Below are 113,359 nucleotides of genomic sequence, written 5' to 3' on the forward strand. Positions count from 1 at the left end.
ACGTGGTGTTCGACGAGCCGCGGGTCTACGACCCCGTGAACTTCCAGGTGTGCGACCCGGCGCGTCCCACGACGGTCGTCTCGGGCGGGCCGGGGCGCCGGCGTTGGGAGTTCATGGCCCTGCCCGGCGAGACCGCCGTCGAGCTCGACGACGAGGCCATGGCCTGGCGCCTGCTCGAGCCGTGGGACGCCCGGCCCGACAACTGCACCCTCGAGCGCCACGCCGTCTACCGCTTCCAGGCCCGCTGGCTCGAGGAGTGGCGACGCGGCCGGGTGCTGCTCGCCGGCGACGCCGCCCACCAGACCCCGCCGTTCGCCGGCCAGGGCATGTGCGCCGGGATGCGCGACGCCGCCAACCTGGCCTGGAAGCTCGACGCCGTGCTCCGCGGGATGGCGCCCGACGCGCTGCTCGACACCTACGGCATCGAGCGCGCCCCGAACATGGAGGCGGTCATCGGTGTGGCCATGGACATGGGTGGGCTGATCTGCGTCACCGACCCCGACGAGGCCGCCGCCCGCGACGAAGCCTTCACCGCGGTGTTCGACGGCTCGGTCTCCGAGATCCCCCCCTTCCCCGGCATCGCCGACGGCGTCGTCCTGGCGGGCACGCCGCAGGCCGGCGAGCTGTTCCTCCAGGCGGAGGTCGAGGCCGGCGGGCGCCGGGCCCTGCTCGACGACGTGGTCGGCGGCGGCTGGCGACTCGTCATCAGCGAGCCGGGCGTGGCCGACGGGCTCGACCCGGCCCTGGCCCGGTGGTTCGAGGACCTCGGCGGCGCCGTCGTGACGGTCGTGGCGGCAGGCGCGGCCGGGCTGACCGGCGACCGCGCCGGGGCCGCGCCCGGCTCCGAGCCGAGCGCGGCCGCGACCACCGTCGTCGACGTCGACGGCACCTACGGGTCGTGGTTCGCCACCCACGGCGTCGTGGCCGCGCTCCAACGCCCGGACTTCGCCGTGTTCGGCACCGCGCCGGCGGCCGCCGACGTCGACGGGCTGCTGGCCGCCCTGCGCGACGTGCTCGCCGCCCCGGCCGGTCGCTGACCCTGCGCCGGCCCGTAGGATCGATTTCGTCCCCGTCCGTCGATTCGAGGAGCTTCCGCACATGGCACGCGCCCGGCGAGGCCGCTCGCTCGTCGAAGAGGTCCACGCCGCGCTGCGCGAGGACATCCTCTTCGGACGCCGCCTGCCCGGCGAGCGGCTGCAGCTCAACGAGATCGCCGAGCAGCAGGACGTCAGCCTGAGCGTCGTCCGCGAGGCGACGACCCGTCTGGCGTCCGAGGACCTCGTCGAGGCATCGCCCCAACGGGGGTTCCGGGTCCGCCCGGTGTCCCTGGAGGACCTCCGGGACCTCACCTGGGTGCGCGTCCAGCTCGAGACGCTGGCGCTGCGGGAGTCGATCGCCAAAGGGGACGTCAGCTGGGAGGCCGACCTCGTGGCTGCCCACCACCGGCTCTCGGCGACGCCGATGTTCCTGGACGACGGCACCGGGAACACCGACTGGATGGCGGCACACGGTGCGTTCCACGCCGCGCTCACGTCGGCGGCGGGCAGTCCCATCCTGGAGCGCCTCCGGCGCCAGCTCTACGACGCCTCCGAGCTCTACCGCTACTGGTCCAGCCTGCTGCCCCGACGCGAACGGCCCCGCGCCACCCCCGACGAGCACAAGGCCATCTGCGACGCCGCGCTGGCCCGCGACGCCGACCTCGCCGTCCGGCTCCTCACCGAGCACCTCCAGAGGACGGCCGACCTGCTGGCGGGATCGATCGACGCCATCGAGGCCTCCGAGCTCACGGCCGGCGCCTGACGGCCAGGGCAGGGCGAGGACCCTGCTCCGTGAGGGGCGCGCTCGACCGGGATCTCGGTGCATGAATCACGTAACCGCTGGGTAGAAAGGGTTTCGGTGTGCCGGGAAGCCTGGTCGGCGTGATCTTGCCGACCCCTGGAACGGGCCCTCATGCACCCCCACAACGACCCGCACGCGAGCGCGTCCCGCACCGACACGTGGCTGCTCCTCGTCGCCTGCGATGACGGCCGCGCCATCGAGGCGCTTCGGGGGCCCGGGTAGCCGTGTTGCTCGCACTCATCGGGCTCCACGCCGTGCTCGGCTCGGTGGTCCTGACCGCCGGCCGTCGTCTCGGCCGCTGGGGCCTCCTGATCGGCGGCCTCGCACCGGCGGTGACCGTGGTCGCCGCCCTCGCGCTTGCCGGACCGGTCCTCGACGGCGACCCGGTGACGTCCTCGGTGTCCTGGGTGCCGCAACTCGGGCTCGACCTCGATCTGCGTCTCGACGCGTTCTCGCTCCTGATGATCGTCCTCGTGTCGGGCATCGGCACGCTGGTGTTCGTCTACGCCTGGCACTACTTCGCCCACGCACCGAAGGCGGGGCGGGCCGCGGGACTGCTGACCCTGTTCGCCGGCTCGATGCTGGGGGTCGTCCTGGCCGACAACCTGCTGCTGCTCTACGTGTTCTGGGAGCTCACCTCGGTCACCTCGTATCTGTTGATCGGCATCGACGACGCCGACCCCGATGCCCGGGCGGCGGCGCTGCACGCCCTCCTGGTCACGGGGATGGGCGGCCTGGCCATGCTCGGAGGGTTCGTCGTGCTGGGCCAGGACGCCGGCACGTACCAGATCAGCGAGCTGTTGGCCGACCCACCCACGGGGACGGCGGCGGCGATCGCCCTGGTGCTCGTGCTGCTGGGAGCGTTCACGAAGTCGGCGCAGTACCCGTTCCACAGCTGGCTGCCGGGCGCGATGGTGGCGCCCACCCCGATCAGCGCCTACCTGCACTCGGCGGCGATGGTGAAGGCCGGGGTCTACCTCGTCGCCCGGTTCGCGCCGGCGTTCGCACTGGTGGGCGTGTGGCGGCCGCTGGTGGTGGGCGTCGGCCTCCTCACCATGGTCGCCGGTGGTCTGCGGGCGTTGCGACCCTTCGACCTCAAGCAGCTGCTGGCCTTCGGGACCATCAGCCAGCTGGGCTTCCTCATGGTCCTGCTGGGCATCGGGCAGCCGGAGGCGACCGCCGCGGGGTGCGCGCTGCTCCTCGCCCACGGGCTGTTCAAGGTCGGTCTCTTCATGGTCGTGGGCATCGTCGACCACGAGACCGGCACCCGCGACATCCGTGAGCTGCCGGCCCTCGGCCAGGGGTGGGGCCCGACCCGTGCCGTCGCGGTGATCAGCGCCGCGTCCATGGCCGCCGTCCCGCTCACCGCCGGGTTCATCGCCAAGGAGAAGGCCTACACCGCCTTCGTCGAAGGTGGCGCCGGCGACCGGTTGGTGCTCGTGGGCATCGTGGCCGGTTCGATGCTCACCGTCGCGTACAGCCTGCTCTTCGTCGCGGCCCTCCTCCGGCCGGGTGCGGTGGCCGGCGAGACCGAGCGGAGGGTGGCCGACCACGCCCCGACCACCTGGTTCGTGCTTCCCGGGATCATCGTCGCGACCGCCACGATGGTGCTCGGGATCGCCCCGGCGCTGTGGTCCGGGCTCGTCGACGCCGCCGCCGGCGCGCTGGATCCCGAGGCGAGCGCGCACCTGAAGCTCTGGCACGGCGTGAACGCGCCGCTGTTGCTGTCGATGGCCACCCTCGCCGCCGGCGTGGCGATCTTCGCGGCACGGCGCCCGGTCGGACGCGCCCAGGCCCGCCTGGCGCCGACCATCACCGGGCTCGAGGTGTACGAGGGCGTCGTCCGTGGCGTCCTGCGGTTCGCGGCCCGCACCACCAGCATCGTGCAGTCGGGATCGCTGCCGGTCTACGCCACGATCATCATGGCCACCGCCGCTCTGGCTCCGGGGCTCGCCATGGTGACGGGCCCGTGGTGGTCGGGCCTGCCCGAGACCATCGCCCGGCCCGCACACGTGCCCGTGGCCGTGCTCCTCGTGACCGGGGCGCTCGCCGCCACGTTGGCCACCCGCCGCTTCGCCGCGGTGCTGTTGCTGGGGGTCGTGGGCTACGGGATGGCCGCGCTGTTCGTGGTGCAGGGCGACCCCGACCTCGCCCTCACCCAGTTCGCGGTCGAGACGCTCTCGGTCGTGGTGTTCCTCCTGGTCCTGCGTCGACTGCCCGATCGCTTCGAGCGACGGCGGCCACCGGTGCTCGAGGGGGTCGCCAGGGTGGCCGTGTCGGCCGCGGTCGGGGTCGTCATCGCCGCAGCGGCCTTCGCCACGGCGGGCGCACGGACGGAGGCGCCGGTCTCGCGCGAGATGTCCGAGCGGGCCCTGCCCGACGGCGACGGCAAGAACGTCGTCAACGTCATCCTCGTCGACATCCGCGGCCTCGACACCCTCGGCGAGATCACCGTGCTCGTCGCTGCGGCCATCGGCATCACCGCGCTGGCCCGGGCGGGTCGAGCCCCTGGTTCACGATCGCCGGGACGCGCCGACCCGGCACCGCAGGAGGTCGAACCGTGACGCCGCGCCGATCGCTGATCTTCGACACGACCACGCGCCTGCTCTTCGACGCCACCCTCGTGCTCTCCGCCTACCTGCTCTTCGCCGGGCACAACCAACCGGGCGGTGGCTTCGTGGGAGGGCTGGTGGCGTCCGCCGCGGTGGCGCTCCGTTACATCGCCGGTGGCATCGACGAGGTGCGCTCGTTGGTGAACGTCCAGCCGTGGACCTTCCTGGCTGCAGGCCTGGCGCTCGCCGTCGTCACCGCCCTCGTCCCCCTCGCCCTCGGTGACGGCCCCTTGAACCAGGACGCCTACGAGGTCCAGCTCCAGCTGCTCGGCAAGGTCAAGGCCACGACCGCCACCGTGTTCGACACGGGGGTGTACCTGATCGTGATCGGCCTCGTCCTCATGATCTTCGAGGGCCTCGGTGACGAGCGCACCGAGCCCGCGGATCTCGCCGAGGCCGATGATCCCGCCTCGGACGGGGAGGGCGCGCGGTGAACGTCCTCCTCGTCATCACCGCCGGCTTCCTGTGCGCCTGCGGGACCTACCTGTTGCTGGGCCGCCAGCTCAGCCGCATCATCATCGGGATCGGCCTGCTCGGCCACGGCATCAACGTCCTGCTCGTGCTCTCGGGCGGCGACGGGGGCGCGCCGGCCTTCGTCGGCGGCGACATCGACCGCTTCGCCGACCCTCTGCCCCAGGCCCTCGTGCTGACCGCCATCGTGATCACGTTCGGCGTCATCGCCTTCCTCCTGGCCCTCGCCTACCGGAGCTGGCAGTTCACCGAGGACGACGAGGTCGAGGACGACGTCGAGGACCGCCGCATCGCCCGTGCGTCCCACGAGCACGCCGGCGAGGAGCATCCCTCGTGAGCCTCCTCCTCGCCGTGCCCATCCTGCTCCCGCTGCTCGGCGCCGCACTCTCGGTCGGCCTCGGCCGGTCCCGGCAGGCGCAGCGCGTCATCGGGGTGGCCACCCTCGCGGTCGTCACCGTGACGAGCGTCGCACTTCTCGTGCGGGTCGACACCGAGGGCATCCAATCCGTCCAGGTCGGCGGTTGGGCCGCTCCGGTCGGCATCACCCTGGTGGCCGACGGGCTGGCCGCGATCATGCTCGTGGTCGCCGTGCTCATGCTGCTGGCGGTGCTGGTCTACGCCATCGGCCAGCCCGGGGCCGAGGACGAGCACGTGGGGTTCCACCCCGTGTACCTGATCCTCGCGTCCGGGGTCGCGGCGGCCTTCCTCACGGGTGACCTGTTCAACCTGTTCGTCGCCTTCGAGGTGACCCTGATGGCGAGCTACGTCCTCATCACCCTCGGGGGCCGGCCCGCGCAGGTGCGCAGCGGCATGACCTACGTCGTGATCAGCCTGATCGCGTCGCTCCTCTTCCTGCTCGCGCTGGCGTTCGTCTACACGGCCACCGGCACCCTCAACCTGGCCGACCTCAACGACAAGATCGCCGCGCTGCCCGCAGGGGTGCGCAGCGGGCTCGCCGTCCTGCTCATCGTGGTGTTCGGCATCAAGTCGGCCATCTTCCCGTTGTTCTTCTGGCTGCCCGACTCGTACCCGACGGCCCCGTCGCCCGTCACCGCGGTCTTCGCCGGGCTGCTCACGAAGGTCGGGGTCTACGCCCTCATCCGGAGCCAGACGCTGCTGTTCCCCCCGGACACCCAGCCCGGCGACCTGCTGCTGGTGGTGGCGGGGTTGACGATGCTCGTGGGGGTGCTGGGGGCGATCACCCAGAACGACGTGAAGCGGATCCTGTCGTTCCACATCGTCAGCCAGATCGGCTACATGGTGATGGGCCTCGGGCTGTTCACGCTCGTCGGCCTGGCGGGCGCGGTGCTCTACGTCATCCACCACATCGTGGTGAAGACCACCCTCTTCCTCGTCGCCGGGCTCATCGAACTGCGGGCGGGGACGTCCAACCTCGCCAAGCTGTCGGGGGTGGCCCGCCTCGAGCCGCTCCTCGCCATCCTCTTCCTGCTCCCCGCGCTCAGCCTCGCCGGCATCCCCCCGTTCTCGGGGTTCGTGGCCAAGCTGGCCCTCGTCGACGCCGGCATCGGGGCCGAGGCGTACGCCGTGGTCGCGGTGAGCCTCGTGGTCAGCCTCCTCACGCTCTATTCCATGAGCAAGATCTGGGCCAACGCCTTCTGGGGCGCGCACGAGCCGGGACCGGCGGTCCCCGCGCTGAGCACTCCCCGGCGGGCGCTCATGGTCTGGTCGACGGGCGGGCTCGTCGTGCTCAGCCTGGGCATCGCCGTGGCGAGCGGCCCCCTCTACGACCTCTCCGAGCGGGCCGCGGCCGATCTCATCGATCCGACCGCGTACGTCGAGGCGGTGCTGGGCCGATGATGCGGGTCGCTCGGGTCCTGTTCCTCGTGGGCATCTGGCTCTGCCTGTGGTCGGACCTCTCGGTGGCCAACGTCGTGAGCGGGGTGGTCGTGGCCGTCGCCATCGTGGCCGTGTTCGGTCAGCGACCCGGCCGCCTCATCGTGCGACCCATCGCCCTGCTGCGCTTCTCCCTGTACTTCATGCGGAAGCTGGTCGAGTCCACCGTCGTCGTGGCCCGAGCGGTGATCTCCCCGGGGTCGGCGGTGCACACCGGCGTGGTCGCCGTTCCCCTCGAGGGCTGTTCCGACGCGGTCGTCACCCTCATCGCCGACGCCATCAGCCTCACCCCGGGCACCTTGACCATCGAGGTGCACCAGGACCCGCCCACCCTCTTCGTGCACGCGCTCGACGTGCGGGACGTCTCTCGCGTGCAGGCCGACATCCGCACCCTGGAGGTGCTCGCCATCCGCGCCTTCGGGACTGCCGAGGCCATCGAGGGCCTCACCTTCGACGACAGCGTGTCCTGGAGAGGTCGATGATCACCGTCGCGCTCGTGCTCACCGTCTGCGCCGGCCTGTGCTTCCTCGTCCGGGCCGTGGTCGGGCCGTCGCTCGCGGACCGGGTCGTTGCGGTCGACGGTCTCATCGTCACCATCGTCGCCGGCGTGCTGCTGCACTCCATCCGCATCGACGCCGCCTGGTTCCTCGACGTGGGGATCGTGGCCGCCTTCACGGGCTTCGTCGGCACCGCGGCCGGCGCCCGCTTCATCGAGCGGCGGGGCGGCTGACGTGGCCGACACCGTCATCGGCGTGATCGCCCTCACGGGCGCGCTGCTCGTGCTCCTCGCCGGGGTGGGGGTGGTGCGGTTCCCGGACGTCTACGCCCGCATGCACGCGGCCACGAAGGCCACGACCCTGGGCATCACCTTCGTCGGCCTCGCGGCGGCCCTCGCCCTCGAAGGGGTCGGTGCGGGCGTGAAGGTCGTCCTCATCGTCGCGTTCATCTTCACCTCGCCGAGCGTCGCCCACCTGGTGGGCCGGGCCGCGTACCGGGCCGAGGGCATCGACTTCGACGTCGAGGCCCGCGACGACCTCGCCGAGCGGCTGGCCGAGGCCAACGACCTCGACGTCGAAGCGGGCGCCGACCTCGCGGAGGTGGTCGTCGAGGCCGAGGACACGGCCCGAGCCGCCGACGCCGGGGGCGCCTGACCGCGTCGGGCCGTGGGGCGCGGGATCAGGAGAACGCGAAGGCGGGTGGGAGCACGAGCACGACCACCGCCACCCAGGCGGCGAACACCGGCAGGTAGGACGTCTGCCAGCGCTCGAGGCGGTGGATGGTGGTCCGTCCGGCGAGGAACCGTGCCGAGAGCCAGGCGGCGCCGGCCAGGTTCACCAGGAGCAGCAGGTTCAGGCCGAGCGCGGCCACGCGGTTGGGGGTCAGCCCGAGGTCGCCGATGCGGGCGACCATCGAGCCCAGCACGAGCACGTCGAGCGCGAGCGCGCTGACCACCGCTACGAGCTGGATGCGGTCCATCCATCCGGGGCGATCCGACGGCTCGCGGGCCGAGAGTCCGTAGAGCACGAGGCCGAGCACCGCGACCATCAGCGCGTCGAAGACGCCGACGAGCTCGCGGTCGAAGGCCTCGCCCAGACCGTCGACGGCGTAGGCGACCGCGGCGGCGACGAGCATCGCCGCGAACAGTGGCGTGAAGAGCATCGTGAGGACCGGGGCCATGTTCTCGACGACCTGCTGTTTGGCCTCGACCAGCCACGCGGCGACGATCACCGCGCCGGCGGCGCCCGACAGGAGCAGCCAGGTGGCGACCGTGTCGGGGTCGATGCCGGTCGGCTCGAGCACCGCCAGGGTCAGGGCCAGGAGGACGCCGCCACCGAAGGCGATCAGTGCGTAGTAGATGCACCACTCCCCGGTGAAGCGCACCATGTCCATGCGCCGTTCGTGCGAGCGCAGGGTGGCCCCCATGAAGGGGAACGCGACCACGCACCACGACAGCACGGGCAGGTGGGTGGCCACGAGGACCTCGGTGGCGGCGTCCTCGTCGTAGGGGAACACGTTGACGGCAACGGCGAGGCCGGCGAAGACGCCCGCGGTGGCCAGCCACGCGGTCGACGAGAGCCGCCGCCGGCGGGCGAACCAGGCGGCGAGGAAGGGGAGCACGAACAGACTGGCGTTGCGGAACAGCCAGTCGGGCTCGTCGTCGGGGAACCCGGCCAGGAGGCGGGCGATCTGGAGGGCGACGGCGGCGGCGACTGCGAACCCGAGGGCTTCGGGCCAGGCCCGGGCGACCGCGTCCAGCCGGGCGTCGGACCCGCCCCCGGTCGCTCCGCCGGCGAGGACGAGCTGCTTCCACAGCCGCCCGCTGTGCTCGCGGGCGTACTCGTGGGAGAGGTCGTCCACCGAGCCGAGGCGCTTGACCGCCACGAGGAAGGCTTCGTCGTCGGCGAGGCCGACGTCGTGCAGGTCGGCGATCTGGTCCCGCAGGTGGCTCTCCAGCTCCTCGACGTCGTGGACGTCGACGCCCGGCCGGCGGCCCACGTACGAACGCCACTGCTCGATCTCCAGCTCGAGGGACTCCATGGTCACGCTCCTCCGAGGGCCAGGGCCCCCAGGTCCCCGCCCCCGAAGACGTCACGCAGCGCCTGCGTGACCGTCGCCCACTGCCGCTTGTGCTCGACGAGGGCCGTCCGGCCCTCGCTGGTCAAGGCGTAGTACTTCCGCCGCCGGCCCTCCGGGGGCACCTGCCACTCGGTGGTCACCAGGCCCAGCCGCTCGAGGCGGTGGAGCAGGGGGTACAGCATCCCGTCGGTCCACTCGAGCTCTCCGCCCGAGAGCTCGCGGACCCGCTTGAGGATGGCGTACCCGTAGTTCTCGCCCTCGTCGAGGATGGCCAGTACCAGGGGAGTCGCCGACGCGGCGACGAGGTCCTTGTCGATCTGCACGGGCGCTCCTTTACCTGTCGGCACAATGCATAGAACTACAAGGTATAGCGCAGTCGTGGCCGTGGCAAGGGGTGCGCCACCGGCTCGTGTGCCGGCGGTACCGTCGCCTGTCATGCCGGATCACCCGCCCGCACCAGCCGTCGCGCCCGGCTCCGTCGTCTGCGAGACGCCGCGTCACGCCATCTTCAGCGAGTGCCCCCAGTGCGGGGGATCGATGCGTCCCGAGCACGCGCACTACCGGTGTGCGGGCTGCGGCTGGCGCGGCTCCTGCTGCGACTGACCGCCCGGGACGGATCGGTCAGGCGGTGGGGGGCGCCGGCGGGGGCGGGGGCGGCGAGGCCGGCGGGCCCGGGTCCTGCGGCGGCCAGGTGGGCGCCGGCTCCTGCGGCGGCCACGCCGCGGGCTGCGGCGCGGGCTGCGGGGCGTAGCCCGGGCTCGGGGCGTACGCGCCGCCGGCCGGGGGGTACCCGCCGCCCCCGTAGGCCGCGGCGCGCTGCTGCTTCTTGCGGTTGCCGCGGCGGACGAGGGTGACGATCAGCAGGATCAGGGCGATCACGAAGCCGACGAAGCCGACGGCCATGCCGCCGAAGAGGAAGCCGAGCATCTTGCCGAGGTTCAGGGTGCCCACGCGCACGTCCGTGCCCTCGGGCGCGTCGATGTCGAAGACGTAGGTGCCCGGGGTGTCGACGTCGAAGAAGCCGAGCGGGACGAACTGCTCGCCGTCGGTCTCGGCCGAGCTGGTGGGGATGGTCTCCTGGCTGAGGGTCCTGGTGGTGCCGTCGGGGTCGGTGATGCGGACGTCCACCAGCTCCTCGGCCGACCCGAAGGGCACGGAGGCGAACACCCAGGCGTCCCCCGTGTCCAGCTGCACCTCGTCCTGGCCGGGCGCGGAGATGCGCTGGCTGTCGTCGATGTCCTCCACCAGCTGGCGGATGCCCAGCACGAAGAGCACGCCGCCGATGACGGCGGTGACGAGGAAGATGCCGAGCGCCCAGAAGAAGCCGGCCTTGGGCAGCTTGGCCGGGGCGGCGGCCCCCGGCATCGGTGCGTAACCAGGAGCGGTCATGGCCGCGACGCTACTGCGGCGGAACCGAGTCGTCGCCGAAGGCCGGCGCGGGGCGCCAGGTCAGCTGGTCACCCGGTCAGCACGGCGAGCGCGCGATCGACATCGCTCAGATCGGCCAGCACCGCGTCGGCGCCCAGGGCCTCGAGGCCCTCCTGGCCGCCGGTGCCCACCAGCAGGCAGTGCACCCCGCCGGCCCGTGCGCAGGCGAGGTCGTTGGGGGTGTCGCCGATGACCCACACCTCGTCGGGCGCGTACGCCTCGCCCCGGAAGCGCTGCGCCCGCTCGAGGGCGATGGGCACCAGCTCGAGCCGGTCGGCGTGATCGGTGCCGTACGCCCCGATCTCGGTGTCGAAGAGGTGGGTCAGCCCGAAGGCGCCGACCTTCACCGCGGCGTTGGCGGTGAGGTTGCCCGTCAGCAGGGTCTGGCGCACGCCGTCGGTGGCGTCGAGGCGCTCGAGCAGCTCCTCGACGCCGGGCAGCACGCTGCCGTTGGCCCGGAGCTCCTCCTCGGCGGCGGCGAGTGCCGCTTCGGCGGCGACCATGGCCTCGGGGAGGAGCGCGTCGATGTGATCGGCGGCGAGCTCGGCGGCGGTGAAGATCTCGCGCAGGATCTGGGGGTCGGTCTTGCCGCTCATCACGATCTGCGGCACCTCGGCCAGGCCCGCCACGGCGGCGGCAGCCTCCTCCATCACCCGCCGGCCGACGCCCCGGCTGGTGATGATGGTCCCGTCGATGTCCCAGAGGATCAGCCGCCGCACGGGCCCGACCCTCCCTGCTCCACCCACACGCTTCGTTCCGGGTACTCCCCTGTGTGCTGAGCGGTACCGCCGGAGTACCCGGAAGCGGCGCCGGGCATCAGCCGATCACCTCGAAGGTGGCGGCGAGGTCGACGCCGAGGCGCTCGCCGGCGCCGGCGGCGTTGTCCCGGAGGAACGCGGCGGGCGAGGCCATGTCACCACCCAGGTTGTCGAGATACGTGCGGTGGCACTCGAGCGAGCGCACGCCGGCGTCGAAGGTGGCGGTGACGTCGACCGCGTGCGTGGGCTCGGGGCTGGCGTTGAAGGCCGTGAACCGGACGCCGCCCCACGCGTCGCCGCGGTCGGGGAAGCACCAGGGGTTGGCGGCATCGCGGACCGCGTCGAGCAGGGCCCGGCCGACGGCGCGGTGGTCGGCGTGGTTCCAGGACGGCCCGCCCCACGAGTCACGGAAGTTGATGGACAGCACCACGTCGGGGCGGTGGCGGCGGATGGCGGCGGCGAGGTCGGCCCGCAGCTCGAGGCCTTCGACGATGGCGCCGTCGGGGTGGCCGAGGAACTCGACGTCCTCGACGCCCACGACGCCACAGCTGGCCACCTGCTCGTGGCGGCGCAACGGCCCGGCCTCGGCGGGGGCCATGGCCTGGATCCCGGCCTCGCCGTCGGACACCAGGACGTAGCCGACCCACTTGCCCTGCCCCGTCCACCGGGCGACCGCGGCGGCGGCGCCGTACTCCATGTCGTCGGGGTGGGCCACGACGGCGAGCGCGCGGTCCCAGTCCTCGGGCATCGGTGGCAGCGAATCGGCCATGCGCTCACCGTAGGCGCCGTCCGTCCCGCTAGTGCATCAATCTTGTTTGATGTATTGTCCGGCCATGGCCACCGCCGTCAGCACGCCGCCCGGCTCGCTCGAGGCGCTCGCCGACCCGGTCCGGTGGCAGCTACTGGGTGAGCTGGGCCGCAGCGACCGACGGGTGGGCGAGTTGGTCCGCCTGGTCGACCGCCCCCAGAACCTGGTCTCGTACCACCTGCGGGCGCTGCGCGACGCCGGCCTGGTCACCGCCCGGCGCAGCGCCTACGACGGCCGCGACACCTATTACCGGGTGGACCTGGACCGCTGCGCCGACCTGCTCCGCGTCGCCGGGGAGGCGCTGCACCCGGGGGTGCGCCTCACCCCGGCCGCGCCCCGGCTGCCCACCACCGACCCGCGGCGGCGGGTCCTCTTCCTCTGCACCGGAAACAGCGCCCGGTCTCAGATGGCCGAGGCGCTCCTGGCCCACGTCGCGGGCGGGACGGTCGAGGCCCGCAGCGCCGGCAGCCATCCCAAACCGCTCCACCTGAATGCAGTTCGGGTGATGGCGGCTCGCGGCATCGACATCTCGACCCACCGCACCAAGGCCGTCGACGAGGTGGCGGACCGGCGCTTCGATGTCGTCGTCACCCTCTGCGACAAGGTGCGAGAGGTGTGCCCCGAGCTGCCCGGCGCACCCGTGGCGGCGCACTGGAGCATGGGCGACCCGGCGGCCGAGGGGGACACCGACGAGGCCACCCTGGCGGCCTTCGAGCGCACGGTGTCCGAGCTCGAGGTGCGCATCCCCCATCTCCTCGCCGCGCTCGCAGCCCTCGGCCTTCCCGCCGCCGACGCCCCCGACCCCGCCCACCGACGCCCACCGAGGGACCAACCAGGAAAGAGGTAGGACCGTGCCCGATGAGCCCCGCGTCACCGAGAACACCGTCAGCGTGCGCTACCTGGTCGACGACGTCGCCGCGTCCGTCGACTTCTACACCACGCACTTCGGCTTCACGCCCCACGTCGACGCGTCGCCCGCCTTCGCCGACGTCCTCCGGGGCAACCTCCGCCTGCTGCTGAGCGGCCCGCTCAGCTCGGCGGGGCAGCCCATGGCCGACGGCGAGCGGCCACGCGCGGGCGGTTGGAACCGCATCCACCTGATCGTCGACGACCTCGACGCCGAGATCGCCCGCCTCGAGGGTGAGGGGGTGACCTTCCGCAACGAGGTCGTCCGTGGCCCCGGCGGCGCCCAGGTCCTGGTGGTCGACCCCTCGGGCAACTTCGTCGAGCTCTTCCAGTCCGCCTTCCACTGAGGGTCTCGCGGGCGTCGGGTCACGGGCACGACGCGTCCGGGCTCAGGCGAAGATGCGACCCCAGCCCTCGGAGGACGGTGCCAGGAAGACGGTGGTGAGGGTCATGCGCTCGTGGCGCCACACGCCGTCGGTGCCGCGGGCGTAGACGTCGTCCTCGACGCCGCTCATCCACTTCGTCGACCCGTCGGCGAACGTGCAGGGGGCGAGGATGTCCCACCGCCCGGTGGCGCGGGTGGCCTCGTCGTCCACCTGGATCTGCGGCTTCACGAAGAGGTGGCGGGAGAACGTGAGCGGCGAGGTGGCCAGGCGGGCGGCGATCTCCGCCCGGCCCGTCGCCGTCCCGAGCGCCGGCCCGCCGTCCCAGACCCCGTCCTCGGTGAAGGTGGCGGCGATGGCATCCGCGATGCGGGCCAGGTCGTCCTCGTCTTTCAACCGCCCCCGCTCGAAGCGGGAGTCGACGAGGTCGCCGTACCGGGCCTTCAGCTCGTGGATGGCGAGCACCGCCTCGGCGGCGTCGAGGCGGCGCCGGAGCGTCCGGATCTCCGCCCACAGTTCCTAGTCGTCGGCGCTCATCGGCCCCTTCCTACCGCAACCCCGCCGTGCTGGACGCGAACTCGACGCAATGACCGTCGGATTCCGACCGCCATTGCGTCGAGTTCGGCGTTGCTCGGTGAGGTCAGGCCGGAGCGATGGCGTCCTCGTCCAGAAGCGGGGAGGGCCGGAAGCCCTTGAAGGTCAGGAGGAAGCCGAGCGACAGCTCCCAGAGCGCCAGCGGCACGACCAGCACCGAGGGGCTGGACACCTGGTCCCAGGCCCCGAAGAGCGTGCCGAGGCTGGCGGTGAGCAGGAGGGGGGCGCCGACGAGGCCCATGGTCGGAAGCCAGCGGGGGACCAGGCGGGAGCGGTACAGGAGCGAGCCGAGCAGCAGAGCGTTGATGGCGGGCATCATCCCGGGACCGAACAGGAAGCTCCAGTCGTGCAGGGCCAGCAGGGCCTGCCCGGTGACGTTCAGAGACGTGGCCGCCTCGGCGCCGGTGCCGACGAAGTCTTCGCGAAGGGTCACCATGGCCATGACGGCGATGGCGCCGACGGTGAGGATGGCCCCCTCCAGGGTCCGGCTGACGACGAAGCCGAGGGAGCTGGAGCGGCTCTGGCGCCGGACGACCGGGTACAGGGCGACGGCGGAGGCGATGCCGGCCACGCCGCAGATGAAGTCGAACAAGGCCGCCCAGGTCACCCCCGTGGTGCTGCCGGCGCCGAGGATGAAGTCGGCGTCGTCCAGCGGCGCCTTCATGGCCAGGGTCGGGATGGAGAAGACGAAGGTGAGCAGGTAGGCCACACCGGCCGCGAGGGCGAGCTTGCGGGACCGGGTCATCGGCGTGCGGCGGCCGCCTGTGGCCGGGCGGGTGCGGTGCTGCGGGGCGGTCGCTTCGGTGGTGCGGACGTCGGTGGTCATGGGTGGTTCCCTTCGGGGTCGGAGCCGGGGCTCGTGGTCGGAGGTGCCGGCGGACGGGGGCGGACCCGGGTGACCGAGAGCAGCGGCACGCCGAGGTCGCGCAGCCGCTGGAGGACGCCGTGGAGGGCGGCCTGGTCGACCACGGGTCCGTGGAGGACGGTGGTGCCGTCCGCCTCGACCCGCAGGGTCAACCCGTCGAACCACGTCGCCCAGCGAGCGTCGAGGTGGCCCTCGACGTGGATCTCGTAGTCGGCGGGTCCGTTCTCGTCTGCTGGCACGCAGGCACCGTCTCAACCGATGTGGTGAGCGCGGATCACCACGTGTGGTGATCTTCGTGGTGACCCGGGCCCCCGGGTGGTCGCTACAGGCCGAGCTCGTCGGCGCGCCGGACTGCGGCCCGGCGGCTGGTGACGCCGAGTTTGGCGTAGATGTGCTTGGTGTGGGTGCGGACGGTGTTGAGCGACACGATCAGCTCGCGGGCGATGTCGGGGCCGCTCAGGTCGGACCGGAGGAGGCGCAAGACGTCGAGCTCGCGCTCGCTCAGGGGCTCGACCAGGCCGGCCTGGTTCGCCGGGCGGTCGGGCGCCCCGGAGGCGCCGGCGTCGGTATCGCCCTCGGCGGCTGCCAGCACGGTCGCCGCGGCCCCGGCGGCGGTGCCGTGCTTCGCGGCCAACTGGAGGAGCTCGACCATCGGCGGCCCCTCGTCGAGGAAGGCGCGGACGTCCCCTTCGGGCGCGGTGAGCTCGAGGGCACGGTCGAGCGGGACGAGCGCGGCGCGGACGTCGCCGCGGGCCTGCCGGGCGAGCGCCTGGAGGACGAGCACCTCGACGACGGTGCCGGTCCGGCCCCCGGCGTCGGCGGCGACGAGCAGGCGGTCGAGGAGCGGCTCGGCGTCGGCGGACCCCTCGGCGAGGAGCAGGCGGGCGAGGGTGACGTGTTCGAACTCGTGGAGGTAGTCGTGCTCGTCGGTGGGGGAGAGCTGCCGCTCGTCGGCCCAGCGCCGGGCCTCGTGGAGCTCGCCCCGCCGGATCCGGAGGCGGGCACGGACGGCGGGGACGGGCCGGACGTCGGGCGAGTAGTCGCCGAAGTAGACGGCGGCGGCCTCGTCGAGCAGGGCGAGGGCGGCGTCGAGGTCGCCCTCGACCTGGCACAGGTGGGCCCGGACGACCCGCCACCGGTAGGGGTTCTGCGGGAGGGCCCCGTTGTCGCCGAGTGCGTGGCTGGCGTCCAGGTGCCGCCGGGTGCCGGCGAGGTCGCCGCCGGCGAGGGCGACGCCGGCCAGGCCCACGTGCATGTCGGCCGCGCCGCGCAGGACGGGGCCCCCGGGCGGCTCGACCAGCGCCAGGGCCCGCTCGAAGGTGGCGGCGGCGTCGCGCCGGCGACCCAGGGTGAGGCGCATGTCCGCCAGTGCGATCGCGCACCCCGCCGCGTCCGCGAGGTGCCCGGCTGCCTCCAGCGCGTCCAGCGCCTCCCCGTACCGGTCGGCGGCCTGGCTTAGATCGCCGATGCTCCAGAGCGCCAGCCCCAGGAGCGCAGAGGCACTGCCCCGGCTGAGGTGCTCGTCGTCGTCCATCAGGGCGAGGGCGCGCTCGGCGTGGGCGATGGTGGCCGCGGGGTCGCCGGCCAGGTGCGCGAGCCCGGCCCGGTAGACGGCGATCTGGGTCGGAAGGCGCCGCCGGCGCTCGGCGTCCCCCTCCGGGCGCGCCCCGGCGGGCCCCCCGGCCGCTGGCGTCGCGGCGGGTTCGGGGGCGTCGGAAGACAGGAGGACCTCGGCCCGGTCGAGCAGCTCGGCCACGCCGGCGGTCTGTCCGTGGACCATGCGCACGCCCACCAGGTCGACGGTCAACACCGGCCGTTCGGCGATCACCTCGTCGGGCAGCGCGTCGAGCCAGGCGGCGATGGTGGCCTCGCCCCGCGTCTGGTGGAGGCCGGGAGCCGCGCGTTCGACGAGATCGGCGGCGCGCTCGGGGTCGTGGCCGGCCAGCGCGTGGGCGATGGCCTCCGCCGGGTCGCCCTGCTCGTCCCACCACGCCGCCGCCCGGCGGTGGAGCTCGTCGACCCGCTCGGGATGCTCGTCGAGCAGGCGGGCGCGGAGGACGTCGGCGAAGAGGTGGTGGTACCGGTACCAGCGCCGGCGGTCGTCCAGCGGGATCAGGAAGAGGTTGGCCCGCTCGAGGGAGTCGAGCGTCGCGCCGCCGTCGCGGTCGCCCGATCCGCCGCCGGTGACGGCGTCGCACAACGGACCGGTCAGGCGGGTGAGGATCGACGTCTCGAGGAGGAAGGTGTGGACGTCCTCGGGTTGACGCTCCAGCACCTCGCCGGCGAGGTAGTCGACGACGTAGCGGTCGTCCCCCGCGAAGTCGGCGATGAACCCGTGGGGGTCGCCCCGCCCCTGCATCGACAGCGCCGCCAGCTGGAGGGCGGCGGCCCAGCCCTCGGTGCGCTCCTCGAGCGCGGCGACGTCGTCCGGGTCGAGGGCCAGTCCCATCGGGCCGTTGAGGTAGGCGCCGGCCTCGTCGGGGGTGAAGCGGAGATCGGCGGCCCGCACCTCGACGAGTTCGCCTCGGGCGCGGAGGCGGGCCAGGGGCAACGGTGGATCCGAGCGGGTGGTCACGACGAGGTGGATCCGCTCCGGCAGGTGGTCGACGAGGAAGGCGAGGCCCTCGTGGACCTCGGCCCGCCCGACGGCATGGAGGTCGTCGAGGACGAGAACGACGTCGTGGTCGGTGCGGCTGAGGTCGTTGACCAGCACGGCGAGGACGGCCTCGAGGTCGACCGCGGCGGCGCTGAGCTCGGCCAGCGCACCCTCGCCTGTCGGGCCCAGGGCCGTGGTCACGTAGGTCCAGAACTGCGTGGGCTCGTCGTCGCGTTCGTCGAGTGAGACCCAGGCCACGTGGGCGTCGAGCCCGCCGACCCAGTCGGCCACGAGGGTCGTCTTGCCGAAGCCCGCCGGGGCGGACACGAGGGTGACGGCCGCGTCGGCGTCGAGCGGGACACGGAGCCGGGCGCGCGCGACGAGGTTGCGCCGCCGGCGGGGCACGTGCAGCTTCGTCTCGAGCAGCGGGCCCGGCACCACCCTCCCCCCTGTCGGCCGGCCCCCACGGTAGGGCGCGGCCGCACCCGTCGGCGCGTGCGACGTGCCGGAGCGGGGCGGGGTGGGTCGGGGTGGTTGGGGGTGGAAAGCCGTGCCGGGGCCCGTGCCCGGGTCAGTCGCCCTCGGCGTCGGCCTCGATCTCGGTGATGGGCCCCTCGGTGAAGAGGTAGGTCCGCAGGTGGCGGTCGAGCTCGGCGTCGTTGCGTCGAAGCCACTCGAGCACCATCGCCGCGTGCTCCTTCTCCTCATCGCGGTTGTGGGCGAGGATCGCCGCCAGCTCCTCGTCCTGGGTGGCGGCGACCCGCTGGTCGTACCAGTCGACCGCCTCCAGCTCCTCCATGATCGAGGCGATCGCCCGGTGGCGGTCCAGCACCTCCTCGGGCAGTCGCTCGATCGGTTCGTGGAACCCTTCACTTGCCATGGCGTGCTCCTCGTCCTGTGCGTCGGCAGGCCCGTCCGCGGGCGCGGCCGGTCGGCGTTCCGTACCCCGCCGGCGGCGGCGCCAGCACCTCGCTCTGCGCCGGGAGGCGGAGGCCCGGCACGGTCGCCGCCGTGGTCCAGGTCGGCGCGCCTCGGCAGAACGGCCGCGAAGAAGAAGGGGCCGCCCGCTCGTGCCGGATGCCACCCGGACCGGCCTCGCCACGCTCGGCGGCCGGATCTGCTCGGGGTTTCCCCCCGGCGCCAGTCGTTGGAGGAAATACCTCCCGTCTACGGGGGCTATTTCCTCCAACGGGGCTCGGCAGGCCGGTGCGACCGGCGCCGGCGCCACGCTCGGTGGTGACGTCAGCCCGCGGGCGGGGCCAGGGCGGCGCGGCGAGCGGAGAGGAAGGCGCGCTCCGTGGGGTTGGTGGTGAGGGTGAGCGCCCGGTCGTAGGCGTCGGTCGCCGCTTCGAGGTGGCCGGCGCGGGCCAGCAGGTCGGCCCGGGCGGCGTGGTAGGGCTGGTAGGCGTCGAGCTGGGCGGCGTCCAGCTCGGTGAGAGCGGCCAGGCCGGCCTCCGGCCCGTCGCGCTCGCCGACGGCGACGGCCCGGTTGAGAGCGACGACGGGGTTGGGGCGCAGCGTGAGGAGCAGGTCGTAGAGCGTGACGATCTGGTCCCAATCGGTGTCGTCGGCGCGGGCGGCGTCGGCGTGCACGGCGGCGATGGCGGCCTGGACCTGGAACGGGCCCGGTTGGTCCCGGCGCAGGCAGGCGCGCACGAGGCCGTGGCCCTCGTCGACGAGTGCCCGGTCCCAGAGGGAGCGGTCCTGGTCGGCCAGGCGGACCAGGGCGCCGCCCGCGTCCGTGCGGGCGGGGCGACGGGCATCGGTGAGCAGCATCAGCGCGAGCAGGCCGACGGCCTCGGGCTCGTCGGGCATCAGCTCGGTCAGGACGCGCCCCAGGCGGATGGCCTCACGGCTGAGGTCCACCCGCGTGAGCTCGTCACCGGAGGTGGCGGTGTGGCCCTCGGTGTAGATGAGGTAGATGGCCGAGAGCACCGCGTGGAGGCGGTCGGGCAGCTCGGCCGCCCGGGGGATGCGGTAGGGGGCGTGGTTGTCGCGGAGCTTGCGCTTGGCCCGCACGAGGCGCTGGGCGAGGGTGGCCTCGGGGACCAGGAAGGCCCGGGCGATCTCGGGGGTGTCCAGCCCCCCGAGCAGCCGGAGGGTGAGCGCCACCTGGGCGTCGGGAGCGATCGCGGGGTGGCAGCAGAGGAACATCAGGCGGAGCTGGTCGTCGGGGACGACGTCGACGAAGCCGTCGAGGTCGTCCAGGTCGGGGTGGCCGGCGGTGGGGTCGCCGAGGGGGTCCATGGGATCGGCGTCGCTGGGGAGGGCGTGGAGTCGGTGAGCGGCCCGGTGGCGGTCGTCCCGCGACGCCTCCCGTCGCAGCCGGTCGATGGCCCGGTTGCGGGCGGTGGTGGTGATCCACCCGCCCGGGTTCGGGGGGAAGCCCCGAACCGGCCATTGCTCGGCGGCGATGGCGAAGGCCTCCGCGACCGCATCCTCGGCGAGGTCGACGTCGCCGAGGATGCGGACGAGGGTGGCGGTGCAGCGCCCGACCTCCCGCCGGTAGACGGCGTCGAGGTCGTCAGCGGCGCCGTGGCCGCGGGGCTCGCCCAACGGTGGCCTCAGCCCTCGGGCTCCGGCTCGACCTGCATGGGCCGCAGTTCGACGGGGCCCTCGCACGCGGCGGCGCACTGGCCCGCCCAGTCGAGGGCGGCGTCGAGGTCGGCGGCCTCGATGACCCAGAAGCCGCCCATCTGCTCCTTGGTCTCGGCGTAGGGGCCGTCGGTCATCGACACGTCGCCGGCCGCGCTGCGCACCACGGTGGCGGTCGAGGCGGGCTGGAGGCCGGCGCCGAACACCCAGGCGCCGGTGGCCTCCATCTTCTCGTTCAGGGCGCCGACCTGCTGGCCGAGGCGGGCGATGTCGGGATCGCTGAAGTCGTTCTCGCCGTACTCGTCGTCGTGCCAGACGGAGATCAGGTACTGGGGCATCGGAGGGGTCTCCTTGGTTTGGGTGAGGTGCGGATCGGTTCGTTGCTGCTGGTGAGACGGAGCCGGGTGGCGCCGCTCACCGTGTCCACGAACGACATCGCCCGGATCGACACCCTCGACCGGGAAATCTCGGGAATTCTCCGCGTCGCCCGGTCGGCGCCGCCTCATCCCTCGTCGAGCAAGGTGACGAGCTTGGTCGTGGTGGACCAGCTGCGGATGGTCATCCGCTTGTACTCGGGGGTCACCATGATCTTGTTCAGCTTGGACTTCGTGCGCTGGGCCGACAGGCGCTGGAAGTAGACGACGCCACTGCCGGGCCAGGCTCGGTCGACGCCGTCGCGGCACTGCACGACCTTCATGGCCTGCGCCGCGGTGAGCGGCGCCTTCAGGAAGACGGCGTCGGAGTGGTAGGTGTCGGGTTGCTGCCCGAACCCCTGCGGGGCCTTGGCGACGACGGCCCGGAACTGCCGCTCGGTGCGGATCACGACGAGGATCGGGATCCCGAAGGCCGCCTCGAGCACAGCCTCGACCCGTTCCTCGAGGCCGGCGACCGGCTCGCCGGTGGAGAACAGCACGTTCCCGGACTGGATGTAGGTCCGCACGTCGCCGTACCCGGCGGCCTCCACAGCCGCCCGCAGGTCGGCCATGGGGACCGGGTTCTTCCCGCCCACGTTGATGCCACGCAGCAGGGCGACGGCTCGGGTGGTGGCCATGGCGCCGACCCTAGGCGGGGAGTCGGCGGCGGCGCCTGGGGTCAGTCCCGGTAGAGGTTGACCGCGGGGTCGAGGCCGAGCGTCGCGGCGTCGAGGCGGCCGGTGGCAGCCAGGAGGAAGTCGTGGGGGTCGATGGCCACGGTCGGGGTGGTGTCGTCGGCGCCGCCGAGCTCGATGGTCGGGTGGTCGCCGCGGGTGAGCTCGATGCGGGCGGGGCCGAAGCCCTGGGCCTCGAGCTGGCCCATGACGTAGGCGAGCGCCGCCTGCTCGCCCTGCCCCGGCTCGGTCGGGCGGCCGAGGGCCACGCCGATGTCGTCGGCGTGGACGTAGGTGTCGTACCAGAGGGTCAGCACACCGTCGCCCATCGACAGGTCCGGGGCGCCGCTCGGGCCGTTCCACACGTCGTCGTCGAGGGCGGCGGCGAGGGCGCGCAGGCCCTCCAGCGCGGCGTTCAGGCGGGCGACCGCCTCGGCGGGGCCGTCGTCGCCCAGCGCCGCCGCCTCCTCCTCGAAGGTACGGCTGCCGGGGGCGCCGCCGGCCACGTCCTCGACGATGCCCACGACGTGACCGACGACGTCACGGACCGGGGCGTCGCAGCGGGTCGGCGCCCGCCACTCGTCCTCGGTCAGCGGCGCCACCAGGGCGGCGAAGCGGTCGTACTCGTCGAGCATCCCGGCGATGACGTCGGGCCGGGCGGGCAGGAGGGCGTTGTCGATGGGCATGGCGGAGTCCTTCCGGGTCGGTGGGGCGGGTCAGCTGGTGGGCGGGTCAGAGCGGGATGACGGCCTGGGTCTGGGTGACGAGGGCGAGGCGGCGATCGCGGTCGTCGCGGATGTCGGTCTGCACGACGATCGTCGTGCGCCCGACGTGCAGCGGCGTCGAGGTGGCGTGGGCCCGGCCGCCGTCACGCAGCCCCCGGAAGAAGTTCGTCTTCGACTCGATCGTGGACGTGACCGCACCCTCGGGCAGGTTGAGGAAGGCGCACACCGCGCCCAGGCTGTCCGCCAGCACCATCAGCGCGCCGCCGTGCAGGAGGCCGCCGATCGTGCAGCGCTCGGGCGACCAGTCCATCCCGCCGACGACCTCCTCGGCGCTGGCCCGGTCGATCTCCACGCCGCTGGCGACGGCGAAGGGCATGGTGGCGACGAGGGCGGCGGGGGAGAGTGCATCGGAGGCGTCGGGCGGCGGCGGCATGGACACCATCGTGCTCCCGGGAGGGAACGGTGGCGATTCCCTGGGAGGTAATCGCCCTGCCCCGCCGCCGTGGGTACCGTCCGCGTCATGACCGCCACCACCGAGCACCCGTCGGTCGGTCCACTGCTGCGGTCGTGGCGGCAGCGGCGTCACCTGTCCCAGCTCGAGTTGGGCACCGAGGCCGGCGTCACCACGCGTCACCTCAGCTTCGTGGAGACGGGCCGGGCCCGGCCGAGCCGGGAGATGGTCCTCCACCTGGCCGAGGTACTCGACGTGCCGCTGCGAGAGCGCAACCACCTGCTCGTGGCCGCCGGATTCGCGCCCACGTTCCGGGAGAGCCCGCTCGACGACCCGTCGTTCGCCGTCGTGCGGACCGCCCTCGATCAGGTGCTCGCCGGCCACGAGCCCTATCCCGCCATCGTCGTCGACCGCCAGTGGCAGCTGGTCGCCTCCAACCTGGCGGCCTTCGTGCTCGTCGAGGACGTCGCTCCCGAGCTGCTCGAGCCGCCCGTCAACGTGCTGCGGGTGAGCATGCACCCGCACGGCCTGGCCCCCCGGATCCGGAACCTGGGGGAGTGGGCCGGGCACGTGCTCGACCGGCTCCGCCGCCAGGCCCTCATCACCGGCGACGCCGAGGTTGGCGCGCTGGAGGAGGAGCTGCGCGGCCTCCTGCAGGAGCAGGGCATCGACGAGACCCGGGCAGGTGGCGAGCACGCCGGTGACGTGGCCATGCCGATGCTGCTCGAGTCGGCCAAGGGCCCCCTGGCGCTGATCACCACCATCGCCACCTTCGGCACCGCCCTCGACATCACGCTGGCCGAGCTGGCTCTCGAGGCCTTCCTCCCCGCCGACGCGGCCACTGCCGAGATCCTCCGCGAGTACGCCGCCGACCTCGCGTGACCGGTGCGGGGGATCTCACCGGTGGGAAGGGGAGGGCGCGCTACGTGGCGAAGTCGGGCTGAGCGGAGCGGACCGCCTCGCTGCGGCCTTGCGGCTCCTCCCACTCCTCCTGGCGGCCGAGGGCGGTGAGATCGAGGAAGTAGTAGCTCCCGCCGGTGCTCTCGAGTCCGCGGGCGTACTGGGAGTAGGTGTGGAACACCTCGCCGTCGACGGCGAGGAAGCAGCTGCGCCCCGGCATGTCGTAGGGCTGGTCGGCGGTCTTCATCGACTCCTCGCCCCGGGCGGCGTACTCGTCGAGGGTCCGGTAGTTGAAGGTGTCGTACCCGCGGGACTCGTCGATGGTGGCGCCGAAGTCGTAGCTGAAGGCCGAGTCGCCCGACGAGTACCAGGGCACGTCCCAGCCCCGCTTCGCCTTCCAGTCCTCGAGCTTGGCCAGGGGCGCTCGCGAGACCATGGCGTAGGTGGTGTCCCGGGTGTGGAGGTGCTCGAGGAAGCCGGGCGACAGCTCATCGGTGCCGGCAGTGCAACTCGAGCAGCCCTCGTCCCACTCCGGGTGGAACATGAAGTGGTACACGATCAGCTGCGGGCGGCCCTCGAAGAGGTCGAGCAGGCGGACGGTGCCGTCCGGGCCGTCGAACCGGTAGTCCTCCTCGACGAGGACCATGGGCAGCGAGCGCCGGCGGGTGCTCAGGGCGTCGCGCCGGCGGGTCAGCTCCTTCTCCTCGGCGAGCAGCGCGACCCGGGCGGCGAGCCACTCCTCCCGGGTGGTGACGCTGGGCAGGTTCGGGGGCAGGTCCATCGCAGGTTCCTCTTCGGTTGGTGGTGCCCGCCTCCGTTCCGACGGATGCCACCGCCGGCACTCATCGGGACCCGGCCCGATCAAGGGCCCGCACCGCCGCGCCCCTACGGTGACCGCATGAGCGCGCACCCGTCACTGACCGGCACCGGCGTCTGGGCCCACGAGCTCCGCTACGGGGATCCCGCCGAGATCGCCGACCTCGCCGCCGAGCTCGAGGGTCTGGGGTTCACGGCGCTCTGGGTGCCCGACGTCGGCGGGGACCTCTTCGGGTCGCTCGACAACCTGCTGACGGCGACGTCGTCGGTGGAGATCGCCACCGGGATCCTCAACGTCTGGATGCACACGCCGGCCGAGACCGCCGAGTGGTGGGCGGCGCAGTCCGCGGCCGACCGGCAGCGGCTGCTCCTCGGCATCGGCATCAGCCACGCCTCGTTCATCGACGCACACGAGGGGATGTCGTGGGACAAGCCGCTGTCCACGATGCGCACCTACCTCGACGGACTCGATGCCGGCGGCGTGCCCCGCGAGGCCCGCTGCCTCGCCGCCCTCGGGCCGAAGATGCTCGAGCTGGCCCGCGACCGCTCGGCCGGCGCCCACCCCTACCTGGTGACCCCGGAGCACACCGCCCTCGCCCGCCAGACGATGGGCCCGGATGCCCTGCTCGCCGTGGAGCAGGGGGTCGTCCTCGACACCGATCCCGACGCGGCCCGGGACGTGGCCCGAAAGGCCCTGTCCATCTACGCCACGCTCCCGAACTACACCAACAACTGGAAGCGCCTCGGCTTCACCGACGAGGACGTCGAGAACCTGAGCGACCGCCTCGTCGACGAGGTGGTGGCCTGGGGCGACGTGGACGACCTCGCGGCCCGGGTACAGGCCCACCGCGACGCCGACGCCGACCACGTGTGCGTGCAGCTGCTGGGCGCGCCGGGCGCCCCCGTCGACCGCGAGGCGTGGCGCCGCCTCGCGCCGGCGCTCCTCGCCTGACACAGCCGCCGGCGCTCCCCGCGGCCGACCGGGAGGCGCGCCTGCCTTCGCCGCCCTGTTCGCGCCGCCCTGTTCTCGCCGCCCCGGCGCCCGCCCGACGCCCAGACGACCGCGGCTCGACACCGGACCGCCAGGGCCGGCGGCCCGGCGCCGAGATCAGCTCGCGCCGCCCTCGCGGGCGGTCTGCTCCTGGTCCCAGCCCTTGCGCTCCGCCTCGGCGATGGCCTTCTCCTCGGCCCGTTCCGGATCCTGCTCGCCCTCGTCGACCTGCTTCTGGAGCTCGTCGCCGACGCGACTGGCGGGGGCGCGCTCGGCGTCGCTGGGGTCTCGATCGTCGGTTCCAGGCATGGTGCCTCCTCTGATGGCGTCCGCAGGACCTACCCGGCCCCGCCGGGCAGTAGTCAGAAGGCATGCCCCACGCGGGATCGTCGCCGGGTCCGGCTCGCCCGGGTCCATCACGACGGCGTCGCCGTCCTCCGCTCCGGCGCCGAGGGCGGGCTCGTGCATCGCCGGCGGGCGTCGCTCGTGGCCGGACTGGCCATGGGTCCGGCGCTGCTCCTTCAGTTCGGCCTCGAAGAGGTGGCGCCGGCCGTCGGCCAGCTCGTCGAGGAGGCGCCGTTCGCCCGCGCGGATCGGCCCGTAGTACAGGTCGTCGAACTCCTCGACCATCTGGAAGGTCCATCGACCGTCGAGGACGTTGCGTCCGATCACCTCCTCCTCGACCCAGGCGGCGGCGTCGTCGTGGCCGGCCTCGCGGAAGAGGCGGGCCGCCTCGTCCATCTGGAAGTCGAGGTGCCCGACCATCTGGTGGAAGTCGTAGAGGCGACCTCGGGCCCGCTCGAGCCACTCGATCGCCTCGGACAGCTTGCCGAGGGCTTCCACGGTCTCGTCGGTCACGCCGGGAGGGCGTGCGTGGGAATCGGGGGCAGTCATCGGCCTGCTCCCTAACCCAGTGGGCGCCGCCATAGTCACGACGGACGGTGACCCACCGACGTTGCGGGAGGGTGGCTCCGATGCGGGGCGCTCAGCCGAAGCGGAAGCGGGTGACGTCGGCGGGAAAGTCGAACCAGGCCATCGCCTTGACGGGGGTGAAGCGCACGAGGCCACCCGAAGCCTCGCCCTCCCACGCGTCGGGCTCGGGCTCGTAGCCCTTCTCGCCGTACTTCCGGCGCATCTCGGCGGCGATGCGGCCGCCGAGCTCGAGGCCCGGGGGTTCGGCCGGCGCCGCGGTGCCCTCGACGATCACGGCCTGCCAGCCGTCCTCGAGGTGCAGGACGCAGTCGCCGCGGGCGGCGACGTTGCGGGCGTGCAGCGTGGCCGGCGAGCCGTCGTAGTAGAGGCCGCCGTCGAGCCAGATCCCCCAACGGGGGACGACGTGGGGCCGACCGTCGGCGCGGGCGGTGGCCATCCAGTACTGGGTGGACTCGACGAGGCGCTCCTCGACCTCGGCCCACGCCAACATCCCGTCGTCGGTCTCGGGCACCCCGTACCCCTCGGGCATCAGCGGGCGGTCGGTCTTCGGCTCGGCCATCGGGCTCCCCCTTGTCGTCACTCGGTCCGTCGTCCGCCCGCCGGCGGATGGTACCGCCGCCCCGGTCGGCCGTCTCCGGCCGTGATCGATCGGGGGCGGACGGACGCGGAGCGGCGGCCCCGGTCCGGGGACCGGGGCCGCCACGTCAGGTGGTGGATCGGATCACTTGACGTCGAAGCGGTCGAGCATCATCACCTTGTCCCACGCCGCCACGAAGTCCTGGACGAACTTCTCGCCGGCGTCGCTGCTGGCGTAGACCTCGGACAGGGCCCGCAGCTGGCTGTGGTGGCCGAAGACGAGGTCGACCGCGGTGGCGGTCCAGCGGACCTCGCCGGTGGCCCGGTCCCGGCCCTCGTACTCGTGCTCGGTGGCCGCCGTCGACCACTCGTTGTCCATGCTCAACAGGTTGGTGAAGAACTCGTTGGTCAGGACGCCGTGGTTCGCCACGAGGGCGCCGTCGTCGGCGAGGGCGCGCATGCCGCCCAGCAGCACCGTCATCTCGGGAGCGGTGAGGGTCAACAGGTTGGCCTTGTCGAGCAGCAGCGTCTCGGGGTCGAGCTTCTCGCCGGGGCGGAGGTAGTTGCGGAAGCCGTCGGCGCGGGGCTCGAGCACCGCGAAGGCCTCGGCGTCGGTCTGGTCCTCGGTGGCGTCGGTGCGACCGGGGGTGAACGGCACCTTCACCTCGACGCCGGCGGCCTTGGCGGCCTCACCGACGGCGACGCAGCCGGCGAGGACGATCAGGTCGGCGAGCGAGATGCGCTTGCCGCCGGTTGCCGAGGCGTTGAAGTCGGCCTGGATGCCCTCGAGCACCGAGAGCACCTCGCCGACGCCGGCGTTGACCTCCCAGTCCTTCTGGGGGGCGAGGCGGATGCGGGCGCCGTTGGCACCGCCGCGCTTGTCGGTGCCCCGGAAGGTGGAGGCCGAGGCCCAGGCCGTGGACACGAGCTGGGAGACCGAGAGCCCCGAGTCGAGGATCTTGGCCTTCAGCGCCGACACGTCGGCCTCGTCGACCAGCGGGTGGTCGACCGCCGGGACCGGGTCCTGCCACAGCTGCGCCTCGGGCACCCACGGTCCGAGGAAGCGCGAGACCGGGCCCATGTCGCGGTGGAGGAGCTTGTACCAGGCCCGGGCGAAGGCGTCGGCGAGCTGCTCGGGGTGCTCGTGGAACCGCCGCGAGATGGGCTCGTAGACCGGATCGAAGCGCAGGGCGAGGTCGGTGGTGGCCATCATCGGCGCGTGGCGCCGGTCGGGATCGTGGGCATCGGGCACCGCGTCGGATCCGGCGCCACCCGCGGGCCTCCACTGCTTGGCGCCGGCCGGGCTCTCGGTGAGCTCCCACTCGTAGCCGAAGAGGGTGTCGAAGAAACTGCTGTCCCAGGTGATGGGCGTCGGCGTCCAGGCGCCCTCGAGGCCGCTGGTGATGGTGTCACCGGCCTTGCCGCTGCCGTACGAGCTCTTCCACCCGAGACCCTGGGCGTGCACAGGGCAGCCCTCGGGCTCGGGGCCGACGAGGTCGGGGTCGCCAGCGCCGTGGGTCTTGCCGAAGGTGTGGCCGCCGGCGATGAGGGCGACGGTCTCCTCGTCGTCCATGGCCATGCGCCGGAAGGTCTCCCGGATGTCGACCGCGGCCTTCAGCGGGTCGGGGTTGCCGTTGGGGCCCTCGGGGTTCACGTAGATGAGGCCCATCTGCACCGCACCCAGCGGGTTCGACAGGTCCCGCTCGCCGCTGTAGCGCTCGTCGCCGAGCCAGGTGTCCTCGGGCCCCCAGATGACCTCCTCGGGCTCCCACACGTCGGGTCGACCGAAGGCGAAGCCGAAGGTCTCGAAGCCCATCGACTCGAGGGCCACGTTGCCGGCCAGCACCAACAGGTCGGCCCAGGAGATGGCCTGGCCGTACTTCTGCTTCACCGGCCACAGCAGGCGGCGCGCCTTGTCGAGGTTGGCGTTGTCGGGCCAGCTGTTGAGGGGGGCGAAGCGCTGCATGCCGGCACCGCCGCCGCCCCGGCCGTCCTCGATGCGGTAGGTGCCGGCGGCGTGCCACGTCATGCGGACGAACAACGGCCCGTAGTGGCCGTAGTCCGCGGGCCACCAGTCCTGCGAGTCGGTCATGAGATCGACGAGGTCCTGCTTCACGGCCTCGACGTCGAGGCCGGCGAAGGCCTCCGCGTAGTCGAACTCCTCGCCGAGCGGGGTGGGGCGGGGCCCGTGGGCGTTGAGGACGGACAGGTCGAGCTGGTCCGGCCACCAGTCCTTGTTGGTGCGGGGGCGACCCGGCTTGGGCTCCGGCGCGTCGATGGCCGGGTTCTCGCTCTCGCTGGTGCTGGCGGTGGCGTTCTTGTCATGGGTGTCGGACACGTCGGTCTCCTCGGTGGCGGGGCGCTGGTGGCGGGTCGGTCAAGCGCTACCCGCCACTCTCCTCCCCCCGCGCCGATCAGGGAAGTTCCGGTTTCCTCTCACGGCGATAACCTCTTGTTATGAATCGCCCCACCGTCCAACAGCTGCGTTACGCGGTGGCGGTGGCCGACGAGCGCCACTTCGGGCGGGCGGCGCAGGCCTGCTTCATCAGCCAGCCCGCCCTCAGCAACCAGATCCGGGAGCTGGAGACCAAGCTCGGGGCGCAGCTGTTCGAGCGCACCAACCGCGGCGTGCTGGTGACGCCTGCAGGCGAGGAGGTCGTGGCCCGGGCCCGGCGCATCCTCAGCGAGCTGGACGACCTGTGTGAGGCGGCCGGCGACGCCGGGGGCGAGCTCGGGGGCTCCCTGCGCCTCGGGGTCATCCCCACGATCGCCCCCTACGTGCTGCCCCGGGCCATCCCCCTCGTCGAGCGCGCCCATCCCGGCGTCGAGCTCTACCTCCGCGAGGACCGCACCGAGTCGCTCATCGCGCAGCTCCAGGCCGGCGAGCTCGACCTGCTCCTGCTGGCCCTGCCGCTGCACCGGCCCGGCATCGACGAGCTCGCCCTCTACGACGAGCCGTTCCTGCTGGCCGTGCCCGAGCGCCATCCCCTCGCCAGGGGCCGCCGACCGGCGCTCTCGGCCCTGACCCACGAGCGCCTCGTGCTGTTGGAGGAGGGCCACTGCCTGCGCGATCAGGCCCTCGCGGTGTGTGAGCTGGCGGGCCACGACGGCACCGTCGAGGTGCAGGGCACCAGCCTGCCGACCGTGGTGCAGATGGTGGGCTCCGGGCTCGGCGTGACCCTCCTCCCCGCCACCGCGATCGAACGGGACGTCCACCCGGGCGAGCGGGTCGTGGTGCGGGAGCTGCGCCCCGACGTGCCCACCCGCACCGTCGGGCTCGCCTGGCGGTCCTCGTCGGCCCGGGCCGACAGCTACCGGGCCCTCGGCGAGGCCATCGCCGAAGCGGGGCGGGCCGGCATGGCCGCGCTCACCGGCGCCTCGAAGGCCTCGGGCGCGTAGCCGGCGGCGACGCGGCACACTCGCACCATGCGCTTCGTCGTGGTGGGGGCCGGTGCCATCGGGGGAGTGGTCGGCGGGCGGCTCTTCCAGCGCGGCCACGACGTCGTGCTGGTGGCCCGTGGTGCCCACCACGACGCCATCCGGGACCGGGGTCTGACCATCCAGTGCCCGACGGGCGAAGTGACCCTGGCCGTCCCGGTGGTCGATCGTGTCGGGCGCCTGGAGCTCGGCGCCGACGACGTGGTGCTGCTGGCGGTCAAGAGCCAGGACACCGCCGGCGTGGTCGCCGCCCTCGACCCCGTGGCCCCGCCCGGGCTCGCGGTGGTGTCGCTCCAGAACGGCCTCGAGAACGAGCGCGTCCTGCTGCGCCACTTCGACCCGGTCTACGGCGTGTGCGTGATGTTCCCGGCCACCCACGTCGAGCCCGGGGTGGTGCAGGCCAACTCGACACCCGTCGAGGGGCTGCTCGACCTCGGCCGCTATCCCGCCGGCGGTGACGGGACCGGCGACATCGAGGCCGACCCCACCGCGGAGGCCATCGCCGCGGCCTTCCGCTCGGCGGGGTTCGAGTCCGAGGTGCGGCCCGACATCGTGCGCTGGAAGGCGGCCAAGCTGCTGTTGAACCTGGCCAACGCGGTCGACGCCGTCTGTGGCCTCGAAGGTGCCGGGGGCGAGCTCTACGTGCGGGCCCAGGAGGAGGGCCGGCGCTGCCTGGCCGCGGCGGGCATCGACCACGTGTCCGAGGAGCAGGACGCCGAGCGTCGCGGGGACCTCATCCAGCTCCGCCGCATCGACGGCCAGCGCCGGGTGGGCAGCTCGGGCCGCCAGAGCCTCGCCCGGCAGGCCGGCGCCATCGAGGTCGACTACCTGAACGGTGAGATCGTCCTGCTCGGCCGCCTCCACGGAGTGCCCACCCCGGTCAACGAACTGCTGCGGCGGCTCGCGAACGAGTGCGCCCGCGAGCGCCGCCCGCCGGCGTCGATGGCGCCGGAAGAGGTGCTGGCCCTCCTCGACGCTCCCTGAGGGCGGCGGCACCCGGAGGCGCGCGGGGTGTCGGCCGTCCGGCCGACGCGCCCGGCCGTCAGGGGTGCAGGACGGTCTTGCCGATGGTCGCCCGCGTCTCGACCGCTCGGTGGGCGTCGGCTGCGTCGGCGAGGTCGAAGGGTGGTCCCACCACGGGCGTCAGCGCGCCGCTCGCCGCCGCGGCGAGGGCGCGGTCCTCGAGGGGCCGCAGGTCCGTGGGTCGCACCCACGGGGCAACCTGCACCCCACGGTCGGCGAGGGCCGCCTCGTCGATCTCGAGCGGGGTGCCCGAGGACCAACCGTTGACCGCGAGGGTCCCTCCCGCACCGAGCAGGGCCACGGCGGCCTCGCCGATGCGGCCGCCCACGCTCTCGTAGACCAGTGACACGTCCCGGCCGTCGACGGCGGCGCGCACCTCCTCCGGCCAGTCCGGGCGGTCGTAGTCCACCGCCACATCGGCGCCGAGGCCGCGGGCCACGTCGACCTTGTGGGGCCCTCCCGCAGCGGCGACCACGGTGGCGCCGGCACCGACCGCCGCCTGCACCAGCAGGGTCCCGATCCCGCCGGCCGCCGCGGTCACCAGCACCACGTCGTCCGTGGTGGGCGCGGCCCGGTCCAGGATCGACATCGTCGTGCGGCCGGTGCCGATCATCGCCACCGCGCCGTCGGCGTCCAGGCCGTCCGGGACGGCCTGGAGCGAGCTGGCCTCGGCGAGGGCCAGCTCCGCATAGCCGCCCGACGCCATCCCGAGGTGCACCACCACGGCACGGCCGAGCCATGACGGGTCCACCCCGTCGCCGGTGCGGTCGACCGAGCCGGCGACCTCGCGACCGGGCGTCATCGGGAGGTCGGGGGGTGGGAAAGGGCCGGGCTCGCCCCGCCTGATGGCGGTGTCGACCACGTGCACGCCGGCGGCCGACACCCGGACCCGCACCTGGCCGGCGCCCGGCTCGGGGTCCGGCACCTCCTCGTAGTGCAGCTGTTCGGGCCCGCCGAAGGCGTGCTGGCGGATGGCCCACATGGGTGTCTCCTTCGCTCTGGACGCAGGTGGCCGGTCGCCGGCTCCAGGTGGCCTTGGGGCCCGGTCGACCTGGCTCCGCACCCTAAATCCTCGAGTTGACTTGAGGTCAAGGGCCTCGCCGTCGGAAGGGGCGGGCGATTCGGCGGATGGCCCCGGGCTACGCCGCCACGGTCTCGACGCGCGCCCGTCCCGGGCGCCCGTAGAGCGCGAGCACCCGAGCGGCCTCGTCGGCGATCTCGTCCCGGTCCCGGCGGGACAGGCGCGGGACGACGGTGGCCACCAGGTCGTCGTCGTCCCACCACCAGGTGCCCACGACCAGGCCGTCGTGCAGCACGGTGCCCTTGATGTGCGCCTCGGGGATGCCGACCGCGAAGCGCTCGCCGTCGACGAAGAAGCGGGACCGGTCCTGGTGGGACAGGAGCACGTTGTCGAACGTCGGGAGGAAGCGGACCGGGGCGGGCACGTCGGGGTCGGGCAGGGGCCCGTCGGGCACGTCGAACAGCTCACGCCCCCGCTCGTCACGGACGACCCGGAGCCGGGGGCGGAGGCGCTCGAACACGGGCCGCATCGCCGTCAGCCGGCACCAGGCGGTGGCGTCCCCGGGGGTGGCGGGGCCGAACGCGGCCAGGTAGCGGAGCAGGAGGTCGTCGAGCGTGGTGGTGGGTGGCGGGTGGCCCACCCAGGTGTCGAGGTGGGCGAGACGAACCGTCCCCTTCTTCCCCCACACGCCGCGGGGCGGCACCTGCACGAGCGGGAGGTGGGTGCGACAGACGTAGGCGAGCCCGGCGGCGTGGCGGTCGGGCACGGCGTCGGCGAAGCGGGCCCGTAGCTCCGCCGGCGTGCGCGGTGACTCGTCCAGCCACCGCCGCCCCAGGGCGAGGGCGTCGTCGAAGGGCCGGTCCATCACCTGGCGGGCGTCGGGATGCGCCTTCACCTCGGCGTCGAGCACGGGCTGCACGATGGGGCGGACCGCGCCGGCGTCGTCCGCGGTCATCAGGTGGATGGTCGACCGCATGACCGCGATGCGCACGACGGCCCGCGCCTCGAGCAGGTCGCCGAGGGCGTCCGGCTCGAAGCCGTCGAGTCGCGACCACAGTGCGAGGTAGGGGTCGAGCGGCTCCTGGGCCTGGAGGCCGACGAGGTGCTCGACGGCGCCCACGACGTCGACCGAGCCCGCCGGCCGGCGCGCCAGCAGCCACTGGCGCTCGAGGGTGGCGCGGTTGAGGGCCCGGTCGGACAGGACGAGCGGCGCAGCCATCGCCCCATGGTGACCGGTTGCGCCGGGGCATGCCCGGGGGCATGCCCCGGGGCGTTCAGTCAGGGTCCGCCGAGGCGGGTTGCGTTCGCCGGGAGCGCAGGGCGTGGACGGCGACCAGCAGGGCCAGCGCCGCCACGGGCACCATGAGCGGGAGCGACCAGTGCGCCGCGATCGAGGCGCCCGCCGCCGCCCCGGCGACGTAGGTGGCGACGCCGAGCGCCAGCACGAGGACCACGCGGGTGTCGGTCGCTCCGGGGCGGCCGAGTTGCTCGGCCAGCCGGGTCAACGCCCCGGTCTCGAAGGTGGTGCTCACGCCGACCCCGACCACGCGTCCGATGACCTCGGTCTGCACGCCCATGGCCAGGCCCAAGACGACGAGCGCCGCGATCCCCCGGGCCCCGTCGACGGTGGAGGGCGCCCCGTCGACGGGAAGGGCCCCCACGAGCAGGGCGGCCAGGGCGAGCAGGGCCAGCTCGGCGGCGAGTAGGCCCGGGTCCCGGCCTCGACCCAGCCGACCGCTCGACCGGGCGGCGGCCATCACCCCCAGCGCGAACGCGGCGATCGCCGCAGCGGTGCGCCCCACGGGGGTGCCGGGGGCGCCGCCGGTGACGAGGCCGAGGAGGATGAGGTTCCCGCTCTGGTTGGCGGGGAACACGCCGCTGATGCGGGTGTAGGCGATGGCGTCCACGCAGCCGGCGACGGCGGTCAGCCCGTAGGCGGTGGCGACCTGCGGCGACCGGGCGGTCGCCCCCCTCATGTCGTCTCCCCTGGTCACTCGTCCCCCTCGGCGTCGCTGGGGACCATGGCGTAGCAGGAGGACGGGCCGCCTCGCCGGATGGGGTGACCGAGGGCGTGGCCGGCGGCGCCCCGGGGGAGAGACGCCGCCGGCGGGGGGATCCCTAGACGCCCATCAGCTCGTACATGTTGGCGCCCATGATCTTGGCCACGTCCTCATCGGCGAGGCCCACCTCGTCGCGGGCGTACACCGCGTACTCGACGGGGTCGGCCAGGCCCTCGGGGTGCGGCCAGTCCGAGTTGAACAGCACGTGGTCGAGGCCGATGGCGTCGATCAGCGGCTCGAGGTCGTCCTCCCAGAAGGGGGCGACGTAGAGCGCTCGCTTGAGGGTGTCCGCCGGGTCCTCGGCGAACAGGTGGGGCATCTTCCCGTAGCCGTCGGCGAGGTCCTCGACCACCCGACCGATCCACTTGCTGCCGCACTCGATGGTGCCGATGCGCACGCCGGGGAAGCGAGAGAGCATGCCGTGGATGACCGCCGAGAAGATGGTGTCCATGGTGGGCCGGTAAGCCTGGGACACGGCGTAGAAGGGGTGCTGCTCGAACGGGCGCATCTCGCCGGACACGCCGTTCCACTCGTTGGCGAAGCGGGAGTAGCCCGAGTCCGAGGCATGCAGCATGACGGGGATGTCGGCCTCCTCGACCGCCCGCCAGAAGGGGTCGTTGTCGGGGAGGAAGGGTGAGCGCGGGCCCCGGTGGCCGGCGACCGGAGCGGGCCGGACCAGCACGGTCTTGGCGCCCCGCTCGAGGGCCCACTCCAACTCGGCGACCGCTCCCTCGGGGATGGCGAGGTTCATGACCGGCGTGGTGAAGATGCGGCCCTCGTGGTCGAAGCCCCACTCGTCGTGCATCCACTGGTTGAAGGCGTGGACCAGCACCTGCGAGGCGACGGGGTCGTCCATGAAGTTGACCTCGATCAGCGACGCCAAGGTCGGGAAGTTCACGATGGCGTCGATGTGCATGCGGTCCATCAGGGCCAGGCGGGCGTCCGGGTCGGTGAACTCGGGGATGGCCCGCATGGGTCGGACGATCTCGCGGTAGCTCTTGCCGGCGGTGTTGCGCCCCGAGAAGTACTCCGCGGCGGACCCCGGCTCGGCCACCACCTCGAAGGTGGGGTTGGGGATGTAGTCCGACACCCGGCCTCGCACGATCATCTTGCGCCGGCCGTCCACCTCGGCGATGCGGATGAGGCCCGCGTACTCCTTCGGCAGGTACCGGGTGAACGAGTCCGCCTCCTCGTAGAGGTGGAAGTCGCAGTCGAACACCGGGTGGTCGAACGCGGAGTACGACATGTCCGGGCTGTGCGGCGTGTACTGCATCGTGAATCCCCCGTGGCGAGAACGCTGTTTCCGCCGACGATCGCGAGCGGGGCCGCGGGGCGCTAGGGACCAAGGTCCCGAATCGTCGGCGGTGGGGGAGGTGGGGGAGGACGCCGTCGTGCCTCGACGGCACGACCGGCCGAGGTCAGCGGCGGCTGAGCAGGCGCAGCACGTACCAGAACAGCAGCATCACCGAGGCGAACAGCTGGATCGCCGCACCGACGTAGGCCTCCTGGGGGTAGTGCCGCAGGATGGTCTGGGTCTGGTAGAGGATGGCCCCGCCGGCGAGGGCGATCATCGCGAGGGTGAACCACACGCCGAGCTCGAGGCCGAACAGGACGGCGGCGAGGATGAGCACGAGTGACATCACGCCCGCCCACATGAGCAGGGGCCGCATGAACGACAGGTCTCGACGGGTCACCATGCCGACGACGGTGAGGCCGGCGAAGGCCACGACGGTGATGACCGCGGCGCTGGCCACGGTGGTGGTGCCGCCGCCGCCCTCGTTGAACACGTAGTAGAGGAACGGGGCGAAGATCAGCGCCTCGGCGCCGGCCAGGGCGAACAGCCCGGCGTACTGGCGCCCGGGGTTGGCGAGGTCGTGGGCGGCGGCGGTGGCGAGCCAGTTGACGACCATGAAGCCGCCGAGGAGGAGCAACCAGGCGCCGCCGCTCCCGTAGAACAGGTTGAAGAGGCCTTCCGCCGCGCCCGTGGCGAAGAGCAGGGTCTCGAAGGCCACGAAGGCGACGATCGCGGCGACGAGGTGTTGATACACCTTGACCATGAAGTCGGCGCGCGTCTCCTCGTCGAGGGTGGCGACGGGGACGGCGTAGGGCTGGGCCTGGGACATGGGCTCCTCGTTGACCGGGGTCGGGTTCCGCCCGTTCCCTCCAGGCTACGGCCGGTGCGTGGCCGCCGCTCGGCTCAGGTGGCGCGGACGTCGGCGGCGGCGGCGATCAGCTTCGGGCAGGCGCCGTCCAGGGGGCACCGCGCGCAGTCGGGGTCGCGGGGGCGGCACCACTGGCGTCCGACGTCCCACGCCGGAAGGTCGAGCGCGCCGGGGCGCTCGGGGTGGGCGACGCGGGCCTGCTCGACGATGTGGGTGAGGTCGTCGGCGTCGGCGAGGCCGGCACGGAGGAACACCCGCCGGACGTGCACGTCGTAGGCCACGTCACTGCCGGTCACCTCGCGCAGCGGAACGCCGTAGTCGCGCTCGAGGATCTCGGCGGCCATGGCCGCCTTCTTCTGGCCGATCCCGTCGAAGGCCTGGAGGCGCCGGCGCAGCTCGGCAGCGGTGGGCTCGTCGTCCCAGATGGCGGCGGCGTCGCCGCCGTAGGCGTCGAGCACCTGCTGTGCGGCGGAGACGACCCACCGTGGCGTGTTGACCACGTAGCGGTGGATGCACGGTGGCTGAGCGATGGCGGCCTCCACCGCCTCGGGGTCGGCGACCATGCGCGCCGGGTCGAGGTGGCCGAGTCGCTGGCGCAGCAGCCACGGCGACGACCACGCCCGCTCGGCGGTGATGCCCTGGCAGAGCACGACGGCCACGAGGAAGGCGAAGGGATCGGACCGCAGGAACGCGTCGGCCTCGGGGTCGGGGGCGGCATTGGCGGGCGGCTGTGCGGCCAACACCGCGCCGTGAGCGAGCAGCGCGGCGACGACGGAAGCGACCTCGGTGGCGGCCGACGGGACGCCGCTCACGGTTGCCCCGATCGTGCCGTCCGGGCGGGACCGGCGTCCCCGCAGGTCTCCCATGGGCGGAGCGTACCCACGGGTCTGGCGACGGCCCCGTGCCGGGACGTGTGGACGCGAAGATGGGGGGATGCGGGTGGGGATCGCCGATCACCTGGGTTGGGCCGTGGTGGTGACGGCGTCGGCCGACCACGCCGTCGTCGACCGGCGGCGCATCGAGCTGGTAGAGCCCGGGACGCCGGTCATGCCCGTCCATCACGACGGCCAGGCCCTCGACGACGACGGCATGGCCGCTCTCATCGCCTCGGTGCGGGCATCCGCCGAGCACGCCACCGCGAGGGCGCTCGACGAGCTCGAGCGCTCGCTGCCGGCGCCGGTGGCCTCGATGGCGCTACGGCACTCACCCGACGAGTTCCCCACCGACGTGGCGACCCTGCGGGTGCCCCCGTGGGACGCCCGGGCCGACGCGGTCATGTACCGCGAGGTGCTGGCCGAGGCGGCCATCCGGCGCGGGTGGGCCATCCACCGCTACGACGCCAAGACCGCCGAGTCGCAGGCGGCCGCGCTCCTCGGGGACCGGGCCGATGACGTGCTGCGCGGGCCGCGGGCGCGGCTGGGGCCGCCCTGGGCCAAGGACCACCGAGTGGCGCTGGCCGCGACGATCGTCGCCGGCTGAGGGGCCCGGGCCGGGCGCGGCTTGAATGGCGGCCGTGGCCGAGCTCCTGCACGAGGTCGTCGCCGAGGCGGCGGTGGGCGACCCGGGCCGGGTCGCGGTCGTGGCGCCGGACGGCACCGCCACGTTCGCCGAGCTCGACCGCACGGTGGCGGCGCTCGCCGTCTGGGTCGCGGGCCGGACGGCGCCGGGCGACCGGGTGGCGGTCGTCGCCGAGAACTCGCTGGCCTACGTCGCCTGCTACCACGCCGTGCCGCGGGCCGGTCGGGTGCTCACCCTCGTGAACCAGCGCCTCAGCGCGGGCGACCAGCGGGTGCAGCTCGACCTGGCCGAGCCGAGCCTCGTCGTCGGCGACGCCGTGTTCCTCGACGCGCTGGTGGCCGACGGTCTCGATCTCCCGATCGTCACCTTCGGCTCATCCGAATGGGCGGCGGCGACCTCGGGTGACCGGCGCGTCGCCGACGACCGTCCCGCCGTCGGTCTCGTCCGCTCGGGGCCCGACGACCCGGCGTGGCTGCTGTTCACCAGCGGGTCGACCGGTGCGCCGAAGGGCGTCGTGCACACCCACCGGTCGCTGCTCGCGGCCGCCCGGGGCACCGTCGAGGGGCGGGGTGTGGCCGGGGCCGGCGTGTACCTGCTGCCGTTCCCGATGTGCCACGTGGCGGGATACAACCTGCTGGTCCAGCACCTCGTCGGCTCGACCGTGGTGCTCACGGCCCACTTCCGCCCGGACGAGTTCGTGGCCCTCGTCGAGGCCCACGGCGTGGCCACCTGCTCGCTGGCCCCGACCATGCTCCACGCCCTGGTCGCCCACCTCGACGAGTCGGGGATCCGACCCGGGGCCCCGACCCCGATGCCGACCCTTCGGGGCATCGCCTACGGCGCGGCGGCCATGTCCCCCGACCTGCTGCGCCGCGCCGCCCAGCGGCTCGACGTCGGCTTCGACCAGGGCTACGGGATGACCGAGGCGGGCGGCAACGTCACCTTCCTCGGCCCCGACGAGCACCGCCGTGGGCTGGCCGACGAGCCCGCGCTCCTCGCCACCGCGGGCCGGCCCCACTCGGGCGTCGAGGTGGCCATCGCCGACGACGACGGTGCGTTGCTCCCGGTCGCCCAGACCGGCGAGATCGTCCTGCGGGGTGATCCGGTCACCCCGGGTTACTGGCGGGACGCCGTCGCCACGGCCGCCTCCCGCACCCCCGACGGCTGGTTCCGCACCGGCGACATCGGCCGCCTCGAGGCCGACGGCCGCCTCTCGGTGGTCGACCGCAAGAAGGACGTGATCATCACCGGCGGCGAGAACGTCTCCTCCCGGGAGGTCGAGGACGTGCTCTCCACCCACCCGGGTGTCGACCAGGTCGCCGTCGTGGGCGTGCCCGACGAGTACTGGGGTGAGGCCATCTGCGCGGTCGTGGTGGCGGCCCCCGGTGCCGCCCCGTCTGCCGACGAGCTCGCCGACCACGTCCGAGCGCACAGCTCCCCCCTGAAGCGCCCCCGCCACGTCCTGTTCGTCGACGCCCTGCCCACCACCACGAACGGCAAGGTGGCGAAGGACGCGGTCCGGCGCCTCGCCGGCGCCGCGACGGAGGACGCGCCGGAGCGGTGACGGTGGCGACGGGCACGAGGTGGAGGTCACGACGTCCGGATTCCGGACGCTGTCGCCTCCACCTCGGGGCCGATCGGGGTGCCGTGGACCGGGGGTGCCGGCCAGGACGTAGCGTCGCGGTCATGGCATCGCACCCGAAGCGCACGGTCGCCCTGCTCGTCGGCGGCGTCGCCGGCCTGACCCTCGTCCTCGCCGCGTGTGGCAGCGACGGTGGGGACGACGCCACCACGACCACGACGGCCGAGGTGACCACGACCACTGCGGCGCCCACCACCTCGACCACCACGGCGCCGCCGACCACCGCGGCGCCCGCCACGTCGACCACGACGGCCGGCGGCCTGCCCACCGATCCGGACGCCTACGCCACCGCCTTCGTGCAGGCGTGGGAGGTGGGGGACCAGGCGACCGCCCTCGAGCTGGGCACGCAGAGCGCGGTCGACTCGATCTTCGCCTTCGAGAGCGGTGGCGCCGGTTCGTGGTCGCTGGAGAACTGCGAGGGCGCGGCGGGCTCGTCGTTCTGCACCTTCACCGCCGGCGGCGACCCGACCGTGGTGGTCCAGGTGGGCAACGACGCGGCGTCGCAGGGCCAGCCGCAGGCGGTCACCTCCGTCCAGGTCTCGGGCTGAGCGCCGGCCCGCTGCGGCTGACCCAGATCTGACGCAACTGTTAGTTTCGGTCCATGGACCTCGACGGCATCCACGTCGAGGCGCACGGACCGGAGACGGGCACGCCCCTGGTGCTGGTGCACGGGGCGCCTGACCGATCGAGCAGCTTCCGGCCGTTGCTCACCGAGCTCGCCGACCGGCGGGTCGTCGTCTACGACCGCCGCGGCTACGGCCGCTCGCTCGGGGCCGAGCCGCCGACGGCCATGGTCGACCACGCCCACGACCTGCTCGGGGTCATCGAGCAGGCGGGGGCGCCGGCGGTGGTCGTGGCCCACAGCTTCGGGTCCAACCCCGCCATGTTGGCCGCCACCCTGCGCCCGGAGGCCTTCGCCGCCCTCGGGATGTGGGAGCCGCCGCTCGTCTGGATCGACGAGTGGCCGCAGTTCACCAAGGACTACAACGCCCGTGTCGCGGCCTCCGATGATCCGGGCGCGACCGTCGAGCACTTCTACCGACGGGTGCTGGGCGATGCGGTCTGGGAAGGCCAGAGCGATTCGGGCCGGGCCCGGCGTCTGGCCGAGGGCGTGGCCTTCCAGGTGGACATGGCCTCCGAGCTGACCGCGCCCTTCGCCTTCGAGGACGTCGGCGTGCCCGCCCTCGTCGGCTACGGCAGCGAGACCGGCGCGTTCCACGACGGCGGCGCCGTCTGGCTCGCGGAGACGCTGCCCGACGCCCGCCTGCACGTGATCGAGGGTGCCGCCCACTTCGCCCCCCGCAGCCACCCGGTGGAGTACGCCGCCTTCGCGCGGGCGACCGCCGCGCTGGCCGAGCGGTGACCGCATGACCGACGCTTGGGATCCGAGGGCCGGGCCCCGCCCTCCCTCGGGACCGCACCGGCCCTTGTCGGGCACACCGGCGCAGGTGCCCGGCTCGACGCGGCGGACGACCACGACGGACACGCTGCGTCCGGACGGCCCGGCGGGACTGGCCACCGAGGTCGTGCTCCGGGGGCGAGACCGGCGCCTGGGTGAAGACGGCGAGGTCGACGAGGAGCACTCGGTGTCGCTGCGGCTCACGCTCGACCCGATGACCGCCGAGATCACGAGCATCGACGGAGATACGGACGACGTCGTCGGCCTCGAGGGCCTGGTCGGGGTGAGCGTGCGGGGCGGGTTCGGTCGGGTGGTCGCGACCGTGCTGGGCGATGAGCTCGCGTTCCGGTCCCTGCGGGCGTCGATGCTGGAGGACCTGCCCGGCGCCGTCCTCGTGTCCGGCTACGCGCCGCTGCGGGCCGGCGCCCTCCGCGTGACGGCCGGTGGCGGCGGCGACATGGCCTCCCACCAGGGAGACATCTGCATCGGCTGGGCCGCGGGCGGCGAGATGCACACGGTGCTGGCGGATCACGACCACGTGGCCGTGCCGCTCGGACCCGCCGCCCCCGACCTCGCCGGCGACGGCGACTGGCATGACGATCCGCCGCTGGCGCTGGGCACGGTCCGCCGGCGCCGCCGCCTCGACGTCGGCCCCGCGCCCGACGGCACGCCCGGCCTCGTCACCGACAGCCACCTGCGCGACACCTACCGGTCGGTGGACGGTGACGAGGTCGAGGAGATGGTCCTCCACGAGTACGTCGTGCGCTCCCTGCTCGGTGCGGACGGCCGGTTCGAGGCGGTCGAGGTCGACCCCCGCACGCTCCCGTGGCGGGAGTGTGCCGGCGGCGCGAGCTCGGCGCAGGCCCTCGTCGGGGCCTCGCTCGACGAGGTCGCCACCCAGGCCCGCACCGAGCTGGTCGGCCCGACGACCTGCACCCACCTCACCAGCACGCTCCGCGCCCTCGCCGACGTGCAGGCCCTCGCCCCCACCTGACGCCGCCACCCAGAACGGGCGGTCCCGGCCTCGGCGGGCCGGTCAGCGGGCGGGGCGGTGGGCCACCACGGCCAGAGCCGGGCGCTTGGGGCCCTCGTGGGTGGACACGTCCACGTCGGCGAGGCCGGCGTCCCAGCACATGCCGGCGAAGGTGTCGGCCTGCGCCTCGGCCCACCCGTGGCTCCCGTGACCGCCCGCGCCAGGGTCGGCCTGGTGCTCGAGGGCCACGAACCGCCCGCCGGGCCGCAGCACCCGGGCCACCTCGGCCACGCCGGCGCGCACGTCGGGCCAGTGGTGCACGGTCGACAGGGCCCACACGACGTCGGCCGAGGCGTCGGGGAGGGGCAACGCCTCCGCCGATCCGACCTGCCAGGTGATCCCGGTGCGCGACCGGGTGGTCCAACGGGCGACGTCAAGCATCACCGTGGCGGGATCGACCCCGACCACCGTGGCGCCTTGCGCCGCGGCGAGGCGGACGGCGGTGCCCGGCCCGCAGCCGACGTCGACGACGTGGTCTCCGGGTCGAAGCCTGGCGAGGTCGACGGCGAGCTCGGCGTCCCCGCGGCGCCCGACGGTCATGGACAGCGCGGCGACGAGGCCGCCGACGCCGGCGAAGCCCGGGTGGTGGCCATGGTGGTTGGGGGGCAGATCGGCGGCGGCCGGGGCGTCGGCGGCGTCGGAGGGGTGGTGTGCCATCGGGGTCCTCTCGTCGGGGCCTCGGAACGAGGCCGATACGAGGACCTTGACACTTGAACCCGACTTCAAGTCAACTGCCGACATGGTGCGCGACGACGAGGCCCTCCTGACCATCGGCGAGGTGGCCGCCCGGGCTGGCGTGGCCACCTCGGCCGTCCGGTACTACGAGCGCCGTGGCCTGCTCGAGGCCGACGAGCGCCGGTCGGGCCAGCGCCGCTTCCGCGAGCCGACGCTGCGCCGCCTCGTGTTCATCGGCATGCTGCAGGACGCCGGCCTGTCCCTCGACGACATCGAGGTGATCCTCGGCGCGTCGACGGTGGACGAGTGGAAGGCGGTCGCCCGGGAGCGCCTGGCCGCCCTGGACGCGGAGATCGAACGGCTCCAGCGGGCGCGGGCCTACCTCGACGGCGCTCTGTTGTGCCGGTTCGACCACCCCGCCACGGAGTGCTGGGTGATGGGTGCCGAGATCGACCGCCGCCTGGAGGCGGCGCCAGTGGGCTGACCGGGTGACGGCGTTCCTCACCGAGGCGCTGGACGCCGGCGGGCGGGCTCAGCGGGTGATGAACGAGAGCTTGCCGCTTGTCTCGAGGACGGCGAGCCGCACGTCGTCGATGTCTTCGATGCCGTTTTGGCGAGCGGCCTCGAGCACCTCGGCCCACGGGATGAGCTCGAGGGCCAAGGTGGCCTCCACGGGCTGGCCGTCCTCGATGAGGACCACCGGCACGCCCTCGACCACGCGTCGAGCGCGGTCCGAGCGCCACGTCAACCATTCGAGCACGGACACCCAGAACGCGAAGGTGGCGATGGCGAGTGCCGAGCCCGTCACCGAGTAGTCCTCCTGGGTCACGCCCTGCTGGACCAGGTCGCCGATGACCACGAGCATGAGCATCTGGAGCGGGCTCATGTCACCGAGGGAGCGCTTGCGCAGCACCCGCAGGAGGATGAGGACGAAGAAGAAGACCAGGGTGGCGCGACCGACGATCTGCATCAGCGCAGCACCCTCGTGTGGAAGTGCACGGAGGCGACGGCCCGTCCGCCTTCGACGACCGCGACGGTGCCGTCCCGCCCTTGTTGCTGTGACGGTTGGATGCGGCCGTCGTAGACGATCCGGAGCACATCGCCGGGCGGTGGGTCGAACTGGAGCACCAGCCGTTCGCCGTCCGCCCAGCCACCCGCCGGCGGAGGGTTCCACCCGTTCTCGTCCCACATCTCGATCCACGCCCACGACACCGCCACCCGGACCGGGCCGTCGAAGCCGCCGGACCGTTCGATGCGCAGGTCGAACGGGGCGGCCAGGGCCGGGCGGGTGACGGCGGGGTAACGCACGGTGAGCTCGTACCCGCCGCCGGCCGACGTGCTCGTTCGGGTCGAGGTCCCGGTCACCTCGGTCCAGCCCAGACGATCGGTGACGGCGCTGAGGACCAGCGCCACCATGAGCAGCCATCCGCAGGCGTAGGTGATCCGACGGTGGCGGCGCCGGCGGGGCCCATCCTCGCGGTCGAAGTGGGTGACGGCCGCCAGCGGGTCCCGTTCGTGTCCGGGGGCTGCTCGTGCAGAACCGCGACCGGTGATCACGATCCTGCTCCTACCCCCGCGATGGCCCCGTCAGGTCGCGACCGGGGTGAGGTGCTGGGTCAGACCACGCCGTAGGCGACCATGGCGTCGGCCACCTTGACGAAGCCGGCGATGTTGGCGCCTTTGACGTAGTCGGTGAAGTCGCCCTCGGAGCCGTAGCGGACGCACTCCGCGTGGATGCCGCGCATGATCTCGCGCAGCCGGGTGTCGACCTCCTCGCGGGTCCACGAGATGCGCAGCGAGTTCTGGCTCTGTTCGAGGCCCGACACCGCGACGCCGCCGGCGTTGGATGCCTTGGCCGGGCCGTGCAGCAGCTTGGCCTCCCGGAACACGTGGATGGCGTCGATCGAGGTGGGCATGTTGGCGCCCTCGGCCACGAGCATCGTGCCGTTCTTCACGAGGGCGGCGGCGTCGTCCCCGTCGAGCTCGTTCTGGGTGGCGCACGGGAACGCGAGGTCGCAGGGCACGTGCCAGGGGCGCTGACCCGGGAAGAACGAGCAGCCGAAGTGGTCGGCGTACTCCTGGAGGCGACCCCTGCGCTTCTCCTTGAGGTCCTTGAGCCAGGCCAGCTTCTCCTCGTCGATCCCGTCGGGGTCGTGGACGAAGCCGCCCGAGTCCGACGCGGTCACCACCTTGGCGCCGAGGTGGTTCAGCTTCTCCATCGTGTAGAGCGCGACGTTGCCGGACCCCGACACGACCGCGGTCTTGCCCTCGATGCCCTCGCCGCGGGTGGCGAGCATGTCCTCGCTGAAGTACACGACGCCGTAGCCCGTGGCCTCGGTGCGCACGAGGCTGCCGCCGAAGGCCAGGCCCTTGCCGGTGAGGATACCGGTGAAGCGGTTGGCGAGGCGCTTGTACTGCCCGAACAGGTAGCTGATCTCGCGGGCGCCCACGCCGATGTCGCCGGCGGGCACGTCGGTGTCCTCGCCGATGTGGCGGTGCAGCTCGATCATGAGCGACTGGCAGAAGCGCATGACCTCGTTGTCGCTCTTGCCCTTGGGGTTGAAGTTGGAGCCACCCTTGCCCCCGCCCATGGGCAGGCCGGTGAGGCTGTTCTTCAGGATCTGCTCGAAGGCGAGGAACTTCAACACGCTGAGGGTGACGCTCTTGTCGAAGCGCATCCCGCCCTTGTACGGGCCGATCGAGTTGTTGAACTGCACCCGCCAGGCCCGGTTGACGCGCACGTTGTTGTCGTCGTCCTCCCACGACACCCGGAAGATGACCACCCGGTCCGGCTCGGTCATGCGCTCGAGGATCTGGGCCTTGCGGTAGTGCGGATGCTCGAGGGTGAAGGGGATGAGCGTCTCCGCCACCTCGAGCACGGCCTGCTGGAACTCGGGTTCCCCCGGGTTGCGCTTGACCAGCCCGGCCATGAAGTGGTCGAGCTCCGCCTGGGCCTCGCTGCTCAGCGTCCGTTGCACTTGGTGCACCCCCCGGTTCGTGACTGCGGCGACGCTACCGCTGCCCCTGCGCCCGTGCGCTGAGAACCTTCGGGAGGCCTCGGATCCTCAGCAACTTCTCAGGTTCCGCCCAGGTGACTCCCCGGTGCGGCGGTGACGATGCGGACATGGACGAACTCGATGTCACCACCTCATCTGCTCTGCCCGCCGGGTCCCGTGACGGTGCTCAGGACGCCCACGACCTCGGCCTGCGGTACGACCTCACCGTCCTCGCCGCCCGCCGCGCCGAGGTCATGGCCGCCCGTCTGTCCGATGCGCCCCGGCTCCTGCACCGGCGAGGTGCGCTGAAGCTGCTCGGCGGCGCCGGGCTGGGGCTCGTCCTCGCCGCCTGCGGCTCGTCCTCGTCGTCCTCCTCGGCATCCTCGACGTCGGCGGCGGCCGGCGGATCGACCACCTCGTCCGCCCTCGGCGCCGCCAGCACGACCGCAGGTGGCTCGTCCTCGGCGGCCGGCACGGTCACCGACGCCGTACCGGAGGAGACCGCGGGCCCATACCCGGCGGACGGCACCAACGGCCCCGACGTGCTCACCGAGAGCGGCATCGTCCGCGAGGACATCACCACCAGCTTCGGCGACTACTCCGGCACCGCCGAGGGCCTCCCGCTCGGTGTCGACCTGACCGTGGTGCACGCCGGCGACGGCTCGCCCTTTCCCGGCGCCGCCCTCTACCTCTGGCACGCCGACCGCGACGGCCGGTACTCGCTCTACACCGCCACCGACCAGAACTACCTCCGAGGGGTCCAGGTGGCGGGCGACGACGGCACGCTCTCGTTCACCACCATCTTCCCGGGCTGCTACGACGGCCGCTGGCCCCACATGCACTTCGAGGTGTACCCGAGCGTCGGCGACATCACCTCGAACGGCAACCGCCTGGTCACCTCGCAGTTGGCCCTTCCCGAGGACATCTCGAGCGAGGTGTACGGCAGCGCCGACGGGTACGAGAGCAGCGTCTCGAACCTGTCGAGGACGTCCCTGGCCACCGACATGGTGTTCTCCGACGGCGCCGACCTTCAGACCCCCACGGTCACGGGCACGCCCGCCGCCGGCGACCTGCGCATCGCCCTCACCGTCGCGGTGAACGCCTGACCGGCGTCGTTCCGACGCGCCCCTTCCCCGCGGCCCGTCGATCCGAGATGATGGCCCCATGCTCGTGACCCTTCCTGACCTGCCCGACGGCGTCATCGGCTTCGAGGTCGTCGGTGAGATCCACAGCGACGACTACCGCGACACGCTCATCCCCGCCATCGAGGCGGCGGGCGAGGCGGGTGCCATCCGTCTCGTGTACGTCCTCGGTGACCGCTTCGAGGGCTACAGCGCGGGCGCCTCGTGGCAGGACGCCAAGCTCGGCGTCCACCACCACGGCAAGTGGCGCCGGGCCGCCCTGGTCACCGACATCGACTGGGTGCGCCACCTCACCAGCGTCTTCGGGTGGGCCGTCCCGGGCGAGGTGAAGGTGTTCCCGCTGGCCGAGCAGGCCGACGCCGTCGCCTGGGCGGCCGCCGACTGAGCGTCGGGCTCAGGCGGGGCTGACCTTCGCCCGCACCAGGTCGCGGACGAAGGGGCCGGCGCCGTTGCGGACGCCGAGGTCGACCTTGATGGTCCCCGGGCGGGCACCGGTGGCCGAGCGCTTCACCTTGATCTTCACGGTGACCGACTCGCCGGGCTGGAGCGAGCCGGTCGAGTAGGTGCCGGCGTTGACCGCGGAGGTGATGTTCGTCGTCCCCGCGACGTAGCGGACCGTGTAGCCGGCCCCCGTGGTGGTGGTCCCCTTCAGGCGGAAGCTCGCCGCCGCGCCGCCGTCGTTGGTCACGGTCACAAAGAAGGTGTGGGTGCCGCCCTTCGCCACGGTGACCGACGAGGTCTGCGTCGGCGTGCTGGCGGAGGAGTACACGTCGGTCCCCGCCGGTGTGCTGGTGGCGTCGGGGGCGATGGCCGCGTCCGGGCGCTGGGTGACGGCGTAGGGGCGCTCGACGGTCTGGACGTTGCCGGCACCATCGGTGGCGGTGACCGAGAACGGTCGGCTCGCCCCCAGGGCCGAGGTGTTGACCGTGGCGCCGTCGGCCACGGTGCCCGTGCACGACACGAGACCGGAGCCGCCCGACTCGTCGGTGCAGCCGTAGTCGGCCGTCACCGACTGGCCCTGGACGTACGACGCCCCGGTCGGCGGCGTGGTGATGGTGACCGTGGGCTTCGTCTTGTCCACCACCGTGTAGCGGTGGGTCCGGATCTCCTGGGCGCCGGAGCTGTCCGTGGCCGTCACCGTGAAGCTGCGGGGGCCGAGGGTGCTCGTGTCGATGGCGGCCCCGTCGGCGACGGTGCCGACGCACGACACCTGGTTGGGCATCTGGCAGGAGAAGTCGGCCAGGACCGAGCGGCCGCGCGCGTACTCCGCCTCGTTCCCGGGCGTGACGATGGTGACCGGCTCGGGCGGCACCATGACGTCGAAGGCGTTGATGTCGTACTCGTACACCGACCGCGGCGCGCCCGACACCCCGCGGATGGTGACGTGGTAGGTGGCGGGCTGGGTGTTCGCCGCCGGCACCTCCCAGACGAGGGTGTTGATGCCGTAGCCGTTGGCGGGGGTGTGCTCGACGTCGGTGACGGGGTTGCCGTTGCGGGTCACCGCGACGCTGGCGTTGGCGAAGTTGGCGCCGTCGATCCCGAACGAGAAGCGGTCGAAGACGAGGTCGTCGGGGACGAAGCCCGGGGGCGGCCACGCCACGAACCCGTCGCGGGGCCGGGGGACCGGGTCGAAGATGTGACCGTCCATCACATAGAGCGCGGCGGCGGTGCGGAAGGGCTGGTTGGCGGGGCCTCGGATCGAGCCGATGCCCATGCTGCGGGTCGGGGGGTGGAGGACCCAGCGCCGGTGCCCGGCCGGCTCGTTCCCGTTGCCCGGGTCCTCGATCCACCCCGTGATCGCGGCCGCGCCGTAGCGGCTCAGCCACAGGTTGGACTTGTTGGCGGCGGCGCCGCCCTGGGGCGTGTAGCAGGCCCAGGACGAGGGCGGTGTGTGGCTGATGCTCTGGTTGGCGGCCATCATCAGCGACACGCGTTGGGCGCGAGCGTTGAAGTCCGGGTTCAGGGCGATGTCGTCGGGCACGCCCGCCATGGCCCGGAAGTAGTTGACGCGGTCGAGCACCTCCTGGCGGAAGCTCTGCGTGGTGCCCGGGGACGAGCAGCTGGCGGGGTTGGTGGTGACGGGGAGCTGGGCGTCGACGTTGGTGACGTACAGGTCCTGGTAGAGCTGCCACGAGGCGAGACGGGTGCTGGGGGCGAAGCCCGAGCCGCGCCCTTCGGGTGCGGCGGTCTCGGCCCTCGAGGTGGACGCGGCGGCAGGGACGTCGCCGGACTCGGCGACCGGGGCGCCGGTGAGCGGGTCGCCGACCGGGTCGGCGCCGGCACCCGCCGATGCCGACGACAGCGATGCCGCAACCACTCCCGCGCACATGGCCAGCGCGATGGCCTTGTGCCGCCGTGCGCGTCGAGACGCGTTCGTCGTGGTGCCGCCGTCGATCGATCCCAGGGCCATGTCCGTCACCTCTCGCCGCCGCCCCGCTGACCTGCTCTCCGGTCGAACGCTACCGGAGCTCGCTCGTCCGGGGACGGGCCCCGGTCATCTGTCCCTTCTTCCGGCGCCGTCGTCCTGCGAGCACGAGCCCGCCCGGAGGACACGCTGGTGCGGGCGGAAGGGACCAAGCGGGTCAGGAGGGAGGGTCGTCGAGGGGGCGGAGGCGGTGCCCGGGCTCGATGGCCAGCCACCTTGTGATGGCGAGGCGCTCGAGCAGGCCGCGGTCGTGGCTCACCACCACGAGCGCGCCACGGAAGGCACCGAGCGCGTCGACGAGCTGGTCCACGGTCTCGCGATCGAGGTTGTTGGTGGGCTCGTCGAGCACGAGGAGCTGAGGCGGGGGGTCAGCCAGGAGCAGACGGGCCAGGCAGAGTCGGAAGCGCTCGCCTCCGGACAGCTGCCGTGCCGGGAGGCCGAGGGCGTCGCCGCGCAGCAGGAAGCGGGCGAGCTGCGCGCGGAGCTCGACGGTGGGGCGCTGGGGTGCCGCGGTACGCAGGTTCTGGAGCACGGTGGCGTGCTCCTCGAGATCGTCGAGGCGCTGGGCGAGGTGGGCGACCCGGCGGGGGTCGAGGTGGACCGTGGCGGTGACGCCGGCGCGGTCCGCGGCCGGGCCCGCGGGATCGAGGATCGCCTCCACGAGGGTTGTCTTGCCTGCGCCGTTCGGCCCCACCAGCGCCAGTCGCTCGGGCCCGTGGACGAGCAGGGCGGTGTCGCCCTGGCGGATCGACAGCACGCGCTTGGCGGCGGGGACGGCCGTGGCCGGCAGGTCGACCCGGATGGCGGTGTCGTCGCGCACCCGGCCCCGCACCTCGGCCAGTGCTGCGGTGGCCGACTCGACCTTGGCGGCCGCCTCGGTGCGCAGCTTGCCGGCCGACACCTGCGCCTGCGCCTTGCGGGTGTTGGCGAGGATCTTCGGCACGTTCTCGGCCTGGGCGCTTGCGTAGCGGGCCCGTCGGGCCAGCTTCACCTGCGCCTCGGCGTGCTGGCGGCGCTCGGTGTCCAGGCGGCGCTCTGCGGCTCGCTGGGCCCGGGCTGCGGCCTCCTGTTCGGTGGCGAGATGGGCCTCGAACGCGGTGAGGTTCCCGCCGAACGTGGTGACCGACCCCTGGCGGACCTCGGCGGTGGTCTCCATGAGATCCAGGAGCGCATGGTCGTGGCTCACCACGAGCAGCACCCCGGGCCACGCCCGGACGAGATCGTGCAGGCGGGACCGGGCCCCGGCGTCGAGGTTGTTGGTGGGCTCGTCGAGCAGGGTCACGGGGGCCGACCCGAGGCGTAGGCCGGCGAGCGCGGTGAGCACGGCCTCGCCTCCCGAGAGGGTCCCCACGCGACGGTGCAGGCCATCGACGCCGAAGGGGAGCCCGGCGGCGTCGAGCGCGGCGGCGGCCCTCGCCTCGACGTCCCACTGGCCGTCGAGCACCTCGAGGTGCTCGGGCCGGGCCTCGCCGGCGTCGAGGGCGGCGAGCGCGTCGAGGGCGCAGCGCACCCCGAGCAGGTCGGCCACGGTCGCGTCGGTGGCGAGGTTCAGGCGCTGGTCGAGCGTGGCCACCCGTCCGTGGATCCGGACGTGCCCGGCCGTCGGGCGGAGCTCGCCGGCCACGAGGCGCAACAGGGTGGTCTTTCCGGACCCGTTGCGACCGGTGATCCCGGTGCTCCCGGGGCCGAACGCGACGGTCACCCCCTCGAACGTGGGCATGCCGTCGGGCCAGTGGTGGTGCACGTCGTGCAGGCTGATGGCCGGCGCCCCGTCACGGTGGTCGAGCTGGTGCCCGCGGCGCGGGGATGAAGCAGACGGCTGGGCCATGAGGGCTCCCGGGAGGTCGGTGGCGCTGACCTCGGAGCCCCCTGGGGCGATCGACGAGCGTCAGCGCACGGAGGCGGACTGCGGACCGTCGAGCAGCTTCATGTCCGTCACCGTAGGGACCGCTCGCGGCGCCGCCAACCGATTTCCGGTCGCCGGTGCGTGCCGGTTGCTCAGGTGACCGGCGCGCACACCTCGAGCTCCATGCCGTCGACGTCGCGGAAGAACAGCGACCAGGTGTCGCCGCCGAGGTTCTGGATCTCGCCGATGTCGGCGCCGGCCGCCTCGAGGCGTCCCTTGATCTCCTCGAGGGTGGCCAGGTCGTCGACGGCGATGCCGAAGTGGTCGATCGCGCCCCGGCCGCCGATGCGGCGGCGGTCGCCGATGAGGTCCTCCTCGGGGACCTCGAACACGTTCAGGGCGGCGCCGCCCCCGAGATCGACGATGAACATGCGGGGGTGGTCGCCCTCCGCCTCCATGGTGAACGTGACCTCGGCGCCGAACACCTCGCCGTACCAGGCGGCGAAGCGGTCGAGGTCGGTGGTGAGGGTGGCCACGTGGTTGAAGCCGCTGGTGATCGCCATGGCCTGAAGGTACGACGCCGTCCGTTCGCCTGCAGCGGATATCAGTTGCCCTGCCGGTCGGATCCTGCGCATCGTCGACCCTGCACGACACCGACCCCGATCACACGAAGGAGGGGGTGACCATGCCCACCACCATCAACGACAAGCTCGTCTCCTGGGCCAGCGACCTCGACCCCGGCACCGTCCGCCAGGCCGAGAAGACCGCCCGGCTGCCCATCGTCGAGGGCCATGTGGCCCTCATGCCTGACGCTCACGTGGGCCTCGGGGCCACCGTGGGTTCGGTCATCCCGACCCGCGGCGCGGTCATCCCCGCCGCGGTCGGCGTGGACATCGGCTGCGGCATGGTCGCGGCCGAGCTCGACCTGACCGCGGCCGACCTGCCCGACGACCTCGGGCCCCTCCTCGGCCGCATCGCTGACGTGGTCCCCGCCGGCGTCGGCAAGGGCCACGACGACGTCTCGCGCGCCGCCGACAAGTGGCTCAGCGCCCACCGCCCCGCCACCGAGCTCTCCCAGGGCCGGTCGGTGAAGGCGGCCAAGCAGTTCGGCACGCTCGGCTCCGGCAACCACTTCGTCGAGGTCTGCCTCGACGAGCGCGACCGGGTGTGGGTCGTCCTGCACTCGGGCAGCCGGGGCATCGGGAACCAGCTGGCCCAGGCCCACATCAAGACCGCGAAGCGCCTCGCCAAGGACCTCCAGCTGCGGCTCGAGGACCCGGACCTGGCCTACTTCGTCGAGGGCACGCCCGAGTTCGAGGCCTACCTCGCCGACATGCTGTGGGCCCAGGACTACGCCCGCGCCAACCGCGACCAGATGGTCGAGCGGGCGCTGCGTGAGGTGGTGGCCTTCGTCGGTGCGGGCCGCGAGACGTCCCGCATCAACTGCCACCACAACTTCACCCAGCGCGAGGTGCACGACGGCGTCGAGCTGTGGATCACCCGCAAGGGGGCGATCGCCGCCGGCGCCGACGACCTCGGCGTCATCCCGGGCTCGATGGGCACGGGTACCTTCATCGTCCGGGGCAAGGGCAGCGCCGCCAGCTGGCGGTCGTGCTCCCACGGTGCGGGCCGGCGCCACAGCCGCAGCCAGGCCAAGAAGCTGTTCAGCGGCGAGGACCTCGCCGCCCAGATGGCGGGCAAGGTCTGGCTGGCCGACCGGGCCGACGCCCTGGTCGACGAGATCCCGTCGGCCTACAAGGACATCGACCGGGTGATGGCGGACCAGGCCGACCTCGTCGAGGTGCAGCACACCCTGCACCAGGTCCTCAACTACAAGGGCACCTGAGATCGGGCGGCGCTACCGCCGCCACTGCCCGGCCCCGGCCGCAACCCGGCTACACGGGGTACGGGCAGTGGCGGCACCCCTCGCCGCAGCACCGCTCCCGGGCGGCGAGGGTGATGGCGGTCAGCACGAACAGCCCAGAGTCCGGGTCGAAGTAGCCCGGCTCGCCGGCCCGCACGGCGGCGAGGTGCGTCGCCCGCTGGCCATCGGTCAGGCCGTCGTCGTCGGTGTCGGACCCGTGGTCGTCAGCTGCGCGGTGGCCGGCCACCCGTCGACCCTACGGGGCCCTCCGTCTTCCGCCTCGACGCAGACCAGGGCGAGGCGAGGTCGCGCGCAGGAAGCCACGCTCTCCACCAAGGGTCACGGGGTCGTCGAGGAGCCGGGCGGTGACGCGTCCCTCGTGGCTGGCGACGGCGTCCCTCCGCTCACGGCGGCCTGGTCGCCGTCGTCGCCGGTAGGGTCCGCCCCGGCCGCGGCGCACCCGCCGGTGGCCGGGACGAGGGGGACCGAAATGAGCGACTGGGCCGGCAGCGAAGGCGAGCACTGGGCGGCGCACGCCGACCGCTACACCCGGGTGCTGGCCCGGTTCGGGGCGCTGCTGGTCGAGGCCGCCGGCTTCGCGCCGGGGCAGCGGGTCATCGAGATCGGCTGCGGTAACGGCGACACCGCGGTCGCCGCCGGCCGGGCGGTGGGCGAGGAGGGCAGCGTGCTGGGCGTCGACCTCTCGGAGGACATGCTCGGCGTGGCCCGGGCCCGGGTGGCCGCCGCCGGCCTCACCAACACCACCTTCGTGGCCGCCGACGCCACGACCTTCGCTCCCGACCCGGCGGGCTTCGACCTCGCGGTGAGCCGCTTCGGGGTGATGTTCTTCGACGATCCCGTGGCCGCATTCACCAACATCCGCGGTCTGCTCGCCCCGGGCGGCCGCCTCGTGTTCGCTTGCTGGCAGTCGCTGCTGGTCAACGACTGGCTGCTCGTGCCCGCCGCCGCGGTCGCCGAGGTCCTGCCCCTGCCCGTCCCCGCCGATCCGAACGCGCCCGGGCCGTTCGCCTTCGCCGACGCCGAACGGGTGGCGGGGATCCTGAGCGCCGCCGGCTTCGACGGCCCGGCGGTCGAGCCCATCGTCGCCAAGGTATGGGTGGGCGACTCCCCGGAGGAGGCCGCCGACTACCTGCGCACCACCGGCATGGGGCGGGCCATCTTCGCCGAGGCCCCGCCCGAGCTCATCGACGAGGCGCTGGCCCGCGCCGCGGCGGCGGTGGCCCCGCACGCAGGACCGGCCGGCATCGAGCTCGACGGCGCCGCGTGGCTCGTCACCGCCACGACCTGAACGGGAGACTTTCCTCAGCCTCTATTGACTCAACAAGTACTGAGTGAAATGCTGAGGCGATGGAGACAGGCGACGACGCGAACGAGCGGGACCTGCGGGCGGCGCGTCATGCGGCGCTCGGCGATCCTGTCCGCCTCGCCATCGTCGACGAGCTCGTGGTGTCGGACCGGGCGCCGGTCGAGCTGCGCCGCCGCCTCGGGATCGAGTCCAACCTCCTGGCCCACCACCTCGACGTGCTCGAGGGGGTCGGCCTGGTCGAACGCACCCGCTCGAGCGGCGACGGTCGCCGCCGCTACGTCCACCTCCGGCGTGGCGCGCTCCACGGGCTGACGCCCGGCCGTCCGGTGCCGGGCGGTTCCGCGCTGTTCGTGTGCACCGCCAACTCGGCCCGGTCGCCCCTGGCCGCGGCCCTCTGGCGCCACCGCACCGGTCGGCCCGCGGCGTCCGCGGGCACGCACCCGGCCGAGCGGATCCACCCGGGCGCGGTCGCGGCGGCTCGTCGTGCGGGCGTGGACCTCGCCGACGACGCCCCCTCGTCGATCGCGGACGCCGGCCGCCCGCCCGCCATCGTCGTCACCGTGTGCGACCAGGCGCACGAAGAGCTCGACCCCGACCCGTCGTGGCTCCACTGGTCGGTCCCCGACCCCGTGCCCGCCGGTACCGCGGCCGCCTTCGACGCCGCCGTGACGGAGTTGGCCGAGCGCATCGACGCACTCGCCGCCGAGGACACCCCCTGATGGCCGTCCGAAACACCCTCCCCGCCGTGTGCCCCCAGGCCCCGGCCGTTACCTCGGCGCGAAGGCCGTGAGCGTTCACGGTGCAGGGGCCGACGACGTGCGGGACGGGGAGGTGCGGGACGGGGAGGTGCGGGCCGAGGTCCCGACCGACGAGGAGCTCGCCCACGAGGTCGAGTCGGGCACGGGCGCCCTGCGTCTCGACCTCACCCGCCGCCTCGTCGCCGAGGGCCTCGGCACCGGCCTGCTGGTCATGGCCGTGGTCGGCTCGGGCATCGCCGCCAGCCGCCTCTCGGCCGGCGACGTCGGGCTCCAGCTGCTCGAGAACGCGGCCGCCACGGCCGGCGCGTTGATCGGCCTGATCCTCATGTTCGGGGCGGTGTCGGGTGCCCACTTCAACCCGGTGGTCACCATCCTCGACCGCGCCCTCGGGACCACCACGACGAGGGACACCGGCCTCTACGTCGTGGCCCAGGTGATCGGCGGCTGCCTCGGGGCGATGGTGGCCAATGTCATGTTCGAACTGCCTGCGGTCGAGGTGTCGACCCACGACCGGTCGTCGGCGGCCTTGTGGCTGTCCGAGTTGGTGGCCACGGTCACCCTCCTGCTCCTCATCCAGGGGTGCGTGCGCACCGGACGGGCCGCGGTCGTCCCCGTCGCGGTGGGGGCGTGGATCGGCGGGGCCTACTTCTTCACCTCGTCCACCAGCTTCGCCAACCCGGCGGTCACCGTGGCGCGCACATTGAGCGACACCTTCGCCGGCATCGCCCCGTCCTCGGCGCCGATGTTCATCCTCGTGCAGCTCGCCGCCGTGGCCGTGGCCTACCCCCTCGTCCGCCTCTTCTATCCCCACCCTCACGCTCACCCGCACACCGACGCCGAAGCGAACTGAACGGAGCTTCCCGTGGCCGACCTGACCCTCACCGACCTCCCCCTCGACCAGCAGGTGCTTGTGCGCCAGGTCGTCAGCCGCCTCGCCCCCGCCTACGAGGGCACCCTCGGCGCAGAGACCGTCGAGCGGTTCGTGGTCGACTCGCTCGAGCAGCTCCTGCCCAAGGCCACGGTGGCCACCCACCTGCCCGTCCTGGCCGAGAAGTTCGCCAAGGACCGGCTCCGGGCCCTGCTGCGCCTCGAGGAGTCGGCGGGCGATGCCATCCCCGGCGTGCTCTTCCTCTGCGTCCACAACGCCGGCCGGTCCCAGATGGCGGCGGGTTGGCTGCGCCACCTGGCCGGCGACCGGATGGACGTCTGGTCCGGCGGCTCCGAGCCGACGTCCACCATCAACCCCGCTGCGGTCGAGGCCATGGCCGAGGTGGGCATCGACATCGCCCAGGAGTTCCCCAAGCCGTGGACCGACGAGATCGTGCGGGCCGCGGACGTGGTGATCACCATGGGCTGCGGCGACGCCTGCCCGCTCTACCCCGGAAAGCGCTACGAGGACTGGGTCCTGGAGGATCCGGCGGCCATGGACGTCGACAGCGTGCGGGTGGTGCGCGACCAGATCGAGGCCAAGGTGCGGGCGCTCATGACGTCCGTCGGCGTCGACCCCGTCACCTAGCTGGCAGCGACGCCCTGGATCAGCGGGAGAGGGCGGCGCTGGGGCCGAGGGCGCCGCGGATGGCGGCGAGGCGCTCGGGCACGACCCGGTACCAGGCCCACTTGCCGCGCTTCTCGCGGGTGAGCAGGCCGGCGTCGACCAGCAGCGACAGGTGGTGCGACACGGTGGGCTGTGAGCGGCCCACGGGCTCGACGAGGTCGCAGGCGCAGGCCTCGCCCGTCTCGGCGGCGGCCACCATCGAGAGCAGGCGGAGGCGGGCGGGGTCGGCCAGCACCTTGAACACGGCGGCGAGCTCGGCGGCGTCGTCCTCGCCCAGCACGCCCTCGGTGACCGGGGCGCAGCACAGGTCGTCGGCATGCACGTCCATGGTGGGCTCCCTTCCTGGAGGAATCTCGCGAACGTATTGACATTCGTCGATGTGTTGCTAAGGTACTCACATCGACGAACTTCGATGAGTCTACCGGAGGTCCCATGTCCCGCCTGCAACTCGCCCTCAACGTCACCGACCTCGAGGCCGCGGTCGCCTTCTACGGCAAGCTCTTCGCCATCGAGCCGGCCAAGCGCAAGCCCGGCTACGCCAACTTCGAGGTGGCCGACCCGCCCCTGAAGCTCGTGCTCTTCGAGGCCGCCGAGGGGGGCACCCTCAACCACCTGGGGGTCGAGACCGAGACCGCCGCCGAGGTCACCGCCGCCGAGGCCCGCCTCAGCGAGACCGGCCTCGAGACCACGGGCGTCGACGACACGACCTGTTGCTTCGCCACCAAGGTGGAGACCTGGGTGACCGACCCCGACGGCGCCCGCTGGGAGTGGTACGTGAAGACCGGCGACGCCGACACCATCGGCGGCGGGGCCGACCCCGCGACCGGCGAGGCCGTGTGCTGCGCCCCCGTCGCCGAGTCGCCCCCCGAGCCCGTGACCCTCGGGGCGTCTGCGGCGACGAACGGCGGGTCCGGCTGCTGCTGAGCTGACCGCGAGCCGCCGTCGCTCACCGGAGGCCGGCGGCTCGGTCGCGTCCGTCGCTCAGGCGGCCGGGACGACGACCCCGGTGTCGGGGACGAGCTCCTCCGCCGGCGGCGGGGGCGGCGGGGAGCCATCGCCGAAGGGGCGGCCCCCCAGCTCGAGGCGCCCGTGCGGCGCCAGCCACCCCGAGACGTCCGGCCCTGCGGGGACGATGCCCGACGGGTTGAGGTCCTGGTGGACGCAGTAGTAGTGCCGCTTGATGTGGTCGAAGTCGATGGTGTCGCCGAAGCCGGGCGTCTGGAAGAGGTCGCGGGCGTAGGCCCACAGCGCCGGCATCTCGCTCAGCTTGTTCCGGTTGCACTTGAAGTGCCCGTGGTACACGGCGTCGAAGCGCACGAGCGTCGTGAACAGTCGGATGTCGGCCTCGGTGAGGGTGTCGCCGACCAGGTAGCGGTGGGTGGTGAGGTGCTCCTCGAGCAGGTCGAGGCGTTCGAAGAGCCGTCGGTAGCTCGCGCCGTAGGCGGCCTGGTCGCCGGCGAAGCCGCACTCGTAGACCCCGTTGTTGACGTCGATGTAGATCGTGGCCATCACCTCGTCGAACTCGTCACGACGGGCTTCCGGGTAGAGGTCCGGCGCGCCCCTCCGGTGGTGGTCGGTCCACTCGGTGGTGAGGTCCAGTGTGAGCTGGGGCACGTCGTTGGTCACGACCTCGCCGGAGGAGACGTCCACGATGGCGGGCACGGTGATGCCCTTGTCGTAGGTCGGGTCCCGCCGCAGGTAGGCCTGCTGGAGGCGCTCGATGCCGAGCACCGGGTCGTAGCCCCCGGGGTAGGTCTCGGAGAAGTCCCAGCTGCGCTCGTCGTGGGTCGGGCCGGCGATGGCCATCGACAGCGCGTCCTCGAGGCCCAGGAGACGCCGCACGATGATGGCGCGGTTGGCCCAGGGGCAGGCTCGGGCCACCACGAGGCGGTAGCGGCCCGCCTCCACCGGGAAGCCGTCGCGTCCGTCGGCGGTGATGCGAGTGGTCAGGTAGGTGGTGTCGCGCTCGTAGGCGCCGCCGTCGGCGACGTAGTTGTCCGGGGTCATGGGGACTCCCTACCCAGCGGGGCCCGGGCAGGCGGCAAGATGGGCCGATGGCGACGATCGTGATGGTGCACGGGGCCTTCAACGAGCTGTGGGGGCCCAACGAGCTCCACCACCGCTGGCTGCCGGCCCTGCGGGACGGGTTGTGGCACGCGGGCGCCGAGATCGCCGCTGACGACGTCGACGTCTGCTTCTACGGCGACCTCTTCCGCCGTGACCCGGAGTCGCCCGACCAGCCCGACGACGCCACCCGCGCCGGAGTGGCCGACATGTTGCAGGAGACCCTCGGCGACGACGGGCTGACCGCCCTCGAACAGGCGGCGGGCAGGGCGACGTTCGACCGCACCGTCGACCTGGTCGTCACCATGACGACCCAGGCGGACCTGCGCGACCGGGTGCAGGCCCGCGTGCGCGACGTCGTCGGCCCCGACACCCGCATCCTCGTCGCCCACTCGCTCGGCACCATCGTGAGCTACCGGGCCCTGTGCCAGAACCCGGACTGGGCCATCGACACGTTCGTCACCCTGGGCTCACCCCTCGGCTCGCCGATGCTGGCCGACCAGATCCTCGAGAAGGGCGACGACGGGCTCGCCGCCTGGCCGGGGTCGGCGCAGCACTGGGTGAACGTGGCCTCGGTGGGGGACCACGCCTGCGCGCAGCCCCGTCTCGCCGAGGTCTTCGGCCCGCGGGTGGTGGACCGCCTCGTGGACAACGGCCACCGGGCCCACGACCCGCAGCCCTACCTGAACAACCCCGCCACCGGCGCAGCGGTGGCCGAGGCATTGGCCCGGGTGCGCGGCGGCGCCTGAGGAAGGCCCGGATTCGGAGGGAACTCCCAGGGCCTCATCAGGCGGCTCCCGGCCGGCGGATCGACGATGGGTCGGTACCCAGCCACCCCCGATCGACCCGATCGCATCCCCAAGGGAGAACGCCATGAACCTCGGAGGCCCCGAGATCGTCATCCTGCTCGCCGTCGTGCTGCTGCTCTTCGGCAGCTCGAAGGTGCCCCAACTCGCTCGCAGCCTGGGCAGCGCCAAGCGCGAGTTCGAGACCGCCCAGAAAGACGGGAGCGACGCGACCCCCACGGAGATCCCCGAGGCCGCGCCGGCCGCGTAGGTGCGCTATCAACGAAGCCTGAATCACGATTCTTGACACACGAATCCTAGAACGTCTTTAATGGCGGCATGCCCACCGCCTCCATCCTGCTCGTCCTCCTCGGCGCCCCCCTCGCCGCTGCGGTCGTCGTGCCCTCGCTCGCCGCCCTTCCGGTCGGTCGCCATCGCCGGGCCGGGGCGAGCCTCACCGCGGCGGCGGCCGCCGCCGCCATGAGCGCCGTGGCAGCGGCCGGGGCGACGGCGGTCGTCGTGGCCGGCGGCGAACCGACGCTGACCTGGGGCGGCACCACCGTCGTCCGCTACGACGCGCTGGCAGCGCTGGTGGTCCCGGTGGTGGCCCTGGTGTCCACCACCGTCCTGCTCTACGCCCGCCGCAACCTCGAGGGGGACGAGCGCGCCCCACGCTTCGCGGCCGCCGCCGGCGCCCTCGTCGGGGGGACCCTCGTGGTCGTCACGGCGGCCACGCTGGCCGTGCTGGTCGCCGGTTGGCTCCTGGCCTCGGTGGCGACCGTCGCCCTGTGCGCCTACCGGGGGACCTCCGTGGCGCGGGCGGCGGCGGGCCGGGCGGCCCGGGCCTTCGCCGTCGGCGACCTCGCCCTCATCGGTGCGCTGGCCACGACCGTCGCCCTCGTCGGCAACCCCGATCTGTCGGACCTGGGCGCCGCGGCGGCCGAGCTCCAGGGGTGGACCCTGCTGGGCCTCGGCCCGGTCACCGTGACCGCCGCGGCGGCGGTGGTCGGGCTCCTCGTGGTGGCGGCACTGGCCCGGGGCGGCCAGCTCCCCTTGCCCCGGTGGCTGCCGGGCACGGTCGCCGCACCCACGCCGGTGTCCGCCCTGCTCCACGCCGGCGCGGTGAACGCCGGGGCCATCGTCCTCATCCGCACGAGCCCGATCGCCGCGGAGGCGCCGGCGACCATGGTGGCCCTGGCGGCCTGCACCCTGGCCACCATCGCGGTGGTCCTCCCGGCGGTGCGCTCCCACGCCGACGTCAAGGGGCAGCTGGCCGAGGCCACCTCGGCGCAGATGGCCTTCATGTTGCTGGCCTGCGCGGTCGGGGCCCCGGTGGTGGCCCTCACCCACCTGGCCGGCCACTCGCTCTACAAGTCGGCCCGGTTCCTCGGCGCCGGCGACACCATCCGCCACGAGGTCTCCCGCCGCCGGTGGCTGCCCGCTCCGACCTCCCTCCACCTCGGGGCGGCTGTGGCCATCGGCGGCGCGGTGGCGGTGGCGTGGGCGGCGGTCAGCGGATGGGCGGGCGCGCCCGCCCCCGAGCGCTGGTTCGTCGGCGCCGCCCTGGTCGCACTGGCAGCACAGGCCACCGGCGCCCTCGCCGGTCGGGGGTGGGCCGTCTCCCCGTCCCTGCTGCTGGTCGCGGTCGGCGCGATCGCCATGGCCGTCGGTGTGGCCCTCGCCGCCGAGCGCCTGGTGGGCCCGGCCCTGTTCCACGCCGACGCCTTCGTCGATCCCCGGCTCGCCCTGCTGGCCCTCGGCGGCCTCGCCGCCGGGACCGCCCTGCTGCGGCGCACCCCCGCAGGGGCGGCCTGGCTGGCCGGCGTCACGCCGGTGGCAGCGACCGCTCCGACCCAGGTCGCGACCTCGCTCGTGTCGGCGTCGACGTCCGTCGGCCCCCGACCGGCGCAGCGAGCCCGGCCCCGTCCTGCCGCCGGCGAACCGGCGTCGGCACCGGCCCTCGAGGGGGCACGGTGAGCGTCGAGGAGACGGTGACGGGGATCGCCGTGACGACCGACGACGCGACCAGTCAGCTGGACACGACGGTCGAGGCGCGGGCCCGGCTACGGGTTGAGATCGCCGAGTCGTCCCGGATCGTGGCGCCGGTCTGGCCCCTCGAGCGCTTCGTGGCGGTCAACCCGCTCCTCGGCCTGCTCGAGGAGGGCTTCGACGGCGCCGTCTCGGACGCTCGTCGGTGGCTCGGCGCCCGGGGCTACCCCGGCGTCCCGGCGCCCTCGCAACGCGTGGGCACGGTGCTGGCGACCGCTGCCCCTGATGTCGCCGAGGCCGTGGCCGGGCTCGTGGCCCGTTGGTGCGCCCTGCTGGTCGATCCCCACGGCACGATGGCCGGGGCGGCGAGCCGCTACGAGGCGTGGCGCCAGGTGGCCCGCCACGACCGGTCGCTCCGGCGGCTCGTCGGCGGCGACCTGGCGGCCTCCGTGGCCGCCCTGCCCGACCGGGCCGACGACGCCGTGCTCACCGCCCTCGATCGACTGGGCATCGAGCCCGAGGGGCGGACCCACGAGCTCAGGGCGCAGCTGGCCCGCCTGCCCGGGTGGGCGGGCTACGCCCGGTGGTGCGACGAGTGGTCCGGTCCGCAGGACCCCACCCCCCGCCTCCACCTCGTCGAGCTGCTCGCCATCGCCCTCAGCACCGATGCGATGGTCGCCGGAGCGGCCGGCGTCGACGCCTCCACCGGGGCGGCGGGCATCGAGCCCGCCACCACCGATGACGTCGACGAGCCGGCGTGCGCGGCGGCGCGAGAAGGGCTCGCTGCCGCCGAGGGCGCCTACCGGGACCACCTCCTCGCGGCCCTCGCCGGTCCCGGGCGACACGGACCCGTCACGCCGGCGGCCCAGGTGGTGTGCTGCATCGACGTGCGCAGCGAGCTGCTGCGCCGCCATCTCGAGGCGGTCGGCCCCTACGACACCCTCGGCTTCGCCGGCTTCTTCGCCACCCCGGTGCGCATCCGCCCGCTGGGCTCGGCGGAGTCGTACCCATCGGCGCCGGTGCTGCTCGACCCCGAGGTCGAGGTCAGGGAGCGACCCGATCCCGACCACCCCGAGAGCGCCGCGGGCGTGGTGCGGTCCCGGGCCCGGCGCGCCGCCGGCGTGGCTGCGGTGGAGGACCTCGGCCACGACGCGGTGGCCATGTACGCACTGGCCGAGACCGCGGGGTGGGTGTTCGGCCCGGCGGCGCTGGCCCGGACGGTGGCGCCCTCGCCTCGTCGGGGACGCGACGCCGCTGCGGTGACCGTGGTGGATCCCGCTGAGGTGCTCGGCCTGGACGAGCGGGCGACCGTGGCCGAGACCGCGCTGCGCACCATGGGCCTCACGGAAGGCTTCGCCCCCGTCGTCCTGCTCTGTGGGCACGGGGCCACGACGGCGGCCAACGCCCACGCCGCCTCGCTCGACTGCGGGGCCTGCGGCGGCAACCACGGGGGACCGAACGCCCGCACCCTGGCCGCCATCTTGAACGACGAAGAGGTCCGCGCCGAACTGCGGGCGCGGGGCGTCACCATCGGCGAGGGCACGTGGTTCGGCGCCGCCGAGCACGACACCACGACCGACGAGGTGGCGCTGCTGGACGCCCACCGCGCCCCGGCCTCCCACCGAGACGCGGTGGACCGCCTCGCCGCCGACCTGGCCATCGCCGGCGAGCGGGCGGCGGCCGAGCGGATGACCCGACTCCCCGGCGGGCTCGGGCGGGACCGCAAGGCCGGGACGGCCACGGCCAAGCGGGCGGCACGGCGGGCCCGTCGCCGCGCCGGCGACTGGGCGCAGACCCGGCCCGAGTGGGGGTTGGCCCGCAACGCCGCCTTCGTGGTCGGTCCCCGGGATCTGACACGGGGCGTGGACCTCGCCGGCCGCACCTTCCTCCACTCCTACGACGCCGCCGCCGACACCGCCGGCGTGGCCCTCGAGACCATCCTCACCGCGCCGATGGTGGTGGCCCACTGGATCAACGCCCAGTACTACTTCTCCACCGTCGACCCCGAGGTCTTCGGGGCGGGTGACAAGGCCCTCCACAACCCCGTGGCGGGCGTCGGCGTCCTCTCCGGCGCCGACGGCGACCTGCAGGTCGGCCTGCCCTGGCAGTCCGTGGCCGGCCCCGACGGCCCGTACCACGAGCCGTTGCGCCTGCTCACCGTGGTCGAGGCGCCCCTCGAGCGCATCGACGCGGTCATCGCCCGCAACCCGATCCTCCAGCACCTCTTCGGGGGCCGGTGGGTGCACCTCGTCGCCCGGTCCGACCCCGACCAGCCGTGGACGCAATGGGCGGACGCGGGGGTCTGGCACGCCGCCCACGTGAGCCGAACGGAGTGCTTCACATGACCACCTCGAACACCGTGGCCCCGCTCCCGTGGCCCGCCCTCACCTCCACCGGGCCCTCGACCACCACGGTCGGCCTGGTCGCTGACGCGTCGGCCCTGGGCCCCGCCCGTCACGCCGCTGATCGACTCGGCCTCGGCCTGACGGTGTTCGACCCGTCCAGGGACGACGGCGGCGACCTGGCCGCCCTCCTGGGCTTCGCGTCCGGGTGCGATGCGGTGAGCGTCGATCCGGCCCTCGTCGGGCCCGACCGCCTACCGCCGGGCCACCTCGACGCCCTCCGTGACGCCGGCCACCGCGTGTGGCCCGACCCCGTGGCCGTTCGCCTCAGCCAGGACCGCGCCTTCGCTCGGAGCGCGCTCGGGCTCGCCGGGTTCCCGGTGACGGCCGGGACCGGTGACGGGGCCGGGGCCGGACGGGCCCGCCTCTCGGTGCTGGTGGCCCGCCGGCCCGCCGGTTGGTGGCGAGCCAGGGTCACCGCACCGGCCGGCGACGGCCCGGTGCTGCGCACCACGACCCTTGCGGAGGCGCGGGCCCTGGCCGTGTCGGTGGCCGACGGACTGGGAGCGGTGGGCGCGCTCGCGGTCGACCTCGCCCTCACCGCGTCCTCGGGCCTGGCGGTCGCCGGCGTGACCGCCGGCCCACGGCCTCCCGTCGCTCGTGGGGTCGATGCCGCGATGGACCACCTGACCGCGCTCCTGGACCGTCCCTTCACCGGGGGCACCGGCGCAGGGCGGGCCCAGGAGGCCGCTGCGGTGGTCGAGCGCCCGTGAGCGGCTCCTCCTCGCTCCTCGACGGCAAGCGCCTGCTCGTCACCGGGGTGGCGACCCCGGACAGCATCGCCACAGCCACGGCACGCGCGTGCCTCGAGCAGGGCGCCCGCATCGTGCTGACCGCCTTCCCCCGCGATATCGAGGCGGCCCGCGCCGTGGCCGCCGACCTCGACCCGACCGTCCCGGTGCTGTCCCTCGACCTCACAGACCGGGGCGAGGCCGACGCGGTAGCGACCCAGGCAGCCGAGCAACTCGGCGGCCTCGACGGGGCGCTGCACGCCGTCGCCTTCGCCCCTCGCACCGCACTGCACGGACCGTTCACCGAGGCCGACCCCGCCGACGTCGAGCTCGCCTTCCGCACCAGCGCGTGGACCCTCGCCGAGCTCGCTCGCGTGCTGGCCGTCCAAGCGCCGCCCTCGGGGGCGTCGCTGGTGGCCCTGGACTTCGACGCCGACGACCGGGCGTGGCCCCTCTACAACTGGATGGGCGTGTGCAAGGCGGCCCTGCGTTCGACCGCCCGCTATCTGGCCCGGGACCTCGGCCCGGCCGGCATCCGGGTGAACCTGGTCGCCGCCGGCCCCCTGCGCACCCGGGCGGGCAGCGCCATCCCCGGCTTCGAACGCCTCCTCGAGGCCTGGGACACCACCAGCGCGCTCCCGTGGGACGCCTCCGACCCGGCGCCCGTGGCCGACACCGCCTGCTTCTTGTTCTCCGACCTCGCCCGGGCAATCACCGCCGAGGTCCTCCACGTCGACGGCGGGTATCACGCAATGGCCACCCGTCTTCGCGACGCCGATCCTCCGTCGGAGGTCGTCCTCTCGACGTGAGTCGGCCTGACGTGGGTCAGCGGGTGGTCCGCTGTGACCGGTCCGTTCACCGGTAGCGGCTCGCCGCCTCCTCGAGCCGTGACGCCACCTCGCGCCGCAGCGCCGGCGGGGCCAGCACCTCGACGTGCGGGCTCAGGGCCAGCACGTCGATGACCGCGGCCTCGACGGTGTCGATGCGGAAGGTCGCCTCGAGCCATCCCTCGTCGTCGGCCGGCACCGCCCGGCGGACCCGCAGCGGCCGGGGCCGGCCGAGCAGGGCGGCCAGGCGCCGGCCCTCGGGCGAGATTCGCACCGCCGCCCGTCGCGCCCGTTCCGACGGCGGCCGAGCGCCCGGTGCGGACGGCCGCGCCGGCGCCGCGGGGAGCTCGGGGCGGTAGCCGTCCAGCAGCTGGAAGCCGCCGGCACGGCCGCGGGTGGCGTACACCGGGACGCCGGCGCCGGAGAGCTCGTCGAGGTCGCGGAGCACGGTGCGCTCGCTCACCTCCAGCTCGCGGGCCAGGTCGCGGGCGGTCATGCGGCCGCGCTCCTGGAGCAGCAGCATCAGGGTCACCAGACGTCCGGCCCGCACGAGGGGGGAGTCTGACAAACCCCGGAAATCATGACAAGAGATGTCAGTTTCACCTCGGTAGGTTTCGGTTCACGGGTGCCGACGGCGGCGCCACCGATCGACAGGAGCACCCATGGCGGACACCGAGGTCGAGGGCAGCGGCACCCCTGAGGATCCCTGGATCCTGCTGACGCCCCCGGGCAAGTCCGAGTTCGAGGCCTACCGCGACCCCGAGGCCGATCCGCCGGCGCTGGTCGTGCAGGTGGGCTCCACTCAGCTTCGCTACCACCTCTCGTGCATCGAGGACCTGCACGCCATGCTCACCAAAGCGGGGGACTGGGTGCCGCTCGGCAACGCCGACGAGCAGAAGCCCGCGGCCGAGGGCACGGTCGAGGCGTGGGGCCGGTCGGACGACAACCCGGTCGGCGGCTGGTACGGCCTGAAGAAGGGACTGCGCGGCCGCTTCGGCAACTACGTGCCACCCGTGCTCGAGGTGCTCGGCCTCGCCGAGGTCGAGCACAACGCCCGCAACAACCGCATGCGGGCCCTCTGACGCAGCGGGTCTCGTCCTGCCAAGGTGGAGGGGTGGGACCCCGGCCGGCGCCAGCCGGAGCGGCTACTTGATGAGCGGGTCGCGGGGCAGGCCGAGGATGCGTTCACCGATCTGGTTGCGCTTGATCTCGGACGTGCCGCCGGCGATGGACATGGCCCGGTGCAACAGCACGAGCATCCCGGACATGGCGCCCTCACCCTCGAGGAAGGCGGCCTCGGGGCCGGCCAGCTCGCTGAGCATGGCCGCCGCCTCGTGGCCGATCTCCGACAGCACCAGCTTGGTGATGGCGCCCTCGGGCCCGGGCTCGCCGCCGCCCTCGACGGCGCGGTGGGCGCTGCGCAGGTTGAGCGCGGCGATGGCCTCGTACTGCGCGAGGTAGCGGCCGATGCGCACCGAGCCGCCGGCGAGGCGCTCGGGGTGGGCGTCGTAGCCGGGGAGGAAGCCGGTGCCGGGCATCATCATCCCGCCCTGGCCGCCGCCGATGCTCACGCTCTCGTTGCCGAGGGTGGCGCGGGCCACGGTCCAGCCGCCGTCGATGGGGCCGACCACGTCGTCGTCGGGGACGAACACGTCGTCGAAGAAGACCTCGTTGAACTCGGAGTTCCCCGTGGGCATCTTCAGGGGGCGGACGGTGACGCCGTCGTCCTCCATGTCGATCACCATGATGGTGATGCCCTCGTGCTTGGGCACGTCGGGGTTGGTGCGCACGGTGGCGAAGCCGTAGCGGGACAGGTGGGCGCCGCTGGTCCAGACCTTCTGGCCGTTGACCAGCCAGCCGCCGTCGACCCGGGTGGCCTTGGTCTTCACGCCGGCGGCGTCCGAGCCGGCGTCGGGCTCGCTGAAGAGCTGGCACCAAATGACCTCCTGGCGCAGTGTCTGGGGGACCCACCGCTGGATCTGGTCGTCGGTGGCGTGCTGGATGATGGTGAGGATCACCCAGCCGGTGATGCCGTAGGCCGGGCGGGTGATGCCCGCCGCCCCCAGCTCCTGCTCGATGACGAGCTGCTCGACGGCACCGGCGTCGCGGCCGAACGGCGCGGGCCAGTGGGGCATCACGTAGCCCGTCTCGATGAGGGCGTCGCGTTGGGCGTCGGCGTCGAGGCCCTTGATGCCCTCGGCGAAGGCGCGCACCTCGTCACGGAAGGCCTCGGCCTCGGGGGGCAGGTCCACCGAGCGGGTGAGGGTGGCGCCGTCGCGGGCGAGGTCGGTGGTGGCCGTGGCGGCCGCCTCGCCGGGGAGGATGGCGGCCATGGCGGTGGCGCGGCGCAGGTAGAGGTGGGCGTCGTGCTCCCAGGTGAAGCCGATGCCGCCGTGCACCTGGATGTTGAGGTTGGCGCACAGGTCGGCGGCCGGGATGGCGAGGGTGGCGGCGATGGCGGCGGCGTAGGCGCGGGCCTGCGGGTCGGCCCCGGGGCCGCAGAGGCGGGAGGCGTCCCACACGGCGGCCGTCGAGAGCTCGGTGGCGACGGCCATGTTGGCGCAGTGGTGCTTCACGCCCTGGAACATGGCGATGGGGCGGCCGAACTGCTGGCGCTCCTTGGCGTACTCGGCGGCCATGAGGGTGCAGGCCCGGGCGATGCCGGTGGCTTCGGCGGCGAGGACCACCCGGGCCAGGTCCACGAGCAGCGCGGCGGCGCCGGCCAGCACGGTGGCGGGCACGCCGTCGAGGCTGATGCGCACGCTGTGGCGGGTGGGGTCGAGGTTGGCGGGGTCCTCGACGGACACCCCGGCGACCCGGGCGCCGTCGCCGCCGGTCAGCTCGACCACGGCCACGTCGTCGCCCACCGCGACCAGCAGGACGTCGGCGAGGCCGCCGCCCAGCACGACGCCGGCTGACCCGGACGCGGTACCGCCGTCCACGGTCACGTCGCCGCCGAGGGCGAAGGCCCCGGTGCGGGTGCCCTCGGCGAGGCCGGGCAGCAGGCGCGCCGCGCTCTCGTCGGGCAGGGCGCCCGCGAGCACCGCGCTGGCCACGACCGTGGGCACGAAGGGCCCGGGGGCGAGGGCGGCGCCGAGCTCCTCGACGACCACCAGCAGCTCGGGAAGGCCGAAGCCCGAGCCGCCGTGCTCCTCGGGGACGTGCAGGCCGGGCCAGCCCAACTGGCAGAGATCGTCCCAGAACGAGGGGCGGGTCTCGTCGGCCCCTTCGAGCAGGGCTCGGCCGGCGGCCAGCGAGCCGTGCTTGGCCAGGAAGTCGGCGGCGGTGTCGGCGAGGGCGCGGTGGTCGGCGGTGATGGCGATCGGCATGACCGCCAGTCTCGCCGCTCCCGCCGGCGCCGTCGTCATCGAGCGGCGACCCCACGGCGCCGGACACCCCTGCCGCCGTTGCGGTACCTACCTGGCTACGCCTGTGTAGCCAACTCGATACCAGAACGAGGACTCTCGCCGCCGGGGCGGCGCCCCGCTGGTCAGCCGCTGGTCGAGCCGACCTCGATGTCGATCAGGTTGTCCTCGTCGCAGTCGAAGCCCTCGTCCGGGGCATAGCGCACGAAGGCGCCGTCCTGGACCTGGAGGATCATCGAGCAGTGGGTGGGGGTGTTGGTCGACGGGTCGGTCGGGGCGTGGAGGCCGCCGCCGGTCCACTCGGTGACCGAGCCGGCCGTGGCGAGCACGCAGGTGCGGGTGAGGGTGCCGGCGTCGTCGCACTGGCGGGCGGCGTCGGCGAAGAGCAGCCATGCCGACACGCTCTGGGCGCCCAGGAGGGCCACCTTGCCGTCGACGGCCTCGATCATGTCGAGGTACTGCTGGGTGGCGGCGTTCTCGCCGGCCTCCTCGAAGGGCACGTAGACGGCACGCACGAAGGTGCCTTCGGCCGCCTCGCCGGCGGCGGCGAGGTACTCGGCGTCGTAGTGGTTGGCCTCCTGGAAGGTGACCTCGGGCTGGTAGCCGATCTCGACCATGGCCTGTTGCAGGAGGGCCAGGTTCTGCGGCTCGCCCACGAAGTAGACCCACTGCACGCCGTCGTCCTCGAGCGCGCTGGCGATGGGTCCCCAGTTGGCCTCTCCCAACAGGTTGTAGGTGAGCTCGGTCACCACGGTGCCGCCCTCGGCCTCGATGGCCTGGCGGCCCTTGTCGGCCTGGAGGCGCAGCGTCTCGAAGTCGCCGTAGAGGATCCCGACGTGCTGGAAGGCCTCGGGGTGCTCCTCGGCGAGGGTCTGCAGGCCGCCGACCTCATAGGTGTCGGAGGTGTTGGGCACCGCCTGCACGACCCGTGACTCCTCGACCACGTCGGGCCCGACCGTCCCGGACTTCTCCGGCGTGACCGCGAAGCCGGCCACGTCGATGAGGCCGCAGGCCGCGCCGGTGGTGGCCCACAGGTTGTCCTGCACCGCGCCGCCGCCGACCATGGCGAACTCCTGGTCGCAGGCCTCGGTCATCTTCGTCTGGTAGTTCTGGATCGCGGCGTCGTACTCGGTGAGCTGGAGCTCGCGCCCGTTGATGCCGCCCTGGTCGTTGCACCAGGCCACGAACGCCTGGCCGGCATCGAAGATCTCCTGGTTCAGGCCCGGCGAGCCCGAGAAGCCGGGGTCGGCGACGGTGCCCACGGCGATGGCGTCGTCGGTGATGCCCTGGGCGTCGCCCTCGGGGGCGTCGGAGGGGTCGGCCGCCGTGGTGGCGGTGCCGTCCGACGCCGCGTCGGCGGACGCCGGCCCGCAGGGGGACGCCATGTTGCCGAAGGTCACGCCTTCCGCCTCACCGCCGCCGGCGGCGGCCGTCGCCGTGGCGTCGCTGCTCGTGTCGGTCCCTCCGGACGCGTCCTCGCCGCGTGACGAGCACGCGGCGCCCAGGAGGGCGAGGGCGGCGAACAGGACGACGAACAGCGAACGGCGGTGAGTCACGGCGGTGGAGCCTAGAGCCGGTTGGTGAACGTCGTATACCTCGGGTATGCGAGTGGACACACGTGTACACCGCTCGTGCACGACTCGGATGGCCACCCAGGTCCGCAGGAGCGGCGCCTGCGGACCCGGGCTCAACCCACCGAGGCAGGCGGCGCGCCGGCCAGCTGTCGGACCGTCGCGAGCTCGACGGGCAGCGACCGCCCACGAGCGAGCAGGACAGCGAACCGGTCGCCGACCCGAGTTTCCAGTGCGGCGCGCTGGACCGCGTGCGGGAACGCCGCCATCGGGTGCAGGGGTGCGCCCAGTGCGTCACACCATTCGTCCACCAGGCCGCTGAGGACCACCGCCTGCTCGTCCTCGCCGCTCAAGGCGAGCGCGTCCGCGATCCGTGCGGTCCGGGCGGCGGCGTGGACGACCGAGTCCACCTCGAGGAAGGCCTCCAGGGCTTCGAGGGACAGCGCCACGGCGTCGTTCGGACGGCCCCGATCGAGGGCCAGGTCGGCGCGTCCTGACGCGACCATGGCCCGCGTCCAGGTACCCGATCTCCCGATGAGGGCCTCGGCCCGGGCGAGGTGCTCCTCCGCCGTGTCGAGGTCGCCGGTCAGGCGCGCGAGGGTGGCCGCCCGCAGCCCGGTGAGGATGATCCACTCCCTTCCCGCTGCGTCCGCTGTCGTCGTGCAGCGCTCGGTCAACTCGGCCGCTGCTGCGATGTCACCGGCGCTGAGCGCGAGGAGCTGCTCGATGCCGAGCGCCTCGGCGAGCCAGGTGGCGTCGCCTGCCTCGGCGGCTCCCGCCACGGCCTGTCGGATGAAGGCGACGGCGCCATCGAGGTCCGCCGCCTCCCAGCGGGCGACCGCCGCGTAGTAGGCGGCGCGGTAGTGGTCGGCCGGAGGGTCGTCTGGGTGGAGGCTCTGGTGGGCCAGCGTGCTCCAGCGCAGCAGATCGGTCACCTGCCCACGGAAGTACCAGAGGGGGCCCATGGCCAGGAGGAGCCGCCGGCCGGTACGGGGGTCCCCACCAGGCCCGAAGCACCAGGCCAGTGCGGTGAGGGCGTCGGGCTCGATGAGCGCGAGCGCGTCGATGTCACGACGTTCCGGCCAGGCATCGATGCCAGGGGACTCGGCCGTCGCTCGATCGGCGACGACCCTGGCGTGACGCGCGCTGAGCTCGGCGTCCTCGCCTTCGTCGACCTGCCGGTCACGAGCGAACTGGCGCACGACCATCAGGAGGTCGTAGCGGCGGGTACGGCCGGCCGCGGGCAGCGTGGCGCGCACGAGGCCCTGGCGCACCAATTCCTGGAGGGCATCCTCGGATCGGCGCTCCTCTCCGGCCAGCGAGGCGAGGAGGGCGGCGTCGAAGCTCGCGGAGAGCGTCCCGGCCACCCGGAGCAGGTGCCGGCACGGAGGGTCGAGGAGGTCGTAGCTCCAGCCGATCGAGCCGGCCGCTGACCCCAGGCGGACGTCTCGGCCCCGGCCGGCGCCGAGGAGCACGCCGCCGCCTCCGTGCAGCCGCTCGACGAGCTCGGTCGGTGTGTGGTCGCGCAGGCGTCGGGCGGCCAGCTCGATGGCGAGCGGCAGGCCGTCGAGCAGGCGACAGAGCTCGACCGCGGCCGGATCGTCGGCGACGCCGGCCAGGCGCGGGTCGACCGCCGAGGCCCGCTCGCCGAGGAGGGCGAGCGCGGGCGGCGCGGCCTCGGGCTCGATCGGGGCTTCGTTGCCGGGCGCGGCGGTGGCAGGGAGCGGGTCGACGGCCAGCGGGTCGAGGGGGAGGCAGTGCTCGCCGTACAGGTCGAGCGGTGTGCGGCTGGTCACGAGGCAGGTCAGGTCCGGGCATCCTTCGAGCAGCACGGCGACGTGGTCCGCGGCATCGAGCACGTGCTCGAAGTTGTCGAGGACCAACAGCGTCGGCGTCCGCCGCAGGGCGTGGGTGGCCAGGGTCGACACGTCGACCGTCGCCGCCGAGGGCGTCGCCACCGTGGCCGCCAGGCGAGCGGAGAACTCGTCGGGACCGCGGATGACGCTGAGGTCCACGAACACCGGAGGCACGTCGAACTTGCGGAGGGCCCGCTCGGCGACCTCGACCGCGAACCGCGTCTTGCCCACCCCCGGTGGCCCGACGACCGTGAGCAGGCGCGCCGGGCCACCGGCGACGGCCAGGCGGTCGAGCGCGTCGGCGATCTCGGCCTCACGTCCGACGATGCGATGCGGAGGGGCCGGGAGGTCGCCTCCGGGGCCGAACACGTCGCCGGCGGCCGGCGTCGTCAGGCGGGCCGGTGACACGACGGCACGGGCGGCGGCGACGAATCGGTCGGCCGACTCGCCGTCGAGCTCGAGGGCCTCGGCGAGGCGCTCGGCCATCACCTTGGACGGCCGGCGCTCGTCCCCCTCGATCTTGCGCACGGTGATGGGTGCACACGCGACGCGTCGGGCCAGTTCGGCCTGCGTGAGGTCGAGGGTGACGCGCCGGCGCCGCACCCACGCTCCGAAGCTCGCCGTCTCCACCCGGACCTCCCGCGGTATCCGCGCAGACCGTAGCCCTGTATCGCCGTTGGTATCGCCCGTGGATACCAACGGGCCCGTCGCCGGTGGTCCCCTGAGCGTCGTCGCCCGACAACCGGGCCCGATCCCAGGAGGGAACCCATGAGCCAACGCATCGGTGCCGCTGCCGGCATCCTCTTCATCGTCCTCAGCTTCGCCACGCTGGGACTGGCGCCGCCGCCCCCCGGTCTCGACGCGACGCCGGCGGAGGTCGTCGAGCACTTCGCCGACAACACGGGGGGGCTCCAGGCCATGAGCCTGCTCTTCGCCTTGGCCATCGCCGCCGCCACCGTGTGGTTCGGCGCGGTCCGCGCCCACGTGTGGACGGGCGGGGACTCCGCGCCGTGGGCCCCGGTCGCGACGGTGGGCATGGCGGTGGTCGCCGTCTCCTGGCTGCTGATCGGCGCGATCGTGAGCGCGACGGCGCTCCAGCTCGAGGACCTCGACCCGGGGACCGTCCTCTTCGCCGGCACGCTGACGGACATGGCGAACTTCGCCAGCCAGCTCGGCATCGCACTGCTGGCCCTCGGGGTGAGCGCCGGTGCCCGCGAGCGACGGTCCCTCCCGACCTGGCTCGTGGTGGTCGGCGCCGTGATGGCCGCGATCTCCCTGCTCTCCACCGCCGGCTTCGCCACGGACGCGGCGTGGGTGGAGGCCACCCTCTACGCCTCCTGGCTGCCCTTCGTCGTGTGGTTCGTCGGCGTGTCAGTCGTGATGTGGCGGGCGGCGCCCGCTGAGGTGTCTGCCGCGGCCTGACGCGCGCCGGGGTCGGCGCCTTCCGGGTACTCCCCTCTGTTCTGGACCGCACGGGGGAGTACCCGGAACGAGGCGTTGCGCCAGCCGGGGCGCTGCGTACGGCACCTACCATCCGGGGGTGGGCACCCGCGCGATCCGCACGATCACCGAGCCGGCGCGGGAGGTGCCGGTCGTCGCCGAGGCCGACGTCGTCGTGGTGGGGTCCGGGCCGGGCGGGCTGTCCGCCGCGCTGGCCGCCGCCCGTGCCGGCGCCGACGTCGCCCTGGTCGAGCGCTTCGGCTGCTTCGGGGGCAACATCACCGCCGTCGGGGTCGAGGGGTTCGCCTGGTACCGCCACGAGCGCACGGTGGAGGCCGGCGGGCTGGCCGCCGAGTTCGAGGCGCGCGCCGCGGCCATGGGCGCCGCTGTGCCCGAGAGCCAGTCGCAGTCCTACGAGCTCGACTCCGAGGGCTTCAAGGTGGTGGCCGACCGCCTCGTCGAGGAGGCTGGCGTTCGCCCGATGCTCCACCGGGCCTTCGCCGCGCCGATCCTGGACGGCGACGTCGTCGCGGGGATCATCGTCGAGTCCAAGGCCGGGCGCGAGGCGATCGCCGCGCGGGTGGTCATCGACGCCACCGGCGACGCCGACGTCGCCCACCGGGCCGGCGCCCCCACGCGGCGCACGCCCCGCGAGGAGATGATGGCGGCCTCGGTCATGTTCCACCTCGCCGGGGTGGACAAGCGCCGCTTCCTCGAGGGGGTGGCCGCCGACCCCCAGACCTACGCCGACTGGAGCGGGCCCGACGCCTGGTCCATCGAGACGAGCGGCAAGGAGGACGGCCTCTTCTCGCCCTTCCTCAAGAAGCCGTTCGACCGGGCCATCGCCGATGGCCTGCTGCCCGCCGACCTGACCACCATCGCCGGCACCTGGGGGGCGATGCACGACTCGGGCGAGCTCACCTACCTCAACGTGTTGCACCTCGACGCCTGCGACGGCACCGACCCCGACGACCTCACCCGCACCGAGATGGAGGGCCGGCGCCAGGCGCTGCTCGCCATCGAGGCGCTACGCCGCTACACGCCCGGATGCGAGGACGCCCGCCTCCGCAACTTCGGCATGACCGTGGGCATCCGTGACACCCGCAAGATCGAGGCCCGCTACGACCTCACCGAGGACGACGTGCGCCACGAGGGTCGCTTCGACGACAGCATCGGCATCTTCCCCGAGTTCATCGACGGCTACGGCGTGCTCATCCTGCCCACGACCGGCCGGTACTTCCAGGTGCCGTACCGCTGCCTCCTACCCACCGGGGTGCGCGGTCTGCTCGTCGCCGGCCGGGCCACCGGGGGTGACGCACTGAGCCATGCCGCCACCCGCAACATGGCCTGCTGCGCGGTCACCGGCCAAGGCGCCGGCGTGGCCGCGGCGCTGGCCGTGCGCTCCGGGGTGGACGTGAGCGACGTGGACCTCGGTGCGTTGCAGGCCGAACTGGCTCGACAGGACGTCCGTCTGGCCTGACCGCGGGCGGGGCGGGCCCGATTGATGCAAACGGATCAATTGCCGCCGGGAGGGCGTGCCGCAGCTTGAGACGGAGGTCAACGGGGCCGACAGAGTCGAAAGGGGGCGGCGAGGACGACGACGGACGGGAACCGTGCTGCCCACCACCATGCTGCCCACGACGAGGACGACGGCGCCGACACCGGCGCAACTGCTCGCCGCGCTGCCCCAGGCACTGATCGCCACGGACCTCGACGGGCGCGTCACCTGGTGGACCGGTGCCGCGGAGGCGCTCTACGGCTGGTCCGCGGGGGAGGCGGTCGGGCGGCCGGTCTCCGAGCTGATCGTCCCGGAGCCGATCCGGGACCACGCGGCCCGGTTGCGGGGGGAGGCCCTGTCGGGCACCCCGTACGCCGGTCACTTCACCCTCTGCCGCAAGGACGGCTCGACCTTCCCCGCCCACGTCATGAACTCGCCGGTGTGCGACGAGGACGGCGTCGTGGTGGGGCTGCTCGGGATCGCCCACGACAGTACCGAGGCGCTCGCGGCCACCCAGGCGCTCGCCGAGCGGGAGGCCCGGTACCGCGGCATCGTCGACACCTCCCTCGAGGGGATCTGGATGCTCGATCCCGACGGGCGCACGACGTTCGCCAACCGGCGCCTCGGGGTGCTGCTCGGCGTCGGGCCCGACGAGCTGGCCGTCTCCACGGTGTTCGACTTCGTCCGCCCGGAGAACCACGCCGGCGTGCGGCGGGTGCTCGGCGAGCTCCGTCGGGGAGACTCCGCCCAGTTCGAGACCTCCCTGATCCGAGGGGACGGGACCGAGGTCCCGGTCGACCTGGTGGCCAGCTCGCTGCGCGACGACCATGGTGTCCACCTCGGCGCGTTGGCCATGGTGGCCGACGCCACCGAACGCCAGGCGAGCCTCGCCGCCCTCCGCGCGCAGGAAGAGCGCTTCCGCCAGGTGTTCGACCAGGGCCCGCTCGGCGGGGCCATCGTCGGCCTCGATGGCCGGATCCAGCGGGCCAACACCGCGCTGTGCCGGCTGCTCGGGTACGACGCGAAGGAGCTCGAGGGTCGCACCGTCGAGGACATCACCCACCCGGAGGACATCGCCACCGACCTCGAGCTCCTCGAGCGCCTCTCCGTGGGTGAGATCAGCGACTACCAGCTCGAGAAGCGCTACCGCCGTCGGGACGGCAGTGTCCTGGTCGGGCGTCTCACGGTGACCCTCGTGCGGACGGCCGAGGGCGAGCCGCTGCACGCCATCGGCCAGATCGAGGACGTCACCGCCACCGCGGAGGCGGCCCGCACCATCGCCGAGCAGCAGGAGCGCCTCACCCGCACGCTCGAGGCGGGGGGCATGGCGGCGTGGGAGATCGACCTCGACACCGGTGCGTACACGGTGGCCGACAACCTGAGCGCGGTGTTCGGCACCTCGCCCGACCTCCCCCCCGAGGCCACCCTCGAGGAGTTCATCAGTCGCGTCCACGCCGACGACCTCGACCTCTTCCTCGCGGCGGCCACCGAGGAAGGCCATGAGGGCGCGCCCGACGGGTTCGCGGTCGAGTACCGGGTCGAGAAGCACGGGGGCGAGGCGTGGATGCGCACGCAGGGCGAGTTCGTGCGCGATGCGTCGGGTCGCACGGTGGCCATCCGGGGCATCTCGACCGACGTCGCCGAGCAGCGCCGCCACCAGGAGCTGCGCTCGGAGGCCGCCGAGGTCTATCGCCGGATCGTCGAGGCGTCGAGCGACGCGTTCGTGGGTGCGGACCCGAGCGGCCTGATCACCGACTGGAACCCGGCGGCGGCGGAGATGTTCGGCTGGGCGGCCGCCGAGGTGGTGGGCACCAGCCTGGTCGACCACCTGTTCCCCGAGGGCGATCGTGCGCTGTACCGCGCGCACCTGGCCGCCCTGCTCCCGGAGGGCGGCGACGACGAGCTGCTCATCCCCGAGCGCATGGAGGTGACCGCTCGCCACCGTTCGGGATGGCTGTTCCCGGTGGAGGTGTCCATGGTCACCGTGCGCCAAGGCGGACAGACCGAGGTCCGGGCCTTCGTGCGCGACATCACCGAGCGCCGCGCCCACGAGACCGAGCTCACCGAACGGGCCCTCACCGACCAGCTCACCGGCCTTCCCAACCGGACGCTGCTCGCCGATCGCCTGGCGACGGCCATCTCTGCGATCGGGCGCCGGGGACGGGGCGCCGCGGTGCTGTTCATCGACGTCGACCGCTTCAAGGTGGTCAACGACAGCCTCGGCCACCGCACCGGCGACAACCTCCTCGTGGCCCTCGCCGACCGCTTGCGGACCTCGGTCCGCCCGGACGACACCGTGGCCCGACTCGGGGGCGACGAGTTCGTCGTCCTGTGCCAGGACCTCGAGCACCAGGCGGAGGCGGTCGAGGTCGCCGAGCGAATCTTCTCGGTGCTGGAGGAGCCCTTCGTCCTCGGCACCCGTGTGCACCGGGTGGACGTGAGCATCGGCATCGCCCACGCCGAGTCGTCCGCCGTCGAGGCCGAGGACCTCCTCCGCGACGCCGACGTCGCCATGTACCAGGCGAAGGCCGCCGGCGGCGGCCGCATCGAGGTGTTCACGACGCTGCTCCGCGAGCGGGCCCGCCGGCGCCTCGACCTGGAGGACGAGCTGCGCACGGCGCTGGCCCACGAGCACCTCCAGGCCCACTACCAGCCCGTGCGTGACCTGGCCGCGGTCGGCGCCGGCGGCATCGTCGGCTTCGAGGCGCTCGTGCGGTGGCACCACCCCGCCCGGGGGGTCATCGAGCCCGGCGAGTTCATCGGCGTCGCCGAGGAGACCGGGCTCATCTCGCCCCTCGGGGAGCTGGTGCTCGACCAGGCCTGTGCCCAGGTGGCCGCCTGGCGGCGCCGACCGCGCCACGAGCACCTGACCATGGCCGTGAACCTGTCGGGGCGCCAGCTGACCGAGCCCGGGGTGGCCGAGATCGTCGACGCCATCCTCCGGCGTCACGACCTGCCCGCGTCCGCGCTGTGCCTCGAGATCACCGAGAGCATGTTGATGGCGGACTCGGCGGCGGCGGCCGCGTCCCTGCACGAGCTCCACGACCTCGGTGTCACGCTCGCGGTCGACGACTTCGGGACGGGCTACTCCTCGTTGCTCTACCTGCGGCGCTTCCCCGTCGGGATCCTCAAGCTCGATCGGGCCTTCGTCTCCGGACTCGGGTCCAACGGCGCCGACGAGGCCATCGTGGGCTCGATGATCGACCTCGCCCACTCCCTCGGCATGACCGCCGTGGCCGAGGGGGTCGAGACCCCCGGTCAGCTCGCCGCACTGCGGCGCCTCGGTTGCGACCACGCCCAGGGCTACCTCTGGTCGGCGCCGGTCGCCGCGGCCACCGCCGACCGCCTCCTCGAGCACGGCTGAGGTCGGGTCGTGCCCCGCTCGGGGTAGGGGCAGGTCACCGACGATCGTCGGCCCGCGCCCGGCGCCGGCCGTGAGGAGGCAGTGATGGCGACGCGACCTGGCGTGGTGGTCCCGGGGCTCGACCCCGAGTTCGTGCGGGGAGTCGATCCGGCCCGACCGGTGCCCACCCTTGACGACCACGTCGCCGCCGGGGGCGGGGCGGGCCTCGACGCCGCCCGACGAGCCGGAGGTGACGCCGTGCTGGGGGCACTCGCGGCAAGTGGACTCCGCGGGCGCGGCGGCGCCGGCTTCCCGACCGCCACGAAGTGGGCGACGGTCGCCGCCAACCGGTCGGCTGACCTGTCGGCCACGGTCGTGGTCAATGCGGCCGAAGGTGAGCCCGGCACGTTCAAGGACCGGGCCATCCTTCGCGCCAACCCCTTCGCCGTGCTCGAGGGTGCCCTCGTCGCCGCCGGCGTGGTCGGCGCCGACACCGTTGTCGTGGCGGCCAAGGCCTCGTTCTCGGAGGAGTTGGCACGCGTGCGGTCGGCCATCGCCGAGGTCCGCGCCGCCGGATGGGCCGACGGGGTCGCCCTCGAGGTGGTCGAGGGCCCCGCCGCCTACCTGTTCGGCGAGGAGACGGGGCTGCTCGAGGTGCTCGGCGGACGGGGCCCGTTCCCTCGGGTCGCTCCGCCGTACCGACACGGGCTCGACACCCCGATGGACGCCCACTCCTCGGGCCGGGTCCCCATGGCGGGGACAGGCGAGCGCACCGCCGCCGCGCCGACCCTGGTGAACAACGTCGAGACCTTCGCCAACGTCGCCGGGATCGTGCTCGAGGGGCCCGACTGGTACCGCGACGTCGGCACGCCCGAGTCGCCGGGCACCGTCGTGTGCACGGTCACCGGCGCCGCGGACCGACACGGCGTCGGCGCGTTCCCCATGGGAACGCCGCTGCGGGTCGTACTCGACACCATCGGCGGCGACGGCACCGCCGACCGGGCCGTGGCCGTGCTCTCCGGCGTGGCCAACCCGCTGCTCCCGGCGGACCGCCTCGACACGCCCGTGTCGTTCGAGGGTCTGGCCGGCGCCGGCGCCGGTCTCGGATCGGCCGGCTTCGTGGTGTTCGACGAGCGCGACGACCTCGCCGCCGTGGCCGAGGGCGTGTCGCGCTTCCTCGCGGTGGAGTCGTGCGGGCAGTGCACCCCGTGCAAGGAGGACGGGCTGGCCATCGCCGACACCCTGCTGCGGGTCCGCACCTCCGCCGCCACCGAGTTGGACCTCGTCGCCCTGGCCGACCGCACCGCCACCGTCGGTCTCGAGGCGCGCTGCTCGCTTGCCAGCCAGCACCAGGTGGTGGTCGAGAGCGTGCTCCGCCACTTCCCCGGCGCCCTCGACGCGCACGTCCACGGCGACGCTCCCGGCGGCGAGCCGTACCCGGTCGCGCCGCTCGCGGGGTTCGACGATGAGGGCCGCGCCGTGCTCGACGGCGCCCAGGAGCGCAAGCGACCCGACTGGACCGTCGGGAGCGACCCGTGGGCGCCCGGCGACGAGTGGTCGGGCGAGTTCCCGGCCGCCTCCGGCGCCGCCGAGGGGATCGGGCTCGAGGGCTGACGACGGCGCCGCCCGTGTGGTCAGCCGCCGGAGAGCGCTTGCATCAGCGTCACCTCGTCGGCGGGGTCGAGCGGTGTGGTCAGGTCCCGGACGACGTCCTCGTTGACGAACACCTTCATGTGCTGGCGGAGGCGGCCCTGCTCGTCGACCACGCGGAAGCGCAGGCCGGGGAACTGGCGGTCGAGGTCGGCCAGCACCTCGGCGACCGTGGCGCCCTCGGCCTCCACGTTCGCGGCCTGTGCGGTGTAGGACCGCAACGGAGTGGGGATGCGCACCCTCATCGCTCGAGCGGGTCGGCCACCTCGAGCGAGTACACCTCGGGCAGGTGGGCGAGGACGGGCGCCCAGGTGGTGCCGTCGTCGCCGCTGGCCCAGAGCTCGCCGCTGGTGGTCCCGAAGTACACGCCCACCGGGTCCATGGCGTCCACCCCCATGGCCTGGCGCTTCACCGTGAACCAGCCGCGGGCGGGCAGGCCGAGGTCGAGTCGGCTCCAGGACTCCCCGGCGTCGCCGGTGCGGTACACCGCGGGCCGGCCCCCCGGGCTGGTGCGCGGCCAGACGTCGGTGCCGTCCATCGGGAACACCCACGCGGTGTCCGGGTCGCGCGGGTGGAGCTCGATGGGGAAGCCGATGTCGCCGACGGCCTCGGGCATGTTGTCGCCCACCCGGTGCCAGCGGCCCTCGGGACGGTCCATCCGGTAGATGCCGCAGTGGTTCTGCTGGTAGAGGCGGTCCGGGGCGAGGGGGTGGAGGCGCACGCAGTGCGGGTCGTGGCCGTACTCGGGGTCGGGCACCGGTGCGAAGAGGGCGAGGCACCCCTGGTTCAGCGGCGCCCAGTCGGCGCCACCGTCGGTCGACTCGAAGACGCCACCCGACGAGAGGCCGAGGTAGAGGTGCTGCGGGTCCCGCGGGTCGACCAGCACGGAGTGGAGCATCGAGCCGTCCGGGGTGTTCTCCTCGGGCCACTCGCACCACGTCTCCCACATCGGGTGGTCGTTCCAGCCGTCCACCGGTGCCCAGGTGTCGCCGTCGTCGTCGCTGCGGAACAGGCCCTGGGGGGAGGCGCCCGCGTACCAGGTGCCGGGCTCGTCGGCGTGGCCGGGGGTGAGCCAGAACACCGAGCGCACGCTGCGCTCGAGGCGGTCGCCCGTGGTGAACGCCGGCGGCCGTGAGGCCTCGGTGAAGGTGCGCCCGAGGTCCGTCGTGCGGAACACGGTGGGACCGAGGTGGCCCGTGCGGGAGGCCACCAGCAGGGTGGTGCGGTCGCGCGGGTCCACCATCGCGTGCTGGACCACGTTGCCGAGCAGGAGGGGGCCCTTGACCTGCCAGCCGTCCGCGGACCGGTCGGCGTCGGCGCCGAGGAGCCACAGCCCCTTGCGGGTGCCGACGACGAGCACGGGCCCCTCGGGTGGGCGCTCCGACGGCACGGGGGTGGCGTCGGCGTGCTCGCCGAGCGCCTCCCACTCGGCCCCGGTGGACACGGTCGTCGGCGTCGACATGGCCCCGGAGGCTAGGTCGTCGCCCTCGGCCCTGCCGGGGGTCGGGGGATCGGGCGCAATCGGTGCGTCGGGAGCGTCGGGAGCCATGTCGGGAAGACGGGCGAGGCCGTCCGGACTCATCGCGACCGAGCGCCCGGGGCCCCGGAGACGGACGGGGTCAGGGTGCCGGCGCGAGCACGACGTCCGCGGTGGCGCCCGTCCCCGCCGTGACCGTCAGGGGGTCGGCGTCGGGCCAGCTGCCGGCGTCGTCGAAGTACTCCCAGCGGCGATCGCCCGACGGGTCGACGACGGCCAGCCGGTACTCGCCGGCGGCCAGGCCGGTGAGGGTGTAGTGCCCGGCGGCGTCGGTGGTGGTGGCCCGCGACGGCGTCCCTCCCGCGGTCATGGACATCACCCACGCGCCCGCGACGGGCCCGGTGGCGTCCGTGACGCTGCCGGTGATGGCCCCGGGGGCGATCGGGGAGCCCCCGAGCGCGACGTCCACCGTGACGGTGTCGCCGGGCGCGACCACCACGTCGTCGGCCGGGTCGATGGAGGGGTCGTCCTGGTGGTACTCGAAGGCGTTCGCCGCGGAGGGGTCGAGCACGCCGATCGCGTACCGGTCGGGGGCCGGCACCGAGAGGTCGTAGGCGCCGGCGGCGTCGGTGAGGTCGCCGAGCAGGATCGGCGGGTCGGCCCGGTAGTCGATGGCGTGCACCATCGCGCCGACCAGGGGGTCGCCGTGCGCATCGGTCACGGTCCCCACCACGTGCGCGCGGGTCGGTGCCGTGAGGGTGAAGGTGTCGACGGTGGCGCCGCCCACGGTGCGGAAGGCGCCGGTGAGCGAGGTGGCGCTGGCGTCGACGAAGAGGGCGCCGTAATCGGCGTTGTAGCGCACCTGGCTGCCGGCGACCGGCGTCGTGAAGCCGTACGGCGACTGGCCGCCGAGCCCGTCGACCACGTACGTCAGCGTGGTGCCGTCGGTGTCGTCGTCCCGGACGATGCGCTCGTAGGTGTGGTCGTGGCCGTTGAGGACGAGGTCGGCCCCCCACGCCTCGAACGGCCACTGGAGGGTGGTGTTGCTGCCATGGCCGTTCGACGAGGAGAACGCAGCGTGGTGGAACACGACCACGTTCCACGGCGAGGGTGACGCGGCCAACCCGTTGCGCAGCCACGTGGCCTGGGCGGACGAGGCGGAGCGGCCCGCCGGCTCGGAGGGGTCGCTGTTGACGAAGAACAGGTGCACCGGCCCCTGCACCACGTCGTAGTAGCGCTCGTTCCCGGAGGGTCGCAGGGACGTGGTGCCGGCCCCGGGGAGCGTGTACGAGGCCAGGTAGTCGGCGAGGCCCCCGCCGTCGCTGATGTCGTGGTTGCCGAGCGCGGGGAAGAAGCGGTTGGTGGCGCTGCCGGCGCCGTAGGCGCCGCTGTAGCCGCCGATGAACGAGTGGTAGTACTGCCCGACGGCGACGTCCTGGCCGGCCGACCCGTACGCGTTGTCGCCGACCGTGGCCACGAAGTCGGGGTCGTCGGCCGCCACCATCGCGGCGACGGCGGCCTCGTGGCTGTTGTTCGAGCCCATGTCGCCGACCACCGCGAAGTGCACGGTGGCCGGGGTCGAGGTGGGGGCGGTGGTCGACCCCGGGGACCGGTCGGCGATCACGGCGACGGCGAGCACGGCGCCGGCGAGGAGGATTGCGATCAGCACCGCTCGCTGCCCGCGTCGACCGGTGCGCGATGTCGCGCGCCCTGCCCTGGCCTCCCGGCCTGCACCGCCCCCGGTCACCGCGCCACGCTACCCACCGGCGGGTGCGCCGCCTGGCGGCGGGGCGCGACGGGCGCCCGCCCCGCCGCCGCAGCGTCGGGACGGGCGCCCGTGGAGGGACGACCGGTCGGGTCAGTCGGTCGTGGTCGTGGCGGGGCGGTCGGGCAGTTCGATGTCGCAGGCCGCGGCGGCGTCGCGGAATGCCTGACGCTGCTCGTCGGTGGGGCGCTCGCCGCGGGCCGGCCGTTCGAGGCCCTGGTCCTGGAGGCACTGCCGCTGCTCGTCGGTCAGGTTGCGGAGGAACCGTCGCGCGGGGCCCCGGCGACCGATCGGCAGCTCGATGCCGCACGCCTCGGCGGCGTCCTTGGCGGCCTGGATCTGCTCGTCGGACGGGCGCTGGCCGAGCGGCGGGCGCTCGACGCCCTGGTCGGCGAGGCACTGGCGCTGCTCGTCGGTGAGGCGGGCTCGGCCGCCCCGCCCGTTGGCGGCCTCGGTGTCGGTCTGCGCGCCCGCCGGGAGGGCGAACAGCCCGGCGACCAGGGCGACGGCGGCGAGGGCGAGTGCGGCGACGAGGCCGAGCCGCCGCGCCGCGCCGGTGGGGGACCGGTGGGGAGTGGAGGGGAGGGACATGGTGGTGCTCCTTGTTCGGGGTGACGGCGTGGCCGACGTGACCACCCCTTCAGCGTCGAGGACGACCTTGAGGGAACGCCCTCAAGAAGCTTGAGAATCGGGTGAGAGCGCGAGGGTGGCGACCGTGCCGGGGCCCCCGTCGGCGGGCGCCTCGATCCAGGCCCGGCCCCCGTGGTCCGCGGCGACCTGGCCGACGATGGCGAGCCCGAGCCCGGAGCCCGGCACGGACTGCGCGTCGCGTCCGCGGGCGAAGCGCTCGAACACCCGCTCGCGCTCGTCGGGGGGCACCCCGGGGCCGTGGTCGCGCACCGCCACGGTGCCGGCGTGCACCGTCACCTCGATGGCGGTCCCGACGGGGTTCCACTTGCAGGCGTTGTCGACCAGGTTGGTGACGGCCCGTTCGAGCGCGGCGGCGTCGCCGAGGACGGTGCTCGCGTCCGTCGAGACCTCGATGACCTGCCCCGTGCGCCGCCGGGCGCGGGCCGCCACCGCCCCCGCGACGTCGCCGAGGTCCACCGTCGTGCGGACCCCGGCGGCGCTGCGGGCGTCGGTGGCCAGCTCGACCAGCTCGCTGGACAGGTGGGTCAGCTCGCTGAGCTCGTCGAGGGCGTGGTCGTACAGCTCGTCGCGCTGCTCGGCCGGGAGCGCCTCGTCGGGCGACCGGTCGGCCCGCCGCAACAGCTCGATGGTCGTGCGCAGGCTGGTCAGCGGCGTGCGCAGCTCGTGGCTGGCGTCGGTGACCAGGCGCTGCTGCTGAGCCCGCGACGCCGCCAGCGCCGCCAGCATGGTGTTGAAGCTGGTGGTCAGGCGCCCCACCTCGTCGGGGGTCGCGCGAGCGGGCAGGGGCGCCGTGAGGTCCTGGTCGCGGGCGACCCGCTCGGCCGCTTCGCTCAACCGGTCGATCGGCCGCAGCGCCCGCTTGGCCACCAGCAGGCCGATGAGCGTGGCCGCCAGCACGCCGATCGCGGCCGTCGTGGTCAGCACGAACGCCAGGGACCGCAGGGTGCGATCGGTCCCGGTGACGTCACGGCCGATCTGCACGGCGCCGCCTCCCTCGACGGCCTGGGTGGCGACCCGGAAGTGGTCGCCGTCCACGCGGGCGTTGCGCACGAACGAGCCCTCGCCCTCGGTGGCGGCGGCGAGGTCGACGGGTCGCACGGGCAGCTCGGCGCCGGCCAGCGTCGTCACCCGCCCGTCGACCCCCACCAGCTGCACGGAGAGGTCCTGGAGGAGCGCGACCCGGATGCCGGGGACCTCCCGTTGGGGGCGGGGTCGGGTGGTGCCGCGCGCCGGTGAGGTCCGCTGCACGTACTCCGTCACGGTGGCCAGCTCGGCGACCCCCTCTGCCCGGGAGGCCAGGGCGTCGTCGATGTCGGCCCGGAGGCGGTGGTGGGTGGCGAGCCAGGCGACGCCGACGGTGACCACGACGGCGGCGGCGACGGCGCCCGCGACCACGACCGCCAGACGGGCCCGCAGCGTCATCCGGGCTGCTCCCGGGCCACGAAGCCCACGCCCCGCACGGTCTGGAGGAGGCGGGGGCCGCCGTGCTCCTCGGTCTTGCGGCGCAGGTACCCGATGTAGACGTCGAGCGAGCTCGCCGTCCCGAAGTCGTAGCCCCACACCCGATCCGAGATCACCTCGCGGGTGAGCACCTGTCCCGCGTTGCGCAGGAGCAGTTCGAGGAGCGACCACTCGGTGCGGGTCAGCTCGACGAGGTGTCCCGCTCGTCGGACCTGGTGGGCGCCCACGTCCATCACGAGGTCGGCGAGCACGAGCTGCTCGCCGCCCGTCTCGGCACCGTTGTCGCCCTGTCGCCGAAGCAGCGCCCGCACCCGGGCCAGCAGCTCCTCGAGGGCGAAGGGCTTCACGAGGTAGTCGTCGGCGCCGGCGTCGAGGCCGGCCACGCGGTCGGCCACGGCGTGACGGGCGGTGAGCACGAGGATGGGGGTCCGGTCGCCACGGCCCCGGAGCTCGCGGCAGACCGCGAGGCCGTCGAGGCGGGGCATGGTGACGTCGAGCACCACCGCGTCGGGCCGGTCGGCGGCGATCGCGGCGAGGGCGGCGACGCCGTCCGTGGCGGTGGGAACGGTGTACCCCTCGAACTCGAGGGCGCGGCGGACCGAGAGCAGGATGCCCGGGTCGTCGTCCACCAGCAGCACGCGCACCTCCGCATGGTGACACCCCACCTTGAGAACTTCCGAAGATCGTCGCTCGGGGTCGAAGGTGCCACGATGGCCGGGTGGAGCGAGGTCGCCGACAGGGCCGTGGGGCGGGCCGGGGCGAGGGGTCCCTCCCCATCGATCCCGATCTCGACCCGGCCGACGTCTCCGAGCCGTCGGCCTCGCACCGACCGGTCGCCCGCTCGGGCCCGGCCCCTCGGCGCCGGGCCCCCTCGGTGCTCGCCGCCATCGCCCTGGGCGGGGTGTTCGGCGCGCTCGCGCGCTACGCCGTCGCCGAGCAGTTCGGGCCGAGCGCGAGCGGGTTTCCGTGGGCCACGTTCTGGACGAACGTGACGGGCAGCCTGGCCCTGGGCTTCGTCCTCGTCGCCGTCCTCCATCGGTTCCCGTCGTCGAGCCACCTCCGGCCCTTCGTCGCCACCGGCTTCCTCGGGTCGTTCACAACGTTCTCCACCTTCGTGGTCGAGACCGACCTGCTCGTGGACAACGGCCACCTCGACGTCGCCGCCGCCTACGTGGTGGCCAGCCTGGTGGTGGGCCTCGCCGCCACCGCGGTCGGCATGGTCGGTGGGCGCCTGGTGCCCGTCGCGGGACCGGCGTCGTGAGCCTCGTCGCGGTGGTGGGCGTCGCCGTCGCCGGTGCCGTCGGGGCCCCGGCCCGGTACCTGGTGGACGGCTTCGTCCAGGACCGCAGCGCCGGGTCGTTCCCCTGGGGGACCCTCGTGGTGAACGTCCTCGGCTCGTTCGCGTTGGGTGTGATCACCGGCCTCGTCGTGCACCACGACTTCGGCGGCGCCCCCCGCCTCTGGCTGGCGACCGGGCTGTGCGGCGCCTTCACCACCTTCTCCACCTTCTCCTGGGAGACCGTCCGCCTCCTGGAGGAGGGTGAGTGGTTGCAGGCCCTGGTGAACGTCGGGGGCTCGCTCGCGGCCGGTCTCGCCGCGGCGGCCGCGGGCATGACCGCGGTCTACCTGCTGGGCTGACTCGCGCCGGGTGCCGGGCGACGCCCCACCGCCGTCAGCCAGGGGCGAAGAAGGGGTCGTCCGGTCGGATGCGATCCGAGCCGATCAGGGAGCGGCGGTGGTGTCGGTCGCGGGCGGAGCGGTCTCCGACGGGACGGTGGTGGCGGCCTGCTGCGCGGCGGCGTCGGCGGCCGCCTCGAACGACGCGGTGAACGCCGCCAGGGTGGCGGTGTCCACCGACATGGTGGCCAGCGCCCGGCCGATGGCCTCGGCGTCGGCGCTGTCGCGGGCCTGCGCCACCATCTGGATGAAGTAGGGGTCGCCGTTGTTGGGGGCCGCGGCCACGAGCACCCACGCCCGCTGGTCGTCGCCGCAGTTGACGAAGAACTGGGCCTTGCCCGTGTACTGCCCGGTGGCGAGGTCGCGGACGGGCAGGGCCTGGCAGTCGTCGGCGATGGTGGTGCCCTCCCGGGGGTCGCGCGTGCCCGAGGAGAGCGAGCCGTCGGCCGACTGCTGGATCAACGTGGTGAAGCCCGGGAGCGTCGGGTACTGCGACCCGCCGACGGGGGCGGCGAAGAAGTTGATGACGGGCGCCGACTCGATGGGCGCGCCGAAGTCGGTGGCAACCCGGATGGTCGTCTGCGGGGGGCCCGAGGGCGTGGGTTCCACGTCGCCGAACGCCGCCGGTGCCTCGATGGTGGTGACGCCGGTGTTGTCGCAGCGGACCACGAACTCGCCGTAGGGCTCGGCGTCGGCGAGGGAGGCCTGACGGACGAGGTTGGTGACGAGCACCTCGATGCCGGTGGGCACGGTCTGGTCCTCGGTGACCTCGTCCTTGCACAGCACCCGGGGCACCGAGCCCTTGGGCACGTCGATGGCGACGACGGTGGTGGTGGCGCCGGTCTCGGGGTCGACCCCCGCGCTCTCGTCACCGCTGCCGCAGCCGGTCGCCAGGCTCACGAGGGCCAGCGCGGCCAGCACGCCCGCGGCGGCCCGCGTCCCCCGGTGAACGCCGGCGCCGCCCTCGCGCGCGTTCAGGGCCCGTTGTGGTGACACGGGCGGTGACGCTACTCATCGTTCGGTCGCTGCGGAAAGCGCCACCGGTGTACATCACTGTCCGCCGGTCGTGCTCCGGTCGTGCGCCCCTGCGCCCGGCCCGACGGCGTCTCCGGGGCACGAGCGCCGCCCGGGCGCGATGCTCGTGCGATGCCCGCACTCCGCTTCGGTGTCCTCGGCGCCGCCGCCATCGCCCCCAACGCGTTGACCAAGCCCGCGGCGGCGTCACCCGACGCCGAGGTGGTGGCCGTCGCCGCACGGGACCGGGCCCGGGCCGACGCGTTCGCCACCAAGCACGGGATCCCCCGGGTGCACGACTCCTACGAGGCGCTCCTGGCCGACCCGGAGATCGATGCGGTCTACAACCCGCTGCCCAACGGCCTGCACGGGCACTGGACCGTGGCCGCGCTCGACGCGGGCAAGCACGTCCTCTGCGAGAAGCCGTTCACCGCCAATGCCGACGAGGCCCGTGCCGTGGCCGACATGGCGCGGGGCACCGACCGGGTGCTGATGGAGGCCTTCCACTGGCGCTACCACCCCATGACCGCCCGCCTCCTCGAGATCGTGGGCAGCGGCGAGCTCGGCGAGCTGCGCCACGTCGCGGGCGCCTTCTGCTTCCCCCTGCCCCGCAAGGGCGACATCCGCTGGTCCGTGCCCCTCGCCGGTGGCGCCCTGATGGACGCCGGCTGCTACCCGGTCCACTGGGTGCGGACCGTGGCCGGGGCGGCGGGATTCGGTGAGCCCGAGGTGGTGTCGGCCGAGAGCGACGAGGGCTGGGGAGGGGTGGACCGGGCCACGCGGGCCCAGCTGGTTTTCCCCGACGGGCCCACCGGCGCGATCACCTGCTCGATGTGGTCGCGGCGGGTGGCGGCCATCTGGCTCCGGGTCGAGGGTTCCGACGGCGTGCTCAAGGCCCGCAACCCCCTCATGCCGCCGCTGCTCGGCCGCCTCGCGGTGCACACCGCCGCCGGCAAGCGGGTCGAGAAGCCCTGGCCGGGCACCACCTACTCCCACCAGCTCGCCGCGTTCGTGGCCGCGGTGCGCGAGGGCGCTCCCTTCCCCACCGGGGTGGACGACGCCATCGCCAACATGGCCGTCATCGACGCGATCTACCGGGCCGCCGGCCGGGAGCCGAACCAGCCCACCCCCGTCCCCTGATCGCTCGTCCCGGCATGCCGAGGGGCGGTCAGGCGGGGGTGCAGGCGGCCAGGAGGGTGTCGAGGATGAGGGCGCGCACGGCGTCGGCGTCGACGGCCTCGGCCACGTCGCAGGAGGCGGCGTCGGCGGGGGCGTGGTCCCGGGTGTCGACCACGGTCGTGCCCCGGCTGCCGCCGACCAGCTCGACATGGACGGGCCGGTGGGTGTGGGTGAACAGGTGGGGGTGGGTCACGGCGAGTACGGCGAGGGGGTCGTGCATCGGGCTGCCGGGGGCGGCGCCCGGGGTCGCGGCCCGGCCGTGGCGGCCGTAGTAGGCGAGCAGGTCGGCCAGGAAGGCCCCGCGGGTGGTGCCCGTGGCGCGCAGGGCGTCGCCGTCGGCGGCGGTCATGCGCACCTGGTGGGTGACGTCGAGGCCGGCCATGCGGAACGGGACCTGCGCCCCGGCCTCGAACACGATGGCGGCGGCCTCCGGGTCGGCCCAGACGTTGAACTCGGCCGTGGGCGTGACGTTGCCGGTGCGGTCGCCGCCGCCCATGAGCGAGATGCCGGCGATGCGGTCGAGCAGGGTCGGGTCGAGGCGCAGGGCCAAGGCGATGTTGGTCAGGGGCCCGACGGGCACGAGCCAGCAGCCGGGCCGGGCCCGGGTGGCGTCCAGCAGCACCTCGACGGCGTGCGCGGCGGCGACCGTCCGGGTGGGCGCCGGCAGCAAGGTGCCACCGAGGCCGGTCTCGCCGTGGACCGCCGGCGCGTGGCGGGCCGGCGCCACGAGGGGCCGTGGGCTTCCGGCGTGCACGGGGACGTCGATGGCGAACAGCTCGGTGACGGCGAGGGCGTTGCGGGTGACGTCGGCCAGCGGGGCGTTCCCGCTCACCGTCGTCACCGCCACCAGGTCGGTGAAGGCGGCAGCCACCACCAGGGCGACGGTGTCGTCGTGGCCCGGATCGCAGTCGAGGATCACCGCCGGCCGCTCACCCACGGTCCTGCCCTCCGCGCTCGCCATCGGTCCACCCCATTCGTTCTGGGTACTCGTATGTGTCGTCCACGAGACATACGAGTACCCGGAACGCGGGTTGTGCGCGTGTCATGGCGCCGTGACCGTGCCGTCGCCGGCCAGGAGCGCGTCCACCTCGGCCGCCGTCGGCGACGAGCGGGCGCCGGGCCGGGTGGCCGCGAGCGCGCCGGCGGCGTTGGCGCGGCGCACCGCGGTCTCGTCGTCCAGGCCGAGGGCCAGACCGGCGGCGAGGGCGCCGCAGAGGGCGTCGCCGGCTCCGACGGTGTCGACGGCGTCGACCCGGTGGCCGGCGACCTCGACAGGGTCGTGTCCCGCCGCCGCCCACACGACGCCGGCAGCGCCCCGGCTGACCAGCACGGCCCCCGGGCCGGCGAGTGCGGCGGCTCGCTCGGCCACGGGCCCGGTGTTCGGGTGCAGGGCGTCGAGCTCGCCCTCGTTCACCACGAGGACGTCGACGATGCCGAGGGCGGCGCGGATGGCGTCCTCCTGGCCGGAGTGGACGGGAGCGGCGTTCAACACGGTGCGGGCCCCAGCCGCCCGGGCCCGCTCGAACAGCGCCGCCACGGCGTCGAGCGGTGCCTCGAGTTGGGCCACCACCACGTCGACGCCGGCGAGGTCGAGACCCTCCGCGGACGCGTGGCGGTTGGCGCCGGGGGCCACGGCGATCTGGTTCTCGCCGGCGGCGTCGACGCAGATGAGCGCCGTGCCTGTGGCCGCCTCGACCCGGCGCACCGCCGACACGTCCACGCCGTCACCGGCCAGCACCGCCAGCACGTCGTCGCCGTCGGCATCGCGCCCCACCGCGCCCACGAAGCGCACCGCGGCGCCCGCCCGGGCCGCGGCCACGGCCTGGTTGCCGCCCTTGCCGCCGTGGTCGCGTCGCAGCACCCCGCCGCTCACGGTCTCGCCGGCGCGCGGCAGCCGGTCGAGCACGACGGTGACGTCCACGTTCACGCTGCCGAGGACGACGACGCCTCCGGCCGTCATGCGTCCGACGCTCCCGGCGCCTGATCGAGCCCGTCACCGAGGCCGAGGCCGAGGCCGCGCAGGTCGGCGACGATGTCGCCGAAGTGGCCGGGGTCGGGGTGACGGTTGTTGACGAGGCTGACCGTCGCCCGGGGCAGTTCCACGCCGGCCGCCCGCTCGGCGAGGCGCTCCGCGATCGCCGGCCGGGGACCGACCACGGCCACCGCCTCCATCAGGGCGTCGGGGATCAGTGCGCTCATCTCGGACCAGCGCCCCTCCTTGGAGAGCCGGTTCAGCTCGGGGTGCAGCCCCTCCCAGCCGTGGGCGGCGAGGGTCGGGAGGTACGCCGGTGTCGAGCCGTAGAAGGCGAGCTGGTCGGCGAGCGACGCGCGCGCCCGGGCCTCGGCGTCACCATCGCCCTCGTCCCAGGTGACGACCATGGTCACGAGCACGACCTCGAAGTCGTCGAGGGAGCGGCCCGAGCGGTCGAGGCCCCGTTCCAGCGCCGGCAGGGTCGCAGCGCGCAGCGACTCGGGAGTGTGGAAGGGGTGCACGATGAAGCCGTCGGCGACCTCGCCGGCCACCTCGGTCATCTTCGGCCCGAAGCCCCCGGTGAACACGGGCGGCGGGCCGAAGGGGTTCGGGCCGGGGTCGAAGGCCGGGATCATGATGGTGTGGTCGTAGAAGCGCCCCCGGAAGTCCAGCGGGCCCTCGCCCTCCCACGTGGCCCAGATCGCCTTGATGGCCCGGACCATCTCGGCCATGCGAGCGGCCGGGTGCGACCACGTCTCGCTGAACCGGTGCTCGATGTGGGGCCGCACCTGCGAGCCGATGCCGAGGACGAAGCGGCCCTCGGTGATGACCTGGAGGTCGTAGGCGACGTTGGCCAGCACCATGGGGTTGCGGGCGAAGCCGATGGCCACCGCGGTGCCGAGGCGCAGGGTCGACGTCGTGGTCGAGGCGAGCGCGAGGGGCAGGAACGGGTCGTGCTTCGACTCGAACGAGAAGGCGGTGTCGTAGCCCAGCGCCTCGAGCTCGGCGAACAGCGCGCCCGAGCCGCGGGGGTCGCCCGTGGGCACGGTCGTCGCGAGGCGCACGACGGCAGTCTCGCGTCCTCACCGGAGGCGGAGCGCCAGGACCGAGGTCGAGCGGGCCAGTTCGGGTCGGGGAGCGCATCGGATGCTTCCGTCGCGGCGGGAGCGCTCCGCTACCGTCGCCGGCGTGAGCGACGTCGGTGGCGTGGATCCGGGGGTGCTCGAGGCCCGTCTCGCGGCGCTCGAGGAGCGGGTGGACGAGCTGTCCCGCCGGCTGTTCTCCGACCTCGCCCCGTTGCGACCGGCACCCGCCGGGCAGACCAGGGTCGACGCCGACCTCGTCGATCTGGCCGCCAAGGGCGGCGACGTGGGGCTGGCCAAGGCCGTGCTCGAGCACGTCAAGCGCACCGGTGCCGACCTGACCGTGGCTGAGCAGGCGGTGCGGGCCGCCGCTGGCTTGCCCGCCCGACCTCCGGCCTGAGGCCGGACGACGAGACGGGGGAGAGGAGCGACATGGACGCCACCGACTGGGACCGCCGCTATGAGGGCGCCGACTACGTCTGGGCCATCGAGCCGAACCGGTTCGTGGCCGAACAGGTGCTGCCCCTCGTGCCGGGCCGGGCGCTGGACCTCGGCGCCGGCGAGGGCCGCAACACCGTGTGGCTGGCAACCCGGGGCTGGGACGCCACGGCCGTCGACTTCTCCGCCGCGGGGATGGCCAAGGCCGAGCGCCTGGCGGCCGACCACGGCGTCACCGTCACCACGGTCGTCGCCGACGCCCTCACTCATGAGGTCGGGGCGCAGGCGTGGGACCTGGTCGTGCTCTCGTACCTCCAACTGCCGACCGACGAGCGCCTCGGCGTCATCGCGACGGCGGCGGCCGGCGTCGCCCCCGGCGGCACCTTGTTGATCGTGGCCCACGACCGCACCAACCTCGAGCGGGGCTACGGCGGCCCACAGGACCCCGACGTGCTCTACGACGTCGACGAGTCCGTCGCCGCCATCGCCGCCGCCGACCCCGGTCTCACCCCGGTGGTGGCCACGGTCGTCGGCCGACTCGTCGAGAAGGACGACGGCGAGCACGTCGCCCTCGACACCCTGGTCGTCGCCCGCCGGCGCTGACGGCCCGCCCAGATCAGTCCTCGAGCTGCGCCGCCAGGGCCTCGACGGATTCGATGAACTCCTCGACCATGTCGAACACGACCTGGCGGGACGTCTTGGACACGTTCATGGTGCCGACCACCTGGCCCACGAAGTAGTTGGCCAGCTTCTCGGCGCCGGGGTGGCGCTCGGCGGCGCGGTTGATGCGGTACTGCGCCTGCGCGGTGAGGATGGGCTGGAGCGGCATACCCAGCGGGTCGGGCGTGTCGGGGCGGTCCCACTCGTCGGTCCACGACGAGCGCAGCATGCGGGCGGGCTTGCCGGTGAGCGAGCGGGAGCGCAGCGTGTCGGCCGACGTGGCCGCCAGCATCTTGGACTTCACGACGGGATGGGTCTCGGCCTCGGCGGTGGTGAGCCAGACCGACCCGCACCAGACGCCCTGGGCGCCGAGGGCCATGGCCGCGGCCATCTGGCGGCCCCGGCCGATGCCGCCGGCGCCGAGCACCGGGACGGGCGCCACCGCGTCGACCACCTCGGGGATGAGCACCATCGAGCCGATCTCGCCCGTGTGGCCGCCCGCCTCCGAGCCCTGCGCCACGATGAGGTCGACGCCGGCGGCGACGTGGCGCTCGGCGTGCACGCCCCGGCCCGCGAGGGCCGCCACGATCCGGCCGGCGCCCTTCACCTGGTCGATCATCTCGGGGGGCGGCGGACCGAGGGCGTTGGCCACCAGCGAGGTGCGGTGGGCGAGCGCGATCTCGAGCTGCGGCCCGGCCCGGTTGGCCGAGAAGGGGGCGTCGCCGCCGCTGGTCTGCCAGCCGGCGCGGCCGGGGCCCTCGTCGTCGGCGGGGGGCTCGGGGACCTCGTAGCGGGCGAGGATGTCGTCCACGAAGGCCTTGTGCTCGGCGGGGATGAGCGCGGCGATGTCGGCGAGGGCGAACCCGCCCTGGTCGTCGCCCGCGTACTTGGCGGGGATGATGAGGTCGACGCCGTAGGGCTTGTCGCCGATCTGCTCCTCGATCCAGTTCAGGTCGATCTCGAGGGCCTCGGGGGTGTGGGCCACGGCGCCCAGCACGCCCAGGCCCCCGGCCTTCGAGACCTCGGCCACGACGTCGCGGCAGTGGCTGAAGGCGAGGACGGGGACGTCGATGCCGAGCATCTCGGTGACGGCGGTGCGCATGCGCGCAGGCTACGCCCTGGTCGGCGGGGCCTCGACCGGCGTGGGCCGAGGGCCGGTGCCGGGGGCCGAAGCCGAGGGTCGGCGGCCCGTCAGGCCCGATCGAAGCGGCTGACGACCTCGACGTGGCCGGTGTGGCCGAAGAGGTCGAGCACCACGGACTCGACGTGGGAGTAGCCGGCGGCGACCAGCGCCGCCGCGTCCCGGCCGAGCGAGCCGGCGTCGCAGCTCACGAGCACCACCCGGGCGGCGCCGGTGGCGACGACCTTCTCGACGCCCTGGCGGCCCAGGCCGGAGCGGGCGGGGTCGGCCACCACGACGGCGGCGGGGCTGGTGCGCCAGCCTTCGACGGGCTGCGAGATCACGCGGACGTCGCCGGCGAGGTGGGCGAGGTTGACCCGGGCGTCGGCGGTGGCCGACTTGGAGCGCTCCACCAGCACCACCGGCCGGTCGCCGGCACAGGTGGCGGCGAAGAGGCCGATGCCGCCGTACAGGTCGGCGAAAGGGCCGTCGGGGGCGCCGGCGAGCTGATCTCGGGCGACGGCGACGAGCGCGGCGGCGCCCTCGGGGCGCACCTGGAGGAACGAGCGGGCCGACACCCGGAAGTCGTGACCGGCCAGCGAGGTGGTCAGCCAGCGGCGGGTGCCCCGCTCGAGCTCGTCGGCGCCGATGACGGTGACGTCGTCCGGGGCCTGCACTCCCTTGGCGGTGGGCTCGGCCACGACGAGGACGTCGGTGGCGGCGCCGGAGCGGTCGGTGGCCACCCGCAGGGTCAGCTCGCGGGCGCGGCCCGGGTCGAGCACCCCTCGGGCCAGCAGGTCGGCGAGCGCGGGGTGGGCGACCAGGCAGTCGTCGACGGGGACGACCTCGTGGCTGCCCTCGGCCCGCAGGCCGAGTCGCCCGTCGACCACCGCCACCCGCAGGGTGGTGCGGGTGCGCTCGGCGGGGATCGGGGGGCCCGGGCGGACGACGGGATCGTCGAGGCGGCCGATGCGGCGGAGCGCGTCGGTCACGATCTCGAGGCGCATGGACCGCTGGCGCTCCTCGCCGACGTGCTGCCAGTCGCAGCCGCCGCAGCCCAGGGCGACGAATGGGCAGGGCGGCTCGATCCGGTCGAGGGAGGGGTCGAGCACCTCGACCACCTCGCCGTGGACGGCGCCGCGGCGCACCTCGGTGGCGACGGCCACGCGCTCGCCGGGGATGGCGCCGGCGACGAGCACCACACGGCCGTCGTCGTCTCGGCTCAGGGCGAGGCCGCCCGGCACCATGCGCTCGGCGGTCACCTCGGTCGTCCCCGCCGGCGTCTCCATGGGTCGACCGTAGGCGCGCTCGCCGCCGTGCCCACCACCCGTGTCGCCGACCGGGGGCAGGGCTGGAGCACGCCGGTGCGGCGGGGCACCGCAGCCGAGAACGGCGACGGCCCGCCACCGAAGTGGCGGGCCGTCGAGCCGGTCGGGGGCCGAAGGGAGGGGGAGGTGGTCTCCGACGGGAGGGTGGGTCAGCCGTAGAAGCGGCTACCGCAGTGCGGCCACTGACCGAGGCCGGCACGGTCCTTCAAGATGTTGGCCCGGCGGATCTGCTCGATGCGGGTGTGCTGGTGGGGGAGGCCGGTCCCGCCCGTCGCCCGCCACGTGGAGGCGCTGAACTGGAGGCCGCCGTAGAAGCCGTTGCCGGTGGCGAGGTGCCAGTTGCCACCGGACTCACAGGCGGCGACGCGGTCCCAGTTGGCCTGGTTGGGCACCGAGGCGGCCACGGCGTTGAGGTAGACGGCCAGCAGGTACTGCTGGATCTGGTTGGCGACCACGGCGTTCATGTAGCGCGAGAGCTGCGTGGCCTTGGCCAGAGTGATCTTGTCGTGGTGGCTGTTGTTCCACGCCCGCTTGATCTCGCGGGGCGTGTACACGTACGTGGCCTCGCTCAGGTTGGCGGGACCGCGGCGGCCGGTGGCTCGCTCGGTGGTGGCCTGGGTGAGGGCGGCGGGCAGCGTCGGCTCGACGGCCTGGGGGGCTGCCGCCGCGGGCTCGTCGGTGGTCACGGTGGTGGCCGGCGGCACGACGGTGGTGGGCACGGGGGGAACCGTGGTCGAAGGAGCGGTTGTGGTCGAGGTGGTGGCCGGTGCCTCGTCGGCGGCGGGGGCCGTCTGGGCCGAGGCGATCACGGGGCTCGCCACGGTGGCGAGGAGCGATCCGATGAGGATCGAGAGCAGCACCACAGCCTTCGTGGTGCTGCGGCGCATCAATGCGTCGGCGCCTTCTTCGTTCGTTTCCTGCGGCATGTCCGGTGCTCCTTGTTCGGGGGGAGCGCTCCGTTCCGCCACCACCGGTCCCGCCCTGCTCCCGGGCGCATGCGCGCGACAAGAGGAATCGGGGTGGGGGGAGGCGTACCGGGTGCTGTGGGCCGCTCCGGCGGGCACCCCACGGGGGCACGCGTCACCGGGCAGCGCAGAGCGCGCTCTGGTTCGTTGGTCACACTATCGTCACGACCGTCACCGAATTGCAACATACAGCGGTGTGACTTGTGCCACTCCCGCGAGCAGGGTGCGTACGGCGGCAAGCGCGCGGGAACCTCCGACCAGGCGAGCGCCGGCGCCGTGTAGAGTCGTCGCCGCAACAAGGAGAGGTGCCGGAGTCTGGCTGATCGGGCTTCCCTGCTAAGGAAGTGTGCCTACGGGTACCGTGGGTTCGAATCCCACCCTCTCCGCCAAATCGGCGTGCGCTCCGTGCGGGCCGGCGCTCAGGCGCCGAGGGGGATGGTGCGCACAGTGCCGTCTGGGGAGCGCTCGGTGAGCGAGGCGGTGGCGAAGCTCGAGAAGTAGACGGTGCCGTCGTCGACGAAGGCGAGGTTGTCGAACGGCAGCCCTTCGGTGACGGTGTCGACCAGTTCGGCGGTGCCGGCCTCGACGTCCACCCGGAAGAGCTGCAGCAGCACGGCCGCTCCCATCACCACGCCGCTGTCCGTGTCCCCGCCAGTGGCATCTGCGAGAACCTACTGATGGGGGCCGAGGTGCTCGGAACGGGGTCGCGGCCAGTCTGGGAGAGAGTATATGGAAATATACTGAGACTTGTTTCTTCGTACCTCGTGAGTACGATGGGTCTGTGAGTCCCGTCGCCCGGCGATCCATCTCCCTGCCCGAAGATGTCGACGCCGCCGTCGAGGCGGCTGCCGTGGCCGCGGGCATGAGCGTGAGCGCCTGGCTGGCCGATCTCATCGAGCGCCACTTCCGCATCGAGTGGGGCCTCGCCGGCGTGGCCGAGTGGGAGGCGGAGCATGGGGCGTTCACCGAGGAGGAGCTCGCCGAAGGGCGGGCCTGGGCGCAACAGATGCTGCGGGACGAGCCACCGGGCCCGATCACCCGCCGGAGCGCCTGATGCCCGGTGTCACCTACGACACCGGCGCCCTGCTCGCGGCGGAGCGCGACGACCGGACGCTCTGGTACCGCCATCGGTCGTTGATCGAGGCGGGCCACATGCCCGTGGTGCCGGCTCCCGTGGTCGCTCAGGCGTGGCGCGGGGGCGGACCTCGCCAGGCGAACCTCGCCCGGTTCCTCCAGGGTTGTCGCATCGAGCCCATGGACGAGCGCCGGGCGCGTGCGGTCGGCGTGTTGGTCGCCAGGTCGGGCCACGACGACGTCGTAGACGTGGCCGTCGTGGAAGGCGCGGCGCGCCGCGGCGACCGCGTCCTGACCTCGGATCCCGGAGACCTCCGCCGTGTCGCCGCCGCAGCCGACGGCGACGTCCGCATCGACGTGCTCTAGCGGGTCGGGCCCCGGCCCCGCTCCGGATACTTGTCAGACCCTCCGTGCATGATGACGGCGATGAGGGTTCCCGCCGCCGCCGCCGCTAGCATGCCCAGGCTTGTCGTGCGCCGTCCGGAGACGGATGGGCACCCAATCGAACCCTGCCCCGGACCGTCCGGGGCCCCGTGCCATTGCGGCCGGGACCAGAGGGAGGTTTGCTGCTCGTGACACGAGCGTATGAATTGATGGTCATCTTCGAGTCCGACCTCGACGAGTCGTCGGTGTCGGCCCAGGTCAAGAAGATCGGCCAGACCATCGAGGCGGGCGAGGGCACCGTGGCCACCACCGACGTGTGGGGCCTGCGCCGCTTCGCCTACGAGATCAACCACAAGAGCGAGGGCATCTACGTCGTCCTCGAGATCGTCACCGAGGCGCCCAACCTCGATGTCCTCGACCGCCAACTGCGGCTCGCGGACGAAGTCGTCCGCCACAAGATCCTGCGCCTGCCCGAGCGCGAGGCCACGCGTCGTGGCCTGCTCGGCGACGCGCCGGCCGAGGACGCCGCCGAGGCGGCGCCCGAGGCCGAACCTGCCCCGGCCGACGCCGGATAAGGAGCGAACCGACATGGCACCCGGAAACACCGTGAACATCGTGGGCAACGCCACCCGCGACCCCGAGCTGCGCTTCACCCCGTCGGGCCAGGCCGTGGCCAGCTTCGGCGTGGCCGTGAACCGCCGCTGGCAGAACCGCCAGACCCAGGAGTGGGAAGAGGCCGTGAGCTTCTTCGACATCACCTGCTGGGGCCAGCTCGCCGAGAACGTGGCCGAGTCCGTCCAGAAGGGCACCCGCGTGGTGGTCGACGGCCGCCTCGACCAGCGCTCCTGGGAGACCGAGCAGGGCGACAAGCGGTCCAAGGTGGAGATCGTGGCCGACGAGGTCGCCCCCAGCCTGCGCTGGGCCACCGCCCAGATCACCAAGAACGAGCGCCGCGACGGCGGCGACGGCGGCGGCTTCGGCGGCGGCGGTGGCGGCGGGAGCCGTCCCGTCCCCAACGAGCCGCCCGCCGGTTACGACGACGAGGAGCCCTTCTAGACATGGCCAAGAAACGAGAGGTGCGCGGCAAGAACAAGGACAACGCGCGCCGCAGCAAGAAGAAGATCTCCCTCCTGTCCCAGGAGAAGGTGGTCTACGTCGACTACAAGGACGTGAACCTGCTGCGCCGGTTCATGTCCGACCGGGCCAAGATCCGTGCCCGCCGCGTCACCGGCAACGACGCCCAGCAGCAGCGTGAGGTGGCCCGCGCCATCAAGAACGCCCGCGAGATGGCGCTCCTGCCCTACACCAACCGCGTCACCACCCAGCGCGGTGGTGGCCGAGGCGACCGCGAGCGCGATCGCGGGCTGCCCCGTCCCGACGGGCCGCCCCCGCGCCCGACCGGCGACACGCCGCCGCCTCCCGTGGGCGGCTCGTCCGATGTCGAGGCCGACCTCGAGCTCGATGTCGAGCTCGACGGCGGCGGCGTCGCGGTGGCCGAGGCCACCGAGGCGCCGGCGGAGGCCATCGAGGAGGGCGACGAGTGAAGCTCATCTTGAAAGCCGACATCGCCGGCGTCGGCCACCGTGGCGACATCGTCGACGTGGCCGACGGCTACGGGCGCAACTACCTCGTCCCCAAGGGCATGGCCATGCTGGCCACCAAGGGTGCCGAGACCCAGGCCAAGGCCATGCGCCGCGCCCGGGACGTGCGCGACGCCGTCGACCGCGAGGCCGCCGAGGAAGTGGCCAAGACGCTGGTCGCCACGACCATCACCATCACCGCCAAGGCGGGTCCCGAGGGCAAGCTCTTCGGGTCGGTGGCGGCCGCCGACATCGTCGACGCCGTGCGCCAGCAGAGCGGCGTCGAGCTCGATCGCAAGCAGCTCGTGCTCGATGAGCACATCAAGGACGTGGGCACGCACCAGGTGTTCGCCAAGCTGCACAGCGACGTGTCGTTCCCGCTGACCATCGAGGTCGTCGCCGCGTGATCCCCGGCGACCGGTCCCGGTCGCCCCACGCCACAACCGAGCCGGGTTCTCCACAGGGTGGACCCGTCGCGTCCACAGGAAAGCCCCAGGCACCGCATCTACCACCCCACAGGGCGGATGGGGGAAGGTAGAGCGATGTCGCAGTCGACCGACGACGCCCCGCCGCGGGCCACCCTCACCGAGCGCCCCGGCGCGAGCTCCGGTCCCCACCAGGCGATGCGCGTCCCGCCCCACAACCTGGCCGCCGAGGAGTCCCTCCTCGGCGCCATGTTGCTGTCCAAGGACGCCATCGCCACCGCGGTCGAACTGGTCGACACCGACGACTTCTACAAGCCTGCCCACGGCCACATCTTCGAAGCGGTCGCCTCGCTGTTCAGCGCCGGCGAGCCCGTCGACCCCATCACCGTGGCCGAGGAGCTCAACCGGGCCGGTCTGCTCGAGGGGGTCGGTGGCCCCGCCACCCTCGTCAGCCTCCAGGCCGGCACCCCCGCCACCTCCAACGCCGCCCGCTACGCCAAGATCGTCGAGGAGCACTCGCTGCTGCGCCGCCTCATCCGGGTGGCGGGCGACATCGCCGAGCTGGGCTACGAGCTGCCCGACGACGTCACCAAAGCCGTCGACCTGGCCGAGTCCATGGTCTTCCAGGTGGCCCAGCGCCGGGTCACCGACTCCACCGCGCCCATCCGCGACCTGCTCGGCGGCACCCTCGACCGTCTCGAGCAGCTCTACGAGCGCGGCGACGCCCTCACCGGCGTGCCCACCGGCTACGTCGACCTCGACGCCCTGCTCTCGGGCCTCCAGCCCAGCGCTCTCATCGTCGTCGGCGCCCGCCCCAGCGCGGGCAAGACCGCGTTCGCCCTGGGCATCGCCAGTCACGTGGCCCTCACCGCCGAGCGACCGGTCATGTTCTTCTCGCTCGAGATGAGCCACCTCGAGCTCACCCAGCGCATCATCTGCTCCGAGGCCCGGGTGGATTCCACCCGCATGCGAAACGGCCGCCTCAACGAGTCGGACTGGACCAAGATCAACAGCGCCATCGGCCGCCTCGCCGAGGCACAGCTGTGGATCGACGACAACCCCCAGCTCACGGTCATGGAGATCCGGGCCAAGGCCCGCCGGCTCAAGAGCCGGGTCGGTGACCTCGGCCTCGTGGTGGTCGACTACCTCCAGCTCATGACCGGCCGTTCCAGCGCCGAGAGCCGCCAGGTCGAGGTGTCCGAGATCTCCCGTGGCCTCAAGATCCTCGCCCGCGAGCTCGAGTGCCCGGTCATCGCCCTGTCCCAGCTCTCCCGAAGCCTCGAGATGCGCGCTGACAAGCGCCCGATGCTGGCGGACCTGCGCGAGTCGGGCTGCCTCACCGCCGACACCCAGATCGCGGCCATCGACCGCGACACCGGCGGCACTCGCCGCACCACCCTCGGCCAGCTGCTCTCCGCCGGCGAGCGCGACATCCCCGTGTGGACCCTCGACGAGCACCTGCGCTTCGTCCCCGGCGTGATGACCCACGTCTTCTCCAGCGGCATCAAGGACACGTTCGAGCTGCGCCTCGCCTCGGGCCGCGTCGTCACCGCGAGCGCCAACCACCCCTTCCTCACCGTGGACGGCTGGGTGCCCCTCGGCGATCTCGCCGTCGGCGACCGCCTCGCCGTGCGCCCCACCGGCCCCGACGACCCCACCTCCAAGACCGTTCCCGCCGAGGTGGCCACCTACCTCGACAAGGCCGCCGCCGAGCGGGGCCTCGACGCCGGCGCCCTCCTGGCCGAGGCCGGCGCCTCCGCTGCCCGGGCCGGCGTGGCCCGCCGGGCCCTGCGCCAGGTCACCGAGAAGGTCGACGACCCCTGGCTCCACGACCTCATCGAGGCCGACGTCCTCTGGGACACCGTCTCCGAGATCGTCCCCCTCGGTCCCAAGCCCGTCTACGACGCCACCGTGGTCGGCACCCACAACTTCGTGGCCAACGGCATCGTGGCCCACAACTCCATCGAGCAGGACTCCGACGTGGTGATGTTCATCTACCGCGACGACATCTACAACGAGGACTCCCCCGACCGCGGCACCGCCGAGATCATCGTGGCCAAGCACCGCAACGGCCCCACCGACAAGGTCCGCCTCGCCTTCCTCGGGCACCACACGCGCTTCGAGAACATGGCCAGGGGCGCTTGAGCGTGGGCCACCACACCCGTCGTTGCGAGAACGTGGCGCGGGGCGCCTAGTGGGTCTCGGCATGGCCGCCGCCTCGCCCGAGGTCCCCGACGGCCACACCGGTGACGGTGGTGTCGACCCCGACGTCGAGCACGAGGCGTGGCGGCAGCTCCTGTTCTGGGTGGGGCTTGCCGACGTGGTCGTGGCCGGTGCCCTGCTGGTGGTGGCCGGCCGGATCTACCTGCCGGTGGCGTTGTTCGTGCCGCTCTTCCTCGCCGGGCTGGTGCTGCTGGTCCGTCCGGGTGGGGTGGGGCCCGTCACCCTCGGAGCGGCCTCGGTCCTGTTCGTGGTGGTCAACCTGCGCCTCCTCGTCGACGACCTCGCCCACCCCGACACCTTCGTCACCTTCTTCCCCGCCGCCATCGGTGTCGTGGCGGGGTGTGTGGGCGCCGTCGGCCTCGCCGGCTTCCTGCGGCGCTGGCCGGTCCGTGCCACCGGCCGCGTCGGCGTCGTAGCCAGCGCGCTGGTGCTGGTGGCCCTCGGGGTCGGCCTTTCCGCCACCTTCTCGGTGGCGGACGACGTCCCCCAGGAGGGGGATCTGGCCTTGGTGGCCGAGGCCGACGAGTGGGCGCCGGACACGCTCACCGCTCGCGAAGCCGGTGACATCGCGGTGTACGTGACCAACGCCGACCTGCGCCGCCACACCTTCACGATCGACGTGCTCGACGTGTCGGTCGAGCTCCCCGCCGACACCAGCCGCCGGGTCGCCTTCACCGCGCCGGCGGGCGAGTACGAGTTCCGCTCCGACGTCCCCGGCCAGACCGACATGACCGGCACCCTCACCGTCCCAGGCTGACGGCTCGACAGCCACCAACGGCGGGACAGCTAGGGCGCCACCACGGGGACGGGCGGCAGGGAGAAGCCGGGGTAGTGGTCCCACGCCGCCGGGTTCACCGCGCAGACCGCGGCGAGCGCTTCGTCCGGGGGTGGGGGCTCGCGGCGCAGGGTGAGGGTGGCCGCCCGCGCTCCCCGGGCGGCCGACGCCGCCACCTCGCGGGCGTCAGCAGCGTGGGTGGCCAGACGCTCGGCGGCGCCGGGCTCGCCGATCGTCGTGTCGCGTTCGTAGCCGTGGTGGCGCAGGGTCCACGACGCCGTGCGCTCGATTCTGCGGATCCACGCCGGCGACAGCGGCCATGTCTCCGAGGGGCCGGTGGGTGCCGTCACCGGCCGGGCGGCCTCGGCGAACCACGGGAGCGGGGGGAGGTCCGAGCCGCCGCCGTGGGCGGTGTGGTCGAGCACGGCGGTGTCCCAGTCCTCGCCCACGAAGTCGAGGACACGACGGAGCTCGTCCTCCGGTCGGGCCACGAGGTCCTCCAGACGGACGGTGCACACCGCGCCCCCCGTCGTCGCGAAGCGGTCGATGGCCTTGACCTGCTGGGCGGCGAAGAAGGCGTTGAGCCCGTGGCTGCTCGTGGCCCAGGGCATGGCCGCCAGCGAGGCCACGACGCCGCGGGGGTCGCGCACCACGTGCACGAAGCGGGCGCCGGGGTGCTCGGCGGCGATGGTGGCGAGCTGCTGGGCGTGGGCGGGGGTCTTGTCCCCGAAGCGGGTCTTCCCCCGTTGGGCGGCGGCGGCCCGCATCACCGCGGCGACCGCGTCGCGCCGCGCCGGCGCCGCGAGGGTGTCGAGCTGGTCGGTCACCGCCGACCGGGGCACCCCGAGGAAGGCGAACGAGAACGTCCGGGCGTAGCGGTCGAACCACGCCCGCCCGTCGTCCGCGAGCCCGTTGCCGCGGGGGTCCAGGTAGAAGGAGGCCTCGTGGGTCAGGTGGATGTTCGGGTGGGCGTTGAGCATGACCCGCAGGAGCGAGGTGCCCGATCGACCACTGCCCACCACGAACAGGGGTGCATCTGCGGTGATCACGGGCCGATGCCTAGCAGGTGAACTCCCTGTCGCGTCCGACTGGTCCCGAGGTGATGCCGGGGTGAAGACCTCCTGCGGACCTGCTCGCCGCGCCACCCGCGTGACACACTTGTCCACCTGGCCGGAGGGGTCGCTCGGCGAGCCGCAGGAAGCACTGCGGATGGGGCCCCTGAGCGGTCTGGCGGGCTTAGTGAACACCGTTCAGGAGCGCTACCCTTGACCGGTCGTCGTGGCTGTGGTGGCAGAAGACGCAGGGGGTCCCGGGTGGACAGGTACGAGCGGGATCTGATCGTCGGTGTGTCGCCTTTCGAGCGACCCGACCCCGCGCTCGTGGTCGGTCTCGTCCGCGCTGGCGCGTTGGGCGTGCTCGACCTCGGCCGCGACCCGGTCGTCGCCGGCAAGGCGCTGAACGAGGTCACCCGCTGGACCGACGAGTCCTTCGGGGTCCGGGTCCCCGAGGCCGCCGACCACGAGACCGCCACGCTGCCCGATCAGGTCGACACCGTCGTCCTGGCCGACGCCGACGCGGTGGCCGTGTGGGCGACGCCCGGCCGGCGCGTGCTGGTCGAGGTCCGTTCGCCCGAGGAGGCCGACGCCGCCCTCGCCGCCGGCGCCGACGGGCTCATCGCCAAGGGCGCCGAGAGCGGGGGCCGCATCGGCGACCTCACCGCCTACGTGCTGCTCCAGACCCTCGTGGCCCGCACCGACCGCCCCGTGTGGTGCCAGGGTGGCATCGGTCGCCACACCGCCGCCGCGGCCATCGCCGGCGGGGCGGCCGGCGTCGTCCTCGACGCGCAGCTCGCCCTCGTCCGTGAGTCCACCCTGCCCGCCGCCGTCCGTCAGGCGGTCGGGGCCATGGACGGCAGCGAGACCGTCGTGCTCGGCGAGCACCGGGTCTTCACCCGGCCCGACCTGCCCGTGGCGTCGGCCGACCCGGACTCGCCGGCCGCCGACGTCGTGGCCGCTCTCGGCGCTGACGACCTGAGGGCCCAGTACCTGCCCGTGGGCCAGGACGGCGCCTTCGCGAAGGGCCTGGCCGAGCGCTTCGGCACCGCCGGCGGCGTGGCCCAGGGCCTCCGTCTCGCCATCGACGAGCACCTCGACGCCGCCACCGCGGCCCCCTCCCTCGCCGAGCACAGCACCCTCGCCACGACCCTCGGCACCCGCTACCCGATCGCCCAGGGCCCCATGACCCGGGTCAGCGACCGCGCCGCCTTCGCCGCCGCGGTGGCCGACGGGGGCGGGTTGCCCTTTCTCGCCCTGGCCCTCATGTCAGGCGACGAGGTCCGGGCCCTGCTCGAGGAGACCGCCCCCCTGTTGGGCGACCGCCCCTGGGGCGTCGGCATCCTCGGCTTCGTGCCTCCGGAGGTGCGTGAGGCGCAGCTCGAGGTCGTCCACGACGTGCGCCCGCCGGTCGCCCTCATCGCCGGCGGCCGCCCGTCGCAGGCCGCGCCCCTCGAGGCCGCAGGGATCAGCACCTTCCTGCACGTGCCGTCTCCGGGCCTGCTCGACCTCTTCCTCAGGGAGGGGGCGCGCAAGTTCATCTTCGAGGGCCGCGAGTGCGGCGGCCACGTCGGCCCCCGGTCGAGCTTCGCCCTCTGGGACGCCCAGATCGAGCACCTGCTCGCCTTCGGCCACACGGACGAGGTGTCCGTCCTGTTCGCCGGCGGGGTCCACGACGCGCGGTCGGCGGCGATGGTCGGCGCCCTCGCCGCGCCGCTCGCCGAGGCCGGCGCCGGCGTCGGCGTGCTCATGGGCACCAGCTACCTCTTCACCGAGGAGGCCGTGGCCGGTGGCGCCATCCTCCCGGGCTTCCAGCAGGCCGCGGTCGACTGCGAGCGCACGGTCCTGCTCGAGACCTCGCCCGGCCACGCCACTCGCTGCGTCGAGAGCGACTACGTCCGGGCCTTCGAGGCCGAGAAGCGTCGCCTGCTGGGCGAGGGCGTCTCCGTGCAGGACGCCTGGGCCGAGCTCGAGCAGCTCAACCTCGGTCGTCTCCGCATCGCCACCAAGGGCGTGGCGCGCGAGGGCGGCCAGATCGTCGAGGTCGACGAGGAGGGCCAGCGCCGCGAGGGCATGTTCATGATCGGCCAGGCCGCCACCCTGCGCCACGAGGTCACCACCGTCGCCGCCCTCCACGACGAGGTCAGCGCCGGCAGCACGAAGTATCTGGCCGACCTCGGCGCCGAGCGGGCCGCCGCCTCGGGTGAGGGTGAGGCCGGCGCCGACCTCTCGCTCGACATCGCCATCATCGGCATGGCCGCGGCCTTCGCCGGCGCCGCCGACACCGCCCACTACTGGTCCAACGTGGTCGGCGGCGTGAACGCCATCACCGAGGTGCCCGCCGCCCGCTGGGACGCCGACCGGTACTACGACCCCGACGCCTTCCTCAACGACGCCGGCCGCAAGACCCCGTCGCGTTGGGGCGGCTTCCTCCCCGAGGTGCCCTTCGACGCCCTCGCCTACGGCATCCCGCCCACGTCGCTCGCCTCCATCGAGCCCGGCCAGCTGCTCAGCCTCGAGATGGCGGCCCGCGCCCTCGCCGACGCCGGCTACGCCACCCGCGAGTTCGACCGCGCCCGCACGTCGGTGGTGTTCGGCGCCGAGGGGGGCACCGACCTCGCCACCGCCTACGGCTTCCGCGCCCTGTTCCAGACCTACGTCGGCGACCTCCCCGAGGCCCTCGACGACTACCTCCCCGCCTACACCGAGGACTCCTTCCCGGGCCTGCTCACCAACGTCATCTCGGGTCGCATCGCCAACCGCCTCGACCTCGGCGGCTCGAACTACACCGTCGATGCCGCCTGCGCCTCCGCCCTCGCCGCCATCGACGTGGCCTGCAAGGAGCTGGTGGCGGGCACGAGCGACATGGTCCTGGCCGGCGGCGCCGACCTGCACAACGGCGTCAACGACTACTTGTTGTTCTCGAGCGTCCACGCCCTGTCGCCCTCGGGTCAGTGCCGCACCTTCGACGCCGACGCCGACGGCATCACCCTCGGCGAGGGCGTCGGCTGCCTCGTCCTCAAGCGCCTGGCCGACGCCGAGCGCGACGGCGACCGCATCTACGGCGTGCTCCGGGGCATGGCCGCGTCGAGCGACGGCCGCCACCTCGGCCTCACCGCACCTCGCAAGGAGGGCCAGCGCCTCGCCCTCGACCGGGCCTACGACCAGGCCGGCGTCTCGCCCGCCGACGTCGGGCTCATCGAGGCCCACGGCACCGGCACGGTGGTCGGTGACCGCACCGAGCTGGCCACCCTGACCGAGTTCTTCGGCGAGGCCGACGCCCCTGCGGGCGCCACCAGCCTCGGCTCGGTGAAGAGCCAGATCGGCCACACCAAGTGCGCGGCCGGCGTGGCCGGGCTCATCAAGGCCACCGAGGCGGTCTACCGGCGCGTACGCCCGCCCACCCTCAACATCGAGCGGCCCACCGACTTCTACGACGCCGCCACCAGCCCGTTCCGCTTCGACGACGCCGCCCGCCCGTGGACCGACGCCCAGCGGGTCGCCGGCGTCAGCGCCTTCGGCTTCGGCGGCACGAACTTCCACGCAGTGGTGTCGTCCTACGACGGAGCCCCGACGCCGGCCCACGGCCTCGACCGCTGGCCGTCCGAGCTGTTCGTGTTCCGCGGCGCCGATCAGGGGGCTGCGCTGGTGGCCATCGACGCCGTGGCGGCCAAGGTCCCGGCCGAGCGCCGCCCGGGCCTGCCCCTCCACCTGCGCGACCTCGCCGCCTTCGCCGCCGAGCGCGCCGCCGCCGCAGCACATGCCGGCGACCCCGTCCAGGTGGCGGTGGTGGCCGACGACGTCGACGATCTCCTCGCCAAGCTCGAGGTGGCCCGAACGTTCACCGCCGACAAGGCCGGCGTGGTCGTCCCCGACGCCTCGCTCCAGGAACCGGCCGGCGACGAGACCAGCACCGGGAAGCTCGCCTTCCTGTTCCCCGGTCAGGGCAGCCAACGCCCCGGGATGCTGCGCGAGCTGTTCGTGGCTTTCCCCCGCCTCCAGCGCCACCTCCGTGCGCCCTACACGGACGTGATGTTCCCGCCCGCAGCCCACTCCAAGGACGAGGTGAAGGCCCAGAAGGAGGCCATCACCGACACCCGGGTCGCGCAGCCCACCCTCGGCATCGCCGGCCTCGCCATGTACGACCTGCTCACCACCCTGGGCGTGCGTCCCGACCTCGCCGGCGGCCACAGCTACGGCGAGCTCGTCGCCCTCGCCGCCGCCGGCGCCCTGGCCGAGGACGACCTCGTCCCCCTCAGCGAGACCCGCGCCCGCGCCATCCTCGGCGCCGCCGGCGACGACCCCGGCGCCATGGCCGCGGTCGCGGGCAAGGGCGACGACGTCCGCGCCGTGCTCGCCTCCCTCCCCGCCGAGCACCCGGTGGTGCTCGCCAACGACAACGCCCCCGGCCAGGCCGTCATCTCCGGGCCGACCGCGTCGGTCGACGTGGCGGTCGCCGCTCTCGCCGAGGCGGGCCTCAAGTCGAAGCGCCTCCCGGTGGCCTGTGCCTTCCACTGCCCCGTCGTGGCCGACGCCCGCATCGCCCTGGGCGAGGCCGTGGCCGAGGCCACCGTCGCCGCCCCCGCCTTCCCGGTCTGGTCGAACACCACGGCCGAGCCGTACCCGGCTGGCGTCGACGACGTGCGCTCGTTGCTGTCGAACCAGGTGGCCGAGCCCGTCCGCTGGGTGGACGAGATCGAGTCGATGTACGCGGCCGGCGCCCGGGTCTTCGTCGAGTCGGGCCCGGGGCGGGTGCTCACCCAGCTGGTGGGCAAGATCCTCGGCGACCGCCCCCACCTCGCCGTCGCCTGCGACGCCTCCGGTGAGGACGGCCTGCGCCGCTTCCTGGTCGCCCTCGCGCAACTCGCCGCCAACGGTGTCGACGTCGACGTGGCTCCGCTCTTCGATGGCCGCGACGCCCACGCCGAGCGGCTCACGGCCGCGGCCAAGCCGGCGGGCTGGACCATCAACGGCCACCTCGTGCGGGGCGCGGACGGTCGGCCCGTCGCCGGCAGCCTCCAGCCCGTCGACACGGCTCCCGAGGTGGTGCTCGCCGCCGGCGGGTTCGGTGCGGGCGGCGCGGCAGGAGAGCGCGACGCCGCCGTGCTCGAGTACCTGCGGGGCGCCCGCGAGCTGATGGCCGCCGAGCGCGAGGTCATGCTGCGCTACCTCGGCGGCACGGTCGAGGCCGCCGCTCCCCTCGGCACCGTCCCGCTGGCACCGCTCACCACCGCCGCTCCCGCGGCGATCGAGGCCTCCGCCACCGATGCGGGCCCCGGTTCCCCATCCGGCCCGCGAGCGGTGCTCACCCCCGACGAGGTGATGGCCGCCGTCCTCGCCATCGTCAGCGAGCGCACCGGTTACCCCCTCGACATGCTCGACCCCGACCTCGACCTCGAGGCCGACCTCAGCATCGACTCCATCAAGCGCATCGAGATCGTGGGCGAGCTGGCCGACCGGGTGGGCCTGCCCGGCGCCGACGAGGGCTCGATCGACGAGTCCGTGGTCGAGGAGCTGGCCCAGCTGAAGACACTGCGGGGCATCGTCGACTGGATCGGCGCCCTGGGCGATCGCGAGGGCGCGGGCGACGACGCCGCGGCGGCCGTCGCCGACGCTGCGGGCAGCGACGCCGGGGAGCCGGGCGTCGTGGTGCCCGCCGCCACCCTGCGCTACGTCGTCGAGCTGGCCGAGGTCGGGCCCGCCGACGACCCGCCCGGCCCCGGCAGCGGTGCGTTCGCCGGCCAGACCTTCGCCGTCGTCGACGACGGCCAGGGCGTGGCCCTGCACCTGTCCGCCCTCCTCGAGGAGCGGGGCGCCACCGTCCGCCTCCTCGCGGCCGACGACGCCGCGGCCCTGTCCGGTGGCGCCGCCGAGGTGCTCGACGGGCTCGTCCACCTGGCCTTCCTGGCCCACGGCACCGAGTTGCCCCTCGCCACCCTGTTCGCCCAGCTCAAGGGGCCCGTTCTGGGCGGCCTACGCCACCTCGTGGTGGCCACCGGGCTCGGCGGCGGCTTCGGCCGCGGCCCCGCCCGCAGCGCCGGCGACCTGCTCCCGGCCAGCAGCGGCGCCCACGGCCTCGCCCGCACGGTGGCCCGTGAGTTCCCCGACTGCCGGGTCCTGGCCATCGACCTCGACCCCAAGGACGACCCCAGCCACCTCGCCGAGCACCTCCTCGCCGAGCTCTGCGCCGGCGACGGCCTCGTCGACGTGGGCCGCACCAACGGCACCCGCCAGACCCTGCGGGTGCTGCCGGCCGAGCTCGACGAGGACGCGGTCGCCGCCGCCCCGCCGATCGTCGGTGCCGACTCGGTGGTGCTGCTCACCGGTGGCGCCCGCGGCATCACCGCCCGGGTCGCGGTGGCACTGGCCCGCGAAGGCTGCGGCCACCTGGTGCTGGTCGGACGCTCCGCCCTGCCCGAGGGCGACGAGGACCCCGCCACCGCCGGCGCCGCCGATGCCGTCGAGCTGCGCAAGGCCCTCATCGGCGAGGGCCTGAAGGACCCGGCCGCCATCGAGGCCGCCTGCGGTCGCATCCTGGCCGAGCGCGAGGTGCGCGCCACCCTGCGCACGATCGCCGACCTCGGCGCCGAGGCCACCTACCACCAGGCCGACGTCCGCGACGCCGCCGCCCTCGAGGCCATCGTGGCCGGCACCTACGAGCGCTGCGGCCGCCTCGACGGCGTGGTGCACGGCGCCGGCATCCTCGAGGACCGCTTCCTGCGCGACAAGACCGCCGAGTCCTTCGAGCGGGTGTTCGGCACCAAGGTCGACGGTGCCCGCACCCTCGCCCGGGTGGTCCGGCCCGACGTCGGCTTCCTCGTGCTCTTCGGCAGCATCGCCGGCGTGTTCGGGAACCGGGGTCAGGTGGACTACGCGGCGGCCAACGACGCCCTCGACACGCTCGCTCGTCGTGCCGCCGAGCACCTCACCGGCCGGGTGGTGAGCGTCGACTGGGGCCCCTGGGCGGGCACCGGCATGGTCTCGGCCGAGCTCGAGCGCGAGTACGGCCGCCGCGGCATCGGCCTCATCGATCCCGACGACGGCGTGGCCTGCCTGCTGCACGAGCTGCGCTCGGGTCGCGCCGACGCGCAGGTCGTGCTGATGCGGGCCCGCCCCGACGACCTGGATGGCTGAGCACCCCCGACTCCGTCGGTTCTGGCTCCCGATTCGATCGCCATGGCGGTCGAATCGGGAGCCAGTTCGCGTGCGATCGGCTCATGGCTGACGCCTCCCTCCCCGTGAACGAGCCCGTCGCCATCGTCGGGATGGGGGCGCTGTTCCCCGGCGCGCCCGACCTCGCCACCTACTGGGACAACATCGTCGGCGGCGTCGACGCCATCACCGCGGTGCCCGCCGAGCGGTGGGAGGCCTTCTTCTACGACCCGGCGGCCTACGCCATCAACCCGGCGCCGCCCGACCGCGTGTACTGCCACCGCGGCGGGTTCGTGGACGAGCTCGCCACCTTCGACGCCGCCGCCTACGGGATCATGCCCGTCACCGTCGAGGCCGCCGAGCCCGACCAGCTGATCGCCCTGAAGGTGGCCGCGGCGGCCATCGCCGACGCCGGCGGCGAGGCCGCGCTCGGCGACGCCCAGAAGGTCGGCGTCATCGTCGGTCGCGGTGGCTACTTCACGCCGGGCATGGCCCGCTTCGACCAGCGGGTCCGGGTGGCCCAGCAGCTCGTCGAGAGCCTGCGCGACCTCGTCCCGGGCATCCCCGAGGACCGTCTCGACGAGGTGAAGGCGGCCTTCCAGGCGCAGCTCGGCCCCTCCCGGCCCGAAGCCGCCATCGACCTCGTCCCCAACCTCGCCGCGTCGCGCATCGCCAACCGTCTCGACCTCCAGGGGCCGGCCTACACGGTCGACGCCGCCTGCGCGAGCTCGCTCGTCGCGGTCGACCAGGCCGTGAACGAGCTGCGCTCGGGCCGCTGCGACGCGGTGGTCGCCGGCGGCGTGCACCACTGCCACGACGTCGCCTTCTGGACCGTCTTCTCGCAGCTCAAGGCGCTCAGCCCCAGCGAGGCCATCCGCCCCTTCGACCGGGGCGCCGACGGCCTGCTGATCGGCGAGGGCACCGGCATGGTGGTGCTCAAGCGCCTCGCCGATGCCGAGCGCGACGGCGACCGGGTCTACGCCGTCATCCGCGGCACCGGGGTGGCCAGCGACGGCAAGGCGTCCAGCGTGATGAAGCCACGCGTCGACGGGCAGGTGCTGGCCCTCGAGCGGGCGTGGGCGGCGGCCGGCGTCGACCCCGCCTCGGTCGGGCTGATCGAGGCCCACGGCACCGCCACGCCCGTCGGCGACCAGGCCGAGCTCGACACGCTGGCGCAGTTCTTCGGTGCCGCCGACGGTGCCGGACCCGCCGGCGGGCGGTCGGTGCTCGGCTCGGTGAAGTCGATGATCGGCCACACCATGCCCGCGGCCGGCGCCGCCGCCCTCATCAAGGCCGCCCTCGCGCTGCACCACGGCGTGCTGCCCCCGACGCTGCACGTCGACGAGCCCCACGAGCGTCTCGCCGACACCCGCTTCCGGACCCTCGGCGAGGCCGAGTCGTGGGCCGCGCCACCCGAGCGCCGCGTGGCGGGGGTGAACGCCTTCGGCTTCGGCGGCATCAACGCCCACGTCGTCCTCGAAGCGGCGCCGGCCTCGACCCACGCCCGCCCACCCGTCCCGTTCCGCCAGCACCAGCCTGTTCTGGAGAACAGGCTCGTGCTGGCAGAACGGGGGGATCGGGTGGGCACAGGGGAGCGGGTGGTGCTGCTGGCGGGCGCCTCCGCCGACGACCTGCTGGCCCAGCTCGACGACCCCGCCATCCTCACCACGAGGAACGACACGGGGGCCGCACCCGAGGGTCCGTGGCGCCTCGCGATGGTCGCCCCCGACGCCCG

General features: G+C 73.7%; 109 protein-coding genes and 1 tRNA gene (2 of these 110 cut by a window edge). 56 read left to right on the plus strand and 54 right to left on the minus strand.

From position 1 onward, the window contains the following. From JNK12_16685 to JNK12_16725, 9 genes are all read left to right on the plus strand, one after another. Positions 1–1,037: the 3' portion of a bifunctional 3-(3-hydroxy-phenyl)propionate/3-hydroxycinnamic acid hydroxylase gene (locus JNK12_16685; protein ID MBL8777580.1), read on the plus strand. It extends 577 nt beyond the left edge of the window; the window shows 1,037 of its 1,614 coding nt (coding positions 578–1,614); its start codon lies beyond the left edge, outside the window; the stop codon is at positions 1,035–1,037. Between the two features lie 61 nt (positions 1,038–1,098). Next, the gene (locus tag JNK12_16690; protein ID MBL8777581.1) at positions 1,099–1,800 is read left to right on the plus strand and encodes a GntR family transcriptional regulator; all 702 of its coding nucleotides are present in this window, start codon (positions 1,099–1,101) and stop codon (positions 1,798–1,800) included. A 263-nt stretch (positions 1,801–2,063) separates the two neighbouring features. Beyond that, positions 2,064–4,403: a DUF4040 domain-containing protein gene (locus JNK12_16695; GenBank protein MBL8777582.1), complete on the plus strand. Its 2,340-nt coding sequence runs from the start codon at positions 2,064–2,066 to the stop codon at positions 4,401–4,403. After that, complete coding sequence (locus tag JNK12_16700) at positions 4,400–4,885, plus strand: hypothetical protein (protein MBL8777583.1); 486 nt, start codon at positions 4,400–4,402, stop codon at positions 4,883–4,885. The genes JNK12_16695 and JNK12_16700 overlap by 4 nt, the downstream gene beginning before the upstream one ends. Then, positions 4,882–5,259 carry a Na(+)/H(+) antiporter subunit C gene (locus tag JNK12_16705; GenBank protein MBL8777584.1) on the plus strand — a complete coding sequence of 126 codons (378 nt, stop codon included), beginning with the start codon at positions 4,882–4,884 and terminating at the stop codon, positions 5,257–5,259. The genes JNK12_16700 and JNK12_16705 overlap by 4 nt, the downstream gene beginning before the upstream one ends. Beyond that, positions 5,256–6,740 (plus strand): Na+/H+ antiporter subunit D, encoded by a 1,485-nt coding sequence (locus JNK12_16710; GenBank protein ID MBL8777585.1) that lies wholly within the window; start codon positions 5,256–5,258, stop codon positions 6,738–6,740. Before JNK12_16705 ends, JNK12_16710 begins: the two co-directional genes overlap by 4 nt. Then, the gene (locus tag JNK12_16715) at positions 6,737–7,258 is read left to right on the plus strand and encodes a Na+/H+ antiporter subunit E (protein MBL8777586.1); all 522 of its coding nucleotides are present in this window, start codon (positions 6,737–6,739) and stop codon (positions 7,256–7,258) included. The genes JNK12_16710 and JNK12_16715 overlap by 4 nt, the downstream gene beginning before the upstream one ends. Further along, entirely contained in the window at positions 7,255–7,506 is a 252-nt protein-coding gene (locus tag JNK12_16720) for a hypothetical protein (GenBank protein MBL8777587.1), read from the plus strand. Before JNK12_16715 ends, JNK12_16720 begins: the two co-directional genes overlap by 4 nt. 1 nt (position 7,507) lies before the next feature. Further along, complete coding sequence (locus JNK12_16725; protein ID MBL8777588.1) at positions 7,508–7,927, plus strand: monovalent cation/H(+) antiporter subunit G; 420 nt, start codon at positions 7,508–7,510, stop codon at positions 7,925–7,927. 25 nt (positions 7,928–7,952) lie between these two features. On the opposite strand, the gene JNK12_16730 is transcribed toward JNK12_16725, so the two are convergent. From JNK12_16730 to JNK12_16750, 5 genes are all read right to left on the minus strand, one after another. Further along, on the minus strand, positions 7,953–9,314 hold the full coding sequence (locus JNK12_16730; protein ID MBL8777589.1) for a hypothetical protein: 1,362 nt from the start codon (positions 9,312–9,314) through the stop codon (positions 7,953–7,955). Positions 9,315–9,316: 2 nt separating this feature from the next. Next, positions 9,317–9,676, minus strand: a complete 360-nt coding sequence (locus JNK12_16735) for a helix-turn-helix transcriptional regulator (protein MBL8777590.1) — start codon at positions 9,674–9,676, stop codon at positions 9,317–9,319. A 298-nt stretch (positions 9,677–9,974) separates the two neighbouring features. Continuing rightward, positions 9,975–10,742: a hypothetical protein gene (locus JNK12_16740; protein MBL8777591.1), complete on the minus strand. Its 768-nt coding sequence runs from the start codon at positions 10,740–10,742 to the stop codon at positions 9,975–9,977. A gap of 68 nt (positions 10,743–10,810) precedes the next feature. Next, positions 10,811–11,500, minus strand: a complete 690-nt coding sequence (locus tag JNK12_16745; protein MBL8777592.1) for a haloacid dehalogenase-like hydrolase — start codon at positions 11,498–11,500, stop codon at positions 10,811–10,813. 97 nt (positions 11,501–11,597) lie between these two features. After that, a complete protein-coding gene (locus JNK12_16750; protein MBL8777593.1) occupies positions 11,598–12,308 on the minus strand; it encodes a PIG-L family deacetylase in 711 nt (236 codons plus the stop codon). Positions 12,309–12,372: 64 nt separating this feature from the next. Between JNK12_16750 and JNK12_16755 the strand changes: the two genes are divergently transcribed. Together JNK12_16755 and JNK12_16760 are read left to right on the plus strand one after the other, a co-directional pair. Beyond that, the gene (locus JNK12_16755) at positions 12,373–13,194 is read left to right on the plus strand and encodes a metalloregulator ArsR/SmtB family transcription factor (protein ID MBL8777594.1); all 822 of its coding nucleotides are present in this window, start codon (positions 12,373–12,375) and stop codon (positions 13,192–13,194) included. A gap of 4 nt (positions 13,195–13,198) precedes the next feature. After that, positions 13,199–13,600, plus strand: coding sequence for a VOC family protein (locus tag JNK12_16760; GenBank protein ID MBL8777595.1), 402 nt, complete (start codon positions 13,199–13,201; stop codon positions 13,598–13,600). A gap of 42 nt (positions 13,601–13,642) precedes the next feature. On the opposite strand, the gene JNK12_16765 is transcribed toward JNK12_16760, so the two are convergent. From JNK12_16765 to JNK12_16810, 10 genes are all read right to left on the minus strand, one after another. Beyond that, positions 13,643–14,101, minus strand: a complete 459-nt coding sequence (locus JNK12_16765) for a nuclear transport factor 2 family protein (GenBank protein ID MBL8777596.1) — start codon at positions 14,099–14,101, stop codon at positions 13,643–13,645. Between the two features lie 175 nt (positions 14,102–14,276). Beyond that, positions 14,277–15,056 (minus strand): DUF4386 domain-containing protein, encoded by a 780-nt coding sequence (locus tag JNK12_16770; protein ID MBL8777597.1) that lies wholly within the window; start codon positions 15,054–15,056, stop codon positions 14,277–14,279. Further along, a complete protein-coding gene (locus JNK12_16775; protein ID MBL8777598.1) occupies positions 15,053–15,334 on the minus strand; it encodes a hypothetical protein in 282 nt (93 codons plus the stop codon). Before JNK12_16775 ends, JNK12_16770 begins: the two co-directional genes overlap by 4 nt. Before the next feature lie 83 nt (positions 15,335–15,417). Beyond that, positions 15,418–18,129: a hypothetical protein gene (locus JNK12_16780; GenBank protein MBL8777599.1), complete on the minus strand. Its 2,712-nt coding sequence runs from the start codon at positions 18,127–18,129 to the stop codon at positions 15,418–15,420. A gap of 133 nt (positions 18,130–18,262) precedes the next feature. Then, positions 18,263–18,571, minus strand: a complete 309-nt coding sequence (locus JNK12_16785; GenBank protein MBL8777600.1) for a ferritin — start codon at positions 18,569–18,571, stop codon at positions 18,263–18,265. 362 nt (positions 18,572–18,933) lie between these two features. Next, positions 18,934–20,247, minus strand: a complete 1,314-nt coding sequence (locus tag JNK12_16790; protein MBL8777601.1) for an RNA polymerase subunit sigma-24 — start codon at positions 20,245–20,247, stop codon at positions 18,934–18,936. A gap of 8 nt (positions 20,248–20,255) precedes the next feature. Next, positions 20,256–20,624 carry a hypothetical protein gene (locus JNK12_16795; GenBank protein ID MBL8777602.1) on the minus strand — a complete coding sequence of 123 codons (369 nt, stop codon included), beginning with the start codon at positions 20,622–20,624 and terminating at the stop codon, positions 20,256–20,258. A 164-nt stretch (positions 20,625–20,788) separates the two neighbouring features. Next, positions 20,789–21,337 carry a DUF1697 domain-containing protein gene (locus JNK12_16800; protein MBL8777603.1) on the minus strand — a complete coding sequence of 183 codons (549 nt, stop codon included), beginning with the start codon at positions 21,335–21,337 and terminating at the stop codon, positions 20,789–20,791. Between the two features lie 41 nt (positions 21,338–21,378). After that, positions 21,379–22,059 carry a maleylpyruvate isomerase family mycothiol-dependent enzyme gene (locus tag JNK12_16805; protein ID MBL8777604.1) on the minus strand — a complete coding sequence of 227 codons (681 nt, stop codon included), beginning with the start codon at positions 22,057–22,059 and terminating at the stop codon, positions 21,379–21,381. A gap of 46 nt (positions 22,060–22,105) precedes the next feature. Continuing rightward, complete coding sequence (locus JNK12_16810; GenBank protein ID MBL8777605.1) at positions 22,106–22,474, minus strand: PaaI family thioesterase; 369 nt, start codon at positions 22,472–22,474, stop codon at positions 22,106–22,108. A 144-nt stretch (positions 22,475–22,618) separates the two neighbouring features. Here JNK12_16810 and JNK12_16815 point away from each other — a divergent pair, with 144 nt between their 5' ends. Beyond that, the gene (locus JNK12_16815) at positions 22,619–23,431 is read left to right on the plus strand and encodes a helix-turn-helix transcriptional regulator (GenBank protein ID MBL8777606.1); all 813 of its coding nucleotides are present in this window, start codon (positions 22,619–22,621) and stop codon (positions 23,429–23,431) included. Positions 23,432–23,471: 40 nt separating this feature from the next. Here the strand turns inward: JNK12_16815 and JNK12_16820 are convergent, their stop codons facing one another. Beyond that, positions 23,472–24,230 (minus strand): DUF899 domain-containing protein, encoded by a 759-nt coding sequence (locus tag JNK12_16820; protein MBL8777607.1) that lies wholly within the window; start codon positions 24,228–24,230, stop codon positions 23,472–23,474. A 117-nt stretch (positions 24,231–24,347) separates the two neighbouring features. Between JNK12_16820 and JNK12_16825 the strand changes: the two genes are divergently transcribed. After that, positions 24,348–25,217, plus strand: a complete 870-nt coding sequence (locus JNK12_16825) for an LLM class F420-dependent oxidoreductase (protein MBL8777608.1) — start codon at positions 24,348–24,350, stop codon at positions 25,215–25,217. 156 nt (positions 25,218–25,373) lie between these two features. Here JNK12_16825 and JNK12_16830 read toward each other — a convergent pair whose 3' ends face one another. The 3 genes from JNK12_16830 to katG form a co-directional block, all read right to left on the minus strand. Beyond that, positions 25,374–26,114 carry a hypothetical protein gene (locus JNK12_16830; GenBank protein ID MBL8777609.1) on the minus strand — a complete coding sequence of 247 codons (741 nt, stop codon included), beginning with the start codon at positions 26,112–26,114 and terminating at the stop codon, positions 25,374–25,376. 127 nt (positions 26,115–26,241) lie between these two features. Continuing rightward, on the minus strand, positions 26,242–26,748 hold the full coding sequence (locus tag JNK12_16835) for a pyridoxamine 5'-phosphate oxidase family protein (GenBank protein MBL8777610.1): 507 nt from the start codon (positions 26,746–26,748) through the stop codon (positions 26,242–26,244). Between the two features lie 162 nt (positions 26,749–26,910). Further along, positions 26,911–29,043 carry a catalase/peroxidase HPI gene (gene katG, locus JNK12_16840; GenBank protein ID MBL8777611.1) on the minus strand — a complete coding sequence of 711 codons (2,133 nt, stop codon included), beginning with the start codon at positions 29,041–29,043 and terminating at the stop codon, positions 26,911–26,913. A gap of 179 nt (positions 29,044–29,222) precedes the next feature. Here katG and JNK12_16845 point away from each other — a divergent pair, with 179 nt between their 5' ends. After that, entirely contained in the window at positions 29,223–30,164 is a 942-nt protein-coding gene (locus JNK12_16845; protein ID MBL8777612.1) for a LysR family transcriptional regulator, read from the plus strand. A gap of 27 nt (positions 30,165–30,191) precedes the next feature. After that, positions 30,192–31,187: a 2-dehydropantoate 2-reductase gene (locus tag JNK12_16850; GenBank protein ID MBL8777613.1), complete on the plus strand. Its 996-nt coding sequence runs from the start codon at positions 30,192–30,194 to the stop codon at positions 31,185–31,187. Between the two features lie 58 nt (positions 31,188–31,245). Here JNK12_16850 and JNK12_16855 read toward each other — a convergent pair whose 3' ends face one another. From JNK12_16855 to JNK12_16880, 6 genes are all read right to left on the minus strand, one after another. Beyond that, positions 31,246–32,208, minus strand: coding sequence for a zinc-binding dehydrogenase (locus tag JNK12_16855; GenBank protein ID MBL8777614.1), 963 nt, complete (start codon positions 32,206–32,208; stop codon positions 31,246–31,248). A 157-nt stretch (positions 32,209–32,365) separates the two neighbouring features. Then, positions 32,366–33,466 (minus strand): AlkZ family DNA glycosylase, encoded by a 1,101-nt coding sequence (locus JNK12_16860; protein ID MBL8777615.1) that lies wholly within the window; start codon positions 33,464–33,466, stop codon positions 32,366–32,368. A gap of 55 nt (positions 33,467–33,521) precedes the next feature. Beyond that, a complete protein-coding gene (locus JNK12_16865; GenBank protein MBL8777616.1) occupies positions 33,522–34,223 on the minus strand; it encodes a DUF1275 domain-containing protein in 702 nt (233 codons plus the stop codon). A gap of 142 nt (positions 34,224–34,365) precedes the next feature. Next, the gene (locus tag JNK12_16870; protein MBL8777617.1) at positions 34,366–35,580 is read right to left on the minus strand and encodes an amidohydrolase; all 1,215 of its coding nucleotides are present in this window, start codon (positions 35,578–35,580) and stop codon (positions 34,366–34,368) included. 145 nt (positions 35,581–35,725) lie between these two features. Beyond that, positions 35,726–36,430: a Bax inhibitor-1/YccA family protein gene (locus JNK12_16875; protein ID MBL8777618.1), complete on the minus strand. Its 705-nt coding sequence runs from the start codon at positions 36,428–36,430 to the stop codon at positions 35,726–35,728. 74 nt (positions 36,431–36,504) lie between these two features. Continuing rightward, positions 36,505–37,335 carry a hypothetical protein gene (locus JNK12_16880; GenBank protein ID MBL8777619.1) on the minus strand — a complete coding sequence of 277 codons (831 nt, stop codon included), beginning with the start codon at positions 37,333–37,335 and terminating at the stop codon, positions 36,505–36,507. Positions 37,336–37,402: 67 nt separating this feature from the next. Here JNK12_16880 and JNK12_16885 point away from each other — a divergent pair, with 67 nt between their 5' ends. From JNK12_16885 to JNK12_16905, 5 genes are all read left to right on the plus strand, one after another. Next, positions 37,403–37,948, plus strand: coding sequence for a hypothetical protein (locus JNK12_16885; protein ID MBL8777620.1), 546 nt, complete (start codon positions 37,403–37,405; stop codon positions 37,946–37,948). A gap of 34 nt (positions 37,949–37,982) precedes the next feature. Continuing rightward, entirely contained in the window at positions 37,983–39,551 is a 1,569-nt protein-coding gene (locus tag JNK12_16890) for an AMP-binding protein (GenBank protein MBL8777621.1), read from the plus strand. A gap of 122 nt (positions 39,552–39,673) precedes the next feature. After that, the gene (locus JNK12_16895) at positions 39,674–40,177 is read left to right on the plus strand and encodes a hypothetical protein (GenBank protein ID MBL8777622.1); all 504 of its coding nucleotides are present in this window, start codon (positions 39,674–39,676) and stop codon (positions 40,175–40,177) included. 53 nt (positions 40,178–40,230) lie between these two features. After that, positions 40,231–40,992, plus strand: coding sequence for an alpha/beta fold hydrolase (locus JNK12_16900; protein ID MBL8777623.1), 762 nt, complete (start codon positions 40,231–40,233; stop codon positions 40,990–40,992). A gap of 85 nt (positions 40,993–41,077) precedes the next feature. Further along, entirely contained in the window at positions 41,078–42,022 is a 945-nt protein-coding gene (locus tag JNK12_16905) for a DUF2889 domain-containing protein (protein MBL8777624.1), read from the plus strand. 42 nt (positions 42,023–42,064) lie between these two features. Here the strand turns inward: JNK12_16905 and JNK12_16910 are convergent, their stop codons facing one another. After that, positions 42,065–42,718 carry a methyltransferase domain-containing protein gene (locus JNK12_16910; protein ID MBL8777625.1) on the minus strand — a complete coding sequence of 218 codons (654 nt, stop codon included), beginning with the start codon at positions 42,716–42,718 and terminating at the stop codon, positions 42,065–42,067. A gap of 46 nt (positions 42,719–42,764) precedes the next feature. Here JNK12_16910 and JNK12_16915 point away from each other — a divergent pair, with 46 nt between their 5' ends. Further along, positions 42,765–43,220 (plus strand): MerR family transcriptional regulator, encoded by a 456-nt coding sequence (locus JNK12_16915; protein ID MBL8777626.1) that lies wholly within the window; start codon positions 42,765–42,767, stop codon positions 43,218–43,220. 48 nt (positions 43,221–43,268) lie between these two features. Here the strand turns inward: JNK12_16915 and JNK12_16920 are convergent, their stop codons facing one another. Genes JNK12_16920 through gdhA form a run of 3 tightly spaced genes read right to left on the minus strand, consistent with a single transcriptional unit; the run spans position 43,269 to position 45,666 of the window. Continuing rightward, on the minus strand, positions 43,269–43,706 hold the full coding sequence (locus JNK12_16920) for a DUF421 domain-containing protein (protein MBL8777627.1): 438 nt from the start codon (positions 43,704–43,706) through the stop codon (positions 43,269–43,271). Further along, positions 43,706–44,293, minus strand: a complete 588-nt coding sequence (locus JNK12_16925) for a hypothetical protein (protein MBL8777628.1) — start codon at positions 44,291–44,293, stop codon at positions 43,706–43,708. The genes JNK12_16920 and JNK12_16925 overlap by 1 nt, the downstream gene beginning before the upstream one ends. Positions 44,294–44,352: 59 nt before the next feature. Beyond that, positions 44,353–45,666, minus strand: coding sequence for an NADP-specific glutamate dehydrogenase (gene gdhA, locus JNK12_16930; protein MBL8777629.1), 1,314 nt, complete (start codon positions 45,664–45,666; stop codon positions 44,353–44,355). A 194-nt stretch (positions 45,667–45,860) separates the two neighbouring features. Between gdhA and JNK12_16935 the strand changes: the two genes are divergently transcribed. Then, entirely contained in the window at positions 45,861–46,838 is a 978-nt protein-coding gene (locus JNK12_16935; GenBank protein ID MBL8777630.1) for a hypothetical protein, read from the plus strand. A 58-nt stretch (positions 46,839–46,896) separates the two neighbouring features. Further along, positions 46,897–47,259 carry an STAS/SEC14 domain-containing protein gene (locus tag JNK12_16940; protein MBL8777631.1) on the plus strand — a complete coding sequence of 121 codons (363 nt, stop codon included), beginning with the start codon at positions 46,897–46,899 and terminating at the stop codon, positions 47,257–47,259. 9 nt (positions 47,260–47,268) lie between these two features. Here the strand turns inward: JNK12_16940 and JNK12_16945 are convergent, their stop codons facing one another. The 3 genes from JNK12_16945 to JNK12_16955 form a co-directional block, all read right to left on the minus strand. After that, positions 47,269–49,284: a CAP domain-containing protein gene (locus tag JNK12_16945; protein MBL8777632.1), complete on the minus strand. Its 2,016-nt coding sequence runs from the start codon at positions 49,282–49,284 to the stop codon at positions 47,269–47,271. Between the two features lie 172 nt (positions 49,285–49,456). Then, complete coding sequence (locus tag JNK12_16950) at positions 49,457–51,127, minus strand: ABC-F family ATP-binding cassette domain-containing protein (protein ID MBL8777633.1); 1,671 nt, start codon at positions 51,125–51,127, stop codon at positions 49,457–49,459. A gap of 170 nt (positions 51,128–51,297) precedes the next feature. Next, positions 51,298–51,708 (minus strand): VOC family protein, encoded by a 411-nt coding sequence (locus JNK12_16955; GenBank protein ID MBL8777634.1) that lies wholly within the window; start codon positions 51,706–51,708, stop codon positions 51,298–51,300. A gap of 122 nt (positions 51,709–51,830) precedes the next feature. Between JNK12_16955 and JNK12_16960 the strand changes: the two genes are divergently transcribed. Further along, positions 51,831–52,991 (plus strand): RtcB family protein, encoded by a 1,161-nt coding sequence (locus JNK12_16960; protein ID MBL8777635.1) that lies wholly within the window; start codon positions 51,831–51,833, stop codon positions 52,989–52,991. A gap of 49 nt (positions 52,992–53,040) precedes the next feature. On the opposite strand, the gene JNK12_16965 is transcribed toward JNK12_16960, so the two are convergent. Continuing rightward, on the minus strand, positions 53,041–53,256 hold the full coding sequence (locus JNK12_16965; GenBank protein MBL8777636.1) for a hypothetical protein: 216 nt from the start codon (positions 53,254–53,256) through the stop codon (positions 53,041–53,043). Between the two features lie 243 nt (positions 53,257–53,499). Here JNK12_16965 and JNK12_16970 point away from each other — a divergent pair, with 243 nt between their 5' ends. The 4 genes from JNK12_16970 to JNK12_16985 all read left to right on the plus strand — a co-directional run bounded on the left by JNK12_16970 (position 53,500) and on the right by JNK12_16985 (position 56,610). Continuing rightward, a complete protein-coding gene (locus JNK12_16970; protein MBL8777637.1) occupies positions 53,500–54,318 on the plus strand; it encodes a class I SAM-dependent methyltransferase in 819 nt (272 codons plus the stop codon). Positions 54,319–54,377: 59 nt separating this feature from the next. Beyond that, entirely contained in the window at positions 54,378–55,055 is a 678-nt protein-coding gene (locus tag JNK12_16975) for a helix-turn-helix domain-containing protein (GenBank protein MBL8777638.1), read from the plus strand. A 97-nt stretch (positions 55,056–55,152) separates the two neighbouring features. Beyond that, positions 55,153–55,944, plus strand: coding sequence for an aquaporin (locus JNK12_16980; protein MBL8777639.1), 792 nt, complete (start codon positions 55,153–55,155; stop codon positions 55,942–55,944). Positions 55,945–56,253: 309 nt separating this feature from the next. Further along, on the plus strand, positions 56,254–56,610 hold the full coding sequence (locus JNK12_16985; protein MBL8777640.1) for an arsenate reductase ArsC: 357 nt from the start codon (positions 56,254–56,256) through the stop codon (positions 56,608–56,610). 19 nt (positions 56,611–56,629) lie between these two features. Here JNK12_16985 and JNK12_16990 read toward each other — a convergent pair whose 3' ends face one another. Next, a complete protein-coding gene (locus JNK12_16990) occupies positions 56,630–56,977 on the minus strand; it encodes a helix-turn-helix transcriptional regulator (protein MBL8777641.1) in 348 nt (115 codons plus the stop codon). 104 nt (positions 56,978–57,081) lie between these two features. On the opposite strand from JNK12_16990, the gene JNK12_16995 reads away from it, so the two are divergent. Then, positions 57,082–57,573, plus strand: a complete 492-nt coding sequence (locus JNK12_16995; protein ID MBL8777642.1) for a VOC family protein — start codon at positions 57,082–57,084, stop codon at positions 57,571–57,573. A gap of 57 nt (positions 57,574–57,630) precedes the next feature. Here JNK12_16995 and JNK12_17000 read toward each other — a convergent pair whose 3' ends face one another. Next, the gene (locus JNK12_17000) at positions 57,631–58,656 is read right to left on the minus strand and encodes a glutathione S-transferase C-terminal domain-containing protein (protein MBL8777643.1); all 1,026 of its coding nucleotides are present in this window, start codon (positions 58,654–58,656) and stop codon (positions 57,631–57,633) included. 47 nt (positions 58,657–58,703) lie between these two features. Here JNK12_17000 and JNK12_17005 point away from each other — a divergent pair, with 47 nt between their 5' ends. From JNK12_17005 to JNK12_17030, 6 genes are all read left to right on the plus strand, one after another. Next, positions 58,704–59,462 (plus strand): hypothetical protein, encoded by a 759-nt coding sequence (locus JNK12_17005; protein MBL8777644.1) that lies wholly within the window; start codon positions 58,704–58,706, stop codon positions 59,460–59,462. A gap of 124 nt (positions 59,463–59,586) precedes the next feature. Continuing rightward, on the plus strand, positions 59,587–59,769 hold the full coding sequence (gene tatA / locus JNK12_17010; protein ID MBL8777645.1) for a twin-arginine translocase TatA/TatE family subunit: 183 nt from the start codon (positions 59,587–59,589) through the stop codon (positions 59,767–59,769). Between the two features lie 68 nt (positions 59,770–59,837). Next, a complete protein-coding gene (locus JNK12_17015) occupies positions 59,838–61,475 on the plus strand; it encodes a hypothetical protein (GenBank protein ID MBL8777646.1) in 1,638 nt (545 codons plus the stop codon). Then, positions 61,472–63,832, plus strand: a complete 2,361-nt coding sequence (locus JNK12_17020) for a DUF2309 domain-containing protein (protein ID MBL8777647.1) — start codon at positions 61,472–61,474, stop codon at positions 63,830–63,832. Before JNK12_17015 ends, JNK12_17020 begins: the two co-directional genes overlap by 4 nt. Next, a complete protein-coding gene (locus tag JNK12_17025) occupies positions 63,829–64,602 on the plus strand; it encodes a hypothetical protein (protein MBL8777648.1) in 774 nt (257 codons plus the stop codon). Before JNK12_17020 ends, JNK12_17025 begins: the two co-directional genes overlap by 4 nt. Further along, positions 64,599–65,429, plus strand: a complete 831-nt coding sequence (locus JNK12_17030; GenBank protein ID MBL8777649.1) for an SDR family oxidoreductase — start codon at positions 64,599–64,601, stop codon at positions 65,427–65,429. Before JNK12_17025 ends, JNK12_17030 begins: the two co-directional genes overlap by 4 nt. A 46-nt stretch (positions 65,430–65,475) precedes the next feature. Here JNK12_17030 and JNK12_17035 read toward each other — a convergent pair whose 3' ends face one another. Then, a complete protein-coding gene (locus JNK12_17035) occupies positions 65,476–65,997 on the minus strand; it encodes an HTH domain-containing protein (protein ID MBL8777650.1) in 522 nt (173 codons plus the stop codon). 112 nt (positions 65,998–66,109) lie between these two features. Between JNK12_17035 and JNK12_17040 the strand changes: the two genes are divergently transcribed. Next, positions 66,110–66,529, plus strand: coding sequence for a hypothetical protein (locus JNK12_17040; GenBank protein MBL8777651.1), 420 nt, complete (start codon positions 66,110–66,112; stop codon positions 66,527–66,529). Between the two features lie 63 nt (positions 66,530–66,592). Here the strand turns inward: JNK12_17040 and JNK12_17045 are convergent, their stop codons facing one another. The 3 genes from JNK12_17045 to JNK12_17055 all read right to left on the minus strand — a co-directional run bounded on the left by JNK12_17045 (position 66,593) and on the right by JNK12_17055 (position 72,869). Continuing rightward, entirely contained in the window at positions 66,593–68,776 is a 2,184-nt protein-coding gene (locus tag JNK12_17045; protein MBL8777652.1) for an acyl-CoA dehydrogenase, read from the minus strand. Between the two features lie 161 nt (positions 68,777–68,937). Then, entirely contained in the window at positions 68,938–70,368 is a 1,431-nt protein-coding gene (locus tag JNK12_17050) for an ABC transporter substrate-binding protein (GenBank protein ID MBL8777653.1), read from the minus strand. Between the two features lie 131 nt (positions 70,369–70,499). Continuing rightward, a complete protein-coding gene (locus JNK12_17055) occupies positions 70,500–72,869 on the minus strand; it encodes an AAA family ATPase (GenBank protein ID MBL8777654.1) in 2,370 nt (789 codons plus the stop codon). Between the two features lie 138 nt (positions 72,870–73,007). Here JNK12_17055 and JNK12_17060 point away from each other — a divergent pair, with 138 nt between their 5' ends. From JNK12_17060 to JNK12_17075, 4 genes are all read left to right on the plus strand, one after another. Next, entirely contained in the window at positions 73,008–73,661 is a 654-nt protein-coding gene (locus JNK12_17060; protein ID MBL8777655.1) for a hypothetical protein, read from the plus strand. A 118-nt stretch (positions 73,662–73,779) separates the two neighbouring features. Next, positions 73,780–75,159 (plus strand): FAD-dependent oxidoreductase, encoded by a 1,380-nt coding sequence (locus JNK12_17065; protein MBL8777656.1) that lies wholly within the window; start codon positions 73,780–73,782, stop codon positions 75,157–75,159. Positions 75,160–75,292: 133 nt separating this feature from the next. Beyond that, positions 75,293–78,541, plus strand: coding sequence for a PAS domain S-box protein (locus tag JNK12_17070; GenBank protein MBL8777657.1), 3,249 nt, complete (start codon positions 75,293–75,295; stop codon positions 78,539–78,541). An 84-nt stretch (positions 78,542–78,625) separates the two neighbouring features. Then, positions 78,626–80,134 carry a hypothetical protein gene (locus JNK12_17075; GenBank protein ID MBL8777658.1) on the plus strand — a complete coding sequence of 503 codons (1,509 nt, stop codon included), beginning with the start codon at positions 78,626–78,628 and terminating at the stop codon, positions 80,132–80,134. Between the two features lie 20 nt (positions 80,135–80,154). Here JNK12_17075 and JNK12_17080 read toward each other — a convergent pair whose 3' ends face one another. From JNK12_17080 to JNK12_17105, 6 genes are all read right to left on the minus strand, one after another. Beyond that, positions 80,155–80,415: a MoaD/ThiS family protein gene (locus JNK12_17080; protein MBL8777659.1), complete on the minus strand. Its 261-nt coding sequence runs from the start codon at positions 80,413–80,415 to the stop codon at positions 80,155–80,157. Beyond that, complete coding sequence (locus JNK12_17085) at positions 80,412–81,632, minus strand: hypothetical protein (protein MBL8777660.1); 1,221 nt, start codon at positions 81,630–81,632, stop codon at positions 80,412–80,414. Before JNK12_17085 ends, JNK12_17080 begins: the two co-directional genes overlap by 4 nt. A 157-nt stretch (positions 81,633–81,789) precedes the next feature. Then, positions 81,790–83,316 (minus strand): carboxypeptidase regulatory-like domain-containing protein, encoded by a 1,527-nt coding sequence (locus JNK12_17090; GenBank protein ID MBL8777661.1) that lies wholly within the window; start codon positions 83,314–83,316, stop codon positions 81,790–81,792. Positions 83,317–83,505: 189 nt separating this feature from the next. Next, positions 83,506–84,003, minus strand: a complete 498-nt coding sequence (locus JNK12_17095) for a hypothetical protein (protein ID MBL8777662.1) — start codon at positions 84,001–84,003, stop codon at positions 83,506–83,508. 81 nt (positions 84,004–84,084) lie between these two features. Next, a complete protein-coding gene (locus JNK12_17100; protein ID MBL8777663.1) occupies positions 84,085–85,485 on the minus strand; it encodes a HAMP domain-containing protein in 1,401 nt (466 codons plus the stop codon). Continuing rightward, a complete protein-coding gene (locus JNK12_17105; protein ID MBL8777664.1) occupies positions 85,482–86,168 on the minus strand; it encodes a response regulator transcription factor in 687 nt (228 codons plus the stop codon). Before JNK12_17105 ends, JNK12_17100 begins: the two co-directional genes overlap by 4 nt. 74 nt (positions 86,169–86,242) lie before the next feature. On the opposite strand from JNK12_17105, the gene crcB (JNK12_17110) reads away from it, so the two are divergent. Together crcB (JNK12_17110) and crcB (JNK12_17115) are read left to right on the plus strand one after the other, a co-directional pair. Then, positions 86,243–86,785: a fluoride efflux transporter CrcB gene (gene crcB, locus JNK12_17110; protein MBL8777665.1), complete on the plus strand. Its 543-nt coding sequence runs from the start codon at positions 86,243–86,245 to the stop codon at positions 86,783–86,785. Continuing rightward, the gene (gene crcB / locus JNK12_17115; protein ID MBL8777666.1) at positions 86,782–87,162 is read left to right on the plus strand and encodes a fluoride efflux transporter CrcB; all 381 of its coding nucleotides are present in this window, start codon (positions 86,782–86,784) and stop codon (positions 87,160–87,162) included. Before crcB (JNK12_17110) ends, crcB (JNK12_17115) begins: the two co-directional genes overlap by 4 nt. Positions 87,163–87,246: 84 nt before the next feature. Here the strand turns inward: crcB (JNK12_17115) and JNK12_17120 are convergent, their stop codons facing one another. After that, the gene (locus JNK12_17120; GenBank protein ID MBL8777667.1) at positions 87,247–88,197 is read right to left on the minus strand and encodes a hypothetical protein; all 951 of its coding nucleotides are present in this window, start codon (positions 88,195–88,197) and stop codon (positions 87,247–87,249) included. A 150-nt stretch (positions 88,198–88,347) separates the two neighbouring features. Between JNK12_17120 and JNK12_17125 the strand changes: the two genes are divergently transcribed. After that, positions 88,348–89,355 (plus strand): Gfo/Idh/MocA family oxidoreductase, encoded by a 1,008-nt coding sequence (locus JNK12_17125; GenBank protein ID MBL8777668.1) that lies wholly within the window; start codon positions 88,348–88,350, stop codon positions 89,353–89,355. Between the two features lie 28 nt (positions 89,356–89,383). Here JNK12_17125 and JNK12_17130 read toward each other — a convergent pair whose 3' ends face one another. The 3 genes from JNK12_17130 to JNK12_17140 all read right to left on the minus strand — a co-directional run bounded on the left by JNK12_17130 (position 89,384) and on the right by JNK12_17140 (position 92,430). Continuing rightward, on the minus strand, positions 89,384–90,331 hold the full coding sequence (locus JNK12_17130; protein ID MBL8777669.1) for a nucleoside hydrolase: 948 nt from the start codon (positions 90,329–90,331) through the stop codon (positions 89,384–89,386). A gap of 105 nt (positions 90,332–90,436) precedes the next feature. Further along, positions 90,437–91,354, minus strand: a complete 918-nt coding sequence (locus JNK12_17135) for a ribokinase (GenBank protein MBL8777670.1) — start codon at positions 91,352–91,354, stop codon at positions 90,437–90,439. After that, on the minus strand, positions 91,351–92,430 hold the full coding sequence (locus JNK12_17140) for a TIGR03617 family F420-dependent LLM class oxidoreductase (GenBank protein ID MBL8777671.1): 1,080 nt from the start codon (positions 92,428–92,430) through the stop codon (positions 91,351–91,353). The genes JNK12_17135 and JNK12_17140 overlap by 4 nt, the downstream gene beginning before the upstream one ends. A 124-nt stretch (positions 92,431–92,554) precedes the next feature. Here JNK12_17140 and JNK12_17145 point away from each other — a divergent pair, with 124 nt between their 5' ends. Then, complete coding sequence (locus JNK12_17145) at positions 92,555–92,848, plus strand: hypothetical protein (protein MBL8777672.1); 294 nt, start codon at positions 92,555–92,557, stop codon at positions 92,846–92,848. A gap of 32 nt (positions 92,849–92,880) precedes the next feature. Beyond that, positions 92,881–93,489 carry a class I SAM-dependent methyltransferase gene (locus tag JNK12_17150; protein MBL8777673.1) on the plus strand — a complete coding sequence of 203 codons (609 nt, stop codon included), beginning with the start codon at positions 92,881–92,883 and terminating at the stop codon, positions 93,487–93,489. Between the two features lie 13 nt (positions 93,490–93,502). Here the strand turns inward: JNK12_17150 and JNK12_17155 are convergent, their stop codons facing one another. From JNK12_17155 to JNK12_17165, 3 genes are all read right to left on the minus strand, one after another. After that, positions 93,503–94,648, minus strand: a complete 1,146-nt coding sequence (locus JNK12_17155) for a nitronate monooxygenase (protein MBL8777674.1) — start codon at positions 94,646–94,648, stop codon at positions 93,503–93,505. A gap of 89 nt (positions 94,649–94,737) precedes the next feature. Beyond that, entirely contained in the window at positions 94,738–95,955 is a 1,218-nt protein-coding gene (locus JNK12_17160) for a class I SAM-dependent RNA methyltransferase (GenBank protein ID MBL8777675.1), read from the minus strand. Between the two features lie 188 nt (positions 95,956–96,143). Further along, on the minus strand, positions 96,144–96,458 hold the full coding sequence (locus JNK12_17165) for a transglycosylase family protein (protein ID MBL8777676.1): 315 nt from the start codon (positions 96,456–96,458) through the stop codon (positions 96,144–96,146). 800 nt (positions 96,459–97,258) lie between these two features. Here JNK12_17165 and JNK12_17170 point away from each other — a divergent pair. Next, positions 97,259–97,348, plus strand: a tRNA-Ser gene (locus tag JNK12_17170). 30 nt (positions 97,349–97,378) lie between these two features. On the opposite strand, the gene JNK12_17175 is transcribed toward JNK12_17170, so the two are convergent. Then, positions 97,379–97,585: a hypothetical protein gene (locus JNK12_17175; GenBank protein MBL8777677.1), complete on the minus strand. Its 207-nt coding sequence runs from the start codon at positions 97,583–97,585 to the stop codon at positions 97,379–97,381. Between the two features lie 155 nt (positions 97,586–97,740). Here JNK12_17175 and JNK12_17180 point away from each other — a divergent pair, with 155 nt between their 5' ends. From JNK12_17180 to JNK12_17215, 8 genes are all read left to right on the plus strand, one after another. Further along, entirely contained in the window at positions 97,741–98,013 is a 273-nt protein-coding gene (locus JNK12_17180) for a hypothetical protein (protein ID MBL8777678.1), read from the plus strand. Further along, positions 98,013–98,399, plus strand: coding sequence for a hypothetical protein (locus tag JNK12_17185; GenBank protein MBL8777679.1), 387 nt, complete (start codon positions 98,013–98,015; stop codon positions 98,397–98,399). Before JNK12_17180 ends, JNK12_17185 begins: the two co-directional genes overlap by 1 nt. 206 nt (positions 98,400–98,605) lie before the next feature. Then, positions 98,606–98,992, plus strand: a complete 387-nt coding sequence (gene rpsF / locus JNK12_17190; GenBank protein MBL8777680.1) for a 30S ribosomal protein S6 — start codon at positions 98,606–98,608, stop codon at positions 98,990–98,992. A 13-nt stretch (positions 98,993–99,005) separates the two neighbouring features. Beyond that, the gene (ssb, locus tag JNK12_17195; protein ID MBL8777681.1) at positions 99,006–99,473 is read left to right on the plus strand and encodes a single-stranded DNA-binding protein; all 468 of its coding nucleotides are present in this window, start codon (positions 99,006–99,008) and stop codon (positions 99,471–99,473) included. 2 nt (positions 99,474–99,475) lie between these two features. Next, the gene (locus JNK12_17200; GenBank protein ID MBL8777682.1) at positions 99,476–99,961 is read left to right on the plus strand and encodes a 30S ribosomal protein S18; all 486 of its coding nucleotides are present in this window, start codon (positions 99,476–99,478) and stop codon (positions 99,959–99,961) included. Beyond that, entirely contained in the window at positions 99,958–100,404 is a 447-nt protein-coding gene (gene rplI, locus JNK12_17205; GenBank protein ID MBL8777683.1) for a 50S ribosomal protein L9, read from the plus strand. Before JNK12_17200 ends, rplI begins: the two co-directional genes overlap by 4 nt. 135 nt (positions 100,405–100,539) lie before the next feature. Next, complete coding sequence (gene dnaB, locus JNK12_17210; protein ID MBL8777684.1) at positions 100,540–102,567, plus strand: replicative DNA helicase; 2,028 nt, start codon at positions 100,540–100,542, stop codon at positions 102,565–102,567. Positions 102,568–102,628: 61 nt separating this feature from the next. Then, the gene (locus JNK12_17215) at positions 102,629–103,402 is read left to right on the plus strand and encodes a cupredoxin domain-containing protein (protein MBL8777685.1); all 774 of its coding nucleotides are present in this window, start codon (positions 102,629–102,631) and stop codon (positions 103,400–103,402) included. Positions 103,403–103,431: 29 nt separating this feature from the next. On the opposite strand, the gene JNK12_17220 is transcribed toward JNK12_17215, so the two are convergent. Next, positions 103,432–104,469: a sulfotransferase gene (locus JNK12_17220; GenBank protein ID MBL8777686.1), complete on the minus strand. Its 1,038-nt coding sequence runs from the start codon at positions 104,467–104,469 to the stop codon at positions 103,432–103,434. Between the two features lie 264 nt (positions 104,470–104,733). Here JNK12_17220 and JNK12_17225 point away from each other — a divergent pair, with 264 nt between their 5' ends. After that, a complete protein-coding gene (locus JNK12_17225; protein MBL8777687.1) occupies positions 104,734–111,606 on the plus strand; it encodes an SDR family NAD(P)-dependent oxidoreductase in 6,873 nt (2,290 codons plus the stop codon). Positions 111,607–111,689: 83 nt separating this feature from the next. Continuing rightward, positions 111,690–113,359, plus strand: the start of a protein-coding gene (locus tag JNK12_17230) for an acyltransferase domain-containing protein (protein MBL8777688.1). 3,055 nt of this gene lie beyond the right edge of the window; 1,670 of the gene's 4,725 nt are visible here — the first part of the coding sequence; it begins with the start codon at positions 111,690–111,692; its stop codon lies beyond the right edge, outside the window.

The sequence above is a fragment of the Acidimicrobiales bacterium genome (assembly GCA_016794585.1).
GTDB lineage: Bacteria > Actinomycetota > Acidimicrobiia > Acidimicrobiales > DATDAH01 > JAEUJM01.

Coding starts and splice junctions, on each gene's coding strand:
- JNK12_16970 (MBL8777637.1), top strand. CDS start 53,500: ATGAGCGACTGGGCCGGCAGCGAAGGCGAGCACTGGGCGGCGCACGCC.
- JNK12_16860 (MBL8777615.1), bottom strand. CDS start 33,466: ATGGCTGCGCCGCTCGTCCTGTCCGACCGGGCCCTCAACCGCGCCACC.
- JNK12_17160 (MBL8777675.1), bottom strand. CDS start 95,955: ATGGAGACGCCGGCGGGGACGACCGAGGTGACCGCCGAGCGCATGGTG.
- JNK12_16990 (MBL8777641.1), bottom strand. CDS start 56,977: ATGGACGTGCATGCCGACGACCTGTGCTGCGCCCCGGTCACCGAGGGC.
- JNK12_16940 (MBL8777631.1), top strand. CDS start 46,897: ATGCTCGTGACCCTTCCTGACCTGCCCGACGGCGTCATCGGCTTCGAG.
- JNK12_17165 (MBL8777676.1), bottom strand. CDS start 96,458: ATGAACGCCGTGGTCGCCAACCAGATCCAGCAGTACCTGCTGGCCGTC.
- ssb (MBL8777681.1), top strand. CDS start 99,006: ATGGCACCCGGAAACACCGTGAACATCGTGGGCAACGCCACCCGCGAC.
- JNK12_16810 (MBL8777605.1), bottom strand. CDS start 22,474: ATGCCCTTCGCCGTCGCCAGCGGCGTGGAGATCGACCGGGCCAGCGCC.
- JNK12_16985 (MBL8777640.1), top strand. CDS start 56,254: ATGGCGGCGGGTTGGCTGCGCCACCTGGCCGGCGACCGGATGGACGTC.
- JNK12_16975 (MBL8777638.1), top strand. CDS start 54,378: ATGGAGACAGGCGACGACGCGAACGAGCGGGACCTGCGGGCGGCGCGT.
- JNK12_16715 (MBL8777586.1), top strand. CDS start 6,737: ATGATGCGGGTCGCTCGGGTCCTGTTCCTCGTGGGCATCTGGCTCTGC.
- JNK12_16865 (MBL8777616.1), bottom strand. CDS start 34,223: ATGAGGGGGGCGACCGCCCGGTCGCCGCAGGTCGCCACCGCCTACGGG.
- JNK12_16910 (MBL8777625.1), bottom strand. CDS start 42,718: ATGGCACACCACCCCTCCGACGCCGCCGACGCCCCGGCCGCCGCCGAT.
- JNK12_17060 (MBL8777655.1), top strand. CDS start 73,008: ATGAGCCAACGCATCGGTGCCGCTGCCGGCATCCTCTTCATCGTCCTC.
- JNK12_16825 (MBL8777608.1), top strand. CDS start 24,348: ATGAGCGCGCACCCGTCACTGACCGGCACCGGCGTCTGGGCCCACGAG.
- JNK12_17135 (MBL8777670.1), bottom strand. CDS start 91,354: ATGACGGCCGGAGGCGTCGTCGTCCTCGGCAGCGTGAACGTGGACGTC.
- JNK12_17025 (MBL8777648.1), top strand. CDS start 63,829: ATGACCACCTCGAACACCGTGGCCCCGCTCCCGTGGCCCGCCCTCACC.
- JNK12_16920 (MBL8777627.1), bottom strand. CDS start 43,706: ATGCAGATCGTCGGTCGCGCCACCCTGGTCTTCTTCTTCGTCCTCATC.
- JNK12_16755 (MBL8777594.1), top strand. CDS start 12,373: ATGGCCACCGCCGTCAGCACGCCGCCCGGCTCGCTCGAGGCGCTCGCC.
- JNK12_17125 (MBL8777668.1), top strand. CDS start 88,348: ATGCCCGCACTCCGCTTCGGTGTCCTCGGCGCCGCCGCCATCGCCCCC.
- JNK12_17000 (MBL8777643.1), bottom strand. CDS start 58,656: ATGACCCCGGACAACTACGTCGCCGACGGCGGCGCCTACGAGCGCGAC.
- JNK12_17185 (MBL8777679.1), top strand. CDS start 98,013: ATGCCCGGTGTCACCTACGACACCGGCGCCCTGCTCGCGGCGGAGCGC.
- JNK12_16690 (MBL8777581.1), top strand. CDS start 1,099: ATGGCACGCGCCCGGCGAGGCCGCTCGCTCGTCGAAGAGGTCCACGCC.
- JNK12_16805 (MBL8777604.1), bottom strand. CDS start 22,059: ATGCCCATCGACAACGCCCTCCTGCCCGCCCGGCCCGACGTCATCGCC.
- JNK12_16835 (MBL8777610.1), bottom strand. CDS start 26,748: ATGGCCGAGCCGAAGACCGACCGCCCGCTGATGCCCGAGGGGTACGGG.
- JNK12_17175 (MBL8777677.1), bottom strand. CDS start 97,585: ATGGGAGCGGCCGTGCTGCTGCAGCTCTTCCGGGTGGACGTCGAGGCC.
- JNK12_16795 (MBL8777602.1), bottom strand. CDS start 20,624: ATGCCCCAGTACCTGATCTCCGTCTGGCACGACGACGAGTACGGCGAG.
- JNK12_17095 (MBL8777662.1), bottom strand. CDS start 84,003: ATGTCCCTCCCCTCCACTCCCCACCGGTCCCCCACCGGCGCGGCGCGG.
- JNK12_16900 (MBL8777623.1), top strand. CDS start 40,231: ATGGACCTCGACGGCATCCACGTCGAGGCGCACGGACCGGAGACGGGC.
- JNK12_17015 (MBL8777646.1), top strand. CDS start 59,838: ATGCCCACCGCCTCCATCCTGCTCGTCCTCCTCGGCGCCCCCCTCGCC.
- JNK12_17080 (MBL8777659.1), bottom strand. CDS start 80,415: ATGAGGGTGCGCATCCCCACTCCGTTGCGGTCCTACACCGCACAGGCC.
- JNK12_17200 (MBL8777682.1), top strand. CDS start 99,476: ATGGCCAAGAAACGAGAGGTGCGCGGCAAGAACAAGGACAACGCGCGC.
- JNK12_16750 (MBL8777593.1), bottom strand. CDS start 12,308: ATGGCCGATTCGCTGCCACCGATGCCCGAGGACTGGGACCGCGCGCTC.
- JNK12_16960 (MBL8777635.1), top strand. CDS start 51,831: ATGCCCACCACCATCAACGACAAGCTCGTCTCCTGGGCCAGCGACCTC.
- JNK12_16820 (MBL8777607.1), bottom strand. CDS start 24,230: ATGGACCTGCCCCCGAACCTGCCCAGCGTCACCACCCGGGAGGAGTGG.
- JNK12_17005 (MBL8777644.1), top strand. CDS start 58,704: ATGGCGACGATCGTGATGGTGCACGGGGCCTTCAACGAGCTGTGGGGG.
- JNK12_16730 (MBL8777589.1), bottom strand. CDS start 9,314: ATGGAGTCCCTCGAGCTGGAGATCGAGCAGTGGCGTTCGTACGTGGGC.
- JNK12_16770 (MBL8777597.1), bottom strand. CDS start 15,056: ATGACCACCGACGTCCGCACCACCGAAGCGACCGCCCCGCAGCACCGC.
- JNK12_17155 (MBL8777674.1), bottom strand. CDS start 94,648: ATGCGCACCGCCGTCACCGAGATGCTCGGCATCGACGTCCCCGTCCTC.
- JNK12_17045 (MBL8777652.1), bottom strand. CDS start 68,776: ATGCCGATCGCCATCACCGCCGACCACCGCGCCCTCGCCGACACCGCC.
- JNK12_17075 (MBL8777658.1), top strand. CDS start 78,626: ATGGCGACGCGACCTGGCGTGGTGGTCCCGGGGCTCGACCCCGAGTTC.
- JNK12_16995 (MBL8777642.1), top strand. CDS start 57,082: ATGTCCCGCCTGCAACTCGCCCTCAACGTCACCGACCTCGAGGCCGCG.
- JNK12_17100 (MBL8777663.1), bottom strand. CDS start 85,485: ATGACGCTGCGGGCCCGTCTGGCGGTCGTGGTCGCGGGCGCCGTCGCC.
- JNK12_16885 (MBL8777620.1), top strand. CDS start 37,403: ATGCGGGTGGGGATCGCCGATCACCTGGGTTGGGCCGTGGTGGTGACG.
- JNK12_16950 (MBL8777633.1), bottom strand. CDS start 51,127: ATGGCCCAGCCGTCTGCTTCATCCCCGCGCCGCGGGCACCAGCTCGAC.
- JNK12_16815 (MBL8777606.1), top strand. CDS start 22,619: ATGACCGCCACCACCGAGCACCCGTCGGTCGGTCCACTGCTGCGGTCG.
- JNK12_16800 (MBL8777603.1), bottom strand. CDS start 21,337: ATGGCCACCACCCGAGCCGTCGCCCTGCTGCGTGGCATCAACGTGGGC.
- JNK12_16955 (MBL8777634.1), bottom strand. CDS start 51,708: ATGGCGATCACCAGCGGCTTCAACCACGTGGCCACCCTCACCACCGAC.
- JNK12_17215 (MBL8777685.1), top strand. CDS start 102,629: ATGGCCGCCGCCTCGCCCGAGGTCCCCGACGGCCACACCGGTGACGGT.
- JNK12_17040 (MBL8777651.1), top strand. CDS start 66,110: ATGGCGGACACCGAGGTCGAGGGCAGCGGCACCCCTGAGGATCCCTGG.
- JNK12_16935 (MBL8777630.1), top strand. CDS start 45,861: ATGGACGAACTCGATGTCACCACCTCATCTGCTCTGCCCGCCGGGTCC.
- JNK12_16785 (MBL8777600.1), bottom strand. CDS start 18,571: ATGGCAAGTGAAGGGTTCCACGAACCGATCGAGCGACTGCCCGAGGAG.
- JNK12_16880 (MBL8777619.1), bottom strand. CDS start 37,335: ATGGGAGACCTGCGGGGACGCCGGTCCCGCCCGGACGGCACGATCGGG.
- JNK12_16740 (MBL8777591.1), bottom strand. CDS start 10,742: ATGACCGCTCCTGGTTACGCACCGATGCCGGGGGCCGCCGCCCCGGCC.
- JNK12_16720 (MBL8777587.1), top strand. CDS start 7,255: ATGATCACCGTCGCGCTCGTGCTCACCGTCTGCGCCGGCCTGTGCTTC.
- JNK12_16850 (MBL8777613.1), top strand. CDS start 30,192: ATGCGCTTCGTCGTGGTGGGGGCCGGTGCCATCGGGGGAGTGGTCGGC.
- tatA (MBL8777645.1), top strand. CDS start 59,587: ATGAACCTCGGAGGCCCCGAGATCGTCATCCTGCTCGCCGTCGTGCTG.
- JNK12_16845 (MBL8777612.1), top strand. CDS start 29,223: ATGAATCGCCCCACCGTCCAACAGCTGCGTTACGCGGTGGCGGTGGCC.
- dnaB (MBL8777684.1), top strand. CDS start 100,540: ATGTCGCAGTCGACCGACGACGCCCCGCCGCGGGCCACCCTCACCGAG.
- JNK12_17150 (MBL8777673.1), top strand. CDS start 92,881: ATGGACGCCACCGACTGGGACCGCCGCTATGAGGGCGCCGACTACGTC.
- JNK12_16870 (MBL8777617.1), bottom strand. CDS start 35,580: ATGCAGTACACGCCGCACAGCCCGGACATGTCGTACTCCGCGTTCGAC.
- JNK12_16945 (MBL8777632.1), bottom strand. CDS start 49,284: ATGGCCCTGGGATCGATCGACGGCGGCACCACGACGAACGCGTCTCGA.
- JNK12_16855 (MBL8777614.1), bottom strand. CDS start 32,208: ATGTGGGCCATCCGCCAGCACGCCTTCGGCGGGCCCGAACAGCTGCAC.
- JNK12_16875 (MBL8777618.1), bottom strand. CDS start 36,430: ATGTCCCAGGCCCAGCCCTACGCCGTCCCCGTCGCCACCCTCGACGAG.
- JNK12_17085 (MBL8777660.1), bottom strand. CDS start 81,632: ATGTCGACGCCGACGACCGTGTCCACCGGGGCCGAGTGGGAGGCGCTC.
- gdhA (MBL8777629.1), bottom strand. CDS start 45,666: ATGGCCGGGCTGGTCAAGCGCAACCCGGGGGAACCCGAGTTCCAGCAG.
- JNK12_16895 (MBL8777622.1), top strand. CDS start 39,674: ATGGCATCGCACCCGAAGCGCACGGTCGCCCTGCTCGTCGGCGGCGTC.